Below are 94,707 nucleotides of genomic sequence, written 5' to 3' on the forward strand. Positions count from 1 at the left end.
GAAACTACATAGCCTTATCGCGGCTATTACTTCTTACTTGAAACTACATAGCCTTATCGCGGCTATTACTTCTTACTTGAAGCTATATAGCTTTATCAGGGCTATTACTTCTTACTTGAAACTGTATAGCTTTATCGTGGCTATTACTTCTTACTTGAAACTGTATAGCTTTATCGTGGCTATAAGCCCTTATTTGAAACTGCATAGCCTTATCGCGGCTATTACTTCTTACTTGAAATTGTATAGCTTTATCGTGGCTATAAGCTCTTATTTGAAACTGCATAGCCTTATCGCGGCTATTACTTCTTACTTTTAATAATTAATAGCTATATGATGGCTACAATTTCGTAATTTATGAAACGTTATAGCTATATGATGGCTACAAATTTGAAAAAATGAAACGAGAATATCTTGAAAATCATTTGACTAAAAATTTTTTTATTCTATGTAAATTAGTAATAAACGTTGATATAAAGCCATTTCATAAAATATGAAAGAAAATACGCAAAAATCATTATAGCTATATGATGGCTACAACTTTCACTTTAAAAATTCCAACAAAGCTATATACACCAACGGTTGCAGTACTTTTTAATAAAATATAATTTGTTTTAAAAACATGAAACGTTATAGCTATATGATGGCAGTAAACATGAAACGAACTGAAACGTTTATAGCGGTATGATGGCTACAACTTTTACTGCAAAAACCCCGACAAAGCTATACACACCAAGGGTTACAGCAGTTTCCAATAAAATATAACTTATTTTAAAAACATGAAACGTTATAGCTATATGATGGCTACAACTTTAAAACGAAATTAGCGTAAAACCCTATAAAATCAATGGTTTAGTAAGATTCACCCCACAACATACTACGTTTCATATTCAAAAAACTTCATAGCCCTATGGTGGCAACAAACTTTTTTTTATGAAACGTCAAACCCCTTGTCCCCCAAGGGATTTAGGCACGTTTCATTTTTTTATTTTTCCTCTTAAAGGGACAGATTTCACCAGTATTCGATTTGATATAATCAAAAATGAAATTCTATATCTAATTGTGGGGAAAACTGCAACTTAACATAAAAGGAGGTGAAAAAGATGGCAAAACCTTTCGTTATAAAGAACAAACGTAGTTTGAATGGTGAAACAACAACACCGGTAATTGTAACAATTAAATCATGGCAAAGATTAGTAGAAGCTTTAGAAGGTAAGTATTACAGTTTTAAAGATACTTATCTAGAAGACATTGTAAAGTCAATGTCTTATGAAGAACGAATTGCAGATGAAGAGGGATTTGTTGAACAAGCAAAGCCATCTTTTTCACTGAAAATGAAAAAGATTGTAGATAAAGTAAGTGGATTTGATAAAAATGAGGGCAGAAAACATAAGCTATATGGTATTACAAATGCTGATTTAGAAGTATTTCTATTTCTTCATAAAAAATGTAATACATATGGTGAGCTTTCGCATGTATCAATCCATATGCTTTGGGAAGATTATAAAAATTATAAAGAAGCATTTGCACATATTCACCACTCACAATTTTATGTAGCTTTGAAGAAGTTAAGTTTCCATAACATCATTACAATCGAAAATGAGTACAGTGGTAAATATAAAATCACCTTAACTGATTTCATGAATAAAGAAACGAATAAAGCAAATGCATATACATTTATTAGCCCGATAGTATTTACCAAAGAATTCTTTGAGTTATCCATTGCAGCTAAGAAACTATTCATGGATGTAGCAATGCAGCAGAAACGCGAAACTACCCTGAAACGTTCTTTATTCAAAGTTGATGAACAAGGAAACTCAACACACTTTGGTGGTATGTATCGTTACTTACATAAGAAATACCCACATCAGATTCGTGCTGTACTTGAGGAATTAGAAACAAAACTTTCTGCTACTGGATCTCCTTTATTTAAAATTTGCAAGTTAGAAAAAGGGAAGCAGAATAAAAAGCAATACACAACACTGCATTTATCTGTACATCCTGATTTCTTATGTGCAAAAGAAGAAGGAGCAGAATACCGTGATCCATTTACACCACGAGATACATATAAGCGTAAAGCTAAATTCATAGAAAACTTGTTAGTTGAAATGAATATTTCTGAATTTGCAAAGGATATGAACCAATTCATTAACGTTTTAAAACACTCCTGTCATCGTCAAATTCGCCAAGTAGTTCGTGGCTTACGGGAAATGATTGATCGACAAGAAAGATATCCGAAAAAGCTTGTTTATACACTAAGTAAATTATTAAAGCAATCTTCTCAATATCGTGTATTAGATACAGCTGCTAAAACTGGTATTTATCCTTTAATTACACACAATGTACCTAAACATGAACAAGAAGAGGCCATTTTTAAATTTGGTACTCATTTTGCTATATACTCTTTACGCAATGTTCAAAAGCTATTCCGTAAAGCGCATGACCTACTTCATGCAAAATATGCTGTACCTGTAACTATAGATGCATATCATCGTAATTACATGCAGTATCAAGAGGAATCACTATTTAGAAAATATGCTTATGAGCAAGGAGTAAATATTAACGCATATACAGCATTAGAAATTGAAATTCGCGAACTATTAAAGTCTAGTGGGTATAAAGGAAATCAAATCCCTAGCGATATTCGTGAACTGTTCATTGAAAAAATTGATAAATTGCCGAAGGAAAAGATTCGTGTAATTGAGGTCCCTGAAGACTTTGAGTTAATTCCGTTTCTACAATCTTTAGAAGCATATTACCGTTCAACAAATGAAATACCACATACGGTTGATCAGCTGCTTCCAGCAATGCAATGATACAGCTCTCTATTTTTGAAAAAAGCAAAAGTGGAGGGCTATTCGTGTTGGAGATAACATGTGAAGAGTATTACTTCAAACAAAACAGAGAGTAAGTTTTCAATTTTAATGATCACGACTCTCTATTTTTTATGCAATTACATACATTGCACGTAAATCAAAATAAGATATTCACAATTTCTGTTTTTTAAAATCTGAATTTTCGATTCTTTTGTGTCATTTTATCTACAAAAAAGCATAAATAATTTTTGTAATTCTGTTGATATCTTAATAATTTTGACCTGATGTGTATAACATAAAGCCTTAAGTACTGTTCTTATCATGTTTTATCTCTAAATCTACTTAAAATCAGAAAAACTTCTGTTAGTTATGTTTAAAAAGTGGATTCTGTTCCTAACTTTGACCTATTTGTTAATAAATTGTGTGTAGTTTTTAAGAAATGTGGAAAGCTTGTTCATAAATCAGCAAAATTTGCATTTATTATTTATTCATTTACTCGCATCAAATTAACGATGATTATATGTAGTTTTTATATACCTACTTTACGATATTTTGTAGTTTTTAATCATCATCCAGCTCATTAAGTTCATTCCCAGTATTTACTTTTTATGATTTTTTACGGCTAGAGTAATGATGAACCCTTAGCACAGCAATGTTTTAAGACGATTTTTTCTCTGTATAAAAGTTTTATCTTTTTTCTTTATATATATTAAAGATATATATTATATTAGGTTTTTATATTGTGTAATACTTACTATAGAGAATAGATCCTGTGTAAAACCAATTTCATTTCTTAATGGAATTGGTTTTTTTATGTACTTTAATAAACAGTATATTTAGTTTTAATCATTCTAAAAAATTTTTGATATAAAACACAATTTTTTTTATTTCTCTTAGATTTCCGAAAAAAGTAAATCATACTTAAAGTAGATAGTTGATTAGTGGAAATTACAATGAACTTGGTAATCTCCTAACCATTTAAAAAGAGAGGTAAAGACATGGTAAAAAAGAAATCCCAGGAAAACGCGGAAAAAAAGAAATTTACATTCTTTAAAAAAGCAAAGAATAAAACAACTGAAATATTAGATATGCAACAAGAAAATTCAGAAGCACTTAAAGAAAAGAAGAAACGTAAAACAAGGGAGAAAGTTCCAGCGATAACAGGAAGAAAAGTAGGTAAGGTTACATTTTGGTGTGTGATGGGATTCGTATTTGCAGGAAGCTCCCTTTCATTTACCCAACTTGCCGGTCCTCCTAGAGCAGTAGCTGTTCAGGAAAAGAAGGAGGAGCCCGTAAAAATTAAAATGTCAGAAGCAGAATTAATTGCATATGCGAATAGTTTTGCTGCTAATTATTTTAATTGGAAAGTTGATATGAATGTAGCTGAAGAACGAAAAAAACGATTAGAGAAATTTCTAGTTGAAGGATCCGATGAGCAAGGTGGATTAAATAGAGATACTTTAAAAAACGCTTCTAGTAATTTAGTTAAATCGGAAGCAGTAGAGGTCCGACAAAAAGGAAATAAAGCAGAAGTTACATTGAAAATCATTCAGAAACTAGAACCTGTAAATAATCCTGCTCCTGGAACGACACAAGCTCCAGACACACCAAAAGAACCAAAAGAAGTAACAAGGTACTTCTCAATTCCAATTTTAATGGAGAAAGGGAAGATGGTAGTCCCTAACAATCCTACAATCGTTCATGGAGAGAGAGAAAAGGCACCTTATAAAGTAGCCACTTTCAAATCAGAAGGACGAGAAATTAATACAGATGCAGAAGTAAAAAAAGTAGAACAATTTTTACAATCTGTATTTAAAGTGTATACAGAAGGAACACCAGAAGAAATTGCTTACTACTTTGAAAAAAGTAATATAACAAATGGACTAAAAGGTATTATGACATTTAGCAAATTAGAAAACCTACGAATTTATGAAGATAAGGATAAAGGATACAGAGTCTTAGTTGATGCCAAGTTAAAAGACAATGATAGCAGCTTAGAGTACACATACACATATGATTTAAATCTTGTAAATAAAGATAACAAGTTTTCAATTAGCTCTATGAAGAAATTTGAAAGCACATTAGAGAAAGTGGAGGGTAAATAATTATGGAGCTTTTGGGATTAGATATGGTTGCTCAGCAATTACCTGCTATTACGGATGCCGCGGTTCTAGGAAACATTAATTTTGGGGTAAATATTAAAAACTGGTTAGTAGCTCAGTTAGGTCCAATCTTTTTAGTTTGTGCAATTGTTTCAGTATTTGTATTCTCACCAGACGTATTTAAAGACCTTGGAACAAAATTATATAACTTAGTTTTCAAATGATAACTATTAAAACTCTTCAACTACTCAACACTTACGTCCTTACGGACTGTTTGAAGTGGGAGATTCCTGCGAACACCGATGTAACCACCGGTTATCTTAGCAGGCTCTACCCGTAGTCCCTACGGTGAAAATATAAGTATCTTGTACGTTGACTCACCACACTACCTACTTTAGCTTGGTTTTCGCAACTTCAGCAAGCGTGGGGCGAAAGAACGTTGAAGATTTTGCGGTTGCAACGTTTTTCTGCAACCAACCTCATATCTTCAGTTTTCAAAGAGCAATCTGTACAAGTAATTGATAGCAAACATGTTGGCTTATGCCAACCGACATTCATCTCCCACCTAAAATTGGTGCTTCACATTTTTGAGGAAGGAGTCTTCTGTCGGAAAACGATAAATTTTTAAGGAGTTGGTATAAGTGACTCAGAAACCGACTCGTAAGGAAGTAAGGACTTATAACTCTATTTGGGATATTCCAAAGAGTTTATATGGGATAAGGGACATAACACTCCCTTTTCCAGTCCCTTACAGACAACTGGGAATCTTTGTTGGGACACTTTTAGTAATTATATTTTTAAATCAGTTTTTACCCTTAGGAGAGAATGTCTTTTTCAAATATTTGATATTACCTGGTGGTATAGCGTACTTCTTTGGAAATGTAGAATTAGATGGAAAAAGCCCACACAAATTTATGTATCGATTCTTTGTATTCACATTTGAAAGAAAAAAGTTGAGTCGTTATAAAGGTACAACTAGTAATATTGGAAGCTATCAATATAAGACAGTAGTTCGATTTAAGGATGATTCAATTAAGAAGAAGTAATTAATTAATCTATACAGAAGAATTAGTTTATTCTCATATTCTTCTCTAAGGAGGCACAAATGAATCAGGTTGAATTTCCAGTCAAATATTTTCATGATAATTTGATTTTTAACCAAGATGGTTCTTGCTGGGCGTATTATGAGGCATACGGGATTCCTTACGAATTTAAAGGAGACGATGATAAAAATACGTTGTTTATGCGACAACTCGGTTTATTTTGGAATTATGAAGAAGAAAAACATCTATTAATGATTCCTGTTTATCAGAATTTCAAAGAAAAAGCCGATGAGTTTAAAGAAACAGTAAGCGGTGAACTAAAAGAGCTTGCAATTGATCATACTGATGACGTTGTCCATGAGTTAGAAAGAAAGTTTGGTAAAAACGCTGTAGAATATCGTTATTTTATAGGTGTGAAATTAAAAGTAAGACACATACAAGAAGGACTTAAGGAAATGCTTTACACAGCATTCCATACCTTTAAAAACACTGCAGAACAGTTTGGATTACTTGGTGACACCAAAATACTAAAAACTGATTTGGAGATGTTTAAAAGGGAAGCTAGCGCCTTTAGAAACAAAATAAGAAAACATTTAGCCGTAAGAAGTTTAGAAACAAATGAAACACAATGGATTGTATTACGCAACTTCTATCGTACATTGGAAGCACCTGTTACAGCAGGATGGACGCCACCAGTAGTTGATGATGATTCTGCTATCTTTCCGAATCAAGAGAGTTTATTACGCTTAACAGAATCCGAAATAGACGTTAAAGGAAGACATATAGAAATGTCTCAAATCGGTTCTGATGGATTAGAGTATCCAGCATATATGAGTTTCTTATCTGCATCGAAGATTCCATACACAATGGAATTTCCAGACCAAGAGTGGATGTATACGATCCAAAATATAGATTTTCCAATCGAACTAAGTGTTCGTACAGAAAATATTAACCATCGTAAAGCTCTATCTAAACTTAATAAAAAGAAAAAAGATTTAGAAGATCAAGAAGCACATGCAAGGGAAAATGCACAAACTGTTGGGTTAAACGTGTATGAAGGTGTTCAAGAAGCTACTGAATTACAAGCCCTTATACAAAAGACACGTATGCCACTAGTTAAGACATCAGTATCTTTCTGTATATGTGCTGAAGATTTAGATACAATGCGCCGAAATACCAATTCACTTATTTCTATTTATAGAGAGATGATGATTGAGCTAGTTAGACCATATGGGGATCAGTTCCTGCTGTTTAATGAATTTATCCCTGGTGCTAGAAGATATGTAAATGATTATATACATTTTATGGAGCCCGGAGTTCTGGCAGCCGGTATGTTTGGTGCCACACAAGATTTAGGTGATAATATCGGATTTTATATAGGTACAACTGGTATTTTAAACAAAGCAGTTTATATGACACCTTCTCTCGCAGCGACAAATACCGTTGCAAATCAAAAAACGAGTGCACTTTCAGTTGCAGTAACAGGAAGTACTGGTTCTGGTAAATCATTTGGAACAAACTTAATTGTTTACCTAGCGGTACTGGGAGGAGCTCAAACACTGATAGTCGATCCAAAAGGTGAGAGGGGGAACTGGACAGAAGATTTACACGGCTTAGAAGGTAAGGTAAATGTAATTACACTAGGGACTGATAGACGAGATGAAGGGAAACTAGACCCATTTATCATTTATAAACATAGCCGAAAAGATGCAATTGAGTTAGCGATGACAATTCTTACTTTCATTACAGGTATTAAACCAGATAACTCGGAGAAATTCCCGCGCTTAGCTTCAGCCGTAGAATTCGTAGCAGGAATGGAAGAGCCGTGCTTAACAGCTGTATCTCAATACCTTGAAGATAGTGAGGATAAAGTGGATCAACAATTAGCTGCTCATATTCAAGCATTTGAGAATTTATCATTTGCACACTTAATCTTTGGTGATGGAACAAATAGAGATATTGAACTTGATACAGCAGTGAATATCATACAAATTCAGCATCTTGATATGCCGGATATTCAAAAAGATCCGAAAGATTATACCTTACAAGAAAATTTATCAGTTAGTATGCTGGACTATGTTTATGCTAAATGCATCGAACATAATGGAAAACACGATCTTGAATTTGATACATCAGATGAACGCTTTTGGGATAATAAAGAATACGGTTATATAGCCAAAGGAGATGTGTTTGAGATAGTTTCCTATGAAGAATCAGACGAGGTAATTTCACATCGTAAACTTGATGTAGAAGAAGCTATGAAGGTTGAAGGGCTTATTGACTAATAACCCCCTAATAAAGTAAGGAAAAGGCACCTTAGGGTGTCTTTTTTTCATTTCGACATGATACAACAAAATAGTTATGATTATATTTGTTATGATAGTTCAGGTGAATCTTACATTTTAAACGCTGGGGGATACATACTATGAACAAAAAACTATTAACAACACTTACTTGTTTAGCTTTATTCATGGGATTAGCAGCATGTTCATCTAACGAGACAGCAAGTACTTCCAAAGAATCTAAAGCTGAGCAAGAAGCACAAAAGGAAGCTGAGAAAGCGAAGAAAGCTGAACAAGAGACGGCTGAGAAGCAACGCAAACAGCAAGAAGAGGCTACAAAAAAGGAACAACCAACAACTACTTCTGGTAACACTATTAAAGGCTTAAAAGACGAACTATCCATTGGTATGCCATTTAAAGATTATCTTGCTAAAAAGAAATCATTAAATGTAGAGAATCCCTTCAGTATTTCACTCGGAAAAGGTAATGTAGGTAGTGTTCTTCAAGCTCAAGATGGAGTATTAGTTGTATGTATTGATGGAGAAAAGATATTCGATTTAAAAACATTTAAAAATGTTGAAGAAGCTAAAGAATACGAAAAGAGCTTAAAAGTAAAATAATAGATTCAATTCATATTTCTCAATCACCAATATAACTTAATATGGTAAAATGTTATTTGGATGAAAGTCCAAATACATATTATTAAAATTAAAGTGGTTCAAGTCGGAGGAAGGCACCTTAGGGTGTCTTTTTTTCTACCTATAAATGATTAATTGTTATATAATAATATTATTGTATTTTAGGAGGAACATAAATGAATAAAAAACTAATCATTGGAATTATCGCTGTACTAGTAGCTATCATTGCTTCCGTAGCTATTTTTAAAGATTCCAAATCAGAAGATATGAAACCTAAGTATTCACAAAAAGATATGGATAAACTTATCGATCAACACTTTAATGAACAGCAAGAATTAAAAACACAAATCAAAGAGTTGAAATCTAAAGTAGACTCCTATGAAAAAGAGCAAACTAGGTCACTTCAAAAAACTACACAGCCGAGTCAAGAAACACCTAAACCGCAAGAACAAGAACAGCCTAAAAAAGAAGACGTAAAGCCGGAGTCTCAACCGGAAAAGAAAGAAGTACCTAAACCAGAACAAACTACTGGAACATTAGCGAACCCAGTAAAGAACATCGACAAAACAGAAGCTATGAATAAGGTTAAAGAAAAAGCTAAGAAAGACTTCCCAGATGATTATTCTACTCAAAATTATGTTGCAAATAAACAATCCAAAGCATTTGACTATTTAAATAACATTGAAATTAAATCGCAAGAAGAATTAAATATTATAAATAAGGCACTACGTGATTTTCCTACTGATTTTTCAACAGCAAAATATGTATATGAAAAACAAATGAAAGCTAAAGGTGAGCAAGAGGCCCAGTAATAATTTAATAAAATAGATAATAAATATGGTAAAATAATATTTGGATGGGAGTCCAATACATATTATTAAAATTAAAGTGGTTCAAGTCGGAAGGCACCTTAGGGTGTCTTTTTTTATTACCATTCGACATAATATGACAATATACAGATTGACAGTTTGTTATGATAGTCTAGGAAATCTTACATTTTATACATCGGAGGATACATATTTTGAAAAATAAACTATTACTCGCACTAACAAGTTGCATTTTAATTATGGGATTGACAGCATGCTCATCTAACGAAACAGCAAGTAATTCTAATGACTCTAAAACTGAAGAAAAAGCACAAAAAGAAACAGAGAAAGCCCAGAAGTTGGAAGAAAAAACGAAGCAAGAAGAACAGCAACGTCAAGAAGCAGAAGTTCAAAAACAGGCAGAAGAGAAAGCAAAACAAGAAGCCGAAGCTCAAAGACAGGCGGAAGAGAAAGTACAGCAAGAACAAGCAAAAAGAGAAGAACAACAACGTCAAGAGCAGGAACAGGAACAAGCCCGTAAACAACAAGAAGCACAAGCGCAAAAGCAACGTGAAGTGAAGCAACAAAAGAAAGAAGAACCTGAACTTTGCGGTTCACCAGAAGTTGGAATAACATGTGAACATGTTCAAAAAGAATGGGAAAATGAGCAAAAGATTGAAAAAGAACTCAAAGAAAAAGAAGAACGTCAGGAACGAGAAAATTTGGAGTATGCAAAAAGGAAAGCACAATCATTTGAGGATAAAGAACGAGAAAAAATGAGTTGTGATGACGCAAAAAATGTTCTTGAACAATTAAAAAATGCCGAACAGAATCCGGCCACAAAAGAAAGTATTGTAAAGTACCAAGAAAAAGTTAATATGTGTAGCAAGTAATAAAATAATATTTGGATGGAAGTCCAATACATATTATTAAAATTAAAGTGGTTCAAGTCGGAAGGCACCTTTGGTTTTCTTTTTTTATAAAAAAGGACTCATAAAACGCCTTGAATTATTTAATTTAAATATTTATATTATATTAATACATTATAACTAAATATATTAATATAAAACACTAAAAATTTGTTATAATTAGTAAATAATTCTATTAATTAGATAGAGAGGATACAATATTATGGGTTATAAATTTCGTAGAATTATCCAGTTTTCCCCGGGTGTGAAAATTAACTTTACATACACAGGTATGGGAGGGAACTCTATTTCACCTGAATCAAGAACAACAACTTATGTACCTGGAACTGGAATCTCGTATACACCACGAATAGCTGAGTCAAACAACTATTATATACAACGAGGGTATCAAGGACCAAACACTTCCTATCCCACTATGGATGAACAAGATTACAATACGGTAAATGCATTTGAGCCAATAAAAGAAACCCAAACTTACCTTGTTACTGCTTTTCGTAAAAAGGATAATCAAGTAAACTCCGTAGGTAGAAAACTAATGAAACCACTTTCCATAATTACAGGCTTGTTTGCGGGCCTATTCTTAATTATGATGCTTATTATACCTGCTCTAATTATGGCATTCTTTTCTTTCCTATGCTATAAAAATATAAAAACACCATTTGCAGTTGTATGCCCAGAATGTGATGCTGAAAATCTATTCATTTTTGAAGAAGAGAAGATTGCTTGTCGTAAATGTGAGAGTACTCTTATAATCCAAAAATAAATGGTTCTCAAATTAACGTCTCTTTATTAGTCAAAACAATATAAATCTAATTATAAATATAAATAGATAAAAAGAGGGATAAGTGAATATCATTATTAACTTTGAAGCGTTTAATCCAACTATAAACGACTTAGCTATCAAACTTGCTATGGTACTATTTATACCGTTATTCTTAGCATTGATTGTCAAAGTGATACTTATGAAATTTATGAAAGAATCAATTGCTGGCAGATTAGCAAGTCTATCTTTGTTATTCTTTATGTACTATGTATTTAAATTTATTACAGCGTAAAAGGCACCTTTGGTTGTCTTTTTTCTGCATTAAAAATGCCTACCTATTTCCCTAGGTAGGCATTTTGTGACTTTGTATTTGCAAACGATGATATTATGACAAAACTCCTTAATCCCCAAACTCTCTGATCGTTCTTCTGCAATACGCTTAAAATGGTTCTATGTATACTAGTCTAAAGTACGAGCAGCTGCATAGAACGATCCAGAACCACCATTTCTGTGAGTAACTTTAAGCTTATATTTACCTTTTGGAAGAGTATTGTACGTATTTGTAAAACCCTTTCCTGCTGCTAACGATCCAGAACCAATAACATTACCTTTTGAGTCTTTTAAAGACCAGTCAAGTGTACCTTTAGTATTGTTTGTCATATGAACTCTCATATCTGCTTTTTTTACATGCTCAAACGATACTTCTCTTTCACCATTTATCAGACTGAAATCATCTTTAAGTATTTGGGTACGTTGGATAATTGGTGCTGAATTTTTAGTATTATCTACACCTTCTGTACTTGCTGATGCTGCTCCAATCCCTCCAGTTAATGCGATACCAGTTGCTAATGTTCCTACTACTAATTTCTTAAACATAATAAATCCTCCTTAAATGTATCACTTTTTAAACTTTTGTAAATATTTTGAATTTGCGGAAATATTTATTAATATTGGTAATACACTTTATCAAATGGAAAATAGAGGGGTTTGTGATGATATGTAATAATGCATGTTCATTCGGCAAAAGAATATGATAAACTCTAACCACCTGTTCTATTTTTTCAGTTATCTTGGAAACCTTACTTCTTATTTACCCAAATGGGAGGCGCTTTATGGCGTCTTTTTTTTATTTTTAAGAGGACCTGCTCAATTCATTCCTAAATACATAAGGTAATGTGAACCCATTAAATCACATGGAATGAACCCTATTTTTACCTTCTGATCTAAAGGAGGCACCATTGTTATGGGATATGGTGGTAGTTGCGGCGAAGGCTGCGGTTTCGCTGGAGGATTTGCTTTATTAGTTGTATTGTTTATTTTATTAATCATTATCGGATGCAGTTGTTTCTGCTAAAAACTATTGGAAAAGGCACCCTTATATGGGCGCCTTTTTGTAAATTAAAAACTTACCTATTTCCGTAGGCGGTCTAAATGTGATTTTGCACAATTGAGTTATAGCAAAATCATTTATATTGAAAGTAATTAAAATTAACTTAGTAATCCTAATACCCTAATAATCTCAATTGTTTTATTATCTTTTATTTTAAAATGTAGTCTTTTCCCTATGCGTTCACTAATTACAATATTTTCAGAGGCTAATTTACGTAAATGTTGTAGAATCAAATCTTCTGTAATTTTTGTTTGTTTACTTAAATCAGAAACTGACAACGATCCATATGTAATCAATTTACAAACAATTGATAATCGAGTAGAATTCCCTAATAACCCTAAAACTTTTATACTTTCGGTATAGAAACTAAAATCCATATGAAAAGCATGTAACAGATCTTCCAACCTCCTAAAATAAGATGAATATCAACCAAAATATCTTAACATAAAAATAGTAAAAAACACCCTAAAATATACCAATTGTTCATTGAGAAAAATGATACTTGAAAGGAAGTCCAATACATATTATTAAAATTAAAGTGGTTCGAGTCGAAGGGAGGCACCTTAGGGTGTCTTTTTTAGTATAATACTTCTAAACAAATAGAAAAGCCTCATTAGTAGAGGCTTTTCATGATATATTCTATTATTTTCTTCCCTCATATAAAGCGACATATTTTCCACAAGATAATTTTTTCCAACCTTTAAAATAAAAAGTAATCCCATCTTCCTTGTATACATTATTAAACTTGTCACCAGGTTGAACAAGATATTTAGTATATACACCATTATTATAAGATACATGCGAGCTATAACATTCGTCATATGGAATATATACGTTTGCTGATGCTGCACCAATTCCTCCTGTCAATACAATACCTGCTGCTAATGCTCCAACTACTAATTTCTTGAACATAATAAATCCCCCTTTAATAGTTCTTTATAACTTGCACCTTAAATATATCACTTTTTTCATTTTTGTAAATATTTTGAATTTGTAGAAATATTTATTTAAATTTTGTCAATATTGGTAATATACTTTATCAAATGGAAAATAGAGGGATTTGCGATGATATGTAATAATGCATGTTCATTCAGCAAAAAATCGTGATAAGATCTAAGCACCTGTTCTATTTTTTCAGTTATCTTAGAAACCTTACTTCTTATTTACCCAAATGGGAGGCGCTTTATAGCGTCTTTTTTTATTTTCAAAAGAACCTGCTCATTTAATCCATTAAAATACATGAGTGACTCCTTATTTTTCTCCTACTATTTAAAGGAGGAATTATTATGGGCTTTGGTGGTAGTTGTTGTGGTGGTTGTGGCTTTGCAGGAGGATTTGCTTTATTAGTGGTATTATTTATTTTATTAATTATTGTTGGAGCTTCTTGCTTCTGCTAAAAAACTATCGGAAAAGGCACTCTTATATGGGTGTCTTTTCTTTATGCATAAAAAAGCCTCATCTTCCTATAGAAAAGATAAGGCCTTTATATACTATTTATTATAAACACATTTTGCTTCTCCAAAAAGACCACCAGTGTCCCATTCGCCACCATAATGAGCACAATTCAAAGGTGTACGATTGTTTCGCATACTAGGATTTGAAGGTGGTTTATATCCATTATTTACAATACTACCAACAATAAATATTCCTCCAATTACAAATACCATAGTAACGATTGATAGTGTCTTCCCATTAGAACCAGTAACAATGTCATTTACAACTTCTTGTGCTTCTTGCAAAGGTTTACCTTTTAAAAATAATGAAAAAAATAGAGATTATAAATACGAAAAATAGAACAATTATAAAATTCAGAAAATATTTCTGGAAAGCTTAGTTTCTTAGCTAAAAGTAACAATAATTCAAGTAGAAGTATTATTTTTGAACTTTATAAATATTGAACAAGAGAGAGGAGATATTTTTATGGATTCAAAAACTTATGAAAAACTACAGGCACTACGTAGATATAAAGAGCCAATTCAAGCGGTATTGAGAACGGTTAAAAGACACGATAAAGACGATCCAGATACTGAATATGCTGAGTTTGCCCTTGAAAACGGTAAGATTATAGGTGTTTGTAAAAAAGAGAACTTCTCTGATTACTCTTTTAGAAGTATTACACAATTCACAGGTAATATTTTTAATGTAGTAATTACTCAAATGTCTGATGAACTAGATGTAAATAAAGTTCAGGTTTCAGTAAAAGAAGCAAGCAGAAGATCTGCGGATGCTTTAATGCGTGAGTTAATAGAATTGGAGCAAGATCAAAGACTGCAAGAGCCAACCTACGAAGCAGAGATAACTGGATACAACATGAATGCTCAGGTTCCTACTATATTTTTACGCATTAATGGTGCGGAATGCTTCATGAAATTACATGAACTAAACTATGGAAGAGTTTATAAAAATGCTGTGGATCGCTATGCGCCTATTGGTGAACGCATCCCAGTTAAGGTTCTACAATTTAGTCCGGAGCAACGACTAATTCATGTTTCTAGGAAAGCGGCAGTGGAAAATCCTTATCAGCTGTTATCTGAATTAGCTGAAGGGGACACAATTGTAGGGCGAGTTGTAAATGTTGATCCGCGTTTTGGAGTTTTTGTTGAATTGGACCAAGGCTGCACAATTAAAGGAATTGTCCCTAAAACAATCGAACAGCCAGTATTGGATGAAGTAGTAAGTATGAGAATTGTGAATGTGGATGTAGAAAAAGAGCGAGGGTCGGGGGTTATTTTTAAGTTTCCTTTTGGACGCAAAAAAGTTAACGACCCAACGGCGTTTTTATATAACTAATGAGTGCGCCGCAGGTTTCCGTACAAGAGAAAGGAAAGGCGGTTCAATATTGGCTTAATAGGGACCAATCTTTATCACTTTGGGATGACCCCTCTTTGCAGGGGGGACCAATTCTTCCAGATAAATTCAAACCACTCACAGATTTACGTAGTATTTATGACAGGATTAATTCAGGTTTTATAAATGAAAAAGATAATTTAATACTAAAGCTTATTTGGGATTCATTAGCGATTACTGAAGCACAAATCAAAAATTTTGTGGAATCTAAAATTAGTAGGTCACAGGTTTCAGAATCGTTGAAAAAACTGGTACTGTATGGGTTTGTTAGTCGATGGGAGATAAAATCGGGGTTATTTCCGGATCAGCCCAAAACCTCTGCTCCAATTACATTAAATACTGCTGGTCATTTGATGATGTGGGCTTATCATAACCGTAATACAAATTATTCTTTAAAGCCAGAACAGTGGTTAAAGCTTGGGGTGGCAGGTGTACAAAGATTTGTCACTATGAATCAGATAAAATATGAGTTTGCAGTAGGCCAACAATTATTAAAAAACTGGTGCTGGTATCCAAAGCTAAAAGGTACTGGTAATGGACATAATCCAATTGCTGTTGGAGAAATTCAAACTCCAATTGGAAATCAAAACTTCATATTTGAAAGGGTACAACAAGGTCAGCGATATGCACAACATTTAAAATCGCGATTGAAAATTTGGGAAGATCAAATTCAAAATGGACCAAATAATGTATTGAATTTCGAAAACACAAAGAGTTTACCAGGAATTTTTATATTATCTATATCTAATCTTGCTTTAGCAGAACATGTTAGAAAGGAGCTAATGTTAGACTTACAAAAGATTCCTATAATGCTTTTAATAGATGAATGTATTCACAGTGAGGGATTCGCAAAATCTTTTTATATCTCAACTCAAAACGGAATTCAGCAAGCACCATTACCATTTTTGAGATAACAAGAGCTGCTTCAGGTAAATATGCTGAAGCGGTTCTTTGTTGTTTTAACGATGAATCGATATTCACAACTCAATTTTTGTTTGCAATATATCTAATTTCATTTTTTATAGACTTCAATTAGAGTTGTTTTAATGAAAAAACAATGTGTTGAATAGATAATTAAATAAGGCTTTTCTATTCCTTTCTAGAATGAACAGTAATGTATAATTAAATGTCCCTAAATGTAACAAGGGGGCAGTAAAATTTGGTTTATATTCATTTTTTTAGCTATTTTAGTAGCTAGTTATGTTGTGGCCCAATATTTTATTATGGATGGATTTCAAACAGGACTTGTCAAAATGAAGCTTATGTTTGTATCTAAATTAATTGTTTTTTGGTATATAATGTTATTTATACATATTACAACTAGTATAGTAGCATTAGTAATCGGTCCGTTTACATTATCCACAAAATTTAGAGGAAAGAATATTAACCGTCATCGAATAGTTGGGAGAATCTATATGGTTGATATATTATTAGGCGGCGTTTCAGGACTGTACTTATCCTTTTACGCTATGGGGGATTGGTAGCAAAGCTTGGTCTCGGTTTGTTATCCGTATTTTGGCTAACATCAGCATATCAAGCATTAAATAGAGTTAAGAATAGGAAAATTCAAGACCATCGAAATTGGGTGATTAGAAATTATTCTTTAACCTTTGCGGCAGTTACATTAAGAATTTGGCTACCTTTGTTTGTATTGTTATTTGGATTACAGCAGTTTGAAGTTAGTTATACTGTTATTGCTTGGTTAGCATGGGTACCAAATTTAATTATTGCAGAATTATTTATAAGACAAAGACTTAATAAAGGAAAATACCTGGTAAATGAGGATGTACATTTATGATGCAAATCTGATTTAATGTTAAGGATTGAAATCCTCAGCAATTCAATGTTTTTTGTAATTTTTCCCGCCGAGATTATGGAGTAACCTACCTTGGCGCTAGCGAGAAAATAATTGAACGAATGAAGTACGTTATTCAAAAGATTACTTTACCTTTTAATATTTTTACAGTATTCAACCAGACCAGAGAACGTTTCTTATGTAAGGAAGGGATATGAGGGGTTATATGAAAAGAATGAAAAATGTATGGTTATTAGTGTTATGTTTCTTATGTTTGAGTGGGTGCAATTATGAAAATGAAGATCAGGTGAAAAAATATATAAAAGAAAAACATGGTTTCGATGTTGTTGTAACAGATTGGGGCGGGATACATGAAGGAAATATGGGACATACGTACCATACTGTTCAGGCAAAGGATAATAAAAATATTCAATTTCGAGTAGAGGTAAATGGTATCTTCTATTCCACAATACAAGGTGATGAATACGAATATGGGAAAAACACATACGAGGAATATAAGAAATTCAAACCCATTCTTGAAGAAATGAAAAAGTTAGGTTACGAGGAATCTGAAAATAAAAATGTTCTTCAATATATAGTAGATTATAACAATGCAGCAGAAAAACCAACAGATGAGTTGTTATTAACCTTAAAAATGAGTAAGGAAATCGATTATAGTCAATTTGAAACTATAGAATTAGATCGTTTACATGCATTATTCCAACTCATTCAAAAGAGTAATAGAAAGATAACAGAACTTGAAATTGAGGATCATAATGATAAATCGATTGGTCTTCCTTTCGAAGATGTGCAAAAGGGTATAACGAAAGAAGAACTTCTACTAACAATGAAAGACACAGTAAGCGGTTATTGGACATATTTAATTGAAACACAAACAAAAGTCGTTGAAAGATTAAAAGAAATTCAAAATGACCGCTTTGTAATTAAAGATATTACTTGTGCACATCCGAAGGAAGGGAAATGCCCAAAATATGAAGCTACGATAGTTTTTAATGACAGTTCTATGGAGTATAAAAATGATCCCGATGTAATGGAGGATTTGACAAAGGTGGTCACGATTCTTAAAGAAGAACTACATAACGAGAAATTTGATATATTTGTATCCAACAAAGATAGAACAAGCTATTCACTCTGGCTAACGTCAGAGAAAATTCAAAACAGTAGTAACATTTATGAACTTATAAAATAATTGTATATCAAAAATAATATGTAATAGGTTCTATTGATAACTTTGTTTTTTCGACGCAAAGTGTATGAATGGTTTTGCTGCTTTTTACAGAAAATGAAAGTTTGTATTGGTTTTTCAATAACTAACATAACCATCTAACTCTTAAACGATAGATGGTTATGTTAGTTCTAAATGCTATATTTTTAAATGAAAGTCGTATAATTTTAAAAAGTATAAAGTTATGAATTAAGTTGTATCAGTATGAAATATCTCTTTAGAATGAATCAACCAAAAGTTTATATTTTCTAGGAACATGAACAGAAAATGAACAAATTTTTTTATGAAAACTGTTCATGCAATCCTAAAGAAAGAGTTGATTCTAATCAATCTTTTTTTTAAAATCGATTCTTTTTTGTGAGTCATAGAATCTAATTTGGTAAGAGATTTTTGATTAAACTTTATTTTAAAGCAACGTTTAAAAGGAGTAAAAAATGAATACAATTAATAAAATCTTAAGTGATTTTGCAGATATAAATACAGATGAATACGTGAGGAATTATTATGAGCTTAGTATTATGTCAGAAAATAAAGAGGACAATATTTTTGTACTTGCCAAAAAGGCGACATATGCTACTAGTAATGACACATTAGAACTCATCCGCTTGAAAGAATGGAAAAAAGAATTCCTAATTTGCCAATATTCCAATGGAGAGTCTTCTTGGTTTGGGAAAATACCGTGCGGATATGATTTACATGGATTGACTCCGAAGAAATTTATAATAGAGCAGTTATTAAATGTATTCAAACAAGAACCAGATGAGGTTTATTGGATTAAATTAGATCCAGGAGGTTATTATGCATGCTGTTATGAAGAATATTTGTTTAAGACAAACACAGGAATTTATTTTTTTAGTATGCAAGTACACGATTAAATAATCAGGATTTGAAATGTAGTTTTATTAATAAAAAAGATTGATAACTTAATAATAAAGAAGAAGTCTCCATGTCCAAGGAATAAGAATTAAATGAAGAATACAGATAGTCCAGGTGAATTTTGTATTCTTCTTAATTCCTATTATCTTTTTGAAAATAAAGTTAAAAAACCAAGCACCTAAAATTGTAACAGATAACTCAAAAATCGTAATTATCCATTCTAGTATAGTATGTTCTACATCAGGAGAAGCACCAGCCATACTAAGAATAACTATAACTGGAAATGAGGGTATATAAACAAGTAAATAAGAAAAAAAGTAAAAAATATATTTTATCAATGTTTTTCCTTCCATAAGATCCACTCCTAATATAGAACTAATAGTTAAAGGCGAATTATCAAACTTAGTCAAAAGTTACACATGTTATATTTTAAGTATATAAAGTTAGTGCTTTTATACATAATTGGAGGTCCCTAAATAATGTTATTTTAGAGGTCTTCAGTGGTGAAATATCATATAATATCAAGAAGTGATAAGGAACTATAGCAAACAAATAGTCTGCATATATCAATCTAATTATAGTAAAAAAGGAAAATTATTAGAATCTTGACTTTTTTCTACATGCATATCAGAAGGAAATGAGGAATTATAGCTTAATCCTTTAAAATATATCCATATTATAAAGAAAAATAGAACTTGAATACAAACAGGAGTCTGAATATTCTGTTTAAAATAAATTGAATATGGTGATGATAATTTATATAATGTATGTAAGACTTTCTTTTTTCTTTTTTTAATCCATAAATACTACAACCCTTTCGGGGAAATGACTTTGTAAAGCAGCCTTGCTTACAAAAATTCATATACCCGAAAGGGTTTTTTGTGTTTAAAAACAATTAGGCTTATGCCGTTTATATAGATATTTCTATAAGGAAAGGATGAAGGGTGTTGTATATATTTGAAAAGGAATTTTATTATGCAGTTACTCTAAAGGGGTTGTAACACTTCCACTAACTTATTAAACAAATTTCATACTAAGTAGTAGGAGTAAAAATAATGTATGTTACTACTAAAACGAATGAACTAAATGGATTTGAGCGAATAGCTAAGATTTTAGAGGAAGTTGAGAGATCTGGTACTCATCAGCAGATGATAGAAGTTCTAGTAGAAGGTAAAACATATCAATCTGCCTTTTGCTTTGCACATGTTGTTGCGGATATAGGACAGTGTGTTTCCTTACTACTTTGCACAATAATTGGGGACATTGAGCGTACAGTTCAAAGTATAAAAGATGCGATTGATAATGGGATTTTCAATTTGAAGTTTGGTACTGAAGAAAAAACCTCAATAAGTTATTTAAATATTTCTAGGTGTTAAAGTTCAATTTCAATGAATATGAAATGAATTATTGTATTAGTGAAATGGTAAAAGAGTAGAAAATCTTGTTTCCGAAGGTGGATTATGGAAGCGTGTTAGAAGAGGGTAATAGTTTAACTGACTACATGCTTAAATATGCAGAAATTATAGTAGAGAAGGTTTTACATGAGGTGAAACCATCCTATAACCCTCTAATAGATTTGCCTTTAGAGCATTTTCTTTCATAAAGGGAGGAAATTATAATGATAGGTGAAACTTTTAAAAATTTATTATTAAATCTGGCTGGTTTAATAGTGGGGTTAAGTGCTATATATTTAATAATTAAATATAGCTTCAAATTAACAGTAGAAAAAGCTATACCTAATTTAATAGCCTATGCTAGCTTATATTTACCAGGAGTTATAACATTTAGCTTAGTTGGGTATTTTTCAAGCTCATGGATTTTTGGAATTGCAATGGGTGTTATAGTTGAGGCAATTCGTTTCTATGGATTAGGAAGAATACTAAATAAAATATCCTCTTCATTAAGAGCGATGAAAGTGAAAATTGCTATAGCAAAAGCAAATAAAATTGCAAATACTAAAAATAAACCTTTCGAGGTAATTGAAGTTGCTCAATTTAGCCTTGAAAAAGAGAGCATAGTACAAGAGCAACCAGCAGTAATTGAATTGAAAAAAGAACAGAGGGAGATTATAAAAACAGAAGGATCAGAAATAATTGACGATGCAGATGATGTAGAAGATTTAGATGAAATGGAAGGCTTAGAGCGTGTAGCGGTACTAGAGCACATAGAAATGGTCGCAGAAGCTAAAGAAGAAATATTAGTGGAAAATGATACTACAGTTAAACGTGAACGTAAGCAGGCAGAAAGTACACCTGATACACAGGAAATATATGAACAATTACAACTTGTTTTAGTTGGTGGGGATTTATAAAAAAATAATCAAGAAATTAGTTTGGATTAATATAAGAGCTATCATCATGTTTAATGATGATAGCTCTTTGTATTTAGAATTAAAAAGCCCGCTTTAAGATGAACTAGCTACTATCTTACTCTGTTTTAATAATGGCAAAATAAATATCATTGTACACTTGATGTACGCGAATAATAAACCTGTTAAAAAGTAATAACGTCATTTCAAAAAACTTTAGAAACGCATGGTAATAATTGGTGTAATCATTCTTTATCCTGTATGATAAAAATGGGAATATTCAATGTTTTAATAGACAATAATTGGCTTAATAGAAGTAGAAAAAATTATTAATAGGAACGAAAAGGATGACCAAAATGGGAATAAAAAGGAACCTATAGAATTTGCAATTTATATTTAATATATGAATTGTTTAACAGGAAAGGAGGTAGTGAAAAGCATTGAAAAAAAACAGTTGTAGTAAAGGGAATTACTGTTTTATATGGTTATAGATATGTATCACTACGTTGAAAATATTTTAACTTTTAAACAAAATAAACAACAAGGGGTAGATAAAATGGGGAAATATGTGAAAGACCAAAAGGTAGTTGCCTATACACTATTAGGATTAGAACCTTGTACAGTTGTAAGAGTTGGTTGGATTTTTATTACGGTAAGAGAAGAAGAAACGGGTCATCTATATTCTGTTAGAAAAAGTAAAATGACACCTATAGAGGAAGAGGAACACTATCTTGTAGAAGAAAGTATTGATGATGAAGGGTTATTCGGTATAGGTAGATTGTTTGCTAAAATAGAAGCAGAAGACATGGAAGTTGCAAAGAAATCATTTGAAGAGAATGAAGACTTCCCTAAATACGAAGATTTCCATAAACCATCAGAAGGGAAACTGTATGGTGGAGAGTACTATACTACAATCAAAACAGGTAAAGAGTTACTAGAACAATACTTTAATCGAGAAGAGCTAGAACGTAATGGTACTAATTAAATTAGATGTGTAAACGGTTAAAGGTCAAATTTTATTTATGTTAGGTATATAGACTAAGAAAATTTATATTCGTTTTTTGGGAGGACAAAATAATGGATTTGGTAAACAAATTTTTAAACGGTTTGAAAGAAGCCTTATCAACAGATGATCTCGAAGCACTAAATAAAGCATACGGTGCTACAAAAGGGGATATTGATATATTAAGAACGAAATATCCAAATTGTCCACAATCGTTAATCACTTTACTTGAAAATATCGATGGTACATATTGGCGGAAATATGGAGAAAACGAAGTCACGGTATGTATTTTAGGTTCAGATGTTGAAGGGTATCCATATTATTTGCTTTCTACACAGGAAATGATCGAAAGTTCAAAAGAAGGAGAAGACGTCTCCTATCTTTTAGAATACCAAGATGACGAGGATGCTGTTGACTCCAAGATAAATCCAGAAGGTCTTCTCCCTGGCACGTATATTCACTTTTCAGATTGTATGAACAACGGTGGAACATCAAAGCTGTATATTGATTTTAATCCTTCTGAAGAAGGGGTATGTGGTCAAATCATTCGTTTTTTACACGACCCCGATGAATATGAAGTGATTGCAAACAGCTTTGATGAGTATTTACAGAATCTTATTGATGGTAATTTTAATTTTCTAGACGGAGAAGAATCTCAATAATGTGTGAAGAATTTTACTCAAATATTGGAGGAGATTACGATGAATCAAGATCCAATTTTACAAAAAGTAATAAATGGGAAAATATGAGCCATGATTCTTCTTTCCGAACAGTATATGAAGCTCGAGAGAAATTACTTCTAGATGAACAAGCTAAGTTAGCGTATGCAGAACAAGAGGGCATGGAAAAAGGAATTGAGCAAGGTAATATGCTGATAATCCGAGGAATGCATGAAATTGGTGTACCACTTGAAACTATTGCAAAAGCAAGTAAGTTGAGTGTGGAGGAAATTGAACGTATCTTAAAGCTAAAATAAATATATATGAGTATACAAAGCCTATGTGTAGAAAAAATTAGTCGTTTATTATCATAGTAGGTTTAATGGGAAAGCATTGTTGAAGATTTTGGCAGTGCTTTTTCTTAATCAATTTTTGGATGTTTTTCATGCTGCTCACAATTATATAAAAAAGTCGAAAGAAGAACGTGAAATGTATTCACGATTAATAAATATGATGCAAATCTAATGTAATGTTGAGGACAGAATTCTTCAGTAATTCAATGTTTTTTTTATGATTCTTCCCGCTGAGAGTTTGTAGGAAGAAAATACTAAAATGTTTACTATAAAGCCTCAATATATGAGATTTTTTCTATGTGTAAAGTTACTTTTCAAAAAGAATAGCTAACTTAAGGAGCCTTTCTCATACTTGAACCGTCTTAATTTTAATAATATGTATTGGACTCTCATCCACATCTTATTTTCCCGTGTTATGTAATGTCGGTCAGTGAGAAAAAAAAGGTACTCTTTCGAGTACCTTTTTACTATTCTACTTTTAACTTAATTTCTTTACCCGTCATACCACCACTAGCTTTTAAGAAAATTCCTTCAGCATCTTTTGGTATATCAAATACAATTTTACCTGTTTGTGTTAGACCAGGATTCAATTGTTTTAAGAAGAAGTCAGTTTTTCCACCGTTAGCTAAGTCAAAAGATGTTTGACCTTGTGTTGAATATGTGAATTCGCGACCTTTACTATCTACTAATTTAAAGCTGTTAGCATCAACAGTGATAGCGTCTTTTTGATTATTAGTAAGTGTAACTTCTAAAATTTTAAATACACCTTGTGCTTGTTCTTTTGTATATTCATTGCCTACAGAATCTACTGTTTCCATAGATCCTACAGCGATTTTCACATCAGAAGATACCCCTTCTTTTGATACTGCTTTAGTGTCTGTTGAAGTTGTTTCTGTTGAATCACCGCCACCAGCAACCATAGCAATTATTCCGATTACAAATAAAACTATAATGCCTAGGCATCCAAACTTAAATATTTTTCCCACGTTTGTTCCTCCAATTATGTAAAATTTAAGATTGCAACAGTAATAATAACACATTATATATCTTTATATTGTCATATTATGTCGAAAGGAAATAAAAAGATAGTTTGGAAGTTTCAGATATCATTTCTGTCCTATGACCTATTTTTCCCCGTATTTCGTCTGTATCTCATATTCATAAAGGTAAATGCGCTATAGCCAAAAATTTTCATCTATTTTTGGTAATTGATTCATGTAAAATTTGTTTGTTGGTACATAACTTCATCTATTTTTTAAATATTGTATTATTAGGATGCCGAGGTGAAAATAATTATGTATATGGGTTTCGACAATCAGGAAGATTGACAAAGTATTGAGAATTACTGGACTGTCTGGCCAAATTTAAGAATTTAAACAAATGCATTATTAAAAAAGAACTCTTATGGAAAGATAAGAGTTCTTTAAAAAATGTTGTATTTGAAACCCGTGATGTTTCACAAAAATATTACGTATATGCAATATATAGAGTCAATGAAAATAATAAAGGTGCATATAATCTATATTTTAATTAGTTCAGCCCCTTGGAGGGCGCTCCAAGGGGCTAAGATTCGAGAATTTTTAAACTCTTGTTAATTTATATGAGAACTCCGTGAACTACTCGCCACTTAGCAAAGCTTGAAGGGGGAGCTTCTCAGTTCCACGACGAAAGTAACCTTTCGTCTCCCTGAGCGTTACTTCGGGGTGTTCCATCCCTAGATGTCCAACGCATGGATGCTCAGTTGGTACGGTTGATATTTTACGCAGGAACCGAATGGCTTGGTTTTCGCACTCTATTTTCTTCCTGCAACCTTCTATATCAAGTTATCAAAGAACTTCATATAGCAAGTTTATCAAAAGTTTTTGGCTATGCCAAACCGAAAGTCATCTCCCACCTATCGTAGGGCTACGCCCTTCACACGCTTGAGGAAGGAGAATTCTTTCGGGGAATACGTTAAAGAGTACCTATGCAATTTTAACACTCAACCATATATTTTTGAAACTATATATAGAGATTTATGTGTTAGTAGGTATCATGTTGCGTAACCATAATTGGTGAGCGAAGGTGAGGGGACAACAGAAGTACTGACTGGACCTACGGAGTATAAATGAGAAGATTCTTGGTTTTCTCCCAACCACCAAACATAAAGCGAATAGTTAAGAAAGATAGAAAGTTATATGATGCAGGTGCTTTTTTTAGTTATATAGAAATTATACATTAAACATACTTAAGGAGTCATTTAAGTATAAAGATAATTTATAATCATACAATGATATGGAAAGTCTTTTCGAACATGTTAGTTAATTCAAAGTATATGTATTATTTGGAACCTGTGCGAGGGTGCTTTTTTAATGCACATTATTATAAGGACAAGCATATTATGTAATAGGACGAGTTCTTCGTGTCCTATTCAATGCTCAGGAAAACCCCGATTCACATTGAGAGTACCGGTAGCGGGGGTGCTCTCTTTTTATTGAAAAATATATTTAAATGTATATAATATGATTATTCAATTTATTTTTCGATATAAGGGGTACAAATTCGATGCGACGTAAAGAGGATTTGTTAAAACAATGGAAGGTGGATCTGCAAGCTGTTCAAGAAGAAAAGAGAATGAAGAAGAAAGCTAAGAATAAAAAATATAGCATTCCTGGTAATACAGCGGGATTCATGAATGGAAAGAATACTTATCGTAAAGAGAATGGGGTATGGAAACAAAGAAGTAAATGAAGTGAAGGTAAATAAGTTTAGTTAAGTTTATAGCAAGTATTGTAGGCGCTTCCGTGATCTGGTTGGCGTCTTGTTTTTTGTTAAGGAAAAATAACAAAATCAAAGAATATAAGTACGGGATTAGAAGAAAAAATAATAGTCTTGTCGTTTGCTATAACCCATTAGGAAAAAGCGAATAACAAGACAATAGACAAGTAGTGAGAGGGAATTCCCATTCTCGATTGAAATTACATCGCAAAATCCAAATGCCGTATAAGAAATATTAAACTTATAAATGAAAAAAGAAACATGCTAGTGTCCCAAAAATATAAGTTTTTAAGGCTCTACCAGGATATGAATTGCAGGTACATCCCCGTATCGGTATAACGAGGAACACAATGTTCTTGGAACGGTGGACAGTAGTTGCCATGGAGAAGTCGGAGTGTTGGTTGTTAACAATGAAGTTCCTAAAGAGGATAATTATGCAAGATCATGAAATTGAAAGAGGTACTCGTATTGCTAAAGGCGACATAGCTTCGGTGGAAAAAGCTCATTTATAGAAAAAAAGAATGAGGAAAGTGGATTGGATTATTAGCTAAATCCAACCATAATCATTTCTTCATTTTTTATTTCAATTATAAATTTATATTCTTTATCCAATAACCAGAAATAAAAACTGACTGCATCAATATCAACTAGTGATTGGAATACTTTATCAAGATTTGTGCTTATTACAGGGATTTCATTATTATCCCATAATATAAAAATCTGTTCATCAAAATCTGGTTTGTTTTCTTTAATAAGGGAAATTAGTTGCTCTTTATTTAAAGCTATTAATTGATTGTCTATCTGTTCCCAATCTATTCTTCCAGAGACAGTTATAGGAAATGAATTTATTAAAGTATTTACAATCTGTTGGCTTTTATTTTGAGAGAAAATGAGAGTTTCTGCTCCGAGGGATTCAATACATTCATTAAACAAAGGGTTTGTATCATTGTTATTTTTGGTTTTCAGTGCCCGTAATTTTTGTTGCATTTTCCATCGTCTTGAGGATCTATCACTCATTTTTATCATTCCTTCTACAATTAATTAGGAGTCAGTATAGCATATAGAAACAGTTCTTTGGGAAGAAACTATTAGGCAATTGAAATCAGCCTCTACTTTCACCATATTTAGTTTAAGAATTAGATTGTTCAATTCTTTTGAAACATAACTATAATAATTCAATTTCAATATTGTAAGCAACTCAGTTATTATATAGAAATACAAATTCAATGACTTGAATTCAATGTTTTGTTACGCTATAGATAGCTTGATTTGTTTTAACTTAAACATATTAAGAGTACTTAATAATTTTTAGGAGGCTTTTTTGAATGAAGTTATGTAAGGCGAAAACCTGGTTACCATTATCTGCTGCAATGATTACAGTAGTAACAAATCCAGTAGGGACTGCGGCTTCAACGGTTTATACGGTTCAAAAGAATGATACCCTAGAAGCAATAAGTAAACAATATGAGGTTTCTGTACAATCACTTAAACAAGAAAGCAATAAAGCAAATGATCAAATTAATATTGGAGAACGTTTAACAATTCCGGTATCGTCAACTGCAAACAAATATGTTCAAAAAAATAATTCAACAGTTTCAACTAATACATATCAAGCAATTTACCAAGTGAAAAGCGGGGATACACTAAGTTCTATATCACAACAATATAAGGTTTCAATACAGTCAATAAAACAAAACAATAACGTAGATGAAAATCATATTTTTGTCGGGCAGCACTTAAAGATTGATACTGGTATTTCATTACAAGAAGTGGATTTAATGGCTCGATTAGTAAATGCAGAAGCAGGAGGAGAACCGCATGCAGGAAAGGTTGCAGTTGCAAAGGTAGTATTAAATCGTGCTAACGCAAATGGTTTTCCAAATACAATTACAGGTGTAATTTATGAACCCATTAAAAATGGTTATGCATTTACTCCTGTTACAGACGGTAGAATTAATCAGCCTGCTACACAGGAAGCAAGAATGGCAGTAGAAGAGGCTCTCACTTCAAAAGGAACAAATTCTGATTGGCTTTATTTCTACAATCCCAAAACCTCGACTGATAAATGGATTACAACACGTCAAACCGTTGCACAAATTGGAAACCATCTGTTTGCTAAATAAAATAATAGTACATTAATATGTTTCCAATGAGATAAGGAGAGGTTATTTTTGCGTGTAGTTCATTCACTATTAGCAATATTAGCAGTTATATTTTTAATTTGTGGTGTTATTATTCACGAGTATGTATTGGTGTTTTTGGTAGGGATTTGTTGCATGGTGATAGTAAGTTTTATAATTTCCAGTATACGTAATTGGAAAGAGAATAGAAAGCGTATTTCCATCTTGTATTTTACTTGTGTATTAATATTATTGCTATTAACAATATATCTTTTGTTTGTCACTTTTTATACACGTTCTTTTGAATTTTAGCACTTTTATATAATTTAACATGGCCCCAAAATCAAAAAGAATGATGAAATCCTTAAAAAATAATCAGCTCGATTTATCGAGCTGATTATTACATCCAGAAATCCTCAAAGTCTACGCGTCATTTTACTTTATGAAGATTATCCCATTATTGAACTACTCCCACTATTATCTCGTATAGACGAGGGAAATTAATAAGTAATGGGCTTAATCGAATTCTAACTTATTAGTAGGGTATCGCCATAATTATTGTGGTTAGAAGCCCTATCCCTTCATTCTTCCAATTGATATTTACGGAAATATCCAGACTATGGTTTGTTTGCTATACCATTTCGCTATCAAGCTAACAAAGAGATTAAAAATATTAAAGAGGATTTTTCTAAAAATGAAAGCGCTTTACAATTAAGAGGAATATGCAATTATGCATATCCTTTTTTTATTATGTTTTTATATGCAAAATCTTTTACATATGCATTATCGATTATATTCAAAATGTCACAGGCCTTGGCATCTCTGTAAAAACGTATCAAAATTTTACTTTAAGACACACGGTATATAAATTTTTGATTGGGCAAATTCCTCTTGTTTAGGAAGAGTAAAAACATCTACTATAAAAATTTTCACAACAGAGCCAGATAACGTGATAAAGTATTTATTGCTGTGCATGTAAATAAAAAAAAGCCTTACAAAATGATGTTTGTAATGGTTTATTTAGCTTATATGATTTTAGGAAATTAATAGCATTTTATGCCGTTATTATTAACCTAGTTACCAAGAAATAGAGGTGAATATAGAATGACTAAACCTTTTAAAAAAAATAGTCGTTATATGGTTGGGTTGGACAGTCTAAGAGGGCTAGCTATACTAGGTGTTATTTTGTATCATATTAATTTTAATTGGTTACCTGGAGGGTTTTTAGGGGTTACAGTATTTTTTGTACTTTCAGGTTATTTAATTACAGATATTCTAGCCATGGAGTGGAAGAGAAATAAGAGAATTGATTTGAAAAAATTCTGGCTTAGTAGAGCAAGAAGATTGCTTCCAGGAATGATTGTTATGCTCGTTATAACATTGGCATGGATTACGATTTTTCATAGCTCTTTACTTGAAAAAATGCGCGGAGATTCATTAGCGGCATTATTTTATGTTAGTAACTGGTGGTATATTTATCATAAATTATCTTACTTTGATAATTTTAATCAGATTTCTCCATTAAATCATTTTTGGTCGTTAGCAGTCGAGGAACAATTCTATGTTGTCTGGCCGTTTATTATTAGTTTAGGACTTTACTACATAAAAAAACAATCCCGTATGATTTTATTGATTTGTCTAGGAGCGTTTGCTTCAGCTTTAGCAATGGCAAATTTATATGAACCTGGAGTTGATCCGAGTAGAATATATTATGGTACAGATACGAGGGCCTTTTCTTTACTTATCGGAGCGGTACTTGCCTTAGTTTGGCCAAGCAATAGGCTTGCTAATAAAATTATCCCGAAGGCGCGTTTCATTCTTGATGTAGTGGGGGGCATAGCTCTTATTATAATTTTGGTTATGTTTTGGAAGACCAATCAATATGATCCATTTCTATACAAGGGAGGAATGGTTCTCTTATCAATTGCAACAGCATTGTTAGTGGCAAATCTAGCTCATCCAGCTAGTCGCATTGCTCAATTTTTGCGATTTAGGCCTTTACGTTGGGTAGGGGTAAGATCGTATGGCATATACCTCTGGCATTATCCAATTCTTACATTAACGACTCCAAAAGTAAGTGTAGGGGATTTTTCAATAATAAGAGCAATCTTTCAATTTCTTTTAATCATATTGATTGCGCAAATTTCATGGAAGTTTATCGAAAAACCAATCCGACAAGGTGCGCTTCGGAACATTCAGTTTAAGAACTTAAGACTTCAAAATGTCACTTTAGGTGTTAAGTTAGCTTTAGTTTGTTCATTATTCTTTTCGTCAATAGCAGTTTTAGGGTTATCAAATGCTAGTAAGGCTAAGGAGAATTCTCAACAAGATAAGGTGGAAACAGTACAAACAAAACCGGCGCCACATCCAGTTGCTGTTTGGGAAAATGCAGATCAAGAAACTCCACTAAATCAAGGGGAATCAAAAGAAGTAAATCCTGCAAAACCTAAAAATCCACTCACAGTTACTGCGATAGGCGATTCCGTTATGATTGATATTACTCCATATTTAAAAAATACTTTTCCTGATATTAGGATTGATGCGCAAATTGGTCGTCAGCTGTCAAAAGCGATTCCGGTAGTTGAACAGTTAAAAAATGAAGGGAATTTAGGAAACTATGTCATTATCGGATTAGGTACAAATGGAGCCTTTACTACTGAGCAACTTGTTTCATTAATAAAATTAATTGGAAACGAACGTAAAATAATATTTATTAATACGAGAGTGCCACGTCCGTGGGAATCAATTGTGAACGAGAGACTGAAAGTAACAGTACCTAAATATCCTAATGTAACTCTAGTTGATTGGTATGCAGCAAGTGCTGGAAAGAAAGACTACTTTGCACCTGATGGTGTGCATTTAACCAATATAGGTGCAGAAGCATACGCAGTACTTGTAGCTAAAGCGGTTAATCAATAATTAATTATATTTGATCAAATTCTTTTGCAAAGTTAGCTGAAATAAAAAAGATTTATATTTGGAGAAATACACTTTTGGCATTTAGCAATAATTCCTGTAATTCATAATACATTGAAAAGCGAAGTTTAGTTAAAGACTTCGCTTTTTTGTACGGGACATGAATGGTGTCGATGCCTTTTACTATACATACGGTATAACGAAAATGTTGAATTTCTGTAGTTTTGAAAAATAGGTTGTCACTTTACATGTTAATAAACCTGTTCTGCAGGGTTCTTTAACGGGCTACCTATATTTTTTCTTGAAATATAAGGATACCGTCAGTTATTAACAATAATAGCTAAAAAAACCATTTTCTTTCTTAATTCACATAATTTTCAAAAATAAATCCCGTGGATGTTAATATTTGTTATATAATATATTTGTCAAAGCATTACCCCTAAAGTTTCTACAGTCAATCTGTAAGATAGTTTGTTTGGCCCGTATATTCACCTTAAACTAAAAAGAACTTGTAGAGAGTCCTACAAGTTCTTTTTGTTTTAAGGGTTAAATGTGGATTTAAAATATAGTTGCAATTCTTTGAGGGGGAAAAGTAATGTTTATAGAAACAGAAAGGTTATTAATACGAAGATTTGAGTTCAAAGATTGGCAAGCTGTTCATGAGTATACATCAGATATTAATGTTATGAAATACATACCTGAAGGGGTTTTTACTGAAGAAGGTGCAAGAAACTTTGTGAATGAAAACATTGGTGAAAACGCTAAGAACTTTCCTGTAGTATTAATTGATAAAGGTATTCTGATTGGTCATATAGTTTTTCATAAATATTTTGGTGAGCATACATATGAGATTGGTTGGGTGTTCAATCCTAAATATTTCAATAAAGGATATGCTTCTGAAGCAGCACAAGCTACAGTAAAATATGGCTTTAAGGAAATGAATTTACATAGGATAATAGCTACATGTCAGCCACAAAATATTCCATCATATCGGGTGATGGAGAAGATTGGAATGAGAAGAGAAGGCTATTTCAGGAAGTGTATACCACATGGGAATGAATGGTGGGATAAATATTATTATGCTATTTTAGAAGAAGAGTTGTGTCTCAGAACGCATTATTTAAATTGAAGCTCCTATCTCTAAAGAGGCAAGTTGACTAACGTTAGTAGGATTCTTGTTACCAAAGGCAAAGTCCATTTCTGCTATGGCTGACGTGCAAGACCATGGTGTCCCATTGCCACTCTCGTGATTGCCCTATGCATTCTCAAAATAAAGAATATTAGAAATATATTATGGTAAAATGTGTATAACTATAAATTATTAAATAGATTGGAGAATACTAGAATGAAAGTACAATTACTAAGAATAGGGATATTGGCTTGCTTCATGATATTCTGTTGGTCCTATGAAGATGTCTCTGCTGCATCTACATGTGAGCCATATGGTGAAATTAAGCCGAACCAAAATCCCTCTCGTCAGCACATAAATTGCCTACTAACGAACGCAGCATTAAAAGAAAATGTTCCTCCTGAAGTTGTAAAAGCTGTAGCTACACAAGAAAGTGGATGGAAACAATTTGATGGAAACGGCCAGCCAATCATAGCACAAGATGGTGGAATTGGGATTATGCAAATTACCAATCAACCTCAGTTCAATCAACAAAAGTTAAAATATGATATTAATTATAATATTGAAGCAGGTGTTAAAGTTCTTCGTAGTATGTATCAGCGAACAGATCTACCTAAGGTAAAAGTTGCTGGACCAGAAATAATTGAAAACTGGTACTTCTCTGTTATGGCTTATAATGGAACAAAACCTGTAAACAGTCCTTTGTATAAAGCTACCGGTCAAAAAAATTTAAATGCTTACCAGGAAAAAGTGTTTTCTATTCTAGAACAATACAGTTTTTTAAATGATACAAAATTGGGGCAGTTTCCTTTCAGTACAGCTGATTTCGAATATGATCCTAACACGAGCACAAACATTATATTTAAAAAGAAGGAGTACATACTAACTAATCTACATTCTTCTATCTATCACCTAAAAACAGGTGATCAAGTACTTGTAACAAGAGATGGAGTAAATTTAAGATCTAAACCTACTTCCGCTTCAAGTGGGAAACCATTAAGTAAAAATACGAACTTGATTATTCAAGGAAACGCAGCATATGATGAATCTGTAGATAGTAGCAATCAGTTTGTATGGTATCCAGTTAAAACTGCAGATCAAAAACTAGTAGGTTATATTTCTTCTACATATATTATGAAAAAATTATAATTTAAAATCAAACGGTGAAGATAATCACTGATAAAGATATGGTAGTGATAGGAACGGTTGAACCAAATATAGTTGTGGGTTCTGGTACAAAAAAATATTAAACTTGAACATACCGATACTGCTACTCTACAAAGGACTGTAACAGTTATGGAACAAAATGGTTGTTCAAGTGGAAGCATTTCGTTCCTAACTGTATTTTGTAAACAGTGAAATGATACAAGCGGTACAACTTGAATCTTCGTAAAGAAGCACCCCTGCGTGATATTACTTAGGAAAGTTTGGGAGGAAGTGAAGAGAGACGAGCTCCCAACGAAAGTAAAAGAAAGAATAGATATGAAATAATTAGTTACTTGTGATGGCGGATTCTCTTACATGGAGGAATCGCCGTTCTTTTTATTTACAATGAGAAACGCATGTTAGGGTGAATATTGAGGTTAATTGGAATGCCAGACTGATCGATACATTGAACGTATCAATTATTGATTTATATAAGTACCTATACATACCAGGTTAACGAAATTTTGTTCATTTGTTTTCATTAGAGGTGCATCTCGGGGAAAGAAGAAAGTGTGCAAAAGAAGTGCTAGAAAGCCGTAGCGTGTTTGACAGAATTAAACTCGTAAGATATCTCGTAATAGATAGCATAATAGAGAATTAAATCGTTGTATATTTTAATATATTGTTATAATATTACGAAAGGGAATAAGGTAATATAAGGTAAATACGCTAATGTTATTGTATAAATATAGCGCAAACAGGGAGAATGAACATGAAAAAGTATCTAGTAGCAGGATTATTGTTGTCAAGTTTATTAGTGGGGTGTGGTCAGGAGAACGCCTCTACCAAGAAAGAAACGCCTAAGAGTGAGCAGGAAGTGAAGAAGGACCCGCAAGCCAATAAGAAGGTAGACGAAACAAAGCGTGATGAATTAAAGGACACGGAAAAGTTGGATGATAATGTGCCAAAGGATAATGAAAACAAAGCGCTTGATACGAAAAATAGTGAAGATAAAGTTGATATTGTGCAGTATCAGCTTCCATCAGATGAAAGTAGTTCTACGATGCCTGTGGATTACTTTGAAGCACTTGAACATGGTATGCCATATGAAGAAGTAGCTAAGGCGTTACACCGTAATGCGACAAGTGCAATTAAAACTAAGAAATTTGATACTGAATTAATTGAATATACTTATGAGGCGCCAGAAGCGGTGATACAAGTTCAATTTAAGGATGGTAATTTATTTGGTGCGGAATATGTTGGTCAAGATAAGGAAATGTATTCAGTTATTCCTGTTGGATGGGATGTAAAAAATAATCGTTGGGATGAAGAGAGAAACGTAGGCTTGCAATCTAGTGAGAGTAAGTCAAACAATCACAAGTCTCAAAGGAACGAAGGTAAGAATGTTGAAGCAAATGATAAGCCCGCATCTAGTACAGCAGGTGTAAAGGCAAATAAAAAGCCCGGAGAATTTACTACGAATCATAAACCTAATAATAACGAAGTTGAACAACATCATAATAAGGAACAGCAACGTGAGGAAATAGAAGAATTTAAGCCAAGTGATGCAGACATGGAACGCATTAAACGACAAGAAGACCGTTGGAATACGCCATCAGGTGGGTTTGGTGCTACATGGCAGCAAGAAATGGAAGAGATGAAAAAACAGAAATAAAATACTGTATATACCTATTATGCGGATTAAATGAATTTAAAGCGGGAATTTTATAGGATTTACTAACTCTTAATAAGAGTTAGTAAATCATAAGGTAAATTAATTATTGTTTTAAAATACTTTGGGATAATTTATAACAGAGTCTGATTCTTGATAGAAATACTTGTTGAACTACTCACCACTTAACGTCCTTACGGACTTTTTGAAGTGGGAGATTCCTGCGAACACCGGTGTATCCACCGGTTATCTTAGCGGGCTCTACCCGTAGTCCCTACGGTGAGAACATAAGTATCTTGTACGTTGATGCACCACACTCCCTACTTTAGCTTGGTTTTCGCAACTTCGGCAAGCATGGGGCGATAGAACATTGAAGATTTTACGGTTGCAACGTTTTTCTGCAACCAAGCTCATATCTTCAGTTTTCGAAGAGCAATCTGTACAAGTAAATGATAACAAACATGTTGCTTATGCCAACCGACATTCATCTCCCACCTAAAATTGGTGTTTCACACCTTCACACTTTTGAGGAAGTAGTTTTCTGTCTGAAAACGATAAAAACCCCTATTAATTTTTAAGTTAATAGGGGTTTTTATCGATCTTATTTTCAAAAAATGCTCTTTAGACTTGCCTATAAATCAAATTTTATTTTTAACTAATACTAAGTTTTAGAAATAATAAAAGTTAATCTAATTCTAAATTTAATTGGCTACAATTAAATTTCTTGTCTTATCAATATGATTAAGTAACATACGATAGTCTTCTTCGTACATAGTTACACTTTGTAGAAGGGACTGGTTTTCTGCTTCTAAGTTTTTTATTTGGTTTTGTAAGTTTGTAAATTCATTTGTTTTTTTATAATTTTGTAGAAAGAGAATAATATCATCTAATGTCATAGATAAAGAGTTTGTTTCTTTTTTTGGTTGAGAGGGAGAAATATTGTTTCCCCCTTTTCGATTTTGTTTTGCTTGTTGTATTTCCTCTTGGTATTGTTTTCTCACGTATGAATTCCAACGAAATCCACAAGCTGCAGGTGTCCTATTTAGTAGTTTTGCTACTTCTTTGAATGCAGCTAACTGTGTTCCTCCGTTACGAATATTCTGGAGTACTGTTGATGCGAGAAGTGAATCGTTATCGTTAGTCCAGGAATCTTGCCTTGAGATTACCACGTTTTGACCTCCTTTACATGCTTTATATTACATATATGCAATTACCTATAATGATAGAAGCCTAACTTCTATTAAAATATTTAAGACTAATTGGATGTAATTAGACATTCTTTCTTTAAAATGCGAAATTGCATAAAAAATTAGATTGACTATTCGTTATAGGTGTAACTATAATGGTTACAGTTATGTAGCTAAATTAATAGGTTTGATGGTATGAAGTAGTTGTATTAATGATGGTTAAGCAAATATTAAAAAATGAACGGAGTTGGAAATATAAGAAGCTTATATAAATAAAGAATTAAGGCCATATAAAGCATTTTATAATCATATATAAATTAAAAGAGGTGCACATTTTGAAAATTTTTAAGGGAATTATAGTTTCTTCAATTGCATTAACAGCATTTAATGGGGTGGGTGGACTACTTCCAAGTGATAAATCAGAAGTTGCCTATGCAGCTAGTTACAATTATTCAAATAAGCAATTGAATTCTACTGTACATAAGCAAGTTACGAAACAATTAATTTTGAAATTTAGAAATGAGGCAAATTTGCCATATCAGGATGGAATAGAAAAATTCATTAAAGAAGAAAAACAAGATCCTGAATTAATTGGAATTTTAAACGAATACCCAAATGTAACTATAAATCGACTTTTTAGTTCTTTAAATCCTAAAGAAATTAAAAATTTAGGTAGAGAAATAAACGACTCCGAACATATTTCTTCCAATTTGCTAAACTATTATATTGTAGAAAACCAAGGTGATATTGATGTACAAGCCTTACTTGTAAAGTTTGAGAAATCATCTCTTATTGAAACGGCGTATTTACAGGAAGAAGAAACGCCACCTCAAGAGCGTTTACCAAATTTATCTGTTAATCCATATGATGAGCCTAGACTTACAAGACAAGGTTACCTTGAACCAGCACCATTAGGAATTAATGCACCTTATGCTTGGAGTATAAATGGTGGGGATGGAAAAGGAACTACTTTCGTAGATATGGAGTATGGTTGGTTACTAAGTCATGAAGATTTAGTGAATCAAAAGATTGAATTGATGTCCGGACAGAATAAGAGTGAACACCATGATCATGGTACCTCAGTATTGGGAATTGTTTCTGCAGAGGATAATAACATAGGTGGAATTGGGATTGCACCAAAGGCTAAGGTAAAGGTTGTATCCCAGATTAGGGATAACGGAACTTATAATACAGCTGATGCTATTTTAAGTGCGGTTAACAATATGCAAGCTGGAGATATTCTTTTACTAGAGGCACAAGCAACTTACGATGGATATGGAGATAAGAACTATTTTCCAGTGGAAGTAAAACCAGACATATTTGATGCAATTCGTATGGGAACAAATAAGGGAATTATTATTATTGAAGCAGGTGCAAATGGTGGAAATGACTTGGATCAATTTAGAGACCGTAATGGTAAACAAGTTTTAAATCGTAATAGTCCTGATTTTAAAGATTCAGGGGCAATTATGGTTGGGGCAGCTTCTGCAAGGGTTCCTCATAAACGTTCATATTTCTCTAATTACGGTAGTAGAGTGGATGTGTATGGATGGGGGAATGCAGTAGATACTACAGATGCTAAACCAAGTGAATTTATAACAAATCTATATACATCTAGTTTTGCTGGAACATCTAGTGCATCACCTATTATTGCTGGTGCTGCAGCATCAATTCAAGGAATTGCAAAAAATAATCAGGGGAGAGTATATACACCAAGACAGCTTAGGGATATTTTAAGTGATTCTAGCACCGGAACGAAATCTAATGATCCAACTTCTGATAAAATTGGTGTTTTACCTGACTTAAAAGCCATTTTGTCTAAACTTGGTTTTTCACCAAACTTAAGTAATGATTCTTCCATTGTATTTCCTGAGGAACAAGAAATAAATAAAGGAAATAAGGGAAATGAAGGATCTACTATTACATTCCCGAAAGAAGATACTGTTAATGAAGAGGACTCTAGCTTTATTTTCCCAGAATAATAGAAATACCTCCTATTAAGCATGGGGCAAAATAGTTTACTCAATAAGAATAAAGGATATGAATTCAATAGAAATATGAATTTATATCCTTTTTATTTTAAGCTGTTTTTACTACCTTACAAAAACGTAATGTTAGCGTAATGGAAATGAATTTTGGCAGCCAATAGATTAGGATATAATTTTTGTGAGAAAAGATATGAGGTGAATAATATGAAACGAATAGTGCTTATGTGTAGCGTTTTTGTGATGTTTACTGTGGTGTTATCCGGGTGTAATTTAAATCGTCTTGGTACAGATACATATTATGTGCAAATTACCAAGGATGGTGAAAAATTAAAAGAGAAAAATGTAAATGGGGATACGACTTACGAATATAAATTACCTGGATTTGATAAGGATGGTAATGAGAAAGAAATGGAGTTTACAGCGTTAAAAAATCTTCGTAAAGAAGCGTTTTTACGTATATATTACTCTGAGAAAAAAGGTGTGAAATCTTGGGAAGAAGTTAAAAAAGATGAACTCCCTACAAAGGTAAAAGAAAAAGTAAAGGTGGATTAATATATAATGCTTTGTTAGAGCAATATATCCTCAAACTATTAGAATGTATATTGTGAAATAGGCTAAAGTTCTTTAGAGTTGTTAAAGTAAGAGGCTGACAGTTATTGTCAGTCTTTTGCTTTTGCAGGAAGAAAATATAAAAGGTATTTAACAGGCAAGTGTTGGATTATTAACAATTATTTAAGATCCAAAGCTACAATATATCTACCCCTGAACTATAATAATTTTAGGTCAGAAATAAGCTTCTGATTTTGTGAGGAGTTAAGTACTAAAAAAGCTTAATTTTGTTTACGTATTTATAGTCGTTTAAAGGATTTATGATTGGTTATGATATAATAAAATTCAAGTACAATAAGGGGGATTAATTAAATGATTTTTCAAAGCATGATAACAGCTATTATAGAAAAATTACAAGAGACGGTGAATCCCTATTGGATAATTGTGTTTGGATCAACGGCTGAGAACAGAGAACGAGAAGATAGTGATATTGATATAGCTTATGTAAGTGACACAACATTAGGGAACTATGAACGTTTTTTATTAGCACAGGAGTTAGCTAACATTGTTCATAGAGATGTTGATTTAGTTGATTTATCCGAAGCTTCTACAGTTTTTCAAGCTCAGATTATACATACAGGTAAGACAATATTTTGTTCGGATGAAAAACGTAAGGTTATTTTTGAAATGAAAACCTTAAAAATGTATTCAAAATTGAATGAAGAACGACAGGTAGTATTTGATGATATAAAGAAAAGAGGTTCTATATATGAAGAATGAGGTTATTTTAAATAAAATTTCTACAATAGAGCGTTGTATAAAAAGAATCCAAGATGTGTATGGAAATGACCCTGAAAATTTAGAGGACTTTACAAAACAAGATTCAATAATATTGAATATACAAAGAGCTTGTGAAGCGAGTATTGATTTAGCAATGCATATTGTTGCAGGGAAAAAATTAGGATTACCCCAATCTAGTCGAGAGGCCTTTGATTTATTGGTTACAGCAGGATTACTTAGCGCTGATCTAGCAAATAAGTTAAAGGCGATGGTTGGATTTCGTAATATTGCTGTTCATGATTATCAAAGTGTAAATTTAGATATTGTTCGTCAAATTATTGAAAAACATTTAACTGATTTCAAACTATTTACGAAGGAAGTAATGGGGATATTGGAATTTTAGGCGAAAGAACAGAATAATAAAGCTGAGAGAGAAAGTAATTCTATGACTAAAAAACCAGCTATTGAAACAATTACTTAATTTCGTAAGAAGAAACGCGGTCATAAGATGAGTTTGTTTTTGATTTTAGTGAATAAAAACAACATAAAATAATAGAGTTTCAAAAAAATAGCCCTCCACCAGACCTTTTTTGGTCAGATGGAGGGCTATTTTTTTCATGTTTTGATAAGTTGCGGTGAGATAAGCCTGCATTTGGACAGACTTCAGCCCCCGAAATCGAGCATATCGATAGCCATGTAGTTCTTTGGCGTCCGCAAAGCTTCGCTCTATAGTTGAACAGCGTACTTTGAAAAACATACCTCACGTAGCGGACAAACAGCGTAGTCTTCTGGGTTGGATTTATATTGATGATATCCTTTATGATCCGTTGTCGCATACTCTAAAATACATCCCATGGGACAAGCAAATGCATTTATTTAATTGGCTTTTTGACCCTTTACGCTCCTTGAGGAAGGAGTCTTCTTGGCTAAAATGATAAATTTGAAGCTATAAAAGCAACAGAATTATGTAATAAGTGAATCAAAAAAACAACCCCAAAAGCAGACATGGTAACCTGATATTTTTCATTCTTTTTTTTATATACCCAATAAGCATAGTTATATAAAAGACCAATTATCGTTGTACCAACTATATAAGTGATTCCATATTGATGATTTAATCCAAATATAATTGAAGCTATTAAAATGATAAAGTAATCGCGATTTTTAATGTAAGGAATCCAACTTAATAGCCAAAATAAAAATACTTGAAAAACTACTGTTTCATATATAGGTGCCGCTAATACCCCTAATAAAACTTGAAGAATAAGAGGTGCTTCTGTTATTGGGTTTTTTTGTATTTCAGGTAAGAATAGATCTAATGGTATTACAAATAAAAATGATCCTAATAAAATAAGAAAAATAAAAGAAATTGTAGGCAAAGCAAACATAAATTTATTTATTTTTTTGAGCATATATATTTCTCCTATAATCTTTTATTACATCTATACGAAAAGTAATAAATAATTGAGTCTCTTTTTGTTTGACATGTTTTTGTCTACTATTGATGAAAACCGTTCTGTAATTGAATTCTTGGCTTATATGTAGGTGTAGCGATAAAGTAGGGATATATTAACACTATATTGTTAATATTAAAATATTAAAGAGTTAAGTGAGATATTAAGGTCACACCAATTTTATGATGAATATAGTATCAAGCCCGTTAAGGAAATATGCTGTATAGGACACGCTTGTACTGTTTATTTTACTATATGAATATTTAAGTGCATATAGTTTTGGAGGAGTATGTATTTTTGCATTTTTTAATACAAAAGTTTTTTATTAAAAATTTACTTTCTGCGCTACCTCATATGAATTTAAGACAATTGAAGGGTAAAGGCCAAAAGAGTCCGCGTTCAGATTGTACAGGTAAATATTATAATGTTATAGAAAAATAAGGAAAAAAGTTATAAAATAGGAGATTGAATTAAACTTTCAGATTTTATTGTTCTGCAAGATAAAAATAACTAAAGATGGGGCTCTTAAAAATTCTTATCTTTATTTAAAACTAACGATATTATAAAAAATCCTCGCTGAAGGTACTGCAACAAATCTAATTTGAAAATCTTTAGGAGATAAATATGGAATTTTAAATATTCTTAGTCGTCTATTAAACATTATAGCAATTATTATAGGAAAATCCTTTAATATCATCGATTTAGAAGAAATCAGTACAAATAGAAAAGATGAAGTGGTAGAAGTATTACGTCTTCCTTTTAATAGATTTCCAGGAGCAGCTGGACATATAAAAGATGCAATTGTAAATGAAAAAAATTGGAACGTTTGGTTGAATGATTAGTATGCTATTTTAAAGTTTAAATTAATAACAGAAAGAGAACCTCTTAATATGTTACTACTTTGTTTTTGTATTGTTGAAAATAAGAAAGGAGAAATCAATGAAAAAATATTGGCATAAGCTATCGTTGCTTCAAAAAAATGTATTACTAACGGTATTAGTAATTCTGACCCTTGTTGGAAGTATAGGAGCGTTAAGTTTTAATATGTTTCAAAGTAGTATCATGTCTATATTTGAGAGGCAGTCTTTTGAAACAGGTGATGCAGTATTAAATCAATTAGATCTAGAAATAGTAAAAGATGTAGCAAAAGACCCCACAGCACAAAGAGAGAAGAAAGAAAAATTGACAGAGCAATTAGATAAAGCTATAAAAGATATGAAAAGTGTTGGGCAAACATATGTTACAGGAGCCAAGCTAAATAATAAAGCTGAATTACAAATAGTAGCTTTGGATACAAAATTAGCAAATACTGTTTCTGTAAAACCAGGTGAATATTATGAGCAGCCTACTTATTGGATGAAAACATATGATAAAGTAATACAAACAAAACAGGCACAAATGACAGAAGTGTATGAAGATGAATTAGGGTTCTGGGTAACAATTTTAGAGCCAGTTACAGATGAAAATAAAAATATAATTGCAATTGTTGCAGCGGATTTGGATGCTTCTATTATTCCTCTTACAAAGAAACAATTTATGATACAAGGTTTACTATTTATTATAATTTCATTAACAATCGCAATTACAATTCAAATATTTATCTCACGAAACTCTCTATCGCCTTTAAAGGATTTACAAGAAGGGTTACGTAAAGTTGGTGAAGGGGATTTAAGTATTAAATTGAATGAAAGATCTGATGATATAGGAATAACTAATATCTATTTTAATAATACTATTAAAAAGTTTAATAGTATTATAGATAAAGTAAGGCAGACTGCTGAACAGGTGTCGACATCTTCACAGGAATTGTCGGTAAGTACAAAAGAGAATAGCATAGCCTTTAAAGAAATTGCAAGTGCTATTACAGGATTAAATTTAGGAGCACATTCTCATGAATATGTAGTGCAAAAATGTTTAGGGATTGTTCAAGAAATGGAAAGTAAGATGAAAGAAATTAAAGGAGCTGCAAAACAAGTTGGCAATGCTTTGGAAGACATGGACCAGCATTCTGTAGAGGGAAAAGATTTGATTAAGCAAATCGTGAATCAAATGAAAAGAATCAAAGATACAGTTCAGGATGTATCTTCTAGTATTTATGCATTAGAAGTACGATCTAAGGAAATTCATGAAATTCTTACTGTAATTACAACCATTTCAAATCAAACAAATTCATTAGCTTTAAATGCTTCTACTGAATCCTCATGTGCTGGAGAGATGGGAGAAGAATTTTCAGGTGTCGCGGACGAGGTACGTATATTAGCGGAAAGAACCGAGGCATCTGCAAGGGATATAGCTAAATTAATTGGTGAAACCCAGGCTGAAGCAGAGAGAGCTGTAAAATCCATACAGAAGAGTTCAAAGGAAGTTGAATCAGGAATAACACTTGTTCAAAGTAGTGGTGCTTTCTTTGAAAAGATTTCAGAATCTGCACAATCTGTTACAAATCAAATTAAAGCGAATTCGAATAATTCAAGTGACATTTTAAAAGATAATCAAACAATTGTTCAGTTTGTAAATGAATTATCACACATTGCAAATACATATGTGAATAGCAGTAGTAATGTGGAGACAAGTATGAAAGAGCAAGAACTATATGTACAAGATATTGCAGAGTTAGCAAATTCTTTAAATTGGCTCTCGCAAGAGTTACAGGGGTTAATAGGGGAATTCAAAAGTAAGTAGGATAGGAGAAGGTGTAGGTATAGAGTATGACCTATACCTTTATTTATTCCCACATTAGAGATGAAAGCTTAGGTATATATGAAAAATAGCTAAACGAATAATTTTTTTGCATATTTTGTTGGAAATAGAGCATGATATTACCAAATTCAACGGAGGTGTTTAAAAAATGCAAATTCGCGAAAATAATAATTCAAACGAAATCTTAATAGCAGCGGCAGCAAGTGCAATTGAGCAAATGAAGTATGAAATTGCTCAGGAGTTTGGCGTTACACTTGGACCAGATTCAACATCACGAGCAAATGGTTCAGTAGGTGGAGAGATTACGAAACGTTTAGTTCGTATGGCGCAAGAGCAGTTATCTGGTCAATATAAAATTCACTAAAGTTAAAGGTATATCCCATTGAAGGGATATACCTTTTTAATTTGCTTTTAAAGAGGATCGTTACATTTTTTATTGTTGGTTAAGTTTAGATACCGCAAATTTAGCTGTGAAATTCATTTTCTTCATGTAAGAAGAATTTACTCCTGCTTGAAATTGAACAGAAATATTACCGTCTTTTTGTGCTTTGAATACGCGACCATATGGTGAATTAGCATTGTATGTGCCAAGTACTTGATTATCTGCATCAAAGACTGTATAAGAAATTGGGAACCCGGAATTTTGTACAAAGACTGTAAGTTCTTCCCCTTTACTAAGATTAAATGATTCTTTTTGAGAAACTTCATAGGAATTCATAGAGTAATATTTTGTAACTTCTTGAATTTCTAAATTCGTAGTTGCCGCACTCGCTTTTGGTGCCTCTACTCCTGGTAAATTCATACCTGATAGTACTGCAATCCCTAGTGCCCCTGCTAAAATAACTTTTTTCATAATGCTAGTTCCTCCTTTAATATATTTTGAGATTTGAAAAGGAAGTGAAAATACCACTTCTTGAAACCATTATAGTTACAGTGAGAATGATTTTCAATATAGTTTGATATGTAATTCTGCATACATAAGGTGGCGCTATAAGATAATCTATCTGGGATTTAGAATATTCTTAGAAGAAGAGGAGGACAAATTTTTAAAACTATGAATGGAATTGTAGCTGTTTTTTTACATACGTTGGTTTTTTAAGTGAATATTTCGTTGAGTTTATTTTTGTATGGAGGGGGTATTATAGATGGTTGATTATTATCAAATCTTTTTAATTACAATGACAGGTAGTGCTTTATTTTTTTATATACAACATGCTGGAAACCAACAAAAAGAAACAAATGGACATTCTTTGTTGTAGTATTTTTCTTTTTAAATTATTTATTTCTTAATTTTGTATAAGTGAATGTAGGTAGGGATACGTTTTTTATAATGGATATTTTTTAAAACTATAATAAGGATTCAAATAAATAATACGATGAATAATTCCTAAGATGAAAATTGTATTAGCTAGTGAGAAAGAGGCATGTTATTAAATATTAGGGGTATGAGAAGGTAAGGAATCTAGGGAAAGGTAAAAAAAGAATATAAAAAGGAGTCGCTATTTGACTCCTTTTTATATGGGATAGCTAAATTATTGGAAATATTACCTACTGAAATACTTTTTCAATTGTAGGCATAACAGCTATTGGTGGTAGGGATTTAGTCCATGCAGCTGCATATACATTTAATTTCTCACCTAATGTGTAGTTTTCATCATCTGAAACAGGAACTCTTAAAATCTTATTTTGAGAAACTAGATCCCACCAATCATGTTGATAAGCAAGAGCTTCATCTTTTGTAGGCGTAGCTGCAACTACTAAATAATTGTTCTCTACTGAAATGACATATCCAGTAAAAGGTTCTTGTTCTTGGTTCTGAATAGAATGAACAGGAATATTGTTGGCGGAAATTTTGTTAGAATCTGCAAAGGCCGGTGTTAATCCGAATGTAAATCCACATCCTAGTGTTAAAGCTGTTACCGTTGTTACGAATGTTTGTTTTTTGTTAAACATGATATATCCCCCTTATATTTTATCCTTACACTATCCATTTTCAATTTACATACATATAAAGCCTTTTAATATTAAGATACTTAACAATTTTGTAACAATTATTCCATAAATGTTAATATTATCTATTAATGGAATTGGGTTTATGTTATAATTCACTAGGTGAACTATTATTGTTCATTTCATCTCTTGATGAATGTATGCCCTTCCTTAAGTGTAAAGATGTTCGATTTTATTGGTGAAGAGAGGATATATCCCTCTTCTTTTTTTATTAATATGGGACTTTAGGGAATGAACAGAAAAAGAACCCTATAAGGTTCTTTTTCTAGGCATATTAACAGTAAGGAGAGTAATGAAATGCTATTTTCAAATCTTTACAAGGAGAAAAATTTGAAAAAGCTTATCATGTCATTATTTTTACATACATGTAATATAAAGTGAATTGATAATATTTAGACTTACTATTACTAATATTCAATTAAGATAGTTAGTACTACATTGATAGTGTTAATTATCCTGATTGGTGTGGAATGTGATAGGAAGCATAAGTTTGCCGCAAACTTATGCTTTCAGGATCTGAAGATATTCTTAATATGGATTTTAAAGAAAATACAAATTTTTTATTAGATGTGAGAAAAAGGAATTGAAAATATCCATTAAAACAAGATATATTCTGGTCAAAAAATTAGAGGGCATCAATTCATTAAAGCAGTAAAAAACGTTTTTATGAATTGGTGTCCTTTTTGTTTTAAAAAGAGAATATATTTTCTCAACAGGACAAATGGTAATCAGCTATAAGTATTAATTATAAGGATAAAAGGAAAATAGAAATTAATAATAAAGGAGAATGTGAAATGACAACATTAATAACTGAAAGAAATCTAGCTGAAATCCATGAAGACGATGTAGATGTATTAAAAGTAATGGCACATCCTGTTCGATTACAAATTGTAAATGAATTAATGCAACATAAAATATGCAATGTTACACAGTTAACGGAGATATTGAGACTTCCACAATCCACTGTTTCACAACATTTATCAAAATTGAGGGGAACCGTACTCCGCTCAGAAAGAAGAGGGTTAGAGATGCATTATTATATAGATAATGCTAAGGCCCGTCAGATTGTTGAAATTTTAGGTTTGTAGGTTAATAACATGTAAAAGGTTTCCTGTTATATGGCAGAAAACCTTTTTTTATGTATAACTAATTGTGTGATAATATCATACCGTAGAAACTACCTAACAATAATTAAATTTAACAGCTTGTTTTATCTTGCCACACACAATTTAACACGATATATAGGTATAAACTTACAAAGAAGAGTTTTAAATAGAAATTAGATATAACAATGGATAATGGTAAGTGTATTAAAGAAATTATAGAATTAATAAAATGAAAAATAATAAATAGTTGTTGTAAAGGCTTATTCTGATAATAAAAGGAATTAGATACATTAAATTCAACTATGAGTTTTTTTACTAAAAATATGTAGGTGAAGAGTATAAGCAACATAATCCTTTTGTTGCTGATGGACGAAAAGCCTTTATGAATTTCTTTAAGGAGAATTTTGTTAAAAACCCTAATTCCTCTGCAGAGATTAAACGTGTAGTAGCTGAAGGGGATACAGTTGCTCTTCATGTATATTCTCGTACTAATTCTCAAGATAAGGGAGTTGCTATAGTCGATATATTTCGTAACAAGGATGGAAAGATTGTCGAACACTGGAATGTAATTCAAGAGATTCCAAGTGAAGCAGCTAATGACAATACGATGTTTTAGGTAGAATAAATATTTATTTATTTATTAGAGATGTATAGAATCTTGATATTATAAAATGAAGGGGATGTCCTAGGTATACTACTAAGACATCTCTTTTTGTTTTACCAAGATTCGATTTGTTATAATTTGTAAGGGAGGTATTTTGTATTGAGCAAGAAAAAGCATTCAAGTATAGATTTTGAAGAAGTACCAAGTATGATTGAACGTTTAAGAGGCGAAAGCGGACAGTATATGTCCCTATAATAAGTGTTTCAAACCCTTGACACAAAACGTGCTGAGTTTTTTTATGTTGTAGGTAAAACACTTTTATTTGAAAGAAGAGTAATTCACCCACAAAACACACAAGAAAAATCAAAATTTCCTGAAACTAGACAAGATAAATTCCTGCTATAAAAAAGAAGGGGAGAAATCCCCTTTACTTTAAAATTTATTAAAAAATAACTTAATTCATTGATGAAATATTATTGAATTGGTGCACAACTCCAAATGTATTTTCCAACTACTTTTATTTCTGGACAATTTTCTATATCTGTACAATCAAACATTAATGGATGTATACTAGGATTAAAAGAATCTGGTTCTAGGATAATTCTATTATTGGTTTTGTAAATTCTTTTTAAAGTGGCGTCATATCCGTTGATGAGTACAGCGGCAATGTCGCCATTATTTATATTTGTTGTCCTCTCAAGTACAGCTATATGTCCATCATGTACAATTCTATTCATACTGTCTCCGTTTATACGAAGTGCTAATAGTTTTTCAAATCCATATTTATCTAAAATGATATCAGGTACCTGTATATCCCCAATTACATTTTCTATAGCCTCAATTGGTTTACCAGCTGCGATTGTACCATAAATGGGAATATTCCGTTTGGTAATTGCGTGATCTTCAGGACAATAGGATTCATTTTCATCAATAAAGTAGGTTGCAGAGACATTTAATATCTTAGCAATTTGAGATATTTTTGACATTTTAGGGCTTCTTTCACCATTTCTCCACCGCAAAACAGTAGTTCTACTAACAGATAATAATTCAGCTAATTGCTCGTCTGTCATATTATTTTTCTTCATCAATTGAGATAATTTTAAACCGAATGATTTCATGACTTTTTGTCACCTCCGTCTTGATTGATTATATAATTGGTGTGACAAAAATGCAACTTTCTTCGTGATTTGGTAAAAAAATTCTTGACTGTTTTGTCACGTAGTACTATATTTGAATTTGAAAAGAGGTGACAAAAATGCACAAGATGATATTTTTAGAAAGAAAATTAAAGAGAAAAACTATTGAAGAAGTTGCTGATTTTCTTAATGTTTCTCCACGTACATATTGGGCAAAAGAACATAATAAAAGTGAATTCACTCTGAAAGAGGCACATATGCTATCGTGCTATTTAGAGAAATCTATAGAAGAATTATTCCCTGATCTTTTTTTAAATAATTTGTGACAAAAATGCACGTATTTATATCTGGATTATAGGATGTTTATTGGGGTATTTTAAACCAAATATCTAATAATTCTACTATTAAAGGTACTTCATATATAGTTTTTTACTTGGAAAATAAGGAAAGAGATTCAAAAAATGAAACGCTAAAGTGTATTTGGTATATAAAAATTGAGATGAAATATAGAATGCTAAATATTCAAGTAGATGAAAGAGCAATCAGAAGATTATATTTAGAAAAATTAGAAGAAAAGCTTAAAGAAGTGGATGCAGAATTTGTATTTTGGGATACAAGGGAATTTTTAAAAAGAACGTGCATGTCGTGGAGTACTATTTAAAAAGAATTCTTTTTTGATCAGCGTGTTCAAAAATTTAAAGTGGGCGGGACATGGTATTTTCCGGCTAAAGAAACGAAAGCATTTTTATTGAATTGGCTAACAGAGAATGTGGTGTAAGAAAAGAAAGACTATCGTCTTAAAAAACAAATCTTATAGGAAATCCTATTGTAAGGAGGATTAATCATGGTTTTTAGAGTGACAAAAAAACAAGGATATGTCAGCAAGAGTACTAATGAGAATGAAGAATTTAGAAATCCTAGTTGTTTTGAATCGGAAAAGTTTTCGCATAAACAGTTAAAAATGATTTATGCCAAAATGCATATAATAGCATTGAAATATGATGGAGTAATTTCAAAAGAGGAAATCAAAAATAAATTAAAAGTAAAACTTAAAATTCAATCACTGAGTGATCTTACAAGGAAGCAAGCTAATCAAGCTATAAAAGTATTAATAGGTTGGGAAATTTAAAGGTTTTGGATAATAAAACCTTTAATATTTAATAAGTTTAATATATAAATTTTAAGGAAAATATGGAGGAAGATAAAATGAGTAGTTTGCTAATACAGGATGAGCCATTATTAGTATTACCTCGATTAGCAAGTAAGATTGGATTGAACGAGGCAATTTTTCTTCAACAAATACATTATTGGCTTAAGCGCTCGAAACATTATTATGATGATCGTTATTGGGTCTATAATAGCATTACAAATTGGCATAAACAATTCCCGTTTTGGAATGAAAGAACGTTGAAACGTATTGTTAAAAATCTAGAAGAGTTTAATTTATTGATAAGTGGTAACTATAACAAATTAAAGTTTGATAAAACAAAATGGTATTCAATAAATTATGACAGACTAGTTGAATTAGAAATAGATAACGATTGTGACAAATTGTCTCAACGAAAAGAACATATTGTCATGATGGAAAATGATAATATGTCTCAACCAATACCAGAGACTACACAAAAGATTAACTCAGAGAATACCACTCAAAAAGATATAGTAGAGATAATTAATTATCTCAACAGTGTATGTAATACAAGTTATCGTATTTCAACTAAAAAGACACAAATGTTAATTAAATCTAGACTACAAGAGGGATTTAATATAAATGAATTTAAAGAAGTTATTGAGACGAAGGCGAAAGAATGGCTTTATACAGAACAGGCAAAATATTTAAGACCAGAAACCTTGTTTGGAACTAAATTTGAGGGATATTTGCAGCAGAGAAAGATGGTGAAATCAAATGGCTTTAACAAAGGTAACAGATATAGTACAAAGTCTTTCGAAGAAAATGAAATTCCTTTCTGAAACATGTGTGATATGTAATCAGGAGAGGAAGCGAATGGTAAGATTGATGGAGATTCAGGGTGAAACGATTTGTCCAGTATGTCGTTTAGAAGAAGAAAATAGAAGGTTAGAAAAAGAAATGAATGTTTTTCGTTATGAGAAAGAGGAAAGAAAACGTAAAAGTATATTTTACGATCAGAGTCTTATTAAAGATGAAACTATTAAATTAGCTAGATTTTCGACATTTATATCAGAGTGTGAAGAGGATGAAAAGAATTTAATTTTAGCTAAAAAGGCTCTTACAGACTATTTAAATGATATTCGATTTAATTTGATTCTTGTGGGGAAAGTTGGAGCCGGAAAAAGTCATATTGCATACTCTATAGCGCATGAAATGAATGAACAAAGTTCGGATAAAGTTATGTATGTTACAAGTTCAGAACTCTTTGATTACATACGTTCGACATTTAATACGCAATCTTGTGAAACAGAGCATAGTATAACAAATATGCTAATTTCTATGGATTTATTAGTCATTGATGATCTAGGAGCAGAGCTAGGGGATATGGATATTAATGATTTAAAAGCAACAGCATTTGTAAATCGTGTGTTATTTAAACTCTTTGATGGACGACAAGGGAAAAAAACAATTGTTACAACGAATTTAACAGGTGAGGCAATTATAAAAGCGTACGATGAAAGAGTTACATCTCGTATGTTTAATACATATCGACACATAGAATTTAAAAAAACAAGGGATAAGCGTAAGAGAAAATTACCTTTTTAAGAAAAGAATATATATGTAGATAAAAAACATATTATTCAAGAAATTTGTACTGTATGAATTGGTTCGGAAGTTAAGAAAGAATAAGAGGAATGGAAAGAGTATTTAATCAGAAATTACACGTATGTACATTGAAAGTAGTTTTTAAGTTTATTTAATATGTTTTAAATAATTAAATGGAGGCATCTTAAAAATGAGAACATATAAAGGATTTGAAGCAATTAAACGAATGAAAACAAATTGGATTACAACAGTACAAGAGACACCGATGTGTTGGAAAATAGAAGGTGAAAGAGTGATTGCTGATTATTTAGGTAAAAAAGAAAGCTATCAACAAATTAATTTCTTTTTTGAGAATGAATTTATAGATTGTAGAGAAACAATTCGAAAAGGAGAACTATTGTATATTGAAAATGAAAAAAGTGAAAAATTCATCGCTGAATATTGTAAAGAAAATGAAAAAGAAATAAAGCATGGTAGTTGGTTTTGGATTAATGGAGAGGAGTTCTCTAATAATTATGGTCATTTTGAAAAGAGTACGAAATTAAAAATTAGGAAAGCTGAAAAAAGTGAAAAATTATTATTTGAACAGGCAAAATTATTCGCTATCAAAGGGCGTAAAATAAATGAGTTTAGACTTGGTGATGTAGTTGAAAGAGATAATAAATTGTATAAAGTGGCTATTGTAAAAGGTGGAAGTGAATCTCAAATTGTAGTAGGATGTGTTCCGATTAATGGGGGCGCAATTTGTTATTATAATTCAAAAGATATAGAGATTCAATTTTTCGTTGAAGATATGGTGGTGTAGCAAGATGAAGTTATTTTTAATTAATCAACTTATTGAAAATGGAATTTACAAATATAAGGATAAACAATTATACGAATTAAATAGTGATGAGTTAATAAAATTAATCAAAAATCATAAGGATAAGAAAATAAATGTTAGTAATACAATGTATGAAATAATACATGAAGGATATAAGCCTTAATAGCAAATCATTGTAATGATTTAGAGATATGAAATTCAAATTATGATTAAGGATAAATGATAAGAAAGGGGCTTAACATGTTAAATATAGAATTACCAGTATTAAATAAAGAAGCTACAAAAGAAAATGTATTGAAAGCTATAAAGAAATACAGATTATTTATGAAGTGTAATTATCTTAACGAAACGATACTCTCGAAAGAAAATATATTCAAAGAAAATGCGAAAGAAGAGCGGATCAATTATATTATTGCGATGAACAAAGGTTTAGAAAAGTTAGATATTGAAAGTGATAGAATAATTATTCAAAAATATTTATTAAAGAATCGAGTTAATAGATATGAGGTCATGAAAGAGTTGAATTTATCCGAGGGAGATTATTATAGAAAAAGAAATATTGCTTTTTACAACTATGCATATGCATTAGGGATTGAGGTTGAGGAGTGTTAAGATTACTACTAATAATGAATAAGTTTTTAATATGGATTATAACCACCTGTGTAAACAAGCAGGTGGTTATTTTTATGTAAAAAAATGATGAAAAAGAGATAAAAACGAATCGTTATATACATATATCATATAAGTACAAAGTAGCAATGATAAATAGTATTAAGCAAGATTTTTTTTATAATTTTAGTTTTTTGGTGAGAAAAAATAAATGGAAATTAAATGTAGATTTAGATGGTCTCTATTTTTAACAATTTTGCTTTGTTATAAGGGTGGGAATGGTATATGCGAGATTTAATTATCCAATATAAAGAAACGTTATGTAAGCTAGAGAGTGCCAAAATAAGTGCAAAAGAAGAAGAGATTAAAATATTAACAAGTATGATTAGTGATGTCACATATGCTTTGGAGTGGATGAAGAATGCAAAGATGCCGGGTAATCGCAGGGGAATAGAACGTAGAGCTGCTTATCAACGAGAGAAATCATATGATTCCTTGTTAATGCAAAGGTATTTTCGTAGTACTGATACAACATATGAATGGGATGATGAAAACAAAGAAAGTGTCATTTCAGAATGGGAGAGAATAAAACTAGAAGATGCGCTCTCTACTTTGACAAAATATGAAAGAGAAATATATATCATGTCAAGAGGAAGAGGCATTACACAAGAGAAAATTGCTAAATATTTGAATGTTTCAAGAAGCACAATTAAAACGATTCTATATAGATCTGAAATAAAAATTGCTAAACAAGTAAGAAAAAGTCTTTTCTGCGAAAGTAGTTAAGGCTTTTTTTTATTTACAAATACATTCTTGTCACCATAGTGCCACCTATAAATAGAGAGTAATAAAATAAGTTTAAATGAAATATAAAAAATGAAGAATGGATACTAGCAAAAAGAAAGAGTAATCCAAAGGATATCTATAAATTAAATGAGAGATTTTAAAAGTGACGGCATCTTTTTATTTACTACAAAATAGGCAGTAGTACATGAAAAACTACAGAAGGATGCGATTAGATGTTAGAACAAGATATAGATACTATGCCAATATGTTCAATTTGCCTTGAAAAATGTTTGTGGGTTTTGAAATTTCCAATCACAATTCAGTATTGTGAACAAATGTTAATTCGTGAGGTAGTTGACGACAATATAACAACAATATGTATTGAGTGTTTAGAAAAAGAAATACAAATGATGAGTTAAAACGGGAGGGAATGCTAGTGGCGCGACCAATGAAATTGAATGATGAGCTGATAAATAGGTTGACCCAATATATTAAAGTAGGGAATTATATTGAAACCGCATGTGCGTTAGTTGGAATAAGTAGAAGTATAGTTTATGTTTGGTTAAAACAAGGGCGTAGGGCAATTGAAACGAGTGAAAAGACAGGTGAAGTAGTACCGAGAAAAGATAAGATTTATGTGAAGTTAGTCATGGAAATTGATCAGGCATTAGCATTTAGTGAAGCTAGAGACGTTGAGACAATTGGGGAGCATGCAAAATCTAATTGGAAAGCCGCAGCATGGAGATTAGAAAGAAAATTCCCAACTAAATGGGGAAGAAAAGATCAATTGCAAGCAAATGTAAATCATTCAGGAGAAATGAAAGTAGAGCATAATAAAATGGCTATGAAAATTGGGTGTGATGAGGAAATGCTTGATTTAGCTATGAAATTATTTGAGAAAGTTCAAGGAGGAGAATTACAATCATGACACGGATGAATGTGCATAAGTTAATAGATGAAAATACATTTAAGGAATTGGCAAAAGTGAACTACCCCTTTCTATGTTCAGTATACACATAAGGGATTCTATAAACATGCAAAGCACACAAAATTAATAACAAAGATTTGCCAAGATTTAATTGAAGAGAAATTATCGACTAATAGATTAATGGTGTTTATGCCACCTAGGCATTCAAAATCACAGTCTATAACAGAAACATTGCCAAGTTGGTATTTAGGAAATTATCCAAATAAGAGAGTTATAGAGGTATCTTATGCATCAAGTTTAGCTGAAAAGTTTGGTAGAAGAAATCGTGCTAAGATTGAAGAGTTTGGTAAAGAGATATTTAACATTAGAATTGATGAGCGACAAGGTTCCGTAACAGATTGGGCACTACATAACCACTCTGGTGGAATGTTGTCTGTAGGAGTTGGTGGTTCGATTACAGGGGAAGGAGCAGATTTATTAATTATTGATGACCCTATTAAAAATCGCCAAGAGGCCGAATCAATTACATACCGAAATAGACTATGGGATGAATGGGAAGATACTTTATCTACACGTTTACAAAAAGGTGCAAAGGTAATTCTAATTTTGACGCGATGGCATGAGGACGATTTAGCTGGTAGATTGTTAGAGAAAGAACAGGAGAAATGGACTGTGTTATCAATTCCCGCTATAGCAGAGTCAAGGAACGATCCATTAAACAGAGAAATAGGAAGAGGCTTATGGGTGGAACACTATGGCCAAAATTATTATGAAGATAAAAAGAAGTTTTCCTCTGCACGCTCATGGTTATCTTTATGGCAACAAAAACCATCAAGTGATATAGGGAATATTTTTAAAAGGAACTGGTTTCAATATTACGATGTATTACCAAATTGGGAACAATTTGATCAAATTATTACTTCCTGGGATATGGCTTTTGATAACACTACAAATAAAAGTTCATTTGTGGTTGGACAGATCTGGGGAAAAATAGATGGAGACAAATATTTAATTGATCAAGTGAGGGCGCAAATGAATTTCCTAGAAACAAAGAAAGCATTTGTTGTTTTTCACCATAAATATGAGTCGATCCTTCGGAATTCTGGGTTTAAAAAGTCCATTCCGAAATTAGTTGAAAAAAAAGCAAATGGCCCTGCCATTATTAGTTCATTGAAGAATGAAATAAGTGGAATTATTCCTATAAATCCACAGGGTTCAAAAGAAACACGCGCTGAGGCGATATCCCCTGAATTTCAATCTGGAAATGTATATATACCTAATCCTAAAATACAATCTTGGGTATATGATTATATAGATGAATTAGCTTCTTTCCCATCTGGTAAGCATAATGATCAAGTAGATACAACGTCACAAGCCTTAGAATACTTTTTTACTAAGCAAAAAAAAATAATGGGTGGAAAAATAAAAAGAGTTTAGCTGAACATGTAATGTTCAGTTTTTTTATATTGGTAAAGTTTTTATGAAAAACATTGAATAAATGATTTGTATATGAAAGGAGGCATAAATCTTATGGTTGAGAAAAAAGCAATTAAAAATGTGAAGGTACTTAATTTACAAAGTCGTAAGATGGCTTTACGTGATGAGGAACTTCAAAGCAAACAAATGACAATTGATCCATTTGCACAAGTGTACGGTGATAAAGAACTAGTGAAGCCTCCATATGATATGCAAGTATTATTAAATTTGAGAGAAAGTAACCCTATTCACTCGGCATGTATTAGTGCAAAAGTAAATGATATTGCTGGTATGGGATTTGATTTTGCACCGCTAGATGAAGTGACAGAGGCAAATCAGGAACAATATAAAGAATTAAAGCGTTTTATGAGGTATTGCAATAATGAAATGACAAGTAGCGAAATACTTAGGGCAGTTTGGGAGGATTATGAAACTGTAGGTTGGGGAATTATAGAGGTTGTTCGTAATTTGAAAGGGGAACCAGCGCAGCTTCACCATATCCCAGCACATACGGTACGTGCGCATAAAGATAAGATTCGATTTGCACAGATTGTAAATAATGAGGAGAGATGGTTTAAGAGATTTAGTTATCCATCAGATTTTAGGTTAGTAGATGGAAAAATGATTAGTGATAGCTTAGATGAAAACTCGTTATTAGACACTGAAGAAAAAGCTGGTGAAGTTATTGTAATTCGTAAATTTGGTTCTAGATCATCATACTATGGTATTCCGGATTATGTGAGTTCAATTGGTTCCATTGTAGGATCACAAGCTGTAAGAGATTACAATATTAATTATTTTACTGGTAAAACAATTCCAGATGCTGTTTTGTTTGTTGAGGGTGTTGATGAAATAGATGATTCAGTTGAAAGAGAATTAAAAACATTTTTCTCTGTCGAAACAAAAGGAGAACATCATAAGTTAGCAGTTGTTCCTGTCCCTGAAGGAGCCAAAGCTCGCTTAGAGAAATTAGGGCCTGATGTCAAAGAAGCGAGTTTTCGTTTATATCGCCAAGATAATGCTATGGAAATTTGTGTAGCTCATCGAGTTCCACCATATAGAATTGGTTGGGCTATGACAGGATCACTTGGACAGACGACAGCAAAAGAAATGAATGAAATGTATAAAAGATCAATTATTGAACCAGGTCAACAAATTTTAGAACATCGATTAAATACACAATTATTTAAAGAGTTTACAGAAACGTTGGGGGAATTGGACTGGCAGTTTCAATTAAATGAAATTGATACAGATGATCGAGCAAGTGATATGCAATATGCAATAGATGGATACGAAAAGAGTATATTAACAAGAAATGAATGCCGAAAAGTTATTGGATACGAACCAGTTCTAGAAGGAGATAAATTTTTAAATGAAGATTCAAATTCGATTTAGTAGTCTTGCTAGAAAGTAGGAATATATTATGCCAAATGAATTGAAAAATGTAGAAATTAGTTATGTTTCATTAGTAACAAAGGGGGCTAATGGTAGGCCATTTGCAATTATGAAGGGTATGAACATGAATGGCTCTAACGTTTTGAAAAATGTCCCTATTTTAAAGAGGGAAGATGAAAAACAACTTGTAACAGGGGTTGTTTATGAACCAAATATAGAAGATGCACATGGTGATATCATGACGGCTGAAGAAATTGAAAGAGCGGCTTATAATTTTTTAGAGAAATATAGATACATAGATAAAAACCATGACGAGTTGGCAGGAAAAGGAACAGTAGTAGAAAGCTGGATTTCTAAAAATAATACGGTTGTTGGGAAACAAAATATTAAAAAAGGAACATGGCTTATGACTGTTCGAGTAGACGATAGTGAAACATGGAAAGAGATCAAAAAAGGGAAAATCACAGGCTTTTCGATGGGAGGGGTTGGAGAAAGAATGGAGATGCCACAAATGGATGAGTTTACACAAGATGAGAAAGGTGTAATTCGTAAGATGTTTAATTTTTTTAAGTCACATTATGACGAGGAACAAACTCAGGAGATGGATAATCAGTCAGTAAATAGTAAACAAAACTCTAAGATGCAAAAGGTATTTAATTTGTTTGAAGATGTATTTTATGTTGGGATTTGGGAGGGAAATGTAGATATTAAGCAGATGGTTTCCACCTTAGATGAAATGAAGGACATTTTAAATACAATGAAGGGTGGTGATACAGATTTCTCGCCGGAAGATATTACTATTAATTCCATAAATGAAGTAGGCAAAATCTTATATAAGAAAAATGATAAAAAATTTGATGAAATGATTTCTTTGATGAACCAAATTAAAGAAAATAAGTTACAAAAAAACGCAGATCAAAATTCAGATGAGATTGCAGACATTGTAAAGAGAGAAATGGGTCCTTTTCTTGAGAGATTACAGGAGTTGGAAGAACAGTTAAATAAAGAACTTGAATCAACTCATGATACTAATGAATTAGAAAATGACAGAGAATCTAAAAAGACAAGTGAATTTATTCAGAAGGTAATAGACCCCATTTCAAAGAGACTTGAAGTAATTGAGCGATCAGCACAAGTTCGTAAAAGTCTTGGGGCTGATGCCAAACCAACAAACGAGATGAGAAAACCAGTAAATAAATGGGTAGGATTAGATCTATAAAGATAAGGAGAAATGAATCTATGAATAATAAAGAATTATTAGCACGTATTGAACGAATTGAAAAGAGTACAATGACAACAGGAGGAATGAAAGCGGGGCTATTATATCCGGAACAAAGTAAAGAATTTTTCCGAATGGTATTTGATGCAACTCCATTTTCTCAATTGCATCGCAAAGAGATTCGTAAAGCGAAAAAAGGTGAATTAGATAAAATTGCAATCGGTGGTCGAATTTTACGTAGGAAAATGGAAAATAGTGATGATGGCTATCGAGCGGGTGTAGAAACGTCGAAAGTTGAATATGATACAGTTTCTATTCGTTTACCATGGGAGATTACGGAGGAGCTACTTCGAGAAAATATCGAAGGTGAAGGATATGAAGATACTGTTATGACATTAATGTCAACTCAGTTAGGTATTGACCTTGAAGATCTTCATTGGAATGGGGATGTAACTTCAGAAGATCCATTTCTTCAAATTAATGATGGCTGGTTAAAACAAATTAAACAATCAAGTAAATCTCATATTGTCGATCATTTTAAATTAGTGACGGGAACGGGAGATGCTGAAGCTAGCGCCGGGTTTAGTAAAGACTCAATCTTTAATTTATCTAAGGCGATGCCTAATAAATATAAAAATGAAGGTTTAAAGTGGATTATGTCACCTGCTCGTAGAGAGAAGTGGATTGAATATTTAACAACTCGTTCAACTGGCTTAGGTGATGCTGCGTTATTAGGTACAGGGGATCAAGTTAATAAGCCGTTAGGGTATGAAATTGTCACAGTTCCTTCTCTTCAAGATGATGTAATTATTTTTGCAGATCCTAAAAACTTTATTGCGGTAAATACGTATGACACGCGAGTTCGTAAGACTGTAGAAGGTAAATCTGCTGTTATGGAAGATAAGCGATTTTATGTTATTCATTTGGATGATGATGCAGTTATTCAAGAAATGGACGCAGTAGCAATTCTTACTAATATACCTGATAAATTTGGGAATTAAGTAAGGTAATTTGTATATGAAGATTATAGAATTAAAATTAGGCGGTACATATACTGCATATGGCTATACTTTTTTCAACGGAGTAAAGGAAAAGGTTGCAAATGAGAAAGCAAACTATTTACTGAGTACAGGACATTTTAAGTTAATAGATAGTATAGAGGTTAAAAAGAAAGAGAAGTAAAAGAGGTGGAAGGATGGAAATTACTGTACAGGACATAAAGAACAGGGTAAATGTTCAACGAATGCCCGATACGGTAATCCAGGAACTCATTAGTCAATATGAATTGATTACTAAAAACTATTTGAGAAGTAAGCCAAGTAACCCAATGAAAGAGAAAGTTAGAACTAGTAAATTGGCTTGGCTTTCTTTTCGAGCAGAAAATTTGATCAAGGTAATCCATATTGGTTCTGGAGAAGAAGTTACCAGTTCAGTTTTTTCTGATGGTTGCACTGTATATGGTTTAAGTGAGAATCAATTATATGAATTTGAGTATACCATACAAGATTATGATGGGCTTTTGACTTTAATGAAAAAATGCATCATCGATATGACGTGTTATGCGGTAATTCGAACAAATCTACAATATGAAAATATGAAAAAATCAGCAAATATCGGAGATTATTCATATGAAATAAATATTGAATCGCTAGATGAGGAAACTGTTAATAAAAAGATTTTAAAAGTATTAAAAAAATACCGAAGTAGAAACCCTTTAATAGCATTATGAATGAAAGAATAGGCTGTGAACATTAGATATGGAAGAATTATATATACATGAAGTAACTGTGAAAAGGAATCAAAAGGTAAAACAGCCGGCAGGAAATTTTAAAGAAGAGCCTGTCATTATTTATGAAAGAATGAAGTGTCGTGTAACAACACACACAGCGGTAGATAATGAAAGGTTAAAAAGAAATAAACAAAATTTTGAGCCGAATTATAAAATTTATACTTCTGCAGAACATAACATCCATACAAATGATGTAATCTATTTTCATGATTATGTATTTGAGGTAAGAGGAGAACCAAGAAATCCATCATTTTTAAATCACCATATTGAATTGTATTGTGAGCTGTTGGAATAAAATGACGAATACATCGGAGTTCATGGTTACACGTAATGTAGAACAGGTTAAAGAACAACTTAATAAAATGATGGTAGAAAGAATTATAAGTGCTTGCAATCAACTGCAACGAGAAATGAAACAAACAGTATCAGGTAATCACAATGGTGTGAAGTATAAAATTCCACGATCGAGTCGCACATATATTGCTTCAAAACCAGGAGAGACATTTGCTTCTAGAACGGGAGAATTACAAGATTCCATTAAATATGGCTTACATATTACAGATAACGAAGTAGTAGGAACGATTGGAAGCCAATTAAAAAGAGCGGTGTATGTCGAAAATGGTACAAGTACTGTAGAAGCCCGACCTTTTTTCTTAAAAACGTTTGAAAAAGAGCGTGGGGAATTAAAAAGGACATTGGGAGGAGAACAATGACGACAAAAGCGATTGCAACAATTAGAAATATTATTGAGAAAGATACAATTGTGCAAAGTAATCTATCGAAATATGAAGGAGAGCCCGCTCTAACATTTCAAACTGCACAAAATGATATGAAAATGCCTTATGTGGTAATGAGAATTGAATCTAATAATCCGGATGATATAGAGGTAATTGATCGTATGATCCTCACTTTTGATATATATTGTGGCCAAGGTGATTATGAAAAAGCGGATGTAATTTCAAGGCGAATAGAACATTTGTTAGACAGAGAAGCGGGATTGTTAAGAGATTCTGGTATTATTACAATTCATCGAGCAGGCAGTATTACAGTTCCAGATGAAGATCCATCAATTATTCATATTAGTATTAAGTTTCTTGTACGGGTAGGAAGAATGGAATTATATTAAGGAGGGAAAAAAATGAGTTGGAAGCTTATTAATGGTGTACGTGAGGGTACAACTGATAATTTTGTTATTGGACCGGGTGTAATGTATAAAGGTTTTAAAAGTGTTAAAGACCTAGGTGAGATGTTAGGAGCTACTACAGGTGGCTGTAAAGTGGGGTTTACTAGAGAATACTATGATGCTGATATTGATGGTGTTTTAGGAAAACTAGTTCGCGGAAAATGGCTATTAAAAGATGAACCACATATGGAGGTTACACTAGTAGAATTTACGAAAGAAAATTTAGAGTTAGCTCTACCAGGCGTAGATGTAGATAGTACGACTGATAACGATTATAACATTGTAAAACCAACCAATGAAATTAAAGACGCAAGTTATAGTGATATTGCAATAGTAGGTGTAGTTTCAGGAAGTGATATACCGGTTATTTTTGTTATCCGAAATGCAATGGTAGTTTCTTCTGTAGAAATTGATTTAAAAGATGGTAAAGGAACTGTAGGACTTAAATGCAAATTTATTGGTCATTATAGTGAAAGTTCGCCTAATACACCCCCTTATGAAATTTATTTACCAAAGAAAAAAGCACCTAAATTACCTACAACAAGTAAATAAGTTGTAGGTTTTATTTTTAGGTTATAAAAGGAGATATTGAATATGACAACAATGCTAGAAAAAATGATGCATAATAGTACAGAAATTACAATTTCAGGTCAGAAGATGAAGATGAGACGTTTAAATGTAAAAGATGTTTGGCGTTTTACTAAGATTATTTCTAAAGTTGGTCGTCATGCAATGACTGATTTTATGGAGTTTGGGAAAGAAAAGAATGAAATTGATGAAAAAATTCAATTGGCCCAAATGAATGAAGAGCAACAAGAACAGTTAAATGAAATTGAAAAACAAAAAAAAGAAAAGGGTTTAGAGTTTGTCTTTCAATTATTGTCTATGATTCCGGAATGTGAAGATGAGTTTTCGGAATTTTTCTCTAGTCTATTACAGATTAAGCGTGAAGAATTCGATCAGTTACCACCAGAAGCTATGGTAGCAGTTATTGAAGGATTATTAGAAAGTGAAGATTTAATGTCTTTTTTCAATCAGGTCAAGGGTCTAATCAAATCTCAAAGTCTCAAGTGGAACAAACAAGAAATGTAGAAAATGACTCTAATAAATACATAGAAGAAACAGAGCAAAATATGCTAAGGGCTTTTGATAAAGTCCAAAAACGGTATGGATGGACAGATGATTATGTCTTATCCATACCGTATTCTCGTTTAATGGACTTATTTTCTTTTATTAGTCAGGAAGAGCAGCAAGAAGAATTAAATGAATGGAAAAAGATGGCCTTTATCGGATTTCAAACAAGGCAATTAGAAGAAGGAACAACTTTTCAGGACTATTTGCAAGCTTTTGGACTTACTGAATCTACGTCGGATGGGGAAGAAAATGAGACTATGGAAGTTTGGTCCAAAGAGGAATGTATCGACCATGTAAATAAGCTGATTGCAGAGTTTCAGTTTGAAGACGATCAGGAATAAAAAACTTCCTAGTTAGAAAGGGGGGAGTGAATGTTTACAGAAGTATTCCAGTTGTTTGGTACAATTGGAATTAAAGCAGATGAAGCTTATAAGGATTTAGCAAAGTTTGAGGAAAGTTTACAAAAGGCTTCTAAGAACATACAAGAAAAATTTCAAAAACCAGCAGAAGTACTTAATCAAATAAATGGCCAAATTCAAAAATTTGGTAACGGGGCGACCAATGTTTTTGGGAAGATTGGTAACAAAGCGGATCAAGCATATAAAGGTGTAGAAAAGTTTGAAGAGAGAGTGCAAAAAGCCTCTAATACAATGCAAGAAAAAATCCAAAAATCAGCAGATTCTCTTGGGAATATTAGTAAGCAAATGCAAACGTTTGGTGACACTATTTCAAATAAAGTTACAAAACCTATAGAACAAGTCAATAGCAAAGCTTTACAATTTGCTACCGATGTGGAAGGTTCTCAAAAAAAACTACAGGATATGCTTGGGTTAACTGAAAAAGATGCAAAGAGTTTGGCTGGAACTATTCAACCTATCGCTCAACAAGTCGTGAAGATTTCCAATATAGTAATACCATCGTTGAAGCAAACGGTTGAGTTAATCAAATCTGTTTCTAGTCTTATATCTAAGGCGAGTGAAATCATTGGTGGCCTTGTAAATATAGTTAAAACATTAATGCAAATACCGGGTGCAATTACGGCGATTATTAAAGATGCCTTAAAACTAATTAAAGTTTTTAGTGAGTTCGCACAGATATTGACTGGTCTTGGAAAATCAATGTTTTCATTAGTATTAAGTCCATGGGGCATTGCAATACTTTTAATGGTTGGTTTAGTATATGTGCTGTATAAAAATTGGGATTCAATTGTGAAATATACAAAGCAGGCAGTGCAATGGATCAGTGATATTTGTTCTAAAGCCTGGGATGCTATCGTTAAAGTTGCGAAGTCAGTATGGGATAGTTTGTCAAAGTTTTTCTCAAGTTTTTGGGAAGGAACAAAAAAAGTATTCCAATCTGCGGTATCGTTTATAGATAAAATACTTAGCGGTGCATGGAAAATAATTACTACTGTAATTACAATGTATATCAACATATGGAAAAAGACATTTGAAATTGGTTGGAATTTAATAAAAACGATATTTAATACAGTGCTAAACGTAATAAAAAGTGTTGTTAAGTTTGCTTTAGAATTTATTAAAAGCTATATTTCTACTGCTATTAAAACATGGCAAAATATTTTTAAAACTGGCTGGGATATTATAAAAACAGTTTTTACGACGGTGCTAAACTTTTTGAAAACATTTATAAGTGGTGCATTTCAAGCAATTCGCAGCATAATCACGACTGTGATGAATGGGATAAAAACCGTCATTTCTACAGTGTGGAATGGAATAAAGGCAATTTTTACGACTGTATTAAACTTCTTAAAATCAGTTGTAAGTAGTGTGTTTCAAGCAATTCATAGCATAATTACAACTGTAATGAATGGAATAAAGACGGTTATTTCTACGATTTGGAATGTAATTAAAACAGTTTTTATAACTGTATTAGAGACTATAAAGAATTTTGTGGTTACAGCATTTCATTTTATAAAAAACACAATTACGACTGTAATGGATATCGTAGAGTCTATTATTGTAACCGCATGGAATTTTATTAAAGAAACAATAATAGTTGCTGTTCGGACATTTGTTAACTTTGTGGTGGATAACTTTAATAAGATAAAAAACACAATATTTAGTGTTGTTGGTGCTATTAGAGATTTCATAGTAAGTAACTTTGCAGCAATTAAAAAAGCTATCGTTGGAGCGTTTGACGGCATTGTTGATACAGTAAGGGATGTATTCGGTAAAGTTGGTTCTATAGTTAAGGGGATAGCAAACGACGCTGTAAGCTGGGGGAAAGATATTATTGCTGGTATTGGTAAAGGTATGACATCTATGGCTGGCTGGGTTGTTGATAAAGCTAAAGGCGTTGTAGACGGAATACCAAAAGCAGTTAAAAGTTTCTTTGGTATAAAATCTCCTTCTCGTCTAATGATGGAGTACGGCGGATATATTACAGAAGGTCTTGGTGTAGGGATGGAAAAAATGATCCCGGCTGTGGACAAGGCTTCTGGATTGTTAAATAAAGCGGTTGTTCCACCGAAACCGATGCAACTAGTAACGGATGTATCTACCCGAATTGGACAAATGGGGGCACATTCTGCTGATATGATTGGAAAATCTGCACATCCATTTGCTGGGCACTCTTCTGTTGAAAAGAAAACAGATAAAGGTGTTACAATTCAAAATGCTACATTCAAAGTTGCTGTTGAAAAATTGCAAACTGCAGAGGATTTTGTGAAAATGAGAAAATTACTACAAAACGTAGTTGCTGACGATCTAATGGGAATGGCGGTGCGTAATGTATGAGTATATTAAAAACATTGCATAGAAGAGCTGGTTCATATCATCTCTTATGGGATGTTACAGAATTAAAAAGTACAATTAAATATACTATTAATTTTTCATGGCCTGGGACATATAATTTTTCTTTTATGTCCCAAGTTCCTATTGGTTCTGATGGTATGTTACCAGATAAATACTTTATTGTTCGAGTAAATGGTATTGAAAAATTTAGAGCAAGAGGTGCTTATGCCTGGGAAGCAAGAGAAATTTTTGTTGGTGCAGGGCCACAAACAATTGAATTTACAACAATCGGTTACGGTTCTTCTGACGTAGCCTATTTGCGTGATGTTTATTATCATGCATATGGGCCTATACCTACAATTGCAATGATTGAACAAACGAAAATGCCTAAATCCTTAAACGGATTAAAAAATTACAATGTTATGCATGGATATCCTCGTTACCAAAGTACTGGTAATAAAGGATGTGAAGTAGAATTTACTGCTTTATTCAATGATATCAGTCATTGGCGTGAGTTCATGAGTGAAATATATCGCCCTCATATTATTACAGGTGATTATGGTACCTATGGTGGTATTATTCCACCTAATGAAGTTGATGCAATACGTAAAGGAACACTAGTAATAGCAAAGTGTAAATTAATATCTATGTCACAAGCAGGTATTGGAGTTGATGGAATGTGAGAGAAGGATCTATTTCTTTAATCAGAATGTTAGGGAGCTATTTCCAAGTAGGGAATAATGCTCCTAATTTAATTGTTTATATGAAAAAAAGAGAATCTTCTTCTTATGTACAAATACAACATCGTGTAGTGAGCCTGGAAGTGCAGGAGAACGCAGATCAGTTCGCAAGTACATTTTCTATTACCTTTGCTAATGAATATGGGCAAATGGCACCTGATAACTGGTATGGTAAGTTTTCTTCCATTCAAGAATGGTTTTACAACAGTGAAGTAACAAACACAAACCAACTATATCCGCAGACTGAATTTAAGGTTTCTATCGGTTATGGCGAAGAAGCTTTACCGTATATACATGGTTTTGTATCTGACGTAAAGGTGAATGCCGAAAGCGGCACAATATCAGTTACCTGCACAACATCTTATAAAAAGGTTCTACAAAAATCAGTAATTCCAACGCCGGGATCAGATGAAATTGTTGCACCGACTGGAAATGTGTATGATGTAGTGAAATTCTTCCTTGAAAAAGCAGGAGTTACATTACACGGAAGTAGGGTAAACATTCCCGGTACAAATCAAAGCTGGATTATTGAAGGTGCAACTGGAAAGAGGTTTCAAAAGTGGGATGAAATTGTACGGGATATTATAGATACAACATTCCACTACATTAAACATGAACCAGATGGAAGTTGTACATTTATGAAAATGCCAGACTACGAAATTAATGAACTTGCCAAATTTAGTTTTAGAGAAGGGGAAAACCTTATCTCTTTAGATATGCAATTAACAGATCAGGACATTAGTAATAGTGTTGTTATTAAATGTGGAGATTATGCTAATGGTTTTATTAATTCATTCTTACTTAAAAATGTCTCTTTAGGAGATTTGCGAGAGGAAATGATAGAAGTACCTTGGGCAACAACATTCTTTGCAAGAAGGGCAGTTGCTGCAGCTTATCATTTAAAAGCAATTCAAAAATTTAGAACACTTACAGTTGCTGTGATAGGGAATCCGCGAATTCAATTGTTCGATGTGGTTTCCATTTACAACAGGGATTCTGGGCAACAATGGAACTACTTTGTTAAAGGAATTAACACAATGATTTCTGCTGATGATGGATTCTATCAAACTTTAGATTTATCCGTTAACTATGGATATGAACCTACTCCGTATACCGATATAACAGGAATCACAGTAAATGTAGATACATTACGATTAAAGCTGTGGGATTGGGATTATGAGGATGGGGATTTATTAAATATTTATTGTAATAACAAATTAATAGCAGAGAATTACTTTATCCGAAACAATCCTACATATGTTGATATACCACTTGAATATGGAGTGAATATCATCGTTTTTGAAGGGGTAAGAACTCCTTTAGGGGAGCTTACCGGACGATTACAAGTATTAGATACAAAAAATAATATCTTATTTGATTATGGTACTTTACCAGATTTAACGTTTCGTGGAGATAAAGATAACTTAGATGCAGGTCGATATTATATCAAACGCCCAGCAAAAACTTGGTCTGTTACAAGGGTAAATTAGGGGTGATTCTATGATAATGCAAAAGAACTTATATGATCCTATTATGTATTTAATGAAAGGATTAATTGATAGAGAATTTTACAGCGGTGGAAAACCGATGCCTGGTAACGATCCAAATGATGTGTTTAAAGAGGCTATGACCGAAGGGTATACACTGGTTCGTGATGGTGCTCGTTTATCGGCAGTTGATGGAGATAAATATCTGCACTACGATTTGGTTTTTAATGGACAAGCACTACTTGAAAAGGTCATTATATCCCATAAAATAACAGGTAAAAAGATGGAGATGCAACTAATTTATAACGCAAATAAACAATTAGATCGAGTACAACCAAGGCTTATTAATAAAGGTAGCGGTATGTTATCTGATTTACCAATTCCCGATGTGTCGTAATGATGCATGGGGATTTTTTAATACAATAAAAAGGGTGATTACCTTTGTTTGAAACAACTTATATAGCTGGTGGTCGATTAGATGCGCCATTTTATCCAACGAAAACTTTTCCGTATATGAAAGGTTTTATAATGGATTCTAAAGCATGGACAGAAGATAAGATGGAATACGTATTACCAATTGACATGGAGTTTTATGCCATTAGTGTGAGTAGTTCTATGTATGAAATCGATGATAAATGGTCGCTTATTGTAAATGACGGTATTGTCTGTGAGGATATTTATACAAAAAAAATACCAGAAGGTATAAGTCTTATGTCCTATATGCAATTAAAGGCTGGAGATAAAATTATTTTTAAATTCCATAACCAAGGAATTAATAATAAGCAAGTATGGATTGCTTTACAGTTTTTGAAGTAATTGGAGGGAGATTATGAGTTTTGCTGTAAATTATATGGCTGGTGGCCGATTAGATGCTCCATACTTTCCAACCAAAACGATTCCTTTTATAAAAGGAAGAAGAATAGGTGTTTATGAAAATATTCATCATAATGAATTTATAGCACCAGTTGATATGGAGATGATTGCATTTTCTATTGGTGCATCAAAATATAACGATAATGACTATTGGAATTTATATATTAATAATGAAAAAATAGCAGATGAAATTTATATGAAAGATGTTCCCGAAGGATTCAATTTTTCTGTTGTTAAACAAATTCCTGCGAAAGCGATTATCCGTTTTGAATATATAAATAAATCTTTAGAGAAAAAAGCTATTTGGCTTAATTATCAATTTTTAAAAGATTAGGAGTGAAGTAAAGTGGCGTTTATTGAAAAGGTATTTCAAGAGGGAAGTTTCTTAGATGATCTTGTAAATCTAGCAACTAGTAACGGATGGAAAAAGGTTAAAAAGTTTCAAAAGGCTGGGTATTCCTTGCAACTAAGAAATAATTATTATGATAGAGACAGTTTAATTAAATTTGGTTTAGCAGAACACACAATTATTAAAAATGTAGAAGGAACTATGTATGGATTAGTTCAAATTGCTTCTTGGGATATACCTAAAAAAGATGTTACTTATAAATTTGATACAGAAGAGGATAAGGCGGAGTTTATTAAGGATGCAAAATTAAGATATAGTAGAAATCTTGATCGTTCTTGTTTTTATATTTATATGATTGAAAAAGAACCGGTATTTAAAGAAGGAACAGCATCAGTAGTGACTTTTGATACTTTTCCAAAAGGCCTAATAGATGTAGAAGTGAGTAAAACAGACATTAATATGAAGGATGGTTCCCCGGTCATCGCCTATACTGATGCTAATACAGACGTTATGATGTCACCATTTGTAAAAATAACATTACGAAACCCAAACTTACAAGGTGTTGATGTGAAAACAAATTGGTGGCCTGATTCATTAGTTAGAGTAACTGGCCAAGTTGATAAGGATCGTGTGGTTTTATTAATTCAAGCAGATAATACACCTGCATTTGAAAATAATGTAGTTCCGGTTACACCTTTATATATGGGCAAAATTGAAAGCTATGCGAAAGATGATCAAATTGGTGACGCACTTTGGGCAGGGACAGCATTTGATACAGGTGCAGAAAATAGCTCACATGCATTTGATTTTAATGATAAGAAACCATATAGAAATGTGAATGATAGCTTGCCAATTTTAAAAACATATCCTAAATCACCAGGTAATGGTATTGATAACGTTATTATTAAGCGCTCGCGATTAGGGGCTAGATATCAAGCTCATTATATTGCTTGGAATGTTGCTCCGAATGAGATGCCGCCTGATAGAAAAGGAGTAAATGGTGGTCAATATCCACTAGCTTGGCAGTCTCATGATAATGATGAATATAAGTATCAATTTAATCCGTCGGTATATAGTGGTCGAGTTCATACATCTCGTGCTTATATTGTTCATCCAGATGAAGGGGTGCGAGGTTTCTTACCTCATATGGTTTTACTATCTCCTTTAGGATTATTGAATGGGGATAAGTTAAAAGTGCGAAAGAATACTTGTCCAGATACATTTGATATTTATCGTTTTTATAATGTTGATGCGATTTCGCCAATCACAAAAAGACCAGCGACACCATATCGTCCAGCTGGATTAGGAATTTATGAGAAGTCAATGTAAAGGGGAGAGAAAAACATGTGGTTTGATAAAGTAGCTTATTTACAAACATTACCAGTTGAATTAGAGAAAATGATTACAGAGCGAGGATGGAGTCGAAAGTTATACTTTAAAATTAGAAGTGGTATCAATAAATTTATTGATGTTCGATTATTTGAATCGTTAGGTAGCGATGGAGAATGGCGCAGATTTGGAGTGGCAAATGCTTATGATACGAGCGATTCTGATTTTACAGATGGTAGATTTATTCCTGTGGATTCTCCATTAGGAAAGCTAGGCATGGGAGATGGAGTGAAAAAGGAATTTCAAATTCCGACATTTCCTGTAGTTGAAAGTTCTTTATTAGTGTATGTAAATAGCATTTTACTAGAAAAGGATAAATATAAAGTTGATGCTAAAGCGGGGAAAGTTATTTTTAATCAAGCGATTGCAAAAGGAGATAAAATCACCTGTGAGTATCGATTAACAAATGATGCATACGAACCGAATAATGATATGATTTTCTTTACGTTTAACCAATATTTTATTGAGAAGGAAGTAAAGTTATCAGATGCTGAAAGTGATTTAGGAAACGGTACCGGTTCAAAAAAATCATTTAATTTGCCATTTTCAAATTTTGATGAGAATCGTTTTATGGTTTATAGAAATAATCAGATGGTTGATCCGGGGGAATATACAATTTCAGATACAGCAATTGAATTTCAAACTGCCCCAAAAAGTTCCGAGAACATTAAATTTTCTGGAGTGTATTTTCTAGCACCAAAGGCAGACGGAACGTTAGATACTTTAGTAGCCAAGACGTCATTTGACGTGCAGAAAATGGAAAGTATTATGGCAGAAGTATATTCTACAGTTAATTTTGTAAATCCTTCGCCTTATACACCGATTAGTTTTACACCAGAAGCCCGTTTTACAAAAGATTGGAAACGTGATTCTGTCGTTTATATGTATGGAAATGCGAACAAAGACCGTATTGTTATGTTTATGCGTGTAGATCCAACACCAAGTCCTGTTCGAGCATTATTTGTACCATTATATATTGGAAGAATGTACACATTTGATAATGCACCGCGTAAAAACACTGTAATTATTGGTGGTTGTCGTAACGGAGATCAATATAATTATGCGCCTAATAAAAAAATTGGAAATGCAAATTTAGACTACGGAGAAAATACAGGTAATGGAAATGATTCTGTATTATTAGCTCAATCATATACAGGTGCAATGTATCAAAAACATTATTTATCATTTATTACTCACGATATGGATATTGATAGTGGACAAGGTCGATTTAATCCATCTGTCTATAGTGGGAAATATCATTTGTCACAGATTTATATCGTTCATCCTAATGATGGATATGTTGGAAAATTAGATGATGTCTATGCTGTTCACCCAAAAAATATTCAACAGGCCGATGAATTGGAAATTGAAAAGGAAGTTACAAGTGAATCTTTAGGAAAAGGAAATGGAATGAGAAAAGTTTTCCATTTAGAGCATAAACCAAAAGCAGGAACACTTAAGTTGTTCAATGCATGTACTCAAGTTCCTAATACTGACTTTATTTTAAATGAAGATGATAAAACAGTGACGTTTAAAGAAATCCCAATTAACGGGGTAGAGATTACAGCAAGTTATGAATTTGCACAATTATATCGTTATACGTTGCCGACTACCGCAGTCTCTCCGATGACACAAGCGAAAGCAACGCCATTTAATCCGATTGGTCTAGCTATTTATAAAGAAGATATTTAATCATTAATCATATAAGGGGGAATGCAGAGAGTGAGTGAGAAAATTTATTCTATTGCTTCCCCTTCTTTATGTACGAAAAAGAAGAGTCATGTTGTTTCGATTCCTTTGGGATCAACAATGAAGAAAACATATAGTCTCTCGCTTTCTGTTTTAAATCCTTTTGTAAAAAATGCGAATAATTTTCCAGTCAGTTTGCCACCATATTCAAGATTCAAAGCTGTTAAGGAAGAAGATGCTGGGGTATTTGCAACCAAAATAGTAAAGGGAAAAGGTATATTAACAGACCTTGTTGTAGAGGCAATAAGGCAAGTTGAGGTGACTGCTAATATTGCTAAAGTGGATATTGCAAACCTAATGCGGAGTATCAACATGGAACTGTTAAGCATACAGGATTCTAAACCGCTTAAAGAAATTCTTGCAGATGTTCATTACTATCAGAAAGCAATGCAACATGACCGAACTTTTGATATGGAACATATGGAAGGGAACAATGGAAGCAGATTAGATACAAAGTATGCAGATGTAACAGAAATGTCTAGTACAGATCGTAAGATATATAAAGCAGGTAATATGCTCCCAATTGAGCAAGAGAGAGTAAAACAGAAATTACGAGAATTTGCAACCAATGTAGATGAAATACCGCGATGGGTACAGGTTGCACGTATTTTATACGGCGAAGGGTTTTATGAAACAATATTGACTGAAAGAAGAGAGCAAGAAATAGGTAGTACTGTAGTTAGAAATTTGGATCATGTAGAGATTAGCCAAAAAGAATTACCTGTACAAGATATAAGTGATTTTGAGCTTTATAATAACATGCCAAGAGAAGTAACTACTTCTTATGAGGAATTTGATTTATTTACTGATACAGGAATTCCGGTTTATATGCCAGATTATGATTTGTTTGCTCGTAAACAAAGAGAAATACAGGCTCGTAATATAAATTACAATACAGCGAATAGAAATGCCATTCAGCGAAATGGTGAAATAAATTATTTTGAATTTGTAAATAGAAAAGCGCTGAAGATAGATGGAAGATTTATTAATATAGAAGATTTAGAACGTAAAAAGTTAGAACTTCAAACTAATGAATATGATGTGTCATTTGCGGACCGCATAATGGAAGACATATATACATATGGTGGCCATGTATATAATAACGCTCAAAAACTATTAATAGAATATGATTCATCTCACATAGAAATGAATGACATGAATCATATAACGCATGAATATAAAAGTAAATTCATAAGTGAATATGAGTTATTGGAAAGACAGTACCATTCTAATGAGGTAAATTTAGTAGAAGCATTGATGGTATCAATTCAGAATCATTTGTACATGGATTATAATCTTCCAGAAATGATACAGAGTGATGTGCTCACAAAAGAAGTAGAAGTAAAATTAGCTGAAGAAGAACAAGTTAATAAGAAAACGAAACATGTATGGACTGAATATATACACCATGAGGAAATGGACCTAATACATAAACAATTATTGGGGACTATTCAAGATAACTATGAATTTGCTAGTAGACAAATCAAAAAATTGACCGGATTTTATGAGGAATTTGATCTTTTTAATAGTTTAGGAATCCCAGTTTATATGCCAGACTATGATTTATTTGCTCGTGTACAGAGAGAACTACAAGCGAAACAAATAACAGTTAATTCAGCTAAAAGAGACATACGTTCAGTATATGGTAATGTTCGTGATACTGATTTAGCAGATAGAAGCATGCAAGAGAAAGAGGGAGTCTTTTTCGATGTAGCTGCTATTGATAGAAAAGTATTACAAATGGAAGTGAATGTACATTCTTATGAACTTTCTAATCGAGTTATAGGTGAGCAAGAAGATATGGGGATATATGGATATGAACATTTCAATCGAGTAAATGGACAGTATCATACTGCTCAAGCAGATATATCGTCCATGAATCGGATTCTAGGTGAAATAGAAACTCCATTTACAAATGCGTATGAATTAGCAAAGCGCGACCTTCATGAGTTGTTAGTGGAGGATGATAGAGTAGCGAATTCTGTATTGTATGATCGATTGTTTATAAGTGAAGAAAGTAATGAACCAATAACAAGTGAAAGAGTTAAAGTCGATAATGAATCAGAATGTATTAGCCCTGTAGAGTTTACAAAGCAAGAACAATTGATAGCACATAATGAAGAAGGATATGACCTTGTTAATAGACATGTAAAAGAACAGGAATCTCGTTACGAAGAATTTGATCTTTTTGATTTAATAGGAACTCCAGTTTACTTACCGGAGTATGATTTGTTCGCAAGGATTCAAAGGGAATTACTAACGAATATAGAGACAGCTGAAATAGCAAATAGAGAAAATAATATAGAAGCAGAAATTAATACGGTTGATTCGATTGGTCATCTAGTGAATGAAGTAGCAACTAATATAATTGATAGTAATGATATAGGACATATTGAGAAAGAGTTACAAACTAGTATTGAACAATATGAAACTGCAACGAATAATAGGAATTGGTATGCAGAAAGTACTATATCTGATCCGATGACAAAGCGAGTGCCAGAAATAGATACGCATATAATCGCTACTGATCAATTAGAGAGAATAATAAAAGAACGTAATACAAATGTAATTAAGGATGAAGAATTAGAACGACTTACGAAACAACTCATAATGAAAATTAAGCATTTTGATGATATGCGACAAATTAATAATGAGTACGAGTCAAATATTTTTGAAACAGACGAATGGCAAAGAAAATTAGATAATAAAGCAGCAATACATGAATATGATATAAGTGAATTTGAAAGAGAACTAGCTAGTGAAGAAATCCGTACAACTTTAACGAATAAGTACAATACTTTTAATACTACTATTGGTCATATAGAACAATCCAGTCGAACAGTAGACAGCGAAAGTATACTTGTTGAAAGTGATACTTTTGTATTAGAAAAAGAACTAGAAGCATCGTATGAAGAGTTTGATTTATTCGAAGGATTAGGAATTACAGTTTACTTACCAGATTATGATTTGTTTGCAAGAACCCAAAGAGAATTACAAACAAATATAGATACGTATGAAATAATGAATAAAGAAAATGAAACAAGAGCAGAAATTAGTTCATTCTATCAGTTTGGTAATGTCTTGCAAGAAGTTGATGCGACTGTTGCAACGATAGATAATGTAAAAGTCGTAAAAGAATTAGCTGCAAAAATGATTGATAAAGAGAATTTTAAGATTATTGACAGAGAGTTACAGATTAGTATTGAACAATATGAAACCGCAATAAATGATCGAAACTGGTATGTAAAGAATATTACATCTGCCCCAATGGAAAAGCTTATGAAAGAGGCAGAGGCAAATATAGTAGTCACGGATCAATTTCATAAAGATGTAAGAGAATTTAATACAAATGTAGTGAAGAATGAAGAAGTAGAACGTACAGTACGAAATATAATGATGAATATTTTAGAATTGAAGGATATGCATCGGAAGTCAATTGAAGAGGCTTCAAATATACATGAGCTATATGAATGGGAAAGAAAATCAACTCATAAAGCATCCATAAATACATACGGTATGTTTGAAAATGTAAGAGAATTATCTGGTATAGAGATCCAAACAACTCCAATGAATAGAAGAAATCTCGTTCATACGAATATATATGAAATAGAACAATTTAATCGCATTTTAGACAACGAAAGTATACTTGTTGAAAGCGATACGTTTAAATTAGAAAATATCTATCAGGCAGAAGAACCGGTTGAATTTGAGGAAAGCGATATATTAATCGAAGAAGAACCAAAAATATGGTTAAAACATAGCCGGGAATCTTGGTGGAATAATTGGAATTGGAAGAAAACGAGATAATAAAGTAGAGTGCTAGATTAGTTTTTATTTAAGTATATGATATCGAATATTTGTATTTTATGGCATTATGTAATTTTTAAAATTGAACTGCTAGAGCTGTTGTAAAAGTAAAAGCTTAAGCAGTTCAATTGTATTTTAAATGTCTTTTAGTAAGTAAATTAGTTCCTTTCTGTTATGCATGAAATATTTAAATTTATTGATCCATCAAGCTGTTAATACAAATAGTTAGGGCATAGTAATTGCTACTGATGGAGCAATTGAAATTATTTTAAGATAAAAATGGAGAGGTGATATGATGGTGAGAGTATTAACTCAGCCCGAACCAGGGTGGCAGCGTATTGATGATAGCGATAGGAATATTATCTTTGAAGGAGAAAATTGGTTTAGTGGATACTCTAAATACTCTGATAATTATTTGAAAACATTCCACTATAAAAGTTCTAGTCAACCATCAAACTCAGTACAGATTAAATTTTCTTTCGTAGGTACTAAACTTCGGCTTATTGGACTTGTTAATAATGGTGGTTATGATAGATATGCAACAATCGTTATTGATGGCAATACAGAGAGATTAGATTACGATGCATGGGAGGGAACAAGGCAAGCTGTTATATATGAGAAAACAAATCTTAATAAAGGGCCGCATACAGTAACGATTCTAGGTACATACTTAAATCTTGATGCAATTGATATCGATTCTGATGGTTATGTATTTACACCCAAAAAAGTAGGGGAGATATTAGATAAACCTGATCCTGGTTGGAATCGTTTCGATGATGCTGATTCATTAATTAAGTATGGTGATGGTGCTTGGAATAGATTTACTGATGATAGGTACTATAATAGTACAGCAGTATATTCCCTTACCAAATCAGTTGTAGAATTTTCATTTAAGGGTACAGGTGTCAGACTTGTTTCTAAAAGTGTTAATTTAGGTTATGGTCCTGTAGATATAACGATCGACGGTGTCAAAGAATCATACAATCCAGTACTAGGTTCAGATAACTGGAAAGTTCTACTTTATAATAAAGAAGGTCTAAAAAATGAAGTTCATTCAGTTAAGCTTGAGGGTCCTGAAGGAATTATAATGGATGCTATTGACATTCTTGATGGAGAATTAGTAAAAACTGCTAAAGTAGGTGACGTTCTGCTTCAACCTGAAACTGGTTGGAAACGAATTGATGATACTGATGTTAATATTAAGTATAGAGGAGTTTGGAAGAACGATGTTGTTAACTCAAGTCTTTATAACTCTACATGCCATTATAAAGCTCCTGAAGTAGATAATAACCCAGCATCGATACGTTTCGACTTTGAAGGTACAAAATTAAGAATTATAGCCTTGACAGTTAATCCTTACGACTCTGATGCAAAAATACTGATTGATGGCAGAGAAGAAGTAATAAACTTCTCGTCAACTGATACTATATATCAACGTTTAGTTTATGAAAAACTGAATCTACCTCAAGGAGTTCATAAGGTCGAAATAAAAGGACTGTATATAAACTTAGATGCTATTGATATAGATGAAACTGGTTCGATGATTAAACCGCCTGTTGAAGTTGGAGACGTTCTATTACAACCCGAAGATGGTTGGAAACGATTTGACGATTCAGATAGCTTAATTAAGTATTCTGGAACATGGACTATCTCTACACCTGATGACAATGGTTACAATAGAACTGTTCATTGGACTGGTCGTACGTCTGCAGGAATTGTTTCTGCTACGTTTGCATTTTATGGCACGTCCTTACGAATTATTGGATTAATGACAGAGTATTATCAAAAAGGAATTATCACGATAGATGGTATTACAAACGATATAAATTTCAATCGAACAGGGGTAACAAAATGTGCTCTTTTATATGAGGAACTTAACTTAGTAGAAGGGAAGCACATTGTTACAATATCAGGAGAAAAAATCAATTTAGACGCTATTGATATAGATAATAAGGGCTACTTAGTAAAACAAGCTGAAGTAGGTGATGTACTTAATACACCGGAATCGGGTTGGACAAGGCATAACTATGATTCTAAGTTATCTAGTGAGAAGCGCAAAATTGAGTTATTACCTCAAGACGTATGGAAGACTTTCGAAGATTATACTTGGACAGGAGTTAAGAATGTCGGTCAGATTAGATTTAAGTTTTTCGGAACGGCATTTCGAATCATCTCTAGGTGGTTTAGTGATACTACAAAATCAGCTAAAGTAACGATAGATGGAATGGCTAGTGGTACTTTCGCACAATACGGTGATCCGAAAGATGGATTAAAATTATGCTACGAGAAAATGGGTCTTTCAAAAGGTATTCATAGTGTAGTAATTGATGTAAATGAAAACATGAACTTGACTTTATGTGCAATTGATTTACTAGGTGCAGACTATTTTGTAGATTATGATGCAACTGTAGGGGAAGTTATAACTATTCCTGAAGTTGGTTGGAAACGAATTGATAATATAGATACAAATATTCAGTATCTAGGTAGCAATTGGACAAGTGATTCAGATTCTACCAGACAGTACTACAATAACACTTGCCATAACAACTTGAACACCGATAAATCAGCTCAAATTAAATTTAATTTTAAAGGTACTAAGCTGAGATTGATTTGTTCTGTTTATGAGAATCATAGTAACAAAGTTGCAATAAGTATAGATGGTCAAGTTCAGTACTATTCAGAGTCGAGAGTTGTAGATAGAGCTTATGGAAGTGTTTTATGCTACGAGAAATTAGGATTAGCTGATGCCGTTCACGAAGTTACTATTAAGTGTGAAAACCCTGGTGCACTCTCACTTGACGCTATAGACATCGACGACAATGGTTCAATGAGTAAACCTCCTATTAAAGTAGGAGACCAATTATTACAACCGGAGGCGGGTTGGAAGCGTATTGACGATACCGATTCTAGTTTTAAATATGTAGGTGATTGGTGGAAGTCGGGTGATACTACTCCTGAATGGTTTAACAATACATTCCACTATGTTGACGGAGCTTCAGGGGAAGTGCAATTCCAATTTTCAGGCACTAGACTTAGAATTATTGGTTGTATACACGAGTCCCAGTATCGAAGTAACGATATTAAGATTATAATCGATGGTCAAGAGGAATTTTACAGTGAGCAAGCTACTAAAGTTGGATATCAAACATTGGTTTATGAGAAATTAGGTTTAGCAGAAGGTGTTCACGATGTGGTTATTAAATCCGGAACTAATTCACCTTTCCCGTTTACTTTTGATGCTATTGATATTGATAGTGACGGAAGTATTGAAAGACCACCTGCTAAAGTAGGGGACCAGTTACCTCAACCAGAACCTGGCTGGAAGCGTATGGATGACGCAGATTCAAATATTCGATATGACGGAAAATGGAATTTTATAACTACTCAGAAAGGTGCATACAATGAAACTCTTCATTATTATTCTACACCATCGGGGAGTACAGAAGAAGCGTCTGCTACCTTTAAATTTAAAGGGACTAAGTTAAGACTTGTAGCATTAAGCAGTTACTTCCAGAAAAAAGCTATTTTAAAGATTGACGGAGTATCTTACGACTTAACTAAGGTTGAAGGAAGACCACCAATTTACGGAATTCAGCAAACCTTAATGTTCGAAGCAACTGGACTTGAAGATAAAGAGCATTTAGTTGAGTTATCTGGTATAGACATAACGCTAGATGCAATCGATATTGACAAAACAGGGTCTTTAGTAAAACCCAAACCACCTGCTAAAGTAGGAGACATTCTATTACAACCCGAACCAGGATGGACTCGTGTAGATGATACAAATCCGTTAATTCATTACAGAGGTGATTACTGGGCTTTAGCTAAGGATGGAGGGTATGAAGGCGGATACAATAAAACAGCAACTTTTAGAGTTCCTGACCACTCGAACAGAACATTAGGGACAGTAGAGTTCTCTTTCAAAGGTACAGGCCTTCGTGTCATTTCAGCAACCTACTCCGAAAGTTCTTGGGAGGATGTTTCCATTGAAATTGACGGTGTGACTGAGAAATATAAGGTTAACACTACAACTGATCGAGCCAAGACTCAGTATCAGGTTATACTATACGAGAAAAACTTACCCGACAGCGTTCATAAAGTAAAACTTTCAGGTACTCAATGTACATTCGATGCTTTTGATATAAAAGGAGGAGAATTAGTAGAAACTCCTACTAACCTTGGTGATGTATTATTCGAGCCTCAACCTGGTTGGCAACGAATTGACGATACAGATAGTAATATTGAATACAATGGTGTATGGGCAACAACCGATGCTGATGGTAGATGCTACAACAAAACCATTCATTATAAACATGCAAGTTCAAACATCCCACCTGATTCTAACCCAGTTTCTATAAAATTTAATTTTACAGGGACAAAGCTTAGAATTATTGGAATTGGGTTATCTGAGTATGAATCTGGCGCTAAAATTCTAATTGACGGAGTAGAAGAAACTATCAATTTCTTTAGACCCTCAGGTTTAACTGCTATCTACCAGTCGTTAATATACGAGAAGTTAGGTTTATCAAATAAATTGCATACGGTTGAAATAAAAGGTAAATTTATAAATCTCGATGCTATTGACATTGATGAATCTGGTTCAATTGGAGGGAAGCCATCAGTTAAGATCGGAGACCAACTAAAACAGCCAGAGGCAGGTTGGAAACGCCTTGATGGAACCGACTCGTTACTTAAATATCAGGGTACTTGGGAAAAAGGCTCATCTTCTGACTGGTATAATGGTACTTATCATTATGTAAAAGACAATGACTCTAAAGGTGCAGTTGAATTCGATTTTTATGGAACTCAGCTTAGAATTATTACTTGCTTCGATGTTGCATCATATCGTACAGATGACATATCAATTACAATTGATGGCGTGACAGAAAAGTATAGCGAGATAGCATCTGCTAAGGTATATCAAGGTCTTGCATATGAGAAGTTAGGCTTAACTAAAGGGAAGCATAGAGTTAGAATTCAGTGTGGAACTAAAGGCACTTATCGACTTAATATTGATGCAATTGACATTGATGCAGATGGTTATATTGAAAAACCACCTATAACAGTTGGAGATTTCTTAGCTACACCAGAAGACGGTTGGAAACGTTTCACGAAGGAGAATATGTATTTCGATTATACCGGTGGCATGGATTACCAAAATCAAACACCACCAATCAAGTACTCGTTCGATAAAATTCAGTTTAGATTCTTCGGTACAAAATTTAGATTGATTTATTCGTCTAACTTAGGCTCAAATGAAGAACAACTTGGTCACGTATTAATTGACGGAGTGAAGTATCCTGTTAATATGTTCCCTGTATCCGGACCAGCTAAAGTCGCTTGTGAAGTACTTAACTTAGATGAAGGATACCACGTGGTATCAGTCAACGGTGGAACTCATGAAGGTTGGGACCCTCAATTTATTGGTGTTGATATCGACGCTACTGGACATATTGATAGACTACCTGTAAGTATTGGTGATGTTTCTACTTATCCAAACTATGGATGGAAACGTTATGATGACAACTCCACATACATTCAATATGATACTAACTGGAGTAAAAACGTAGCCTATAACGGTGCTTATGGCGGAAAAAGTACTTGTGCTAAAAAGGGTAAAAATGCAAGTATGGTATTCAGATTTAAAGGTACTAAGTTACGATTCATTATTGGTTGTGCTACTAATCAATATTATTCAGATAGAATCAGAGTGAAAATTGATGACTTACCGGAAGAGCATTTTGACGCTATTGCACCACAAGATACAAACCAAGTCTTGAAATATGAGAAACTCGGTTTAGAAGATATTGAGCACGATGTAACGGTAACAGTTATTACAACTCAACCCGGTGCTTTAGAATATGACTTCCGAATGGATGCTATTGATATTGATGACACTGGTAGTCTTGTTTCACGACCTGGTGTAGGAACTGCTCTGAATGAACCGGAAAAAGGTTGGAAACGGATTGATGATACCGATCCATTAATTCGTTATATCGGTAACTGGAAACTAACCACGGGTAATGATAAGCACTACAACAAGACAACTCATTACAATCTCGACAAGAAACTTGACACGAGTTTCGAATTTGAGTTCGTAGGTACTAAATTTAGACTTCTAGCTTATGGCGACAGTGGTTACGATACAACCTCTAAAGTACTTATTGATGGTAAAGAAGAAACTATGGTTTACAATAGTCCTTCAGGTAACCAAGTCATACGTTACGAGAAAATAGGTTTAGACCGTGGCAAGCATACTGTAAAAGTGATTGGTAAAGCTATGTCGTTAGATTCCATTGACATTGATGCTGACGGATACTTACTTGCTAGATTAGGTGACAAGTTAGTTGAGCCGGAACCTGGTTGGGTACGTTTTGACGATACTCATAAGAATATTGAATACAACGGTTTCTGGAAAACAACTGAAACTGATGTTAGTTGCTACAATAATACTCATCATTGGAAGAGTAAGGAAGACAATAACGATAGCACCATCTCGGCTAGATTTTTATTCAAGGGTACTAAGTTCCGATTAATTAGTATGACAAGTCCATCCTATCCGGAAGACATTGAATTGAAAATTGATGGCCAAAAGGAAATCCTTAAACTTTCAGGAGAAGTTATGCAATACCAAACACTTGCATATGAAAAGAAAAATCTTGAAGATATGATTCACGTTATTGAGTTGTCAGGGAAATACATCAGTATCGATGCTATTGACTTAGAAGAAGGTGCAACACTATTAAAACTACCTGATGAGAAATTAAAACCATATCAAATAAGAAGTGGTTTAATCTTTAAGGATGATTTTGATACGTTCGATTCCAGATGGATTGCATCTCCTGTCGGTAGCTATTCTTTAATTGATCGAAAAGGATATTTTAGAATGCTACACAATGTTTCGCGTGACACATTATTACTTGCAGACCTTCCAAATGAGAAAGAATTCGCATTTGAAGTATCTGCTGATTATACGCCAACCCATGAAGATGACAAAGGCGGTATTATCGTTTGGAAAAACGGTGAGGAGAATATTGAGTTTTTAGAAACAGAAGATGGTACTCGAGAAACAACTGAATTGAAGTGGATGGCGTGCAAAGATAATGAAGATTGGACGTTTTTTTCTGATTATGGCGAAGGTTTTAATTTTTACGACTCAGATAGAATGAGCTGTAGTAAGTTTGGTGTTGTATTAAAAAAAGGATCGAATTCAAAATTTGTAAATCTTGATATTGATTCCATTATTGCTACAAGAGGAAGAAAGTTAACCATTGCTAATATAGCGCCGAATATAAGTGTGAAGATGGAAGATAAATTTGGGGGAATTATTTTCAATGGAAATACAGGGTATAACACTGGTATTCAAATTACTCTCCCGTCACTAGAATTTACAGGTAAAGTTATTTTGACAAATGTAGAAGGTAAAGAATTAGGTGTTATTAAGACTACATTTTATGGTGGAGATGTATATGGATTCGGATCTAATTTAGAAATTAAATTTTCAGGTGAGGAGCTTTCAACATTAGCACAAACTCGATTGCCAGATATGATATCAGGGAAATCAGAAATTATGCTAGAACTTGTGAATCCTTCAGTTGCACGAGCGAATAATGTGAATTTAAGTATTGCTCAATATGAAGATAAATTTGGATGGTCATGGGCGGATCTTGCGTTAGACAGTAATGGTAAACCAGGTCAATATCAAGATAGTATCAATATTCCTTATGTAAATCCAGAAAAAACAATAAAGTTTTGGTTAAAAGTAACAAAGGGAACAGATTATGTTGGGCTTGCTCCATTACAATTTCAAATACATCTTGAACATGAGTAGCTGGGGGGTGAAAAGATGGGAACATCAATGGTCGTAAATCGATATTATAAGCAAGAAGAACAAACAGAAAATATTCTTCCAAAGCTTATCGAAAAAAAAGTAAAGGTTGAGATTAATAGTAATGAAAAGAAGTATATACCTATTGAACTAGGTATAAACAAGTATGAACTTAGGACAATCTTTATTGAAAATACAGCAAATAATGATTATGAGTGTACAATTTTTGATAAACAAAAAGATGGGCAAATTCAGTACAGCAGTATTAAAGAAAAAAGAACATACGATATAATCAATATTCCTTGTGACGATAAAGATCAAACAAAGTCTTGTCACCTATTTATTGAAAATTTTAGTAATGTTCCTTCTTTGTATACTGTGGTATTAAAAGTAACAACATTAATTTAGAGGTGAAATTAAATGACTAAGGCTATTTTTACAAAGGGAACATGCAAAAAATATGAGTTATTTGATACATTTGTTCAGGTAGCATTGAATGGGGGATGGAAACTCCGTGAAGGAACTAACCTAACTGATACTACTATTGATCTATATACTAATGGTTACAATGAAGACAAACATTTGGCGATTCGAATAAATTGTCTTGATGGTAACTATTCTGGTTATAATATAAGAACAACAAATCACTCTGATGGCTCAATCGCGATGGGTGCAATACAACAAGATGGAAACTTTACCACTCAAGATGCTTTTAATACTCTTTGCTTCTTTCCAGGTCGTCAATACAATGATTTTAGCACAAGTGGAGCTCGTCAATATGATAGGCTATATGATATGGAATACTATTATTATGTGGATAAAGAAGTTATTGTTTTTTTAGTAACACCATTTAGATATACGAATCTAGGTAATACTTTAATATTTATAGGTTTTCCAGAAGAGTCATTTGTTGAAGAAAGTCGAAAAGAAGAAAAAAAACCTTATTCAGGTGCTATATATGCCAACAGTGGTCATTCTGGTTCAGATATCGGCCAATATTCCGCAAGGATAACGGAAACACCTAAAAATTTACTAGCGTTACCGTATAGAACAACTATGGCGCAACGAACTTTAAGTCTTGTCTCTCCCCTTTCTCCTAATGTGGACAACAAGTTTGTATTGAGCGAGATATTTTATGGAGATAGTAATACAGGTTTAAGAGGACGTTTTGGTAGAATCTATTTATTGTCACCTGGTGGAATGCTAGATGGTGATATAATCGAAATTAAGGTTGAAAATAAGATTCAAAAATATCGTTATACTGCTTTGGGCGGTGCGAGTAATAACTATACGTCATTTGTAACTTATGCGGTAGCAATAAGAGTAGAGTGAGGGGATTGAGATGGAAGTAATTTATAAAAAGGGCTCGTGTAAACGGGGCGAATTGTTTGATGTATTAGTTAGTAAGTTTGTAGAAGGTGGTTGGAAAATACTTGAGGATGAAAGCAATCTTAAAAATTATAGAGTTGTGTTACACTCAAAAGGAAGTTTAGGAAATACTCCAATGTACATAGGTTTATATCCTTACGCAGGGACGAATGTTCAAGGGAATGATTCGTATAACATTAAAACTTCAAGATACTGTAATGGGTATTTTAGTATATTTAATGATTGGGATTTTAATCAAAAAGTAAACATTTCTACAATTAGTGGTACTCATAGATTGAACTTTATTAATGGAGAGTCTTCCTTATCATCAAGTTACGGTGTGACATTAAGTACAGAAATCCCTATAGAGTACTATTATTATTGTGATTTAGATCGAGTTGTTTTTATTGCAATTCCTGACGTGGTAAAGTGCAAACAAGATAACAGTGGTGTGGATTCATCTCCCATAGTTCATTTTTTTGGTATACCTGAAGAAACTTATTTACAAGAAAAAAACGTTCCTTCTTATTCTTGTGTAATACACGCAGGAAGTAGTACGAGTCACAGTAAAAGTAAATATCTTATATGTAACAAGCCAGCTGCATTGCTAGATACTGCGGCATATGAGATGTCATTTTCGTATTTTGATGGCTGGCCGGGGCCTGCTGATGGAGGTGCTGGGGCAGGACCTATGATGTTGACGGATTACTACCTCGATGATTCACAAACAGGTCTAAGAGCAAAACTTGGTTTTATATATTCATTTGTACCAAACGGTAAGATTACTAGGGATGATACTATTGAGCTCGATACTGAAATTGGTAAACAAGTGTATAAACCGTTATTTACTAGTTCTAGCTATTATTCATCGTTTCCTAGAACAACTTTAGCTATTAGAATAGAGTGAGTTAAAAGGAGGGGAAGAATGTGACTGCATTTAAAGGTACTATATTGAATTTAAATAGATCGACAGGTATCCGAAGAATGAATAAAGGTATAGTTAATAAATTGCCTGTTAAATTAGTTAAAAGAGATTATGGTAGACGTGTCGATGTAGTTGAAAAAGCGAAAACCTCAATAAAGCCAATAGGTCCTATGAGTGGAGAACGAACTTTAGTTATTGGAAAGGCAAAAACCTCAATCAAGCCGATTGGCCCTATGAGTGGAGAGCGAACTTTAGTTATTGGAAAAGCAAAAAGTCCAATAAAGCCAATAGGTCCTATGAGTGGAGAGCGAACTTTAGTTATTGGAAAAGCAAAAAGTCCATTAAAGTTGATAGGGATTATGGGTGGAGAGCGAATTTTAGTTGCTGAGCAATCAAGGTTAATGCCTAGTTTATTTTTAGCAGGTGGTGTACGTATTCCAAATGCAAGAAGAGAAGGGATTTTTCTTCAAAATCCATATGAAGTAGAAGGACACAATGGAGAGCGAATATTACCAAGAAAAGAACCATTAGAAGCGCCGTGGAAGCACTCAATTAGTAAGTAGAAAAAATAATTATTTAGAGATTTTTAGAAGAGTAAAAGCTATTTTCATATCTGAAGGGAATTTAATGTCTATGAAAATGGTGTAGCTAAGTATTTTTTTGCTTGGAATATGATACTTAGAGAACATGCTCATTTAAAACAATAGCGTGCCAAAGCAGGCTTTTTTATTTTGCTTTGAAATGTAAAAAGGGGGGTGAAAGTTTGGAACGAATTCATGAGCTTGTAAAAACATTAAATGTACTGGATGTTATTAATACCACCCAATTTAAAGTTGCTTCTGTAATTAGTGGAGGATTGGGAACTATATTTAATTTTTTATATGGTAAATCTAATTTAATTTGGATTATCATTTTAGTATGGGTAGTTGTATTAGATTGGATAACTGGTAGTAAGGCTTCAAAATTAGATGGTACGTATTCATCACAATATGGAATTGAGGGCATTGCGCGAACTGTGGTGCTTTTTTTATTACCTTCTTTAGCGCATTTATTTGATATTGCATTTAAACTACCAGAGTTTTTCTATTTTATGGTAACGGGTGGTTTGATTTATCATATTTTTAATAGCTTTACAGCCAATTGTGTACGAATTGGCTGGGATAGATGGATTCCTACTTGGTTGTTAGAAAGTGTATCTTCTGAAATTGAAGCGAAAATTAGAAGATCGGAATCTAGAAAAGAAAAAATTTAAATAAAGACAAATTTAAATAATGATAGCAAAAGGAGCAGTCTCAATTGAGTTGCTCTTTTTGTTTATCGAGATTTTATTTCAGGTATTCAATAGGGAGCATGCGCAGCATTATTTGTATGGATGCTTTTTATTACACAAAAAAGAATGAACAGCGTGAAGCGCAGTAACAAGCTGTTATTCAAAAGAACCAGGAAGTTATTGAAGAATAGGCAAAAGCTTTTAGAGCTATTTCTAAAGACGTAACAGAAATGAAATAAAAACTATTTGAAGGAGATGTTCAGTAATGGGACACATTGTAGATATTTCAAAATGGAATGGAAATATTAATTGGGATGTAGCAGCAGCTCAATTAGATTTAGTAATTGCTAGGGTACAATATGGTTCAAATCTAGTAGATCATTTGTATAATGAGCATGTAGCCAAATCAGAACAATACGGTATTCCACATGCTGCATATGCTTATGGATGTTTCGTATCAGTAGCAGATGCAATTGTGGAAGCTAAGGATTTCTTAGCAAGGGTAAATCCTAATGCTAAATTCCTTGTATTAGATGTGGAAGATGACACAGTAAAGTCAATGAAAAGCAAAGGTAACCTTAGTGATTTAGCTAAAGCATCACAAGCTTTTATTGATACATGTAAAGCAGCAGGTTGGAAAGTAGGATTTTATGTAGCACACCATATGTACGGTGACTATAATTTACAAAGTGTACAAGCTGATTTTATTTGGTTACCAAGATACGGAACAAATGACGGTATTCCACAGAAGAAACCATCCTATACTTGTGACATTTGGCAATATACCGATAATGGTTATATTGATGGTATTGGAAAAGTGGATATTAATTTATTGCAAGGTAACAAAACGCTAGACTGGTTTACTGGAGAGAAACAATCAAAACAATCTGTTGCTAATGGCGGTTATCAATATGTTAAATCTGGTGGTTTTGGTATTTCATTGGTTAAAGAAGCTCTAAATGCTATGAATGAGCGTGGAACTAAAGGGCAAGTTATTTCTGATCCATTAACTGGTTTAGCATACTTGCAAACCGAAGTGTTACCAAATGGTGAGCTTGATAAGATTACAGCTTGGATGGACGAAAGAAACTGGTGGTACGAGTATTTGAAATAAAACATAAGCCGTCCTGTTGGGCGGCTTTTTTTATTTCTATGTAAGTGAACTACCCGCCACTTAACGTCCTAACGGACTGTTTGAAGTGGGGGTAGTTCAACTAGAATATCAGTTCATTAAATTAGAATCTTCTAAGCCAAATGAACATCAATTTGAACTAAAATATGCTGGATTTATGGAAATGAAAAAATAAAATATATAAGAGATTGGAAATACATTGAAATTAAAATAGATATCTTACCTTTTGGACTATTGATAAAGGAAAACTATGATGAATTTGTTCTACTTTACATGTTGGCATGCAGTATTATAAGTTAAAAGGCGATTCCGAATTCTGGTAATGAAAAATCGATCAGAAGCTTTCTTATATAATGTTTCAAAGTCCATTTCAATTGAAATGGACTTTATTATCTAAAAAAGTTTATTTGAATTCGGTCCTATTTGGTTAATAAAACATTTTTATTGAACAAAAAACTCAATTAAAGATTGAATTTTCTTAATAATTAGTTTTAATTTTATAAAAATGTTATGTAATCCTATGGAATAAAATGTATGATATATTTGAATTGTAATATATAAAATTAAGAGGAGGAATTATAATGGATAAATTCAGAAAAATAATGGGTGTTGCGTTAGTAAGTGGGATGGTAATTAGTGGATTGGGAGGGATTGGTACAACTCAAGCCAATGCCGATGAAATGAGAGCGCATTCATATGTGAAGGAGCTTCAAGCGGAACCGATTAAAAAAGGAATTGGTGGCCGTTCAATCTTAAATAGTACAGGCTCAGTTTTAACTACAAAAGTAACATTACCAGAAATCAAAAATAATAATGGAACACTTAAAGCGAAAGGTGGTGAACTTTATATTTATTCTGGTTTTTCTGGTCCGGTGGAATCAGATATTGGATTTTTGTATAGTGAAACATATAATGTTTGGAAACCCTATATGAAAGTAGGTGAAGATAAATACCCTATTTATATTGAGGGGAAAGATGAGTTTACGAACTTGAATGGCTTTAAACCAGGAACTGAAGTCCAACTTACGATTTATAAAAACTTAAATGGCAACACTAGGGCAACCTACTGGGGAACAAACGGAAAAGGCTATACAGGAAGATTAATTTCTGAAATCAAGAATACTAATATTAGTAAAGTTAACAATTGGAAAGCGTTATCTACAATTGCAGTAAAAGATGATAGTCAAACGAAAAATATTAAAGTAAATACCCAATATAGAGCTACGTTTAGTGATATTCTAATAGATAATAAGCCTATTAATCCTATTAGTAATGCTACTGAATTTGCAAAGATCTATACAAATAATAATAAAGTATCAATTGATATTATTGAGAAAAAGTAGTTATTAAATTATTAATTAGACATTTATCTACTATATGTTGAATTTAATCTATTCATACAAATTACACAGTAGTAAGGGCAAAACGTACTATGTCACTGCTATTCAAGCATATGTATATGTGAGATAAGTACAATAAAAGCAGAATCCTCGCAAGGTTCTGCTTTTATTGATTGTAATTAAATCCTATTACCTCGTATAAACCCTCATATGATTTTTTCTTCAATTAATTCCAACATCTATTTAATTTATTTTCATATGAAATTCTCTACAAAATGATACAACCATTGATAATGCATTCCTAAATCGAGGGTTATTTATTCTAATTATGCAAAATAATATATTCTGAATAATAATTTTTTATTTAGGGATGTCAGAATGGAAGGCGTTTGAAATATATTTATGTACAATTTCATATCATTTTAGAACTATTGGGAAACCGCCTTATAGACATCAAGCAAACCATTACCATAAAAACTTTTATTAATATGGTTATCATTTCTAACACCATTTTTATAAAGATATTTCACGGCCTTATCCGGATTGTTTTTAAAATTATTTTTATCAATAATTAATGCTAAAGCACCGGATACTTTTGGAGCGGCAAGTGAAACACCTACAGAGAGAGCATAACCACCACCAGGGGCGGTAGTTAATATTAGTTCTTTTAACATTAACTTATTTTTTACCCACTCTTCTAAACCATATTGCTGAAATAATCTATTATCTCCTCCAGGTGCAGCGATATCTATAAAACTTTCACCATAATTTGAAAATAAGGAGAGTAATTTAGATGGGCCAACAGATGAAACTGTTACTATATTAGGAAACTCAGCAGGAACATCTAATACTTCTCCAGTAAATGTTACCCCAGTATTTTCATTTTTTTTTCTGAAAAAATCATTCATTTCCTGCTTGTTAGTAACATCAAGAGCATCATTACCAGCCGCAGCAACTATAACACTTCCCTTTGATTTAGCATATTTAATGGCTTTTTTATAAGCTTTAATTTCGGATAATTCCTCACTAGATTCACCGTCTGAAGAAGATACTATACCATTGATGAGGTATTCGCCTAAACTTAAATTGATAACATCAACATTATCTTTTGCAGCTTCAACTATGGCTTTAATAACCCAAATAGCCTCACCTGCTCCATTACCAAACACTCTATACATTTTAATTCCAATACCAGGAGCAACTCCTTTCATAAAACCATTAGCTGCAACCTGTCCAGCAATAAAAGTTCCATGCCCTCTTAGATCTATTAGACGATTTAATTCACCAGTTTCTTGAGATTCTTGCTCTCTAAACCCACCTTTAGGCACTAAATTTTTTGATCCAGGTGAAATGTTATCTTTTAAATCAGGATGATTTATATCAATGCCTGAATCAATGATACCAACGGTTACATTTTTAGTTCCTGGATATAGTCTATAGCTATCACCATTATGGGTTACTTGTTGCATATCCCATTGATTCTCCCATATTTCATTTAAGGGTAGGGGGGACGAGACATTGGTTGCTACTTCTCTTGAATTAAACGATTGTAATGACTTATTATATGAATCTATATTAGAATCCGAATGAACAAGATTCATTGCTTTTTCGGTAGCTTTCACTTGTATAACACCAATCTCTGGTACACTATAGACTATTTGTATATCATATTTTTGAAACTTACTAGCTAGTTTTTGGGGATTTTGATAATTCTTCAACAGTATCGTGTAATACTGTGATTTATCTTCAGCATGAACTGTAATAATAGGTATGAAAGTTCCGAAAATCAAGTTAATTAACAAAAGGAATTTAATTATTTTTTTCATAAAATCACCCTCTTGATATATTATGTATAATCCTTAGTTTACTAAATCGTTAATGAAAAGAGATGTTAAGAGAATTAGTGATTTGAAAACTTTATTCACTTTGATATCGATATAATGTATTTTAGGAATAGATTCATTAGAGAAGAGAATTAAATAAAAGGGAATGAGTAATTAAATATATAAAGTATTTAATTACTCATTCCTATAATTTTAAATTTAAATTATAAATCTTTTTTGGCATATACTTTCAGAGATATTATCATTGATATAAAACCAATAACAATTGATATGAAACAAGGCATCCATGTTAGGACAGTTGGTGAGAATGGGAAAATACTTTTGAAATCAATATTATTTGATTGTAGTCCTTTTATAAGAGTAGGAGCAACAAAAGGTATTAAAAAAGCAGTTAAAAGTGATATGATTTTTGTTTTGTCATAACCAAATTTAAATTGAACAGGAAGTAGTACACCAAATAAAATACTTAGAGTTAAAAACGTTATTCCAAGAGCGCTAGCGCTCAGGCTTTCTATACCCGACGGTGCGACAACTGAAATAATTATACGGATAATAGCTGCACAAATAAAAATTACAAAAAGAAAAAGGTACTTCGCTTTTACAAATGCGCTTCGTGTGTATGGGGTAGCACAAAGTAAAGCCGCTCCCTTGTACTGATCCTCAAATTTTGATACCGTTCCAAACAAAATATATTCCATCAAAATAACGGTTAAAAGAAAGCTAACAAGACCGCCATCGTTTAATTGTAATTGTGAAGAAAGATAAATAGGAGCTATAGCAGCAAAAACGAGTAAGATTAGAAAATATTTTTTGACTAACAAAAAGTCTTTCATCACTAGGTTAATTAACATGGATGTTCCCCCCAATATATGAAAGCATAATCTCCTCAATAGTTGGTCTTTCTATTAATACATCAGGCATGAGTCGACGTACATCATCTTTTTTATTAGTAATCCCTTCAAATCCATAGTGAGTTTGATGTAAATTTAAAAAAAGAGGTCTTGTTTGTTCATTAATTAAGCGGTTGTCGCCCTTTACCAATGCATGTGTTTCTATTAAAACATCTTTTTCATCATTCACTAAAACTTTTCCATCATCAATTAAAATAATCATATCAGCAATTTTATCTAAATCAGATGTAATATGAGTGGAAAAAAATACGCTTTTCCCCGGCTCTTTCATGAAATCAAGGAGAATATCCATTAATTCACTCCGTACTAATGGATCCAAGCCACTTGTTGGTTCATCCATTATTAATAAATCTGCATGATGGGATAGGGCTAATGCAACTGCAAATTTCATTCGCATTCCTTTGGATAGAGTAGAGATTTTTTGTTCTAGATTTAAGTTAAAATTTTTAATGTAATTTTGGAAAACTGGTTCATCCCATTCAGTGTAGGATGGTGCAATAACATTTTTCATTTCCTTTACTGTTAATTCATCATAAAAATAGCCCTCGTCTAGCACGATACCAATTTTGTTTTTAGACTTTCTTTCATGCTTATCCATATCTTTTCCTAGAAAATTAATTTGCCCAGAATCTTTTAAAATGAGACCCAAAATCGCTTTAATTGTAGTGGTCTTTCCAGAACCATTTGTACCAATAAATCCTGTTATACAGTCTGTGTTAAGTGAAAAGGTAACATCTTTTAACGAAAAATTTCCGTAAGATTTATTTAAATTATTTACTTCTAACACAACATTCATTTTTCATTCTCCTCCTCTAAAATTAAATCTAAAATTGAATGGAGATCATCTGCATGAATACCTATACTACGAGCCATTTGACAAACTTCAGTAAGTTTAACTTCTACCATCCGGCGTTTTGACTCCATTAACAACTCTAAATTTGTAGGAGCTACATAGGTCCCTTTTCCAACCTTTGTAATAATAAAGCCTTCTGTTTCTAATTCTGCATAAACTCTTTTTGTAGTAAGTACACTTACATGCAAGTCGTTAGCAAGTGAGCGGATTGATGGTAATTGTTCCCCCTCTTTTAATTCATTGTTAAATATGGATTCTTTAATTTGCTCCTTTATCTGTTGATATAAAGGCAGACTTGATACATTACTTAAGACTATTTTCATTAAACAACCTCTCTATCGATAAGTGTTATGGTATGTCATGCACACCATACACACCATACACAGTTAATATTATAAATTATAAAAAGCGGATTAACAAGATATACTGCGATTAAATCACTTGAAAGTTAACTTAAATAACTTTTCAGAAATAAAATTTTTAGTATCGGTTAACAAAGATATTTGTTATTTTAAATAAATCAAAAAGAAAGTTTTGTAAATATATGTCACAAAATGTTAAAGAAACACACACAAAATGTTAAAAATTTTTTGATTGTTTTTAGAAAACATAGGGAGTTATACTTTAGTCGCACCACACAATACAGAAAAGGAGGTAGGTCAAATGGAAACACCAGTAGTACAACCAAGGGATTGGACTTGTTGGAGTTGTTTAGTATGTGCAGCATGTTCTGTGGAATTATTAAATCTAGTTACTGCGGCAACCGGGGCTAGTACTGCAAGCTAATATCCTTTCAGAAGTTACTTTGGTTAAAAGCACTAAGGGAATGAGCACTTTTGGTCAAATTAGATTTTCTAGAAGAAAAATAAATAACCAAAAAGGAGATGTTCTAAATGGAAACAC

General features: G+C 32.6%; 89 protein-coding genes and 8 pseudogenes. 80 read left to right on the forward strand and 17 right to left on the reverse strand.

Features of this window, described 5'->3' with window-relative positions:
• The 11 genes from HFD78_RS29520 to HFD78_RS18535 form a co-directional block, all read left to right on the forward strand.
• On the forward strand, window positions 1-316 hold a 316-nt coding region (locus tag HFD78_RS29520; RefSeq protein WP_238797732.1), incomplete at its 5' end, for a hypothetical protein.
• Between the two features lie 784 nt (window positions 317-1,100).
• A complete protein-coding gene (locus tag HFD78_RS18490; RefSeq protein WP_098204866.1) occupies window positions 1,101-2,813 on the forward strand; it encodes a hypothetical protein in 1,713 nt (570 codons plus the stop codon).
• A gap of 998 nt (window positions 2,814-3,811) precedes the next feature.
• Entirely contained in the window at window positions 3,812-4,918 is a 1,107-nt protein-coding gene (locus HFD78_RS18495) for a conjugal transfer protein (protein ID WP_097863202.1), read from the forward strand.
• A 2-nt stretch (window positions 4,919-4,920) separates the two neighbouring features.
• Window positions 4,921-5,139 carry a hypothetical protein gene (locus tag HFD78_RS18500; RefSeq protein WP_098400180.1) on the forward strand — a complete coding sequence of 73 codons (219 nt, stop codon included), beginning with the start codon at window positions 4,921-4,923 and terminating at the stop codon, window positions 5,137-5,139.
• Between the two features lie 417 nt (window positions 5,140-5,556).
• The gene (locus tag HFD78_RS18505) at window positions 5,557-5,961 is read left to right on the forward strand and encodes a TcpE family conjugal transfer membrane protein (protein ID WP_000192360.1); all 405 of its coding nucleotides are present in this window, start codon (window positions 5,557-5,559) and stop codon (window positions 5,959-5,961) included.
• Between the two features lie 59 nt (window positions 5,962-6,020).
• A complete protein-coding gene (locus HFD78_RS18510) occupies window positions 6,021-8,243 on the forward strand; it encodes an ATP-binding protein (RefSeq protein WP_276184083.1) in 2,223 nt (740 codons plus the stop codon).
• A gap of 140 nt (window positions 8,244-8,383) precedes the next feature.
• A complete protein-coding gene (locus HFD78_RS18515; RefSeq protein ID WP_097863203.1) occupies window positions 8,384-8,860 on the forward strand; it encodes a hypothetical protein in 477 nt (158 codons plus the stop codon).
• Between the two features lie 194 nt (window positions 8,861-9,054).
• A complete protein-coding gene (locus HFD78_RS18520; protein ID WP_001035532.1) occupies window positions 9,055-9,690 on the forward strand; it encodes a hypothetical protein in 636 nt (211 codons plus the stop codon).
• A gap of 209 nt (window positions 9,691-9,899) precedes the next feature.
• Entirely contained in the window at window positions 9,900-10,577 is a 678-nt protein-coding gene (locus HFD78_RS18525; protein WP_098204865.1) for a hypothetical protein, read from the forward strand.
• A gap of 238 nt (window positions 10,578-10,815) precedes the next feature.
• Window positions 10,816-11,376: a DUF4236 domain-containing protein gene (locus HFD78_RS18530; RefSeq protein WP_000540754.1), complete on the forward strand. Its 561-nt coding sequence runs from the start codon at window positions 10,816-10,818 to the stop codon at window positions 11,374-11,376.
• Between the two features lie 82 nt (window positions 11,377-11,458).
• Window positions 11,459-11,668: a hypothetical protein gene (locus tag HFD78_RS18535; protein ID WP_001021325.1), complete on the forward strand. Its 210-nt coding sequence runs from the start codon at window positions 11,459-11,461 to the stop codon at window positions 11,666-11,668.
• 167 nt (window positions 11,669-11,835) lie between these two features.
• Here HFD78_RS18535 and HFD78_RS18540 read toward each other — a convergent pair whose 3' ends face one another.
• Complete coding sequence (locus HFD78_RS18540) at window positions 11,836-12,252, reverse strand: hypothetical protein (RefSeq protein ID WP_000473846.1); 417 nt, start codon at window positions 12,250-12,252, stop codon at window positions 11,836-11,838.
• Window positions 12,253-12,619: 367 nt separating this feature from the next.
• Here HFD78_RS18540 and HFD78_RS18545 point away from each other — a divergent pair, with 367 nt between their 5' ends.
• Window positions 12,620-12,730 carry a YjcZ family sporulation protein gene (locus tag HFD78_RS18545; RefSeq protein WP_000540371.1) on the forward strand — a complete coding sequence of 37 codons (111 nt, stop codon included), beginning with the start codon at window positions 12,620-12,622 and terminating at the stop codon, window positions 12,728-12,730.
• A gap of 134 nt (window positions 12,731-12,864) precedes the next feature.
• Here HFD78_RS18545 and HFD78_RS18550 read toward each other — a convergent pair whose 3' ends face one another.
• On the reverse strand, window positions 12,865-13,143 hold the full coding sequence (locus HFD78_RS18550; protein ID WP_000347622.1) for an ArsR/SmtB family transcription factor: 279 nt from the start codon (window positions 13,141-13,143) through the stop codon (window positions 12,865-12,867).
• Between the two features lie 265 nt (window positions 13,144-13,408).
• Entirely contained in the window at window positions 13,409-13,678 is a 270-nt protein-coding gene (locus HFD78_RS18555) for an LCI fold-containing protein (RefSeq protein ID WP_000473809.1), read from the reverse strand.
• A 374-nt stretch (window positions 13,679-14,052) separates the two neighbouring features.
• On the opposite strand from HFD78_RS18555, the gene HFD78_RS18560 reads away from it, so the two are divergent.
• Window positions 14,053-14,163, forward strand: a complete 111-nt coding sequence (locus HFD78_RS18560; RefSeq protein ID WP_097863205.1) for a YjcZ family sporulation protein — start codon at window positions 14,053-14,055, stop codon at window positions 14,161-14,163.
• Window positions 14,164-14,256: 93 nt separating this feature from the next.
• Here the strand turns inward: HFD78_RS18560 and HFD78_RS18565 are convergent.
• Window positions 14,257-14,578: pseudogene (locus HFD78_RS18565) on the reverse strand (hypothetical protein).
• Between the two features lie 108 nt (window positions 14,579-14,686).
• On the opposite strand from HFD78_RS18565, the gene HFD78_RS18570 reads away from it, so the two are divergent.
• The 5 genes and pseudogenes from HFD78_RS18570 to HFD78_RS18590 all read left to right on the forward strand — a co-directional run bounded on the left by HFD78_RS18570 (window position 14,687) and on the right by HFD78_RS18590 (window position 19,529).
• On the forward strand, window positions 14,687-15,556 hold the full coding sequence (locus HFD78_RS18570) for an RNA-binding protein (RefSeq protein ID WP_097863206.1): 870 nt from the start codon (window positions 14,687-14,689) through the stop codon (window positions 15,554-15,556).
• The gene (locus HFD78_RS18575) at window positions 15,556-16,527 is read left to right on the forward strand and encodes a hypothetical protein (protein WP_097863207.1); all 972 of its coding nucleotides are present in this window, start codon (window positions 15,556-15,558) and stop codon (window positions 16,525-16,527) included. Before HFD78_RS18570 ends, HFD78_RS18575 begins: the two co-directional genes overlap by 1 nt.
• A gap of 309 nt (window positions 16,528-16,836) precedes the next feature.
• Window positions 16,837-17,411 (forward strand): annotated as a pseudogene (locus HFD78_RS18580) (DUF2306 domain-containing protein).
• A gap of 223 nt (window positions 17,412-17,634) precedes the next feature.
• Entirely contained in the window at window positions 17,635-18,618 is a 984-nt protein-coding gene (locus HFD78_RS18585; protein WP_097863208.1) for a hypothetical protein, read from the forward strand.
• Between the two features lie 470 nt (window positions 18,619-19,088).
• Complete coding sequence (locus HFD78_RS18590; RefSeq protein ID WP_098204864.1) at window positions 19,089-19,529, forward strand: hypothetical protein; 441 nt, start codon at window positions 19,089-19,091, stop codon at window positions 19,527-19,529.
• Window positions 19,530-19,577: 48 nt separating this feature from the next.
• On the opposite strand, the gene HFD78_RS18595 is transcribed toward HFD78_RS18590, so the two are convergent.
• Window positions 19,578-19,883, reverse strand: a complete 306-nt coding sequence (locus HFD78_RS18595) for a hypothetical protein (protein WP_097863209.1) — start codon at window positions 19,881-19,883, stop codon at window positions 19,578-19,580.
• Window positions 19,884-20,585: 702 nt separating this feature from the next.
• On the opposite strand from HFD78_RS18595, the gene HFD78_RS18600 reads away from it, so the two are divergent.
• The 6 genes and pseudogenes from HFD78_RS18600 to HFD78_RS18620 form a co-directional block, all read left to right on the forward strand.
• A complete protein-coding gene (locus HFD78_RS18600; RefSeq protein WP_000289555.1) occupies window positions 20,586-20,906 on the forward strand; it encodes a hypothetical protein in 321 nt (106 codons plus the stop codon).
• 242 nt (window positions 20,907-21,148) lie between these two features.
• Window positions 21,149-21,841, forward strand: a complete 693-nt coding sequence (locus tag HFD78_RS18605) for a hypothetical protein (RefSeq protein ID WP_000578902.1) — start codon at window positions 21,149-21,151, stop codon at window positions 21,839-21,841.
• Window positions 21,842-22,202: 361 nt separating this feature from the next.
• Window positions 22,203-22,348: pseudogene (locus tag HFD78_RS29525) on the forward strand (transposase); the annotation flags it as partial.
• A 46-nt stretch (window positions 22,349-22,394) separates the two neighbouring features.
• Entirely contained in the window at window positions 22,395-22,823 is a 429-nt protein-coding gene (locus tag HFD78_RS18610; protein ID WP_003193323.1) for a hypothetical protein, read from the forward strand.
• Between the two features lie 92 nt (window positions 22,824-22,915).
• Complete coding sequence (locus HFD78_RS18615) at window positions 22,916-23,503, forward strand: SMI1/KNR4 family protein (RefSeq protein WP_000366663.1); 588 nt, start codon at window positions 22,916-22,918, stop codon at window positions 23,501-23,503.
• A 6-nt stretch (window positions 23,504-23,509) separates the two neighbouring features.
• Window positions 23,510-23,817, forward strand: a pseudogene (locus HFD78_RS18620) (Rpn family recombination-promoting nuclease/putative transposase); the annotation flags it as partial.
• Window positions 23,818-24,320: 503 nt separating this feature from the next.
• Here the strand turns inward: HFD78_RS18620 and HFD78_RS18625 are convergent.
• On the reverse strand, window positions 24,321-24,839 hold the full coding sequence (locus tag HFD78_RS18625; RefSeq protein ID WP_000516011.1) for a DUF4352 domain-containing protein: 519 nt from the start codon (window positions 24,837-24,839) through the stop codon (window positions 24,321-24,323).
• A 1,558-nt stretch (window positions 24,840-26,397) separates the two neighbouring features.
• Here HFD78_RS18625 and HFD78_RS18630 point away from each other — a divergent pair.
• Window positions 26,398-26,583 carry a hypothetical protein gene (locus HFD78_RS18630; RefSeq protein WP_001253021.1) on the forward strand — a complete coding sequence of 62 codons (186 nt, stop codon included), beginning with the start codon at window positions 26,398-26,400 and terminating at the stop codon, window positions 26,581-26,583.
• A gap of 570 nt (window positions 26,584-27,153) precedes the next feature.
• Here HFD78_RS18630 and HFD78_RS18635 read toward each other — a convergent pair.
• Window positions 27,154-27,627 (reverse strand): CDI toxin immunity protein, encoded by a 474-nt coding sequence (locus HFD78_RS18635; RefSeq protein ID WP_001283878.1) that lies wholly within the window; start codon window positions 27,625-27,627, stop codon window positions 27,154-27,156.
• A gap of 308 nt (window positions 27,628-27,935) precedes the next feature.
• Here HFD78_RS18635 and HFD78_RS18640 point away from each other — a divergent pair, with 308 nt between their 5' ends.
• From HFD78_RS18640 to HFD78_RS18660, 5 genes are all read left to right on the forward strand, one after another.
• On the forward strand, window positions 27,936-28,733 hold the full coding sequence (locus HFD78_RS18640) for a cell wall hydrolase (protein WP_000762319.1): 798 nt from the start codon (window positions 27,936-27,938) through the stop codon (window positions 28,731-28,733).
• 1,101 nt (window positions 28,734-29,834) lie between these two features.
• Window positions 29,835-31,649 carry an acyltransferase family protein gene (locus HFD78_RS18645; RefSeq protein WP_000165409.1) on the forward strand — a complete coding sequence of 605 codons (1,815 nt, stop codon included), beginning with the start codon at window positions 29,835-29,837 and terminating at the stop codon, window positions 31,647-31,649.
• Between the two features lie 592 nt (window positions 31,650-32,241).
• Window positions 32,242-32,775 carry a GNAT family N-acetyltransferase gene (locus HFD78_RS18650; RefSeq protein ID WP_000469487.1) on the forward strand — a complete coding sequence of 178 codons (534 nt, stop codon included), beginning with the start codon at window positions 32,242-32,244 and terminating at the stop codon, window positions 32,773-32,775.
• A 216-nt stretch (window positions 32,776-32,991) separates the two neighbouring features.
• Complete coding sequence (locus HFD78_RS18655; RefSeq protein ID WP_002196107.1) at window positions 32,992-33,924, forward strand: transglycosylase SLT domain-containing protein; 933 nt, start codon at window positions 32,992-32,994, stop codon at window positions 33,922-33,924.
• Between the two features lie 769 nt (window positions 33,925-34,693).
• Complete coding sequence (locus HFD78_RS18660; protein WP_000760445.1) at window positions 34,694-35,596, forward strand: hypothetical protein; 903 nt, start codon at window positions 34,694-34,696, stop codon at window positions 35,594-35,596.
• A 698-nt stretch (window positions 35,597-36,294) separates the two neighbouring features.
• Here the strand turns inward: HFD78_RS18660 and HFD78_RS18665 are convergent.
• Entirely contained in the window at window positions 36,295-36,762 is a 468-nt protein-coding gene (locus HFD78_RS18665; protein ID WP_000237092.1) for an RsfA family transcriptional regulator, read from the reverse strand.
• Between the two features lie 353 nt (window positions 36,763-37,115).
• On the opposite strand from HFD78_RS18665, the gene HFD78_RS18670 reads away from it, so the two are divergent.
• The 4 genes from HFD78_RS18670 to hepT all read left to right on the forward strand — a co-directional run bounded on the left by HFD78_RS18670 (window position 37,116) and on the right by hepT (window position 40,500).
• Window positions 37,116-38,762, forward strand: coding sequence for a S8 family peptidase (locus HFD78_RS18670; RefSeq protein WP_000688762.1), 1,647 nt, complete (start codon window positions 37,116-37,118; stop codon window positions 38,760-38,762).
• Window positions 38,763-38,972: 210 nt separating this feature from the next.
• The gene (locus tag HFD78_RS18675) at window positions 38,973-39,320 is read left to right on the forward strand and encodes a YxeA family protein (protein WP_000822915.1); all 348 of its coding nucleotides are present in this window, start codon (window positions 38,973-38,975) and stop codon (window positions 39,318-39,320) included.
• A gap of 369 nt (window positions 39,321-39,689) precedes the next feature.
• A complete protein-coding gene (gene mntA, locus HFD78_RS18680; protein WP_000577226.1) occupies window positions 39,690-40,097 on the forward strand; it encodes a type VII toxin-antitoxin system MntA family adenylyltransferase antitoxin in 408 nt (135 codons plus the stop codon).
• The gene (gene hepT, locus HFD78_RS18685) at window positions 40,087-40,500 is read left to right on the forward strand and encodes a type VII toxin-antitoxin system HepT family RNase toxin (protein ID WP_000787540.1); all 414 of its coding nucleotides are present in this window, start codon (window positions 40,087-40,089) and stop codon (window positions 40,498-40,500) included. The genes mntA and hepT overlap by 11 nt, the downstream gene beginning before the upstream one ends.
• Window positions 40,501-40,623: 123 nt before the next feature.
• On the opposite strand, the pseudogene HFD78_RS30115 reads toward hepT, so the two are convergent.
• Both HFD78_RS30115 and HFD78_RS18695 read right to left on the reverse strand, forming a co-directional pair.
• Window positions 40,624-40,839 (reverse strand): annotated as a pseudogene (locus HFD78_RS30115) (transposase); the annotation flags it as partial.
• Between the two features lie 184 nt (window positions 40,840-41,023).
• Complete coding sequence (locus HFD78_RS18695; RefSeq protein ID WP_000913855.1) at window positions 41,024-41,509, reverse strand: CPBP family intramembrane glutamic endopeptidase; 486 nt, start codon at window positions 41,507-41,509, stop codon at window positions 41,024-41,026.
• Window positions 41,510-42,490: 981 nt separating this feature from the next.
• Here HFD78_RS18695 and HFD78_RS18700 point away from each other — a divergent pair.
• Window positions 42,491-44,233, forward strand: a complete 1,743-nt coding sequence (locus HFD78_RS18700) for a methyl-accepting chemotaxis protein (RefSeq protein ID WP_000761115.1) — start codon at window positions 42,491-42,493, stop codon at window positions 44,231-44,233.
• Between the two features lie 166 nt (window positions 44,234-44,399).
• On the forward strand, window positions 44,400-44,615 hold the full coding sequence (locus tag HFD78_RS18705; RefSeq protein ID WP_001167049.1) for an alpha/beta-type small acid-soluble spore protein: 216 nt from the start codon (window positions 44,400-44,402) through the stop codon (window positions 44,613-44,615).
• Between the two features lie 69 nt (window positions 44,616-44,684).
• Here HFD78_RS18705 and HFD78_RS18710 read toward each other — a convergent pair whose 3' ends face one another.
• A complete protein-coding gene (locus HFD78_RS18710; RefSeq protein WP_000755790.1) occupies window positions 44,685-45,104 on the reverse strand; it encodes a hypothetical protein in 420 nt (139 codons plus the stop codon).
• A 695-nt stretch (window positions 45,105-45,799) separates the two neighbouring features.
• Entirely contained in the window at window positions 45,800-46,204 is a 405-nt protein-coding gene (locus tag HFD78_RS18715) for a DUF3221 domain-containing protein (protein WP_000482313.1), read from the reverse strand.
• Between the two features lie 851 nt (window positions 46,205-47,055).
• On the opposite strand from HFD78_RS18715, the gene HFD78_RS18720 reads away from it, so the two are divergent.
• A complete protein-coding gene (locus HFD78_RS18720) occupies window positions 47,056-47,349 on the forward strand; it encodes an ArsR/SmtB family transcription factor (RefSeq protein ID WP_000209274.1) in 294 nt (97 codons plus the stop codon).
• A 337-nt stretch (window positions 47,350-47,686) separates the two neighbouring features.
• A pseudogene (locus HFD78_RS18725) lies at window positions 47,687-47,983 on the forward strand (nuclear transport factor 2 family protein); the annotation flags it as partial.
• A 461-nt stretch (window positions 47,984-48,444) separates the two neighbouring features.
• Here HFD78_RS18725 and HFD78_RS18730 read toward each other — a convergent pair.
• Window positions 48,445-49,089, reverse strand: coding sequence for a LexA family protein (locus tag HFD78_RS18730; protein WP_000834513.1), 645 nt, complete (start codon window positions 49,087-49,089; stop codon window positions 48,445-48,447).
• A 137-nt stretch (window positions 49,090-49,226) separates the two neighbouring features.
• Here HFD78_RS18730 and HFD78_RS18735 point away from each other — a divergent pair, with 137 nt between their 5' ends.
• The 41 genes and pseudogenes from HFD78_RS18735 (at window position 49,227) to HFD78_RS18930 (ending at window position 90,199) form a co-directional block, all read left to right on the forward strand.
• On the forward strand, window positions 49,227-49,433 hold the full coding sequence (locus HFD78_RS18735; RefSeq protein WP_000549412.1) for a helix-turn-helix transcriptional regulator: 207 nt from the start codon (window positions 49,227-49,229) through the stop codon (window positions 49,431-49,433).
• Between the two features lie 185 nt (window positions 49,434-49,618).
• Window positions 49,619-49,885: pseudogene (locus HFD78_RS29535) on the forward strand (group-specific protein).
• Window positions 49,886-49,951: 66 nt separating this feature from the next.
• Window positions 49,952-50,236 (forward strand): hypothetical protein, encoded by a 285-nt coding sequence (locus tag HFD78_RS18745; protein WP_191968100.1) that lies wholly within the window; start codon window positions 49,952-49,954, stop codon window positions 50,234-50,236.
• A gap of 77 nt (window positions 50,237-50,313) precedes the next feature.
• On the forward strand, window positions 50,314-51,078 hold the full coding sequence (locus tag HFD78_RS18750; RefSeq protein ID WP_000096618.1) for a conserved phage C-terminal domain-containing protein: 765 nt from the start codon (window positions 50,314-50,316) through the stop codon (window positions 51,076-51,078).
• Window positions 51,014-51,844 carry an ATP-binding protein gene (locus HFD78_RS18755; protein ID WP_050428218.1) on the forward strand — a complete coding sequence of 277 codons (831 nt, stop codon included), beginning with the start codon at window positions 51,014-51,016 and terminating at the stop codon, window positions 51,842-51,844. Before HFD78_RS18750 ends, HFD78_RS18755 begins: the two co-directional genes overlap by 65 nt.
• 190 nt (window positions 51,845-52,034) lie before the next feature.
• Window positions 52,035-52,649 (forward strand): hypothetical protein, encoded by a 615-nt coding sequence (locus HFD78_RS18760; RefSeq protein WP_001261478.1) that lies wholly within the window; start codon window positions 52,035-52,037, stop codon window positions 52,647-52,649.
• Between the two features lie 4 nt (window positions 52,650-52,653).
• Window positions 52,654-52,830: a Fur-regulated basic protein FbpA gene (locus HFD78_RS18765; RefSeq protein WP_000765291.1), complete on the forward strand. Its 177-nt coding sequence runs from the start codon at window positions 52,654-52,656 to the stop codon at window positions 52,828-52,830.
• Window positions 52,831-52,907: 77 nt separating this feature from the next.
• Window positions 52,908-53,279, forward strand: a complete 372-nt coding sequence (locus HFD78_RS18770; protein ID WP_000931946.1) for an ArpU family phage packaging/lysis transcriptional regulator — start codon at window positions 52,908-52,910, stop codon at window positions 53,277-53,279.
• Window positions 53,280-53,561: 282 nt separating this feature from the next.
• Entirely contained in the window at window positions 53,562-54,062 is a 501-nt protein-coding gene (locus tag HFD78_RS18775; RefSeq protein WP_001205173.1) for a sigma-70 family RNA polymerase sigma factor, read from the forward strand.
• A 233-nt stretch (window positions 54,063-54,295) separates the two neighbouring features.
• On the forward strand, window positions 54,296-54,481 hold the full coding sequence (locus HFD78_RS18780; RefSeq protein WP_000892959.1) for a hypothetical protein: 186 nt from the start codon (window positions 54,296-54,298) through the stop codon (window positions 54,479-54,481).
• A gap of 11 nt (window positions 54,482-54,492) precedes the next feature.
• Complete coding sequence (locus HFD78_RS18785) at window positions 54,493-54,990, forward strand: hypothetical protein (protein WP_069603977.1); 498 nt, start codon at window positions 54,493-54,495, stop codon at window positions 54,988-54,990.
• 189 nt (window positions 54,991-55,179) lie between these two features.
• Window positions 55,180-56,427: a phage terminase large subunit gene (terL, locus tag HFD78_RS18790; RefSeq protein WP_238601938.1), complete on the forward strand. Its 1,248-nt coding sequence runs from the start codon at window positions 55,180-55,182 to the stop codon at window positions 56,425-56,427.
• Between the two features lie 93 nt (window positions 56,428-56,520).
• On the forward strand, window positions 56,521-57,861 hold the full coding sequence (locus tag HFD78_RS18795; protein ID WP_074593173.1) for a phage portal protein: 1,341 nt from the start codon (window positions 56,521-56,523) through the stop codon (window positions 57,859-57,861).
• 28 nt (window positions 57,862-57,889) lie between these two features.
• Window positions 57,890-59,080 (forward strand): XkdF-like putative serine protease domain-containing protein, encoded by a 1,191-nt coding sequence (locus HFD78_RS18800; RefSeq protein WP_086391823.1) that lies wholly within the window; start codon window positions 57,890-57,892, stop codon window positions 59,078-59,080.
• Window positions 59,081-59,100: 20 nt separating this feature from the next.
• The gene (locus HFD78_RS18805; RefSeq protein WP_001060157.1) at window positions 59,101-60,081 is read left to right on the forward strand and encodes a phage major capsid family protein; all 981 of its coding nucleotides are present in this window, start codon (window positions 59,101-59,103) and stop codon (window positions 60,079-60,081) included.
• A gap of 16 nt (window positions 60,082-60,097) precedes the next feature.
• A complete protein-coding gene (locus tag HFD78_RS18810; RefSeq protein WP_000691127.1) occupies window positions 60,098-60,262 on the forward strand; it encodes a YqbF domain-containing protein in 165 nt (54 codons plus the stop codon).
• A 13-nt stretch (window positions 60,263-60,275) separates the two neighbouring features.
• A complete protein-coding gene (locus HFD78_RS18815; protein ID WP_000406978.1) occupies window positions 60,276-60,809 on the forward strand; it encodes a hypothetical protein in 534 nt (177 codons plus the stop codon).
• 28 nt (window positions 60,810-60,837) lie between these two features.
• Window positions 60,838-61,164 (forward strand): hypothetical protein, encoded by a 327-nt coding sequence (locus tag HFD78_RS18820; RefSeq protein WP_000392020.1) that lies wholly within the window; start codon window positions 60,838-60,840, stop codon window positions 61,162-61,164.
• 1 nt (window position 61,165) lies between these two features.
• Window positions 61,166-61,582: an HK97-gp10 family putative phage morphogenesis protein gene (locus HFD78_RS18825; RefSeq protein ID WP_033668458.1), complete on the forward strand. Its 417-nt coding sequence runs from the start codon at window positions 61,166-61,168 to the stop codon at window positions 61,580-61,582.
• On the forward strand, window positions 61,579-61,995 hold the full coding sequence (locus HFD78_RS18830) for a hypothetical protein (protein ID WP_000208342.1): 417 nt from the start codon (window positions 61,579-61,581) through the stop codon (window positions 61,993-61,995). The genes HFD78_RS18825 and HFD78_RS18830 overlap by 4 nt, the downstream gene beginning before the upstream one ends.
• 12 nt (window positions 61,996-62,007) lie before the next feature.
• Entirely contained in the window at window positions 62,008-62,604 is a 597-nt protein-coding gene (locus HFD78_RS18835) for a hypothetical protein (protein ID WP_000118565.1), read from the forward strand.
• 42 nt (window positions 62,605-62,646) lie between these two features.
• Window positions 62,647-63,144 (forward strand): hypothetical protein, encoded by a 498-nt coding sequence (locus HFD78_RS18840; protein ID WP_000210326.1) that lies wholly within the window; start codon window positions 62,647-62,649, stop codon window positions 63,142-63,144.
• Window positions 63,123-63,527 (forward strand): hypothetical protein, encoded by a 405-nt coding sequence (locus tag HFD78_RS18845; protein ID WP_098006014.1) that lies wholly within the window; start codon window positions 63,123-63,125, stop codon window positions 63,525-63,527. Before HFD78_RS18840 ends, HFD78_RS18845 begins: the two co-directional genes overlap by 22 nt.
• A gap of 30 nt (window positions 63,528-63,557) precedes the next feature.
• Complete coding sequence (locus HFD78_RS18850) at window positions 63,558-65,942, forward strand: phage tail protein (protein WP_097862640.1); 2,385 nt, start codon at window positions 63,558-63,560, stop codon at window positions 65,940-65,942.
• A complete protein-coding gene (locus tag HFD78_RS18855) occupies window positions 65,939-66,622 on the forward strand; it encodes a hypothetical protein (protein ID WP_000025596.1) in 684 nt (227 codons plus the stop codon). The genes HFD78_RS18850 and HFD78_RS18855 overlap by 4 nt, the downstream gene beginning before the upstream one ends.
• Window positions 66,619-68,169: a hypothetical protein gene (locus HFD78_RS18860; RefSeq protein ID WP_001206667.1), complete on the forward strand. Its 1,551-nt coding sequence runs from the start codon at window positions 66,619-66,621 to the stop codon at window positions 68,167-68,169. Before HFD78_RS18855 ends, HFD78_RS18860 begins: the two co-directional genes overlap by 4 nt.
• A gap of 10 nt (window positions 68,170-68,179) precedes the next feature.
• Window positions 68,180-68,563, forward strand: coding sequence for a hypothetical protein (locus HFD78_RS18865; RefSeq protein ID WP_098787586.1), 384 nt, complete (start codon window positions 68,180-68,182; stop codon window positions 68,561-68,563).
• A gap of 44 nt (window positions 68,564-68,607) precedes the next feature.
• Window positions 68,608-68,982: a hypothetical protein gene (locus HFD78_RS18870; protein WP_000464270.1), complete on the forward strand. Its 375-nt coding sequence runs from the start codon at window positions 68,608-68,610 to the stop codon at window positions 68,980-68,982.
• Between the two features lie 13 nt (window positions 68,983-68,995).
• The gene (locus HFD78_RS18875; protein ID WP_000006644.1) at window positions 68,996-69,373 is read left to right on the forward strand and encodes a hypothetical protein; all 378 of its coding nucleotides are present in this window, start codon (window positions 68,996-68,998) and stop codon (window positions 69,371-69,373) included.
• Window positions 69,374-69,385: 12 nt separating this feature from the next.
• Window positions 69,386-70,717, forward strand: coding sequence for a hypothetical protein (locus HFD78_RS18880; protein ID WP_000864068.1), 1,332 nt, complete (start codon window positions 69,386-69,388; stop codon window positions 70,715-70,717).
• 15 nt (window positions 70,718-70,732) lie between these two features.
• A complete protein-coding gene (locus tag HFD78_RS18885; protein WP_098787585.1) occupies window positions 70,733-72,469 on the forward strand; it encodes a hypothetical protein in 1,737 nt (578 codons plus the stop codon).
• Window positions 72,470-72,490: 21 nt separating this feature from the next.
• Entirely contained in the window at window positions 72,491-76,333 is a 3,843-nt protein-coding gene (locus HFD78_RS18890) for a hypothetical protein (RefSeq protein WP_002197107.1), read from the forward strand.
• Window positions 76,334-76,625: 292 nt separating this feature from the next.
• Window positions 76,626-84,164, forward strand: a complete 7,539-nt coding sequence (locus HFD78_RS18895) for a hypothetical protein (protein ID WP_002197108.1) — start codon at window positions 76,626-76,628, stop codon at window positions 84,162-84,164.
• A gap of 15 nt (window positions 84,165-84,179) precedes the next feature.
• Complete coding sequence (locus HFD78_RS18900) at window positions 84,180-84,569, forward strand: hypothetical protein (RefSeq protein ID WP_000537306.1); 390 nt, start codon at window positions 84,180-84,182, stop codon at window positions 84,567-84,569.
• A gap of 12 nt (window positions 84,570-84,581) precedes the next feature.
• The gene (locus HFD78_RS18905) at window positions 84,582-85,493 is read left to right on the forward strand and encodes a hypothetical protein (RefSeq protein ID WP_000158699.1); all 912 of its coding nucleotides are present in this window, start codon (window positions 84,582-84,584) and stop codon (window positions 85,491-85,493) included.
• A gap of 10 nt (window positions 85,494-85,503) precedes the next feature.
• Window positions 85,504-86,436 (forward strand): hypothetical protein, encoded by a 933-nt coding sequence (locus HFD78_RS18910; RefSeq protein ID WP_000452097.1) that lies wholly within the window; start codon window positions 85,504-85,506, stop codon window positions 86,434-86,436.
• Between the two features lie 20 nt (window positions 86,437-86,456).
• Window positions 86,457-87,017 carry a hypothetical protein gene (locus tag HFD78_RS18915; RefSeq protein ID WP_000123577.1) on the forward strand — a complete coding sequence of 187 codons (561 nt, stop codon included), beginning with the start codon at window positions 86,457-86,459 and terminating at the stop codon, window positions 87,015-87,017.
• 200 nt (window positions 87,018-87,217) lie between these two features.
• The gene (locus HFD78_RS18920) at window positions 87,218-87,706 is read left to right on the forward strand and encodes a phage holin family protein (protein WP_000439593.1); all 489 of its coding nucleotides are present in this window, start codon (window positions 87,218-87,220) and stop codon (window positions 87,704-87,706) included.
• A 93-nt stretch (window positions 87,707-87,799) separates the two neighbouring features.
• Window positions 87,800-87,963, forward strand: a pseudogene (locus HFD78_RS29970) (BhlA/UviB family holin-like peptide); the annotation flags it as partial.
• Window positions 87,964-87,989: 26 nt separating this feature from the next.
• Window positions 87,990-88,838, forward strand: a complete 849-nt coding sequence (locus HFD78_RS18925; RefSeq protein WP_000509864.1) for a GH25 family lysozyme — start codon at window positions 87,990-87,992, stop codon at window positions 88,836-88,838.
• Window positions 88,839-89,437: 599 nt separating this feature from the next.
• On the forward strand, window positions 89,438-90,199 hold the full coding sequence (locus HFD78_RS18930; protein ID WP_191968101.1) for a YrpD family protein: 762 nt from the start codon (window positions 89,438-89,440) through the stop codon (window positions 90,197-90,199).
• Window positions 90,200-90,624: 425 nt separating this feature from the next.
• On the opposite strand, the gene HFD78_RS18935 is transcribed toward HFD78_RS18930, so the two are convergent.
• The 4 genes from HFD78_RS18935 to HFD78_RS18950 all read right to left on the reverse strand — a co-directional run bounded on the left by HFD78_RS18935 (window position 90,625) and on the right by HFD78_RS18950 (window position 94,127).
• Window positions 90,625-92,022 carry a S8 family peptidase gene (locus HFD78_RS18935; RefSeq protein WP_000720282.1) on the reverse strand — a complete coding sequence of 466 codons (1,398 nt, stop codon included), beginning with the start codon at window positions 92,020-92,022 and terminating at the stop codon, window positions 90,625-90,627.
• A gap of 221 nt (window positions 92,023-92,243) precedes the next feature.
• Window positions 92,244-92,891 carry an ABC-2 transporter permease gene (locus HFD78_RS18940; RefSeq protein ID WP_000906770.1) on the reverse strand — a complete coding sequence of 216 codons (648 nt, stop codon included), beginning with the start codon at window positions 92,889-92,891 and terminating at the stop codon, window positions 92,244-92,246.
• Window positions 92,881-93,747, reverse strand: a complete 867-nt coding sequence (locus HFD78_RS18945; RefSeq protein WP_001103610.1) for an ABC transporter ATP-binding protein — start codon at window positions 93,745-93,747, stop codon at window positions 92,881-92,883. The genes HFD78_RS18940 and HFD78_RS18945 overlap by 11 nt, the downstream gene beginning before the upstream one ends.
• Window positions 93,744-94,127, reverse strand: a complete 384-nt coding sequence (locus HFD78_RS18950; protein ID WP_000706800.1) for a GntR family transcriptional regulator — start codon at window positions 94,125-94,127, stop codon at window positions 93,744-93,746. Before HFD78_RS18950 ends, HFD78_RS18945 begins: the two co-directional genes overlap by 4 nt.
• A gap of 340 nt (window positions 94,128-94,467) precedes the next feature.
• On the opposite strand from HFD78_RS18950, the gene tucA reads away from it, so the two are divergent.
• Window positions 94,468-94,590 carry a subclass IId bacteriocin thuricin17 gene (gene tucA / locus HFD78_RS29835; protein ID WP_000449799.1) on the forward strand — a complete coding sequence of 41 codons (123 nt, stop codon included), beginning with the start codon at window positions 94,468-94,470 and terminating at the stop codon, window positions 94,588-94,590.
• Window positions 94,591-94,707: the final 117 nt, after the last annotated feature.

The sequence above is a fragment of the Bacillus sp. EKM501B genome, assembly GCF_011800505.1.
GTDB classification, from domain to species: domain Bacteria; phylum Bacillota; class Bacilli; order Bacillales; family Bacillaceae_G; genus Bacillus_A; species Bacillus_A cereus.

Coding starts and splice junctions, on each gene's coding strand:
- HFD78_RS18490 (WP_098204866.1), top strand. CDS start 1,101: ATGGCAAAACCTTTCGTTATAAAGAACAAACGTAGTTTGAATGGTGAA.
- HFD78_RS18495 (WP_097863202.1), top strand. CDS start 3,812: ATGGTAAAAAAGAAATCCCAGGAAAACGCGGAAAAAAAGAAATTTACA.
- HFD78_RS18500 (WP_098400180.1), top strand. CDS start 4,921: ATGGAGCTTTTGGGATTAGATATGGTTGCTCAGCAATTACCTGCTATT.
- HFD78_RS18510 (WP_276184083.1), top strand. CDS start 6,021: ATGAATCAGGTTGAATTTCCAGTCAAATATTTTCATGATAATTTGATT.
- HFD78_RS18515 (WP_097863203.1), top strand. CDS start 8,384: ATGAACAAAAAACTATTAACAACACTTACTTGTTTAGCTTTATTCATG.
- HFD78_RS18520 (WP_001035532.1), top strand. CDS start 9,055: ATGAATAAAAAACTAATCATTGGAATTATCGCTGTACTAGTAGCTATC.
- HFD78_RS18530 (WP_000540754.1), top strand. CDS start 10,816: ATGGGTTATAAATTTCGTAGAATTATCCAGTTTTCCCCGGGTGTGAAA.
- HFD78_RS18540 (WP_000473846.1), bottom strand. CDS start 12,252: ATGTTTAAGAAATTAGTAGTAGGAACATTAGCAACTGGTATCGCATTA.
- HFD78_RS18545 (WP_000540371.1), top strand. CDS start 12,620: ATGGGATATGGTGGTAGTTGCGGCGAAGGCTGCGGTTTCGCTGGAGGA.
- HFD78_RS18550 (WP_000347622.1), bottom strand. CDS start 13,143: ATGGATTTTAGTTTCTATACCGAAAGTATAAAAGTTTTAGGGTTATTA.
- HFD78_RS18555 (WP_000473809.1), bottom strand. CDS start 13,678: ATGTTCAAGAAATTAGTAGTTGGAGCATTAGCAGCAGGTATTGTATTG.
- HFD78_RS18560 (WP_097863205.1), top strand. CDS start 14,053: ATGGGCTTTGGTGGTAGTTGTTGTGGTGGTTGTGGCTTTGCAGGAGGA.
- HFD78_RS18570 (WP_097863206.1), top strand. CDS start 14,687: ATGGATTCAAAAACTTATGAAAAACTACAGGCACTACGTAGATATAAA.
- HFD78_RS18575 (WP_097863207.1), top strand. CDS start 15,556: ATGAGTGCGCCGCAGGTTTCCGTACAAGAGAAAGGAAAGGCGGTTCAA.
- HFD78_RS18585 (WP_097863208.1), top strand. CDS start 17,635: ATGAAAAGAATGAAAAATGTATGGTTATTAGTGTTATGTTTCTTATGT.
- HFD78_RS18590 (WP_098204864.1), top strand. CDS start 19,089: ATGAATACAATTAATAAAATCTTAAGTGATTTTGCAGATATAAATACA.
- HFD78_RS18595 (WP_097863209.1), bottom strand. CDS start 19,883: ATGGAAGGAAAAACATTGATAAAATATATTTTTTACTTTTTTTCTTAT.
- HFD78_RS18600 (WP_000289555.1), top strand. CDS start 20,586: ATGTATGTTACTACTAAAACGAATGAACTAAATGGATTTGAGCGAATA.
- HFD78_RS18605 (WP_000578902.1), top strand. CDS start 21,149: ATGATAGGTGAAACTTTTAAAAATTTATTATTAAATCTGGCTGGTTTA.
- HFD78_RS18610 (WP_003193323.1), top strand. CDS start 22,395: ATGGGGAAATATGTGAAAGACCAAAAGGTAGTTGCCTATACACTATTA.
- HFD78_RS18615 (WP_000366663.1), top strand. CDS start 22,916: ATGGATTTGGTAAACAAATTTTTAAACGGTTTGAAAGAAGCCTTATCA.
- HFD78_RS18630 (WP_001253021.1), top strand. CDS start 26,398: ATGCGACGTAAAGAGGATTTGTTAAAACAATGGAAGGTGGATCTGCAA.
- HFD78_RS18635 (WP_001283878.1), bottom strand. CDS start 27,627: ATGAGTGATAGATCCTCAAGACGATGGAAAATGCAACAAAAATTACGG.
- HFD78_RS18640 (WP_000762319.1), top strand. CDS start 27,936: ATGAAGTTATGTAAGGCGAAAACCTGGTTACCATTATCTGCTGCAATG.
- HFD78_RS18645 (WP_000165409.1), top strand. CDS start 29,835: ATGACTAAACCTTTTAAAAAAAATAGTCGTTATATGGTTGGGTTGGAC.
- HFD78_RS18650 (WP_000469487.1), top strand. CDS start 32,242: ATGTTTATAGAAACAGAAAGGTTATTAATACGAAGATTTGAGTTCAAA.
- HFD78_RS18655 (WP_002196107.1), top strand. CDS start 32,992: ATGAAAGTACAATTACTAAGAATAGGGATATTGGCTTGCTTCATGATA.
- HFD78_RS18660 (WP_000760445.1), top strand. CDS start 34,694: ATGAAAAAGTATCTAGTAGCAGGATTATTGTTGTCAAGTTTATTAGTG.
- HFD78_RS18675 (WP_000822915.1), top strand. CDS start 38,973: ATGAAACGAATAGTGCTTATGTGTAGCGTTTTTGTGATGTTTACTGTG.
- mntA (WP_000577226.1), top strand. CDS start 39,690: ATGATTTTTCAAAGCATGATAACAGCTATTATAGAAAAATTACAAGAG.
- hepT (WP_000787540.1), top strand. CDS start 40,087: ATGAAGAATGAGGTTATTTTAAATAAAATTTCTACAATAGAGCGTTGT.
- HFD78_RS18695 (WP_000913855.1), bottom strand. CDS start 41,509: ATGCTCAAAAAAATAAATAAATTTATGTTTGCTTTGCCTACAATTTCT.
- HFD78_RS18700 (WP_000761115.1), top strand. CDS start 42,491: ATGAAAAAATATTGGCATAAGCTATCGTTGCTTCAAAAAAATGTATTA.
- HFD78_RS18705 (WP_001167049.1), top strand. CDS start 44,400: ATGCAAATTCGCGAAAATAATAATTCAAACGAAATCTTAATAGCAGCG.
- HFD78_RS18710 (WP_000755790.1), bottom strand. CDS start 45,104: ATGAAAAAAGTTATTTTAGCAGGGGCACTAGGGATTGCAGTACTATCA.
- HFD78_RS18715 (WP_000482313.1), bottom strand. CDS start 46,204: ATGTTTAACAAAAAACAAACATTCGTAACAACGGTAACAGCTTTAACA.
- HFD78_RS18720 (WP_000209274.1), top strand. CDS start 47,056: ATGACAACATTAATAACTGAAAGAAATCTAGCTGAAATCCATGAAGAC.
- HFD78_RS18730 (WP_000834513.1), bottom strand. CDS start 49,089: ATGAAATCATTCGGTTTAAAATTATCTCAATTGATGAAGAAAAATAAT.
- HFD78_RS18735 (WP_000549412.1), top strand. CDS start 49,227: ATGCACAAGATGATATTTTTAGAAAGAAAATTAAAGAGAAAAACTATT.
- HFD78_RS18745 (WP_191968100.1), top strand. CDS start 49,952: ATGGTTTTTAGAGTGACAAAAAAACAAGGATATGTCAGCAAGAGTACT.
- HFD78_RS18750 (WP_000096618.1), top strand. CDS start 50,314: ATGAGTAGTTTGCTAATACAGGATGAGCCATTATTAGTATTACCTCGA.
- HFD78_RS18755 (WP_050428218.1), top strand. CDS start 51,014: ATGGCTTTAACAAAGGTAACAGATATAGTACAAAGTCTTTCGAAGAAA.
- HFD78_RS18760 (WP_001261478.1), top strand. CDS start 52,035: ATGAGAACATATAAAGGATTTGAAGCAATTAAACGAATGAAAACAAAT.
- HFD78_RS18765 (WP_000765291.1), top strand. CDS start 52,654: ATGAAGTTATTTTTAATTAATCAACTTATTGAAAATGGAATTTACAAA.
- HFD78_RS18770 (WP_000931946.1), top strand. CDS start 52,908: ATGTTAAATATAGAATTACCAGTATTAAATAAAGAAGCTACAAAAGAA.
- HFD78_RS18775 (WP_001205173.1), top strand. CDS start 53,562: ATGCGAGATTTAATTATCCAATATAAAGAAACGTTATGTAAGCTAGAG.
- HFD78_RS18780 (WP_000892959.1), top strand. CDS start 54,296: ATGTTAGAACAAGATATAGATACTATGCCAATATGTTCAATTTGCCTT.
- HFD78_RS18785 (WP_069603977.1), top strand. CDS start 54,493: ATGCTAGTGGCGCGACCAATGAAATTGAATGATGAGCTGATAAATAGG.
- terL (WP_238601938.1), top strand. CDS start 55,180: ATGCCACCTAGGCATTCAAAATCACAGTCTATAACAGAAACATTGCCA.
- HFD78_RS18795 (WP_074593173.1), top strand. CDS start 56,521: ATGGTTGAGAAAAAAGCAATTAAAAATGTGAAGGTACTTAATTTACAA.
- HFD78_RS18800 (WP_086391823.1), top strand. CDS start 57,890: ATGCCAAATGAATTGAAAAATGTAGAAATTAGTTATGTTTCATTAGTA.
- HFD78_RS18805 (WP_001060157.1), top strand. CDS start 59,101: ATGAATAATAAAGAATTATTAGCACGTATTGAACGAATTGAAAAGAGT.
- HFD78_RS18810 (WP_000691127.1), top strand. CDS start 60,098: ATGAAGATTATAGAATTAAAATTAGGCGGTACATATACTGCATATGGC.
- HFD78_RS18815 (WP_000406978.1), top strand. CDS start 60,276: ATGGAAATTACTGTACAGGACATAAAGAACAGGGTAAATGTTCAACGA.
- HFD78_RS18820 (WP_000392020.1), top strand. CDS start 60,838: ATGGAAGAATTATATATACATGAAGTAACTGTGAAAAGGAATCAAAAG.
- HFD78_RS18825 (WP_033668458.1), top strand. CDS start 61,166: ATGACGAATACATCGGAGTTCATGGTTACACGTAATGTAGAACAGGTT.
- HFD78_RS18830 (WP_000208342.1), top strand. CDS start 61,579: ATGACGACAAAAGCGATTGCAACAATTAGAAATATTATTGAGAAAGAT.
- HFD78_RS18835 (WP_000118565.1), top strand. CDS start 62,008: ATGAGTTGGAAGCTTATTAATGGTGTACGTGAGGGTACAACTGATAAT.
- HFD78_RS18840 (WP_000210326.1), top strand. CDS start 62,647: ATGACAACAATGCTAGAAAAAATGATGCATAATAGTACAGAAATTACA.
- HFD78_RS18850 (WP_097862640.1), top strand. CDS start 63,558: ATGTTTACAGAAGTATTCCAGTTGTTTGGTACAATTGGAATTAAAGCA.
- HFD78_RS18855 (WP_000025596.1), top strand. CDS start 65,939: ATGAGTATATTAAAAACATTGCATAGAAGAGCTGGTTCATATCATCTC.
- HFD78_RS18865 (WP_098787586.1), top strand. CDS start 68,180: ATGATAATGCAAAAGAACTTATATGATCCTATTATGTATTTAATGAAA.
- HFD78_RS18875 (WP_000006644.1), top strand. CDS start 68,996: ATGAGTTTTGCTGTAAATTATATGGCTGGTGGCCGATTAGATGCTCCA.
- HFD78_RS18885 (WP_098787585.1), top strand. CDS start 70,733: ATGTGGTTTGATAAAGTAGCTTATTTACAAACATTACCAGTTGAATTA.
- HFD78_RS18890 (WP_002197107.1), top strand. CDS start 72,491: ATGCAGAGAGTGAGTGAGAAAATTTATTCTATTGCTTCCCCTTCTTTA.
- HFD78_RS18895 (WP_002197108.1), top strand. CDS start 76,626: ATGATGGTGAGAGTATTAACTCAGCCCGAACCAGGGTGGCAGCGTATT.
- HFD78_RS18900 (WP_000537306.1), top strand. CDS start 84,180: ATGGGAACATCAATGGTCGTAAATCGATATTATAAGCAAGAAGAACAA.
- HFD78_RS18905 (WP_000158699.1), top strand. CDS start 84,582: ATGACTAAGGCTATTTTTACAAAGGGAACATGCAAAAAATATGAGTTA.
- HFD78_RS18910 (WP_000452097.1), top strand. CDS start 85,504: ATGGAAGTAATTTATAAAAAGGGCTCGTGTAAACGGGGCGAATTGTTT.
- HFD78_RS18925 (WP_000509864.1), top strand. CDS start 87,990: ATGGGACACATTGTAGATATTTCAAAATGGAATGGAAATATTAATTGG.
- HFD78_RS18930 (WP_191968101.1), top strand. CDS start 89,438: ATGGATAAATTCAGAAAAATAATGGGTGTTGCGTTAGTAAGTGGGATG.
- HFD78_RS18935 (WP_000720282.1), bottom strand. CDS start 92,022: ATGAAAAAAATAATTAAATTCCTTTTGTTAATTAACTTGATTTTCGGA.
- HFD78_RS18940 (WP_000906770.1), bottom strand. CDS start 92,891: ATGTTAATTAACCTAGTGATGAAAGACTTTTTGTTAGTCAAAAAATAT.
- HFD78_RS18945 (WP_001103610.1), bottom strand. CDS start 93,747: ATGAATGTTGTGTTAGAAGTAAATAATTTAAATAAATCTTACGGAAAT.
- HFD78_RS18950 (WP_000706800.1), bottom strand. CDS start 94,127: ATGAAAATAGTCTTAAGTAATGTATCAAGTCTGCCTTTATATCAACAG.
- tucA (WP_000449799.1), top strand. CDS start 94,468: ATGGAAACACCAGTAGTACAACCAAGGGATTGGACTTGTTGGAGTTGT.